The organism is Streptomyces maremycinicus (assembly GCF_001184025.1).
GTDB classification, from domain to species: domain Bacteria; phylum Actinomycetota; class Actinomycetes; order Streptomycetales; family Streptomycetaceae; genus Streptomyces; species Streptomyces maremycinicus.
Genome location: NZ_BBYG01000008.1, coordinates 729,548 through 841,275 on the forward strand (window position 1 = coordinate 729,548; position 111,728 = coordinate 841,275).

Below are 111,728 nucleotides of genomic sequence, written 5' to 3' on the forward strand. Positions count from 1 at the left end.
AAGAGATCGACGGCGACGTCTACATCTCCCCGCGCCATCTCGCCTCCACCACCGGGACCGGCGACCCCGCCCTTGCCCCGCTGCTCGACCTCGGCTGGGACCTCCGGTACGACGAGGACTCCAACGTGTACCTGAGCGCTCCCGACCGGCGCGTTCGCCTGGGCTACCTGCCCGAGGGTGAGGACGACGGGCTGTGGCGTATCAACGCCTACAAGGACTCGTTCGGCCCGCCGGCGTGGGGCGTCTGTTTCAACGACCGCGTCCCCACCGAGTTCGTCCGCGCCTTCACCACCGCACTCGCCGAGGCGTACGAGCGTGGCCCGGACGCCTACCTCGCCAGGCCGGTCGCCGGGGTCGACGAACACGATCCCTTTCTGGCTGTCGTGCCCCTCCTGAAACAGAGCTGGGAGATCGACCGCCCGCGCTGGGGCGTCTTCGCGGTCCAGTCCCCGGACGGGCTCGCCGGCCTGGAGTTCACCACCGGCGACCTCGATCCGGAAACCGAGCTGACCACACGCGACGCCCGGTGGCAGTTGTGGGCCGGGAACTCCATCGACCGGCCTGTCTGGTACGCGACAGCCAGCACCGACACTCCCGTCGCTCTGCTCACCGCGGTCACCCGGAGCGTTGCCGATCCGGCTCCACTGCCCCGGTGGCGCGAGGAGACCTTCAGCTACATGAAGGGCATGGCCCAGCTCACCCCGATCCTTCCGCCCGAACCGCTGGCCCCCACCCCGCTCGACGTGCAGCGGGCCGTCGCGTCCCGCCGCCCGGCCGCGCACCCCGCGGCCAGCGTTCCGCGCTGGAGCACCACCAGCCGACCGGCTCTGCCCAGTCCACGCCGGTAGGACCAGCCCGACCCCTACCGGAGCCCCTCTTGTCCCTGCAGGCACCCGAGTTCTTCGCAGAGCTGTGCCTCCCCTTCCACGACAGCACCGTCGTGGGCAACACCTACTTCGCCGCCCCCGTCCCCGGCGCACCGCTGCGGCTGCGCATCGATTTCACCCGCACCATCCACGCGGACACCTACGGCGGGTTGCGTGCGGCGATCGTCCACCCGGAACGCGGCGAGATCGACGCGGTGGCGCTCAGCTTCGTGGATCACGGAACCTTCCACCGCCGCGACGAAGCCACCAACACCCGGCCGAACAGCAAGCAGTACGGCACCTTCGACAGGTACCACCGCCCTGGTCGGCCCCCGTGGGACGGGGCCGTCACCACCGGGCTGCGCGACGCCATCGAGCAGTACACCGCCGTCTGGTTCCCCGGCGCCTGGACCGCGTCCATGCCGAGCCGCGCCGCAGGCCGGACCGCGCACACGTCTCCCGCGGTGCCGGTCACCCGCAGCGGCGCCCGCGCCCGCTGAGCCGCGCCCACACTGCCAGCCCCGGCGTCCCGCACTCTCCAGCAGGAGCCCTGCCTGTGATGACCCACCCCTTTGAAAACCTCGACCCGGCCCACACCGTGCAGGTCCTTCCCCGCCACCTTGCCGGGCCCGGCGCCGTCGACCCTCGCAGCGCTTGGGCCTTCCCCTTCGACGAGGGCTGGCCGTTCGCCCAGACCGACGAAGGCACGGCCGCCGCTTTCAGCCCGTGCCTGCGACTGCAGACCACCTACGACCCCCAGCCCGACAAGCCCAAGGGCACGTGGACCATCATCGCGCACCGGGCCCCGTTCACCCCGCCAGCCTGGCGGATCACCTTCGACGCCACCACCCCCGTCGAGCTGCTCCACGACGTCCACACCGCACTGCTCGACCTCTACCTCGAAGACCGGCACAGCGACCAGGACCGGCTGTTCCAGGACGAGACGGCGCCGCACGAGGCGTACGCGCCGCTGCTCACCCGCGGCTGGAGCCACGACGTCAAGACCGACGGCACACAGACCTTCCTCACCCCGGAAGGACTCGGCGGCGTCCGCCACCGATACGCCACCAGCGGCTCCAGCGGGGGCCGGCCTGGCGATCCTGGGGCGGATACCCCAGCGAACCGCACTGGACGGCACGCCTCTCGTTCGGCACGCCCACCACGCTCGTCGCGGCCTTCACCGCCTCGCTCATCTCCACCGAGCCACTGCACCGCACCGTGCAAGAGGTCCCCGTCCACACCCGCCGCGCCCTCTACATCGCCACGACTACACCCATGCAGCCTCACGGCAACACACCTGTCGCCCCGCCGCCTCCCGCCCCGGTCGCTGGCCGAACCCGATGACCTTCCCCACCCTCTGATCCAAGGAGTCCTCCTCCTCGTGCACGCACATTTCGTCCGATCCGCCGCCGTCGCCGTCGCGGTGACCGGCACCCTCACCTGGGCGCCGGCCGCGAGCGCCCAGTCCTCCGAGCCGACCCCCTCGGCCGCCGCCACCGCCGAGACGCCGACTCTGGACGCGGGCAGCGTCGAGATCACCACCAAGGACACGGCTGGCGAGGCGCTCCCCGGCGCCGCGTTCCTGCTGCTCGACTCTGTCGGCGAAGAAGCCGGACGCGGGAAGACCGACGCACAGGGGAAGCTGACCTTCCTCGACCTCGCGCCGGGCGTCTACCGGCTCAAGGAGACGGCGTCCGGCAGTCCGCTCCACGAGGTCGTCGCCGACCAGGACGTCATCGTCCCCCCGGGCGCGACCACACGGCTGACGGTCACCGACCCGTTCAAGGCAGCCAAGGTTCTCCTGCAGGCCAAGGACGACAAGACCGGCAAGCTCCTGCCCGGGGCGACGGTGAACATCGGCACCGGCATCTCGACGCTGCTCACCCTGACCACCGGAGCCAAGGGCACGGCTTCCGGAGAGCTACCAGTGACGAGCCGGAAGACGCAGTTCTGGGTCAAGGAGATCAAGGCCCCAGCCGGGTACGACCTCTACAAGCCGTCCAAGACGTTCACCGCAGGCCCCGGCGCCCCAGTGACAGTGACCGTCACCAACGCGAAGACCGCGACCGACCCGAAGCCCGACCCGTCGGACAAGCCGACGCACAAGCCCACCAACTCCCCGTCCGCCCCGTCAGACAAGCCGAGCAGCGGGACCGGCGGGGCCAAGCCGTCCGCGCCGGGCACCAGCACACCGGATGCCGACTCCTCGTCCACCCCGGCCGGCGACTCCACGCCGAAGACGTCGGCGGGCTCCCTCGCCCACACCGGTGCCGACGCCACACCGTGGATCGCCGCAGGCGCTGGCCTCCTCGTCGCCGGCGGCGTCGTCACCCTGGTCGTCGCCCGCCGTCGTACAGCGGACGGGTCCGAGCCCGACGACAGCGGCACGGCCAGCTAACCGAAGAGTAACCACCGCCATCAGGCCCCCGAGACGCACTCCCGGGGGCCTGTTCGCGTCTCTCTACGCCGATCCGCTGGTCATGCTTCGGCGTCAGCGGCGGGCCCGCTGCTATCCGTGCCCCTGGCCGAGTTCGAGCGCCGGGACGAGCACAGCCGCCGCGTCGCAGTCGGTGCAGGCACGCGCCCCGTCCCGCATCAGCGCGTCCACGGCCTCCAGCGTGCCCAGTTCCGTCCCGCCGCCCGCAGCGTGACGGCACGTGGCGTCGTGCACAACGGTCCGGCCCCGGCGCTCGGGCGCGGGACGGACCACCCAACCGGGGGCCGCCCGTGGCAGAGGGCCGGGCAGACGGTGGGTCGGCACGCCGGAGAGATCCACCCCCTCGATGGGCGTCAGCTGCCGATCGGTCACCCAGACCGTGTACTCGGCCGCCTCGACCCCGTCCGGGCGCGCGACCCAGGACGGGACGCCCACGAGGTAACGCCACGGGTGCGGACCGGGTACCTCCCGCCGCTCGTGGAGCCGGACCTGCACGGTCTGCCCGTCAGGAAGCGTCAGCGCTATCTCGGCCGGAAAGGATCTGGCCGTCCGGCGGCCACCGTGCGGGCTGGTCACCTACCCGGCCCCGGATCCCAGCTCCCGCGCCGAGGAGCGCAGCGCTGCCCGCTGCCCGGTCCCGGCCTGCCGCCAGTAGGGGTGCCACCACACCTGAACCGACAGCTCCAGCAGACGCCGCCGCAGGACTGTCGTCCGCTGCCGGTTGGCCGGATCAGCAAGGCTTTGGTACGTCCGCTCCCAGGCGCACTGCGCGGCAACCAGATCCTCGGGAAAAGCAGAGCAACGCATACCAACTATTGCATCATGTGTTCGATTTATGGCGCATCCCTGCAGCTAGAGGGCGACTGCAGGAGCGGCGGGCTCCCCTCTGGCTTCGCCCTCGGCGCGGGCCGGTGGCTCCGGGCAGGGCGACTAGGGGCGCGCTGGGGGCAGGTCATAGCGGCTGACAGCCAGGTACGTCTCCGGCGTCGCCGCTTCGAGAAGCCCCTCGTCGCCCTCCAGGTCGAGTTCCGGCTCCTGGGGACGGCGCAGCAGGTCACTCCAGTCGCTCGTCGCCCCCCGCTCGTAGGCGTCGCGGAGCAGGGGGCGAAGCCGTGGACGGGCTTCCTCCTGCTGCTCGCGGAAGATGCGGCGCTGGGTGAGTCGCTGTTCTTCCTGAGCTGCGTCGCTGAGATCTTGGACGACGGCCGGCTGGTCCTCGGCGCGCAGCCCTGGGGTACGCCGGGCGATGGCGAGGTCTTCCTCGTGGAGGCGCTCGCAGGCGGCAAATAGCTTCCGGGACATGCCGAGGTGGACCTCGGTTCCGGGGATACGGCAGGTGAGGAAGTCATCGAGGCCCATGGAGCGGATCCCGGCGCGCAGGGCGTGCTGCTCGGTGTGGGGAGCTGCTCCGCGGGCGTCGGCCCGCATGGCGAGAGTGAGGTCGTCGTCTTCCAGGGGCGTGGTCAGCCCGGAGCGCCGGTGACGGGAAGCGCGGTCGGCTGGAACGGGCACGGTGCGCAACTGCGAGGCGGGAGCCGAGCGCAGCGCCAGGTAGGCGAGCATCTGGGCGCGGGCCGCGCCGATGAGCGCGTCGTCGCTGTCGCCGAGATGGTCTTCGAGATTGCCCGGGCCCAACATTTCGTCTTCGACGGCGTCGGACCCGCCTGGCGTGATCGGCGGCTGGCCGGGGTGAAGGTCGTGGTCGATGGTAAGGAAGAGGTCGTCTCCGGGCCGCACGGCCGCTCCGACCAGGACGGTGCGGTGCGCGTACGAGCCGAGGATCGTGCTGCCGGCTGCCAGTTGTGCCCACCCTTTGCGGAGCGTGTCGACGCCGACGTTGCCGCCCTTGGCCTCGATCAGCCAGTACCGGTCCTCCGTCTCGTGGCGCCCCCACAGGTCGGGCAGTGTCTTCTTCGGGTCCTTGAACGTTTCGCTCAGGGCGGGGATGGGGCCGCCGAGTTCGAGGTGCTCCGTCTGGCCGAGACCCAGCAGCGAGCGGCAGGCCCACTCGGTCATCGTCATGCCCAGCCGGTAGGCGGCGGCGTTCTGCGCGCTGCGCTCGGTGCCGTACTCGTACACAGGGTTCAGGGTCAGGCGCCGGCCCTTGCTGCCCGGTACGGGGTGGCGGGGCTTGACGGGGTGTGCGCCGAGGTAGGCGTACAGCGGAGAGACCCGGGCGACGAGTTCTCCGTGCGCGTACCGCGGCTGGTTCTGCAGGTGCGGGGTGACGTCGCGGCCGACCTCGGTGGCTGCCTTGATGATCTCCCGCCACGTGGTGGTCGGTGCGTACCAGCCGTTAGTCGCTGGGAACCCGCCCGATCCGGCCCACGTCTCGTGCTTGGCCGTCCGCCACTGCCTCCTGGGCTTGTCCGCAGGCCCGTCACGGAACAGGACCGGTATGTCGAAGCTGTCGGCATAGGTGAGCGGCGGCTCGTCGGGGACGTGTGCAGGGATCATGCGGATCACTCTGGCACGGGCCTGGACCGCTCCCAGCGCCGGGGATAGGGCCTTCAACTGATACGCGAGGGGAGTGATCCGGCCGATCTGCGGTGCCGATTTCCCGGCTCGCGGGAGGCGTGGACTCGGCAGTTGTGCGCCGTCATCCCACCGAGTCGTTTGACATCGGGCCGTGCCGGGCAACGGAGCAGCGCTACTGCCGCGACGCCGTCCCCAGCACTGCGTCAGCCCGTATCCGGGGATAGCGGGAGCGCAGAACCCCTTGCCAAGATGTCGGGACTAACCCAGGCACGACAGGACGGACGAGTCGTGAGTGATCAGCAGCGGTTCACTTCACTTCCTTCCATCAGCACTGGAAGCCCACGGCAGCGATCGTGGGCTGAAGACATACGGGACCGATACCTCCGTGCACGTTGGGGTGGTTCCTGGCGGACGACGATGGACGAGTCCTCTTGGGCACTGCTCGGGCGCCTAACCTCCGCCAGGTGGTGGATCGACAACAGGAACAGGATCGACGCCGCGTTGGCCGAGAGGAACGCGACGCGCGCTGAGCCCGGGTCCAGGCCGGGGGCCAGCGGCACCGGGCAGACCTGGAGCGGGGCGGCAAGGACCAGGACCGCGCGGAACGGGCTGCCCGCGATGACCGGCGGCACCGAACAGACCGGCTACAAGGCGGAACAGATCAGGGCCGCACTGGTGGCCAAACGGTGGGGCAGCCAGATCCCGCCCGGCATGCGGGAGGCCCTGAACCGACTCACCGATCCTGAATGGTGGGTCACGAATGAGGTGGGCGACGGACGTTCTCAGGCCATCGACCGGGCCCTTGCCGCCGAAGTACCCGAACACGACCGCCAGATGATGGATGTCGGCCCGCTCTCGCGTCACACGGGCCCATGCGAGGAACAGCCCGAGTACGCCGCGGCCCGACGAGTCTTCTTGGAGTTGACCTCGAAGTTCGGGGACGTCCGTGCATCAGAGGAAGGATGTGTCTCCGGATTCGGTCAGACGTGCTGCGCCACTGCGGGCTCGATGGATGGCCAGCGAGAGGGCGAACGAGAATGGATCAACAAGAGAGCCGCCGAAATCCGCAGGGCCTCTTTCTGGACCACACAGGAACGGGCGGAAGCCAAGGCCGGGGAAGAGCTCTCCAGACTTCAACGGAACCTTGATGGGTGGGGCTGATGGCCACGGTTCGGCAGCTGAAGTACGGCAACGACGGCACACCAGAGCCGAGCTCGTGGACCCTGCGTGGACCTTTCTGTACCTCAGAAGGGGTGCAGCGTGTTGTGGTGAAACGCCGCTTCAGCCTGACGGGAATGCGTGAAGCTCCTGTGCTGGTGGCCATCTCCGAGGAAGTTCCCAGGCGCCGTCCCGTACGGGTGGAGTCCTGCCGTACCAGCGCGGTCCATGCTGCTGCCCTGCGAGACTTGTCCGCACTACCTCAGGGCGAGCGGCAGGACGGACGACAGATGGGCATCACGGCAGATGGCCCCTTCGGCGCTTACACCGAAGAGGCCGAGTTCTTCGACGAGCTGCCCGACGGCGAGCTTGACGAGTATCTCCGGCCGTTCGAGGCCGGGCTGCTGATGGCGGCCGGCCGCATGCTGGCCGTCTGCGCCTACCGCGACGCTGGCGACTACGCCGACCGCCCCTTCGACCGCGGCGAGAAAGACGCCGCTGCCACGGTGCTGAACCTGCTGCCCGAGACGTGCGACGGCCAGGGCCACGCCTTCCGCCGGGATGTGGCGCGAGCCTTCTGGGACCTGGCCGACGACCTCGCGGCGGGGCGCGCCCCGCTACCGCGCTGCCAGGTCGAGACCTGGGCCCTTACGACCATGCTGGATGCAGCGCCCCGGATGTGTGCCGCCGACGACGAGGAACTGACCGTGCTCGGCGTGCCCATCCCCTCGGACACGGGCGAATCCTCCTACCGGGCACCGTACTTCGAGGAAGAAGCCTGGGCGTTCGTCATCGAGGACGCGAAGTACACCATCCCCGAGGCCCAACCGCCTGTCGCCGCCGAGGAGACAGCGGACGATGCCGAGGAGGCCGACGCGGTTCCGGAGCCCGAGGGCGGCTGGGACGCTCCCGCCTACTGGTTCTCCCCTTACAGCATCACCCGCCCCCGCGACGCCGAGCGAGGCCACCCGGGCTGGTCCGAAACTCCGGAGCAGAGCCCTGCACCATCGGGACTGGCCAGCACCGAGCGGGCAGCGCACCTGCTGGGCCTGGGCGATGACTTCGACCCATGGGAGGCGGCAGAGAGCGATGTCCTGCGCCCTCGGGTGCGGACGATGGCGGACACGCTGACTCCGCTGGCGGCCAGGCTGCTGACGGTGGCCGCCGAGAAGGTGGGCGAGCGTGGCTGGCATGACCTGCTCGCACACGGCGACCGGGTCTTCGCACGCCCCGACGCGGAGGAGGATGCCTGGGAGCTGGAGGAGTCCTTCCTCCTCCAGCTGCCGCCGCTGTGCGACGGCCAGTCCGCCGCCTGGCGCCTGGCCATGGTGCGGGCCGTGGAGAACCTGGCCGATGACCTGCGCTGCGGACGTGCCCCGCTGCCCACCTGCACCGCCGAGGAACTCGCGTTCCATCTGATCCTGTCCGAGGCCCGGACGGTCCTGGACTACCTTGACGAGGACGATGAATACGCCCACGCCGTGGGCCTGCCAGCTGGCGGCCAGTTCATCGTCCGCCACCGCACCTTCGACCATTGGCGGGAAGCCTTCTTGCAGGACGAAGACGTCCTGTTCCACTACGACCAGGCCCTCGCCGGCGTCGCCTCTGACCCCGACCACCCGGCAAGCCAGCAACTCGGCACCGGAGACCTGCGCCCCCGCGCCTGGTTCGACCCCTTCGGTAACATCCGCCCCCGCCTTCCTCGCCCCCTGACCGACCAGCACCGCGCACGCCTCGCCGAAGCGAATCCCGACGTCTTCTTCGCCAGCACCCCGGCCCTGGCCAAGCTCACCATCCCGTCCGCCGAGGCGGACACGGCCACCGTGCTGCCCGACGGGCTCCGCGACGAGTTCGAGCACTTCACCGGCCTGGCCCAGCGCCGATTCTTCGACGAGCCCTGCGCCATCGCGATGGCCGCAAGTCTGGACCGTCTACTTACTCGCCTCTTTGACACCGACACCGTGGTGCCCTTCAACATCTGGCCGCTCAACCCCCGCGCCAGCGCCGTCAAGACCGGGCTGCTGCTCGTCGACCCCGACCTCTGCCTTCAGGGTTACACCCGCACCTGGCGCCTGAGCGCCGACCGCACGGACCGCGAGGCACGCGAGTGGGCCGTCGACCTCCTTGAGGACGGCGCCAAGTACATCCTGGCCAACTACGGGCAGACCGCCATGGACTTCCTTCGAGGCGGCCCGACCACCGCGCCCCTGGACCACCACCTCTACGACGTGCTGCCCGCTCGCCTGCGCGAACTCGCACGGGACCTCACCACAGCCGGCCTGCTGCGCCACCGCACCCGCCACCTTGGCATGAGCAGCGCCCAGCTCGCCGAGGAAGCCATCCTCCCCGAACCCCTGGTCACGGCCTGGCTCGACGGTGCCCCCGTCACACCCTCCCAGCTCCTGCGCTGCGCCCCGGCCCTGCAACTGTCCGAGGACGTCCTGCTCGCCGCGCTGGAGGGCAAGCGAGACACGGCGTACTGGCCGCTGCCTGTTCCGCCGCCGGACGAGCAGGGCCGCCCCGAGTGACCAAGTGTGGATAGGCGCATCGGACGCCCCCGCAGGGCCACTCCACTCTCGTAAGTCCAGAGGTCGTACGACGGGGAATCGCGGACACGGCTTCGCGCAAGCCTCCAACGCCGTGGCCTGCGGCGACTGGATCGGGCTGAGTTCGATGTCGGCGGACAGTAGTTCGCCGGGGGCAGACAGGAAAGATCGCGGAAAGACTGGCCAACGCGGGCGGAGGCATGTCAACGTAGACGACCTTGCAAGAAACCCCAGGTCAGAGAGGTGATTGCCCGTGAGCATAGCGCCCGTGGGCCCCGGTTTCTCTACCACCGTCGAAGCCCTGCGGCTGCGCGAGTGGCAACTCGGCCCCGGCCAGCCCACGCTCGTCATGGACCAGTTCTCCGCAGAGGACTTCCACTTGATTGTGGACGACCGCGCGGACGTGCACGTCAGCTCGAAGGACGGTCGCTTCTACCTCGGCTGGTTCCCGCTCGGCCGCCCCGGCACGCACGGCGAGGGATGGAAGATCGCCGTCACCGGCACGGCCAAGGTGCGTGGTTACCACCTGTCGTTCGACACCGAGACGCCGGCCGACATCGTCGCCGCCGCCGTGGCGCGCGTGCTGGAGACCTCACGTCGCGTACGACAGCCAAGCGCCCATGAGTAGCCCTCGCTCTGGCGGCCGGCTGGCCGGCTGTCGGGCTTCCGCCCCTTTCATCGCTCACCGTTTCCCCTCACCCCAGGAGGCTGTTCGTGACGTCCTCGGAGATGACCGTCGGTGATCTCATCGACCTGCTGTCCGCCTGCGACCGGGATGCTCCGGTCCGCCAGGCCATGAACCCCTTCTTTCCGATGGCGCACCGCCTGGCGCAGGTCGTGCAGTCCGTGGACGAGACCGGCCGCACCGTCGTCTACCTCGCCGAGGGGCGGGACGAGGACGCACAGCTCGGCCATTTGCCGCCCGAGGTCGCCGTCGCCCTGACCTGGCAGGGCCCCGTCCAGCCGCCCCCGCGCCGCCCCCGCCGCAGTGCCGGCGGCAACTAGACCCGCACCGAGCCCTTGGAGGCGCCCCTGTACCCCGACTTCCCGCTCGCCCCGTCCACTCCGCCCGGAGGCCAGCCCGCGTTCTGGGTCGGTCCTCGGCATCTGGCCGGTGACGATGGGCGCCTCTACGACACCGTCGCCGACACGCTCGCCGGCCTGGGCTGGACGAGCCTGACGATCGTCCGCGGACGGCACGAGCCCGACGAGGCGCCGGAGGACCGCCAGGTCCTGCGCAGTACCGTCCTGCACATCAGCCCCGACACCCTCCGATGGGCCCAGTGGAGCCTGGCGGACGAGCCGTTCCACCTGGGAGATTTGCCGATCGCCTGGCAGATCTCCGCCCGCGCCGAGACGAGCACCCCGCTCGCTCAATGGTCGGCCTACTTCACCCCCGATGTCCCCGGCGAGGCCGTGGCCGACTTCCTCGTTGCGCTCGACGCCCGAGACCAGCCCGCCGTGCCGCTCGCTGGCCCCGAGCTGGTCCTCGACGCCGTCGCCGCACACGGTTGGCTCCGCGACATCGACCAGCCCCACGTGGCAGCGACGGACCCGACGTTCACCTCGCACATCAGCCTCGGCGAGGTACCGCCCCTCATCCAGGACGTCGACCCGCGCGCCCTGACGACCGAGGCCGACGAGGCGGGACCGGTCGGATGGCAGGCATGGGCCGAGCCTGCGCTCGGCGCACCCTGCCTATGGGCGGCCTCCTTCGGTTCCAGCGTCCCGCATGACCTCGTGGCAGCCTTCGCCGCCTCCCTCAGCTCGACCGCACCGGTCCTGCGCCGGGTGCTGCCCGAGGCCACCCGGGAGCGACTGCTGCGGGCGCCGGCCTAGCGACGGCGCCCTTCAGCCAGACGGAAGAAGCCCGGTCCTCCCGAATGAGGGCTGGGCTTCTGGCATTTCCCTCCGGGGCTCGGGCGAGCCATCGAGTCGGAGGAGGGCGACCCGGGCGACGAGTACAAGGTGTTGGGCCCATCGATGATCGCCTCCGGTCCCAAGGCGGGGAGGTGGGGTGAAGTGAGGTCTGCTCGGTGTAGCGGTGGGGATTTCTCACGTGGTAGCGCCAGCGTCTCAAGCGGGGCAAAGTGGCCACGCTTTGGCGTAGCGGTGCCGCTCAACATGTGGTAAGCGGTGGCCCGTTGAAGTGGGGCAAGGCGGCCACGTTTTGGCGTAGTGGTGCCACATTCCTGTGCGGCTGAATAGCGATATGCCTCGAACCGAAGAGAAGCAGCAGCCAGCCCTTGAACTCCGTTGCGGTGGAGTGCACGTCATCGTTCAACGCATCTCGCCCTGGCTGGTGGCAGCCGTCGTCACGGCCTTCGTCACGACGATGGGGGGTGGACTCGCAGCATGGTTCACGTCCCGTTAAGAACCTTCCGCACCGTGCAGCGGGGCGAGCCGCACAGCACTGCTGCCCTCGACCATCTTGGTCGGGGGCAGAGTGTGTCGGGTCGGTCAGCTGGCTGCCGTGGCCTTGGTGAGGGCCTTGTCGAGGTGGTGGTCGACGAGGGCCGGGGAGCCGGAGACGATCAGCAGCAGGCTGCCGTCGCGGATCGCGGTCTGCTTGACCACGGTGCTCCGTCCTCCGGTGGAGAACGTCAGGAGCTGGCTCCACTGCTCGTCACCGAGGCCGTGGGGTGTCGGCAGCTTCTGCGAGGCCATGTCGATCGGGGTGCCGCCCGCGACGACCTGATAGGTCGGGCAGCCGGTCATGGCGTCGAAGATCCGGCCGATGCCGTCGGACAGTTTATCCGCGCTGTCGCTGTACAGCTCCTCCGAGATCTCCGAGGAGCTGCCGCCGTAGGTGAAGGTCGCCTTGGCCTTGTGCGTGAAGGTGAGTGTGCCGCCGGTCGCCGCGTCGCCGCCCAGCTCGCTCAGGGCCTGGCAGCCGATGACGGTGACGTCGTCGTGCTGGGTGGGGCGCTCTGGCTTGCGCAGGTAGCCGCTGCCGAGGTCGCTCTGGTCGAGCAGGCGCGTCTCCAGCGCGGCCGACGTGAGCGGAGCAGCCTGCTGGGCTGCGTCGGCCGGCTTCCCGCTACGGGCGGAGGCGGCGGTGCCGGGCTTGGTGTCGGTGGTGTCGGTGGAGCAGGCGGGCACGGCGAGGAAGGCGGCGGTGATGCCGAGGACGGTGGTGGCGACGCGAACGCGCATGACGGAACTGACCCCTTGGTGCTAGGCGACGGGTGGTCAGTTCGGGCCCGCGGGCCCGGTGGGGTCGTAGGAGTGGTGGTCAGTGCCCGAGGTGGCGCAGGCAGTCCTCGAACGTGGCGTGCGTCGCGTCCGCCGGCCCGGAGTTCCGGTTGTACCAGGCGGTGTCGAGGCGGGTCTCCTGCTGCTGGTGTCCGGCCCGGCAGCGCAGCCAGATCTGGCCGCCGGTGGAGAGGATGAGCCAGTCCCGGTACGCGCCGCACGCGGCACAGGCGACCATCTCACCGTCGAGGACGAGCGGCTGCTTCCACGGCATCATCTTGCCGTCGAGCTGGTCGTGGCTGGGCACCCGCAGCTCCGGCGGAAGGAAGTCGTCCACCACAGTGGTCGGCGCGGAGCGCTCCGCCTCGGCCGGCGGCACCCCGAACCCGGGCGGGACCTGGTTCTGCAGCCGCGCATGCAGCTCGGCGAACTGGCGTTGTGCCTCGCTGGGCTGCTTGGTCCGGCGGCGTATTCGGTGAAACACCCTGGAGTCCTCCTTCGCCTCGTCCTGCTCGCTTCATGATCGTGCCCTACGCCCCCGGCCGTTTCAATTCACAAAGTCCACAGTCGCCTTCGCGCAGGTCACAAGGGATCTCCTCGCTCGGGGCAGGGGATGACGAGTTGGCCACGGAGCGTGTCTCCGAACGGCGGGGCGACGTTCCCAGGGTGTGCCCGAACGCACCTCGTGCTCTCCGGCCGTCCACCTTCGCGGCGCCTGCTGGCTCGACTCGGGACACCTGCGCCACTCCCTTCCCTCCTGTGTGCGCACCCGTGCTCGCGCTCCGCAGCGTGGGCCCGCACGCCGCCGGGGGCCGTCGTGGCGTACGGCCATGCCGTGGGCCGCGAGCGCGGTGGTGGCGGTGTCCTTGCTCTCGGTGGTGCGCTGAGACTGCACTCAGGCACTCGGCATACTCACCGGGTCTTGCCCGATGTCTCCTCCCCACTGCGGCGCCGGCGGGGCGAGTTGGGGCGGGTCGCCGTTCTGGGCGTCGAGGACCCACGGCGCCCTGTGGTGCCGTTCTCGGACTGGATCGAGGAGTCGGCGGGCAGATCGGCCGTCCGCCGCAGCCGCCATACCAGCACGTCGCTCACCGAGTCCGCGGTGTCGAGTTCGCGGCGCCCTGCGGCGTCGGACAGGATGGCGGCCGGGTCGTGGCCGGCGGCTTCGGCGTCCGCGATGGTCGCGGCCAGGGCGTACCAGCCGGGCTCGGCGAGGATCTGCTCGGCGAGTTGGGGCAGCGTTTCGCGCAGCAGCACGGTCTGCCGCTGGAGCACCGGCCGGCTCAGACGTCGGCCTCGCTGGTAGAGCACCCCGAGCGGCTGGGCGGCGGCGGCCTGGTAGGCGGTGCGCAGGTGCTCGGCGGCCTGGGCGGCGGCTTCGGCCTGCTGGGCGTGGCCCTTTCTCGCGTGCCAGTGGGCGGCGGCGGTGATGAGGAAGAACAGCATGTCGATCGCCATCGCGGTGGTGGCACCGTCCTCACCGCGGCCGAGGGCGGGCCCTCCGTGGACGAGGTCGCGGGCGGCCTGCCGCAGCGCGCGGTCGTGCCCGCGTACGGCGCGTACGTGGGAGCGTGAGGCCCGCTCGAACGCTGTTGCGGCGTCTCGCAGTTCGCGGCGGGTGTGTGCGGCGGAGGTCTTCGCGAGCGCGTCCAGGACCTCGCCGGCGGCGGCGATGTGGGCGGCGGCGACCGCGTCGTCGCCGTGCTCGACGATGAGCACGGCGTGCCACGCGGCCGATGCCGTCCTGCGGCGGGCGGAGGCCGGGGTGCCGGGCCCCGTACGGACCGTGTCCTCCTGCCGTGGAGTCGGATCGGTCCCGGTGTCGCCGGACCAGCGCTCCCGGATGCGGGGCAGCGACAGGTCGGGGGCGAGGCGCGCGCCGGGGTAGAACACCGGCTCGCCGTCCTTGTTGAGGTCGTCGGGGAGGGCGACCTTGTATCCGAGGAGGTCTCCGGAGGGCGCGGCGCGCTTACGGATCAGGAGGCCGGCGGCGGCGAGCCGGTCGAAGAACTCCTCGTCACTCCTCGTACCGGACACCGCGCGCCGTACCGATTCGCGCAGCTCCTCGCGGGCGGTGCGCTCGCGACCCTGGCGTTCGGCCTTGTGCCGTTCGGCACTGGTGGGCCGCTGTGCGGCGGTGCCGTCGCCGGGGGCGACCTGCCGGAGCCCGAGTTCCTTCTCGATGAGACGGGCTTCGGCCTGCGCCCGTTTACCGGATCGGTGGTGGTCGGGGCGTCGGCCGTCTTCGCGCACGAGGGTGGCAACGATGTGGATGTGGTCGTCAGCGTGCCGCACGGCGGCCCAGCGGCAGCCCGCGCCGTCGCGCGGGTCGATCCCTGTGGCGGCGACGATGCGACGCGCGATGTCCGCCCACTGGTCGTCGGTCAGGATCGGGTCGTTGGGCGCAGCACGCACCGAGCAGTGCCACACGTGCTTGTCGGGGCGTTGATCCGCGGCAAGGAGATGGAGGGGCTGGTCGAGCAGCTGCCCGAGATCCTTTTTGGTAGCTGTCGCATCGCGTCCGGGGTCAGGCGACATGCCGTCGAAGGAGGCGACGAGATGTGGATCGACGTGTTCCTCGTGGGTTCCCTTGCCGTAGAGGTAGTACAGCAGGCCCAGGGTGTGGCTGCCCTGCTTGTGGACCTGTGGAATCAAGGTGCCTCGTCTGCCTGCCGGTTGGCTACCTTGTCGGCAGCCATCCTCACCGCGTCGGCCGCTCGGTGGACGTCGGCCAACACCTGGGTCAGCTGGGGAACGTCACCGCCGGAGTTGAGGATCTTGGCTGCTTGATTGAGGTTGCTGCCGGCCCAGCCGAGCTGCCGCCTCATCGCGAACAGTTCGGTGAGCACGTCGCGTTCGGTGGCGATGGCGACGGCGGTACGGGACTGGTCACGGGCCATGGCTAGCCCGGCGTAGGCGAGGAACCCCGCCACGCTCATACCGGCGGCGTCTGCTCCGGCCTGGATGAGAGCGAGTTCGGACGGGTTGAGGCGGACGCTGTGCGCGCGACGCTGCTTCTTGTCACGAGGACGCGCTCGCCCCTTCGGCCGCCCCTTGTGGGCGGCTTTTGGCTGCGATCCGCCCTCGGTCGCAGCCTTCCCGACTGGCGCCCCCTGGTGCCAGTCGGGCCCCGCCACCCCAGGGGCGGGGACGGGTTCGGACACTGCCCCCTCGGGGGAGTGTCCGAACCTCCATCTTGCTCGCCCCGAGACTGAGTTGGAGTCGCGAGCAGGTTCCGGGGTGTTGCCGTTCCGGGTGGGGTTCGTCATCGGATTTCGGGCCTCATGGTTCGGGTGCGGTGCTGGATGGTCGCCGCCAGCGCGACGACGTCGGCCGGTCCCAGGAGGACGCGGACGGGTCCGTCGGGCCGGTCCTGGACGAGCCACTGGCCGGTCGGCGCGAGGACGGCGGCGTGCAGGAGCCGCCGGCGGACCAGGACGTCCGCCCAGGCGCGGGCCTCGGCGACGGTGGGCTCGGAAGAGCGAGAGGGACGCGAAATCACTACGTGTCTCCTGGAGCGGGGCGGTGGCCCGGCACGGAGCCGGGCCACCCCTTGGGGATAGGGGCGTTGAGCTGGGGTTTTGTCGTTCAGCCGCACTCGGGGCAGCGCCCGACGTGGCTGTTGAGCGCCCGGGCCATCCGCTGCTTCGTCGAGGCAGCCTGCTTTGCGCTGGACTTCGCCGCCGACCTGCCCTCGTGCCGCTTGGAGTGGGCGAGCATGAAGCCGATCTCCCGCTCGTACTCCGCACGGACGGTGTCGAACTGGTGGCAGGTCTTCATCGGGCGGTGCTCCTTGTCTTCGTGGTGTCGTCGCTCCGCAGTTCCTGGAGGACGAGGCTCAGCCGGTCGTTCCGGCCGCCCTTCAGGCCCTCGCGGCGGAGGATCTCCCGCAGCTGGACCCGGGTGACGGACTCGTTGCCGTCCCGTTCGAGCAGGGCGGGGACGTGGGGGCGGACCTGCTGGACGAGCTGGTCCACCGACTGCTCCAGCTCGCGTGGCGGGCGCTGTGTCTGCGGGGTGCGGGACCGGCCGCGCTTCCCCTTGTTCTTCGTCCTGGTCTTCGTGGTCGTCCGCCGGAGGGGGGCCTTGTGTCCCCGGTCTCCGGTGGGTTCGGTCCCCGTGTCGGTGTCGGTCGGTCCCCGGTCTCCGGTGGGTTCGGTCCCCGTGTCGGTGTCGGTCGGTCCCCGGTCTCCGGTGGGTTCGGTCCCCGTGTCGGTGTCGGTCGGTCCCCGGTCTCCGGTGGGTTCGGTCCCCGTGTCGGTGTCGGTCGGTCCCCGGTCTCCGGTGGGTTCGGTCCCCGTGTCGGTGTCGGTCGGTCCCCGGTCTCCGGTGGGTTCGGTCCCCGACTCGGCGGCGTTCGGTCCCCGACGCGACTCAGGGCCCCGAGCAGGAACTTCTCGCGTCAGGCGCTCGGTCCTCACGCCTCGGGCGTCCCCCTCCGAGGCTTCAGGATTGGCGGGACCGGTCCCCGGGACCGCGCCTGCTTCTGGCGCCTCGGTCCCCACCCCGGTCCCCGCGTTCTCGCCTTCGGTCCCCGCGCCTGCTGCCGTCGCCTTAGAGTCCGCAATCTCGGGGACCGGTCCCCTCGGTCCCCGGTCCCCGTCCGACTCGTCGGGACCGGCTACGGGGACCGGCGCCTTCGAGACCGACTGCGAGGGGACCGTGGCTGCCGTTGGGGTGCTGTGCACCGGGGACCAGGGCGAGGGCAGCGGGACTGTAGCGAGCGCGAGTGCGTGCCGGCGGGCGGCGAGCTGATCGAGTAGCTGCGCACGCTGGAGGGGGTCGGTGCCGACCGAAGCCCTGCCGACCGCCTTCGACAGGCGCCGCGTGAGCCGCAGGCCGCGCCAGCTCCGCTGCTGCTCGGGTGTGCGCTCGGCGAGGCGGGCGGCGAGGGCGACCGCGCGGGTGGTGGCCCGGTCCCGGGTGATCTGCGCGGCGTCACGGTCTCGCGCGGCGATGCCGAGGCGGGACAGGAGCCGCTCGCGTGCCTCCCTGCCCAGGACGGCGATCAGTCCGTGGGAGGCGGCGCCCGGGGTGCGGAGGCGCAGCTCGATCCCCATGGCGAGGTGCCACAGCATCGCCGCCATGACCGGCCCGACGAAGGCCCGGACCGTGCCGCCGATTGGACCGCTCTCGGCGTAGGCGGGGATCACCTGCACTCCGGTGATCACCCAGACCAGGGTGCCCGGCAGACCAGGAGCACCCTGAGTGGCCAGGTTCTGGCGTGCCATCAGCGCGGTCGCGAAGAGCGCCAGCTCGGCCGCGGCGAACATGCCGGCCCGCTCGGCGGTGCCGGCCATGTCGAGGAAGTCGGCCGCGAAGCGCCATGAGGTGTCGGCGCTGTAGGCGGTGCAGCCGAGGGCAGCAAGGGCAGCGACCTTGACCGCCGGACCGCCGAGACGTTTCTGCGGGCGTGTACCCCGGCGCCGGATCGTCCAGGCGACCAGCACCAGCACCAGCACCAGCACGAGGGCGGCGGGCACGCCGGCGGCGAGGAGGAGAGGGAGGTCCGGAGCAGCGCTGAGGGCCAGGACGGGGTGGGTCATGCGGCCTTTCCGAGAGAGGCGTGCGCCGGAGTCGACACTGCCGGGCGGGCTACCGGCTGCTGTGCGCCGGGTGCAGCGGGGGCGGGGCTGCCTGCTGCCGGAGTGGTCTTCTTCCGCTTCTTCTTGGGCCGCGGCACGCCGTAGGAGCGGTCGCGGTCGAAGACCTTGTTGGCCGCCTGCCGCAGCAGGTCTCGGGCGTGCTTGTGGCTGATCTGCAGGGCTGTGGCGAGCCGGTCGGGCCGCCAGCCGCGTACGTAGGCGTGGTCGATGACGACCTGCCGCTCGGCCTCGGTCAGGTGCACGTCGCGACCCTGGAAGAAGGCCGTTACGCGCCGGTAGTCGAGACGCTGGGGCAGTCCGTCGTGCAGGGGGCGCCGCTCGGCTTCGGTGAGGCCGCCCCAGATCCCCTCCTTGAGGACGTTCTCCAGGGCGAAGTCGAGGCAGTCGCGGCGAACCGGGCACCAGCCGCACAGCTCCTTCGCCTCCGCGATGTCCTCGTGATCCCGGGGCCCGGGGAAGAAGACGGCATCGGCGTCCTCGACGTCCATGCCATGGCAGGCGCCGCGGGTGTGCCAGCTGGTGTCTCCGATGCCGCGCAGGCCGGTGGCCGGCGCGTCGTGGGTGGTGATGTGGCGCAAGGCGATCTCCGATGTGCTGCCGCGTCGGACGGCCGGGGCGATGCTCGGCGGGCGCGGCGTCGGGTGCCGGCTGCGCCGCGCGGGCGTGCCGCAGCCGGGGCGGGACGGTGATGTTGGGAGGCGCTGCATCGGACGGGATGCACGCGCCGGATGCGCCGGTCAGGCCATGGCGGGCTGTTGAGCCTGCTCGTTCTGCTGGGCGGTGGCGAGGTCGAGGCGGCCGGGGTGTGGGGTGGCGCGCGGGGCAGTTCCGCGTACCCCGTCGTCGGGGCCGATCCGGCGGCGGCGACACGGCTCGCCGGGCTGGGCCAGGCACCACTCGCAGCGAACGCTCAGGGCGTCGGGCAGCCCCTGCGCGACGGCGGCCTCGCGGGCTGCTCGGGCGGGCCGGTAGGGCGCGAGGGCTGCACGGGCGGCGGGCGGTATGCAGGAGCCGATCTCCCGCAGCCGCGCCTCCAGCTTCGGGTCGATTCCGTCGCGACCGCTGGTGATCGCGCGGGCCTGCGCGGGCTGCGCGGTGCCGGCGGCGACGGCGCGGCGCGTGCCGACCAGCTCGGCGGTCCACGCGGCCTGGTCGTCCGGGTCGACGGACGGCGTGGGATCGGTGTGCCGGGCCAGGCGGTCGCGCCGGTAGCTCTCCCAGGGACGGGCGACGTCCGCGGGCAGGATCTGGTACGGCGAGGTGCGGATGTGCTGGCGGGCGGCGACGCGGGCGTCCCAGCCGTGCGGCGTGGCCATCGGCACGTCGCCGACCAGCTCGTGCCACTGGGCGAGCTGATCGCGGGCCTCGCCCTGGTCGGTGCGGATGGTGCGGGGGTCGAGTCGGCCGATGTAGGCCAGCAGGGCGGCGGTTTCGCGGCGGTCCATGGTCAGCCCTCCGTTCCGGTCGGCTCGTCGAGGGCGGCGAGAAGGGCAGCGGTGTGGGCCTCGGCCCGCGTCATGCCGCCCGGCTGAGCGGGGCCCTTGCCGGGCACGGCGTGGAGGTTCGGGCGACCCGGGGCGTGCTCTCGGGCAACCCAGGAGCGCCAGTCGGCAGCCCAGGCGTCCGCCGCTCTCGGCTTGAAGTCGGCGCGGTGGGCCCGCCACTTCGCGTCGGCTGCCTGCAGGCCCTGCTCGCCGAGGCGGTCGAGGTGTCCCTGCTGGCGGGCCCAGGTGTGGGTGGCTGGGTCGACCTGCCACCCGGCAGCCGTGATGACGGCAGCACCACCACTGCTGTACCTACGGTTCAAATCCGGTTCTCTACGGTTCTGTGTGCCGGATTCCGGTACATCGCTGTGCCGGTTTCCGGTACGTCGACGTGCCGGTTTCCGTCGGGACCTGCCGGATTCCGGTACTGCCGGTTTCCGGACCCTCGCGGGGGATTCCGGCACCTCACGGGGGCGGATTCCGCACCGCCGCAGGGCCGAGATCCGGAGCGCTGGGGTGGCCTCGGGCCCCTCAGCCGGCGCCTGGCTGGCTTCCTCGTCCTCGGCGGTCTCTGCCACGGCCTTGGCGGCGAGGGGGAGGCGATAGACGGTGCTGCGCTGCGGGCCGGTGAGGTCGTCGAGCTCCTCCAGCTCACCGGCGTCGACCAGGCGGTCGATGGCCTCGCGCACCGTGGAGACGGAAGCGCGCGTGCGCTTGGCCAGGCTCGACAGCGAGGCCCAGGAAACGCACTGCTCGTCGGCCACCCGGTCGGCGATCGACAGCAGGACCAGACGCGCGTTCCCCCGGCTGGAGCTGTGCTCCCACACCCACTCGCGGGCCTCGCTGCTCATCGGCCGCTCCCGATGAGCAGGCGGGGCCGGCGGCCCGCCGGGGCCGGGACGGTGTGTTCCGGCTCGGAGTGCTGAGGCGCCGAGGCGGAGGTGGCTGCCGCGCAGGCCAGGCGGAAGGGCCTTTTGCGCAGGGCAGGAGGCATGCAAGAATCCCCTTTGCAGTGTTGCCACGCTGACGCGCCCCTTGGAAGGACTCAGCGTGGTGATGGTGGGCAACCTCCGCCCTTGCCGGGGCGGGTATGCCGCTTAGCGTTCGGCGTCCGTGAGTTCTGCTCTCGGGCGCCGTCGCTGTATTACGGGACCTTCTCGGTCCGGTCCGTGCTTGCTGGCTCCTCACGTCCGTTATCGCGGGCGGGCTGCCCGGGGACGACGAACATACGCACGGACCCGTGTCAAGATCCAGACTTGGTTCTTAAACTCTGTACTGGTTGCAGAGAGTCACCGCATAGTCTGCCGACGGAGCCATCTGCGGGACTCGGCGCGGGCCACCCTCTGGCGTCGAGCAGCACCGTTGCCGCGGTTGTCTCGAACGCCGAGAGCGTGCCCTTGTGTCCGAATTGGAGCGGGTGTCTGGTATTTCCCGCAGCGGAAAAGCGATGTGAATGAGGTGCTTCCACTGTCGCCTCCACGCTTTCCGGTCGAAGATCAAAGTCTTGTGCGCCAGACGTGACGTATGTCGCTGGGTAAATGTGGCTCGCGCCACGTCGCCCGGCATACTCCTGCCGGTAGAAACGGACAGGCCGACCTGAAACAGGCGGTGCGCGCCACACAGAAACGTGCTGGCGAGGGAGAACTTTTCATACGCGGGATCGGCTCGTCAACTGGTGTTTATGGCGGAGTAGGGTGGTTAAAGTGACGACGAAGTCCACCCAGGAAAGGATCATGAAAGATTCCGCCGAAGGTCAGGTGAACCCCAAGGGGCTCATGGACCGCCTAAACCGCTTGTTCGACACGGTGCACCCGCCCGATCGGGGCCCCTTCAGCAACGCTGAAGTGGCCGAACTGATGGAGAAGCGGGGGCTGGGCAAGCTGTCGGCCCAGTACCTGTGGCTCCTGCGGACGGGGCAGCGCGATAACCCGACGAAGCGTCATCTTGAAGCGCTCGCAGGGTTTTTCGGTGTGGATCCCGCCTATTGGTTCGATGATGCTGTCGCCGAAAAGACCGTGCAGGAGCTTGAGTTGCTCGCGCTGCTTCGTGACGCGAAGATCAAGAACGTTCTTCTTCGTCTATCCGACGTATCCGCAGACGGAAAGGATGCCGTCCTGGGGATCGTCGAGAGTGTACGAAAATCCGAGGGGCTGCCGCCCTCAACTGGCGTGTAACACGGCCCTAGTTCAGTAAGTGATCAAGGAAAATTAATGTGGTCTGCACGTAGGCTCCGCCGGCCTGACCTCCTGGCCGAGCTGAAGCTCCCGCACGTCACCAATATCCGCGATCTCAGCGACGAGATCTCTCGCCGCACGGGACGGACGGTGGTCCTAGAGCCCCGGGAGCAGGCGCCCTCGGTGTGCGGGGCCTGCGCCGTCACGGAGAGTGCCGTCCACGTGTTCTACGACCCCTGGACCAGCTCCCTGCACCAAGACCACATCATCGCCCACGAGTTCAGTCACCTCCTGCTAGGCCACCACGAGAACCGACCGGTGTCCGCGCTGGCCCCGGCCTTCATCACCAGCGTGGACCCGGCCATCGTGCAGATGATGCTGGGGCGCACCAAGTACGACGAGGACGAGGAGCGGGACACCGAACTCCTCGCTTCGCTGCTCCAGCGCCGGATCATCGACCGGTGGCTGCGCAGCGACGAGCCCTCCGGAGATGAAGTGCAGGACCGGGTCACACACACGCTCCTGCGCCGGCGGGAGGCCCGGTCGTGAAGGACCTGCTCCATCCGATCAGCCTCGTCGTCGCCACGCTCGGCTTCCTCTGCCTCCTGCGGGACGTGCCGACCCGCCGCCGAGACCCCGCCTCCACCGCGCTGGCCGCCGTCTTCCTGCTGTCAGGACTGTCGTTCCTGTTCTCCATCACGCCGATGTGGAACTACCTCGACCGCGTCCTCGGCACCGTCAACCTCTCCGTGCCCCTCGCGCAAGGCTGCGTGGTCGCCCTCTTGGCCTGCCAGCAGGTGGTCCTCACCTACTGGGGATCCCCGCCCGAGACCGCCCGCCGACGCAGTCGCCGGTGGCTCGGGGCCGGCTTCGCAGTGATCGCCGGGCTGCTGGTGCTGTTCGCCCTGCTGACGCCCAGCGCGCCCCGTCCGACCGACTTCACGCTGTACTACGCGCACGACGACTGGTACGCCGCGTACCTCACCCTGTACGTCACGGCCTACACCATCGGGGAGTTGTTCCTCGCCCGCGCCTGCTGGCGCCTGGCCCGCCGCAGCACCCGCGGGTCTGTCCGCTACGGCCTGCGCATCGTCGCCCTCGGCGCCACCGTCACACTCGGATACAGCGCGGTCCGCATCGGCAACGTCATCGCCGGCGCCTTCGACACCTCCCTCGCTGGCTGGGAGGGCTTCGCCTGGACCTGCGGCGATGTCGGCGCCATGCTCACGCTCATCGGCTGGCTCGTACCCACCATCAGCGACCAGGCCCAGAGCGTCCAGTACCGGATCAAGCAGTACCGCAGCTACTACGGCCTGCGTCCCCTGTGGCTGGCGTTCTACAGCGAAGCGCCCGAGATCGAGCTTCCGATCGACCGAGTCGACCCGGCCCAGAGGCGCCGCTTCCGCCGCATCTCGATCCGGCTCTACCGCCGAGCAGTCGAAATCCGGGACGGCCGGTTCGTGATCCGCCAGTACCTCGATGCCGCAGTACGCGAGGCCAGCGAAGCCCACCACCGGGCCCGAGGGCTTCACGGCCAGGAGCTGTCGGCCGCCGTCACGGCCGACCAGATCCTCGCCGGAATCGCCGCCAGGGCCGAAGGCGCCCGCCCTGCGCCCGACCAGCTCACCGAATTCGCCGACTCCGAACGCCAGACCAGCCGGCCCATGGACGACATCGACGCTCTCCTCGATGTCGCTCGCCACCTTCGCCAGCCCGCACGAGCCCCCCACCTTGAGCGAGTCTCCGCATGACGACCGATCTCACCCACCAACCGGCTCACGTCCAGCTCCAGGCCCTGGACCGTCACGAGATCTCCAGCCGCGAGCTGCTCGACCTTCACCTCGACCGGATCGACGCCAGCCACGTCAACGCCGTTATCACCCGCGACGACGAGGCGGCCCAGGCCGCCGCACAAGCGGCAGACGAACGCCGCGCCCGCAACGAGAGCAGGGGGGCCCTCGACGGCCTTCCCCTCACGATCAAGGACAGCTTCGAGACGGCCGGCCTGCGCACTACCAGCGGCGCCGAGGACCTGGCGGATCACGTACCCGCACGTGACGCCGACGCGGTCGCCCGTCTTCGCTATCAAGGCGCCGTGATCATGGGCAAGACCAACACCCCGGCGTACTGCCAGGACCTGCACACGGACAACAGCCTGTTCGGGCCCACACTCAACCCGCATGACCCCAAGCGCACCGCCGGCGGTTCCTCCGGCGGCCCCGCCGCCGCAGTCGCCGCCCACCTGACCCCCGCCGACCTCGGCAGCGACCTCGCCGGCTCACTTCGGCTTCCGGCTCATTACTGCGGCATCTACGGCCTGCGCCCCACGCACGGACTCATCCCGGCCCGCGGCCACATCCCCCGCCCGCCGGGATGGATCACCAGCAGCGACATGGTCACCCCCGGCCCCCTGGCACGCCACCCCCGAGACCTCGACCTGCTCCTCGACGCGCTGACGACACCGTCACCCAAAGAGAACAGCCCCTGGCGCGTCAACCTGCCCACGGCGCGCCGTGCAGTCGGCCAGCTCCGTGTGGCGGTGTGGGCCGAGGATGCGCGCTGCCCCGTCGACCGCGAAACGGCCGATGTTCTCGCCACCGTCGAGCAGGCACTGGCCTCCGCCGGAACGAACGTCCGCCGCACTGTGGGGCCGGTCGGCTTCACCGACTCTCTCCGCCTCTTCGAGCAGCTCCTCCACGCCACCGCGACGGCCGCCACCGACGACGACGCGGCTGCGGCCGAACTCGCAGCAGCGCGTGACCTGCACGAGGATGACGCGAGCCCACGGGCCACCTTCCTCCGCCACCGAACGCAGCCACACCGCGCCTGGCTCCGCGCCAACGAGGAGCGCCTCCAGTTTCGAGGGACGTGGCACCGGTTCTTCGCCGACGCCGAGCACGATGTCCTCATCACCCCCGCCGCTCCCACCGCGGCGATCCCGGCCGGCACCCGCTCTCTCATGGTCGACGGCGTCGAGCGGAGCTTCTTCGACCAGACCGGCTGGGCCAACCTCACCAGCCACGTCGGCCTGCCCAGCCTCGTCATGCCTGTTGCGCGAAACGCGGACGGCCTCCCGATCGGCGTCCAACTCGTGGGGCCGACTTACTCGGACCGGAACTTGCTCGCACTGGCTGAAGATCTGGCGTCGCTTCTTGGAGGGACGGCCGGGGGAATCTGATGTCCGCTGGCTTCGCGAATGGTTTCGTCCACGCGTCGCGTTCGGAGCGGAGCCACAGGCCGTGGTCGAGGACGACTGATCGGCCTGCTTGGAGGTGCTGGACGAGTTGCGCGGGCACAGCTGCGACGACGGGCGCTTCCCGCCAGACCGACCGGGCCACGCACCGGGCGGGCGGCGGGCTGGCCGGTGCCGCTTGCCATGGCCGCCCCGGCAGCCGGCGGACTGGGCGCGCTGCCAGGATCAGCAGGTTGACCCGGTTGCGGGCGTAGTCGGTCAGGAAGCGGCGCACCAGCAGCGGACCGGTTCCTCGTACGGCGGCGGTCTTCGGGGTTATTTCGGTACCGTCCTGCCGTCGCGTAGTTGCAGGATGCGGTCGAAGCGCTGCTCGTCGGTGACGAAGTGACTGATGATCAGCACTGAGCGGCCCGACTGGCGGCGCTGGGCGACCAGGTCCCAGAAGCGCAGATAGGTGTCGAAGTCGAAGCCGGCGTACGGCTCGTCGAGCAGCAGCACCTCCGGGTCGGCCAACAGCGCCAGGGCGAGGTTCAGCTTGGACAGGGTGCCGCCGGACAGCTGGTCGGCGCGGGTGGTGGCGTAGCGCTCGAAGCCGAGCTCCGTGTAGAGCGCGCTGCGGGAGCGCCGGGCGGCCTCGTCGCCTTCCCCCGGCAGGTCCCATGTGTCGCGGTCGGCCGCATCCCTCGCGGCAGGGCTTCGCGAGTGCGGCTGGCACGAGACCTGTACCACCGGAGCCGGGCGCGTCGCCTCCCGCGATTCCGAAAGACCTCCACGAGTACGTACTGACCGACGGCCCGGGCGCTGACATGCGGGTACTCCTAGCCCGGTCCGACAGCCGGGTCGCCGTTCTCGCGGCCTCCACCACAGCCGCGTTCGACCAGCGCATCCGGACAGCCGTCCGATCAGTGTCTGGACCACGCGCTGCTCGGCGACGGTGCCACGGCCCGGCCGACGGATCCGGCGCGGCACTGCTGAGCATCAGGACATGCCTGGCATGCCCTCCATGTCCTCGGACGAACCGGAGCCGTCCGAGGACATCGCGGCCTTCTCACCGGCGGGCGTGACCGCGTACCACTTGCTGTCCTTGGCCTGGCCCTTCATCTCACCGGCCTTGGCATCGCCCATGTAGCGGTACAGCGGCCGACCGGCGAGGGTGAGCTGCTTCATTCCGTCCGACCGGTCCACCGAGCCGACGAGGCTCTGCTCCACGCCCATCGCCTTGACGGAGTCCTGCGCCATCACCGGCATCCAGGTCTTCGCGCAGTCACCGGTACACATCGACTTGGACGGGGACGCTTGGTCCATCTCGTAGCGATAGAGGGTCATCCCCTTGTCGTCGGTGACGAAGGTGCCCATGCCCTCCATCTCCTCGGTCATCAGCATGGAGGTGGTGGCCATGCCCATGCCGTCCGCATCCCCGTTGCCGGCCGGGGCGGAGGACGTGGGGGCCGAGGAGGCCGCGGCGCCGGAGTCCGTACTGGAGGAACTGTCCCCGGAGCTGCCGCACGCGGTCAGGAGGAGTGCGGAGGTGACGCCTGCGGCTGCGGCCAGGACAACACGTTGCCGGATCACGGAGGTTCCCTTCACTGAGCCCAGTTTCTACTTACTCACTTAGTACGTCGGATCTCAGTGGACCGTTCAGTCACGGACGCCTCACATCACAAAGCCTTGCCCGCCGGCACACGGCCGTCGGGCAAGGCTCTCGTCAGGTGCGTGGTGGTCAGAAGGCATCCGCTTCCCGTACTTGATCGATTGATTGTGGCCGGTCCGGCATGAACTCCGTTCGTCGGCGGGAGAGTTCGGGAGGTTGGTCTTGGGCCCCTCCTTCATGCACCGACACACCGCCGCGATCACCCGATCAAGAACGCTGTTGGATCACACCGGCCCATGCTCGGAAAGCGGATGCCTTCTGAGGGTCAAGCCTCCTTCCCGAAGACAAGCACCTCAGTGGAGGCGACGCCCAAGGGAGCCTGGAAGCTGGCCTCCAGGCTGCAGCCGAGGGTCGCGAAGAGGTCCACGCATGTCCGGCGAGGCATGGCGGCTGGGTAGGAGTCGTGCCCCGCGCCGCCCTGCGTCGCCCAGGCGCGCATTGTGGCCGGGTCCAGGCAGGTCTCTGTCATTACGTCGAAGACGATCCGACCACCGGGTCGCGTGACCCGTGCCATCTCGAAGAAGTAGCGGGCGGCGCCGAGGAAGGTCAGGGTGTTGAAGACCTTATGGGCCTGAACGAGGTCGATGCTGCCGTCGGGTGTCGGGGCGAGACTGCATCCTGCGGTCGGTTGGGCGACCACGCCGAATGTGTCCACTAGGTAGTCGGCCCAGGGCGCTGCCGTCTCGTAGATCTCGTAGCGGCCTGGTGAACACTCCTTCAGCGTCTTCTCCAGGTACCGTCCGGAGCCGGGGCCGATCTCCAACACCGTGTCCGGTTCGGCGGTGAAGACGCCGAGAGCGCGTAGTTCGTCGATGGTGGACTGGGTGGCGCCAGGCGTCCCGTTCATGACCTCGTCGATGTAGTCACCGACCGACAGACCGGCCGCCCGCGCAGCCCGCATCGTCGCCTCGAACGGGATGAAATCGTCCACTCCACCCCGGTTGTTGGTGCTGCGCACGATGTCGAATCCCGCACGCCCCAAGAGCCGCTTGACCCCCGACTTCAACACTGACGTCCCCCTCCTGCTGCCCTCATCAGGCATGCCCCCCAGTCCTCTCCGCTCTCGGTGCCCGAAACGCTTGGAACCGCCGACGCAGTGGGACGGCGAATTCGCTACGCGGCTGTCGAGGGCCGGTCCACGGCGCCGGGGCCATACGCCCGATATGCGCCTTCCCGGCAAGGCTGCTTGTCGATCCTCGGCGGCCGGCGCGGGAGTCTCGGCCAGCACCTCGGCCAACCGCGCCGACGCGCGCTCCGCCGTGGCCGGCGCCGCCCGCACCCGCTCGGCCTCCTCGCGGACCTTCTTCTCCCGCGCCTCCAGCAGACCGAGCACCGGCGGCGCCAGCCACCACCAGCAGCGAGTACGAGCCGACGAAGAACCCGACCCCTCCCGCAGCCAGCGGCAGTTCCTGCCCACCCGGAGCCAATCAAACGATCACGTTCGGACAGCGGAAGCCTTCTCAGGCCAGCGCGCTGCCCTTCTTCCAGGACTCCCAGTCGACGTTCCAGGCGCCGTAGCCGTTGTTCACGTCTACGGTGTCCGTGGACTTGATGACGGTCACGGGGTCGCCGTAGTTCACCCGGTCGTAGAACCACTTGGCGTTGGCGGTACTCAGACCGATGCAGCCGTGGCTGGCGTTGACCTTGCCGAACTTGCCCTCGTTCCACGGGGCGGCGTGGGCGTAGGTGCCCGAGGGGGTGAGCTGGACGTCCCACTTGACGGCGCCCAGGTCGTACGCCTCGGGGCCGAAGATGCCGACCGAGGCGGAGTTCATCCGGATCGTCGGGACCTTGCTCAGCACCACCATGGTGCCGTTCCAGGTCTCGAAGGTCTTCTTGCCCGTGGAGACCGGAAGAGTTTTGACGACCTTGCCGTTCTCGGCCACGGTCATCGTCTTCTTGACCACGTCCACCGTGCTGACGACCGACTTGCCGACGGTGAAGTCGATCTCGCGCTTCTGCGTGCCGACCAGGTCGCCGTTCTTCACTCCGGCCAGGTCTATCCGCAGCTTCACCTTCGTGCCGGGCTTCCAGTACTCCTTGGGCCGGAAGTCGACCCGGTCTTTGCCGTCCCGGTCCTTCATCCAGCTCCATGCGCCCTCGACGGCTGGGGAAGAGGTGACACTGAGCTTGCGCTCCACTGCCGCCTTGTCGTGGATCGCCTTGTTGAAGACGATCGACACCGGAAGGGCGACGCCGACGGTGGAGCCCTTGTTGATGTTGTAGGTGCCGACGAAGATCTCGTCCTTGCTGAGCGTCGTGAAGCTGCTGGTGCGGGTCCTCTTCTTGCCATCAGACGCGGCGAGTTGGGCCTTGAGTGTGTAGGTGGTGCCGTATCCGGTGGCATGGGACGAAGTCCAGGAGGTGCCGTCGGAGGACAGCGAGCCATCGAGTGCCGTGCCGTCGCCGGCGGTGACCGTGACCGACGCCAGCTTTCCGTCGCTCGGCTTCACCGTGAGCGGCTCACCGGGTATCACGTCCTTGCCGTCGGTGGCAGGAGAGACCGTGACGGCGGCCGCCCCGTTCTTGCCGGAACCCGCGTCCGCCTCTGACCCGGGCTTCGAATCCAAGGCCGGAGATTCCTTCGAGGCGCCATTGGCGGCCTGACTGCAGGCGGCCAGAGTTACGACCCCGGCCAGGGCGAGCGCCGCGAATCCCAGCCGCCTGCGCCGAGGCTGTCGCTCTGCGGGCTCCATGTGCCCCCGTCGGCTGTCTTGCACAGTCATCCTCCATCCAAGATGTAGCTAAGTGGTTTAGTAGACGAGTGTCGGCGGTGCTCGGTTCCCGCAGTCGGGGCTCGCGATTCAGGTGGCATCCCCGTGGGGCCCGGCTCGACCGAATGGTTGCGACCGTCGAGATCAAGAAGGTGGCGCACTACTACGAAGTATATTCGTAGCCTAAGGTTGTGTTTCATCGTCGGCCGGACGGGCGCCATCCCCCGTGCCGCTCGTCCGGCCGACGGTCTTCGTGCTCGAAGTTCGTCCGCGTGGGCCGGGGTGCGTACCCCCGGGCCCACGCTCTCGCTCCATACCTCCTTCCCTCCTCGTCGACCACAGCCGCTTCATACGGTCGGGGGGTATATTCGGAGTGTGGTGGAGGTGCTTCCGCCATCACCAGAGGCGAGGGGATGAGACGCATGGCCGATCACAAGAAGCACAAGGACGACGTGCTCGTGCGGCTGCGCCGCATCGAGGGCCAGGTGCGTGGTCTTCAGCGTCTCGTCGAGCAGGACACCTACTGCATCGACATCCTCACCCAGGTCTCGGCCACTACCCGTGCCCTGCAGTCCTTCGCCCTTCAGATGCTCGACGAGCACATGGCGACGTGCGTGAGTGACGCTGTGGAAAAGGGCGGCGAGGACAAGGCTCTGAAGCTCAAGGAGGCCTCCGATGCCATCGCCCGGCTGGTTCGTTCCTGACGGGCGGTTGGCTCGAGGGTAGCGCTGCCATTGACCAGCCCGTACGCGGCCTCGTGGCGCGGCGGACGGTACGGCGGCGAGGTGGGTCATCCACGACGGCGGGTGGATTCCTGGTGCCCGATGCGTAGCGGGCCATGTGGAGGGTGACGGCCTTTGTGGCCATCGCGACTGCGCGGTGCCCCTCTGCCGCCTCCCGCGCTCTGCCCAAGCAGAGTGCGGGCCTGTGGCCCTCTGATGTGGTGGCGTACCGGAGACCGGGACCGCGCCGAGCGAGCCGCCGCGCGCAGCGGGCAGATCCTCGGCATCCTGCTGATCGCCGTCGGATGGATCTCCGTTCTACGCGGCGCCTTGAGTGGTCTCTGGCTGGCCGTCATCGGCTTCTTCGTCCTGGTCGTCGCCAACGCGGAACGCCAGCACGCAAAGCTGGCCCCCGCCCTACGCGGAGTGCGAGCAGCCGATGCCATGACCAGCCCCGTGGAGACCTGCCCGGACTGGATCACCGTGCAACGCTGCGTCGAGGACGTGGCCCTGCGGGTCCACCACTCGACGCTGGTCCTGACTGCCTTCGACGGACGCCCCAGCGGTCTGCTGTACCTTCCCCGGCTCGCCAGGATCCCTGCACCGCAGCGGGAGACACTGCGTGTGCGGGACGCGGCGACCACGCTGCCGCAGGGCGGCACCTGCGCGCCGGACGACCGTCTGGAGGACGTGCTCGAGAAGCTCTCCCCGAGGGGCGGCATGAACATCCTGGTCACGGACGGCCCACGCCTGGTCGGCATCATCACGGCGCGAGACATCTCCCGGATCGTCCAGCGCCACGAACTCCGCGGCACGGAGAGTCGGTGAGGACTCCAGCGTTGGGAACAGATCTCGCAGAGGCCGTACCAGGTCCAGGACGCCAGGGCGACTTTGGTGTGGAAGCGGATCCAGCTCCTCAACGACACCGTGATGACGGTGGTGATGCCCTTCAGCGCGAGCGCGATTCCGCCGATCGACGTGCCGGGCTGGCGGGCCGACGGGAGCCACTCTCCCGCTCACCGATGGCGTCGGGAGCCTCCACTGTTGACCGATGACTCGGATCACTGAACCGGGGGGATCGGCGGGCTCGTACCGCTGCTTGTCGGCTCGTTCGCCTACCTGGCCGCCGGAATCCTCGCGTTCTCCCTCGGCGAGCGCACCGCCGAACGCGGCGGCACGCTCGGCGGCTACTGGATCCGCTTCGAAGGCTGGTCGGGGCGGTCGCCCGGTGGGCAGCAGGCGTCGCCGCTGCCGGTACGGCGGTGACGTAGCCGCCAGAGCAGACCGCCGACGAGTAGAACGGCGGCGGGCGCCAGCAGCCAGGGGCTGACCAGTACGCCGCCGAGTCCGGCCAGGGCGCCGCCGGCCAGCAGCACCGTCCCGGCACAGCAGACGATCATCAGCAGGGCGGCGCCGATGCCTGCCATGGTCATGCGGGTACCGGAGGGCTCCTCGGTACGGCGCTGGGGCCGATGGGTGGTGGGCATGGCGGCGTTCTCCTTGCGGGTCAACCCTGGCTGCCGGGGATGCGAGTGCAGCAGTTCAGAGCGGCGGCGTTGTCCGCGGCCAGAGATCGGGCCAGGACGAGCAGGTCCACTACGCGCGGATCGCCGACGGCATAGCGCAGCTTCTTGCCGTCGCGGCGGGCGGCGATATAGCCGCAGTCCACGAGGCAGGACAGATGCACCGACACCCGCGGCTGGGAGATCCCGGCATGCTCGACGCACTCGGCGGAGGTGCGCTCGCCGTCGAGGATGAACTCCAGCAGCTTCAGCCGGGTCGGGTCGGACAGGGCGCGGAAGAACTTCGCCACTGTGTCCAGATGGGTGCAAGGCACCTCGTCGACCGTGGCAGCGGCGGCGGGGGCGTCGAGACGCTGGGGCATTGGGTGGCCTAACCGACTGGAGCTATTCGCCTACCCGCATAGTATGGATCACTGAGGTATTCGGCAATCCGCATAGCAGATGCTCTGGAATCCGGGGCCCCGACAACAGGAGGTGGAACGGTGACCACGACGGCACCCGAGTTCGACCTGGCGGTCATCGGCTCCGGCTCGGCGGCCTTCGCCGCAGCGATCGCCGCGCGAGGCCGAGGCAAGAATGTCGTGCTCATCGAGCGCGGCACCACCGGTGGCACCTGCGTGAACGTTGGCTGCATACCGTCCAAAGCGCTGCTGGCTGCGGCCGAGGCCCGCCACGACGCCGAGGCGGCGGACCGGTTCCCGGGCGTCCAGGCTGTCGTCGGCCCGGTCGGCTTCCCGGAGCTGATCGGCGGCAAGGACGTGCTGGTGGGCCAGTTGCGCGCGGAGAAGTACGTCGACCTGGCCGCCGCGTACGGCTTCGAGATCGTGCACGGTACGGCGTCCTTCGTGGAAGGCCCTGCCCTGGAGGTGGAGTTGAACGGGGGAGGCGGGACTGTACGCGTTGATGCAGCCCACTATCTGATCGCCAGCGGCTCTGCCCCGTGGGCACCGCCGATCGACGGCTTGGACGAGGCCGGGTATTTGACGTCCACCACCGCGATGGAACTCGATGCCCTGCCCGAGTCGATGGTGGTGGTCGGCGGGAACGCGGTCGGCCTGGAGCAGGCCCAGCTCTTCGCCCGCCTGGGTACCCGGGTGACCGTCATCGAGGCGCTGGAGCGTCTGGCCCCGTTTGAGGAACCCGAGGTCTCCGCAGCTCTTGAAGGGATCTTCGCTGACGAGGGCATCACCGTGCACACCGTCACCACCCTCAAGGCAGTCGACCGCGATCAGGGCGGCTACCGGCTCACCGCGAGCCAGGCCGGCGCCCCCGCCGAGCTGCGGGCCGAGCAGCTGCTGATCGCCACCGGCCGCCGCCCCGTCACGGTCGGCCTCGGTCTCGACGCGGTCGGGGTGAAGACCGGGCCGCTCGGCGAGGTCATCGTCGACGCGAACCAACGGACGACCGCCGAACGGATCTGGGCGGCGGGCGACGTCACCGGTGGGCCGCAGTTCGTGTACGCGGCCGCCGCCCAGGGCACCCTCGTCGCGGACAACGCGCTGGCGGGTGCGGGCCGCACCCTGGACTACACGGCGCTGCCGCGGGTCACGTTCACCAGCCCGGCCATCGCCTCCGTGGGTCTGACCGACGCGCAGGCCGACGAGGCGGGACTGCCCTGCACCTGCCGCACGGTGCCGCTGGCGTTCGTGTCTCGGGCGCTGGCCAACCGGGACACCCGGGGGGTGGTCAAGCTCGTCGCGAACGCCAAGACCGGGCGGCTGCTCGGCGCCCACGTGATCGCCGAAGGTGCGGGCGAGATCATCACCGCCGCCACGTACGCCATCACGGCGGGGATGACCACCGACCAACTCGCCCACACCTGGCACCCGTACCTGACCATGACCGAAGCCCTGAAGCTCGCCGCCCAGGCCTTCACCGCAGACGTGGCGAAGCTGTCCTGCTGCGCGGGCTGAGGCGTATCGACGCCCCGGACGCCTGGCTGCCGCTGATCGGCGCCGTGCTGTCGGCGGTCGCCTTCGTGGCGGTCGAGCGCCGGGTGCGCGAGCCGCTCGTACGCCTCGTACTCTTCGCGCGCCGGTCGCTCGTCGGCGGCAGCGTGGTCATGCTCGCCGCCTCCGGACTGCTCATCGCGGACATCTTCCTCAGCTCCTTCTACGTCCGGCCCGTCCTGGGAATCAGCGCGTTGAGGACCGGTGTCGTCTTTCTGCCCGTCGCCGTGGCCATCACGCTGCGGGGCGCAGATCGCGTCGCAGCTGGTGGTGAGGCTGGGCTGGCGGCCGGCCGGTGCGATCGCTCTCGCGCTGACGGCCATCGGTGCCGCCCTGCTGACCCGACTGGACGCGGACAGCAGCGTCTGGGCAGACCTCGTCCCGGGCTGTGCGCTTCTCTCGCTCGCTCTCGGTACCGCCTTCGTCTGCGCCACCACGGCAGCGATGAACGGACTGCCGCACCAGGAAATGGGCCTCGCGTCCGCACTGGTCAGCACCTCGCACGAACTCGGCGCGGCGCTGGGCGTCGCCATCATCCCGACCATCGCCGGGGCGATCTTGGAGGGCGGAGTCGAGGGGGCGGCGACCGCCGGGACCGGCTGTTTCGGCAACGCCTTCACCGCCTGCGCGATCATCGCCGCCGCGGTCGCTGCCGTCGCAGCGGTACTGCTGCCGGCCGGGCGCCCGGACCGTTCCGAAGGGCCGGTCATGGCGCACTGACGAGCCGGAAACTGAGCGTCCGGCAGTCATCGGTCTGCAGCTGTCCGGTTCCGCCAGTGAGCTGGGGGACCGCCCACCGCAGCTCTGACCAGCTGGTCCAGGTCGCGGCCGGGCGAAGCGCCGGCCGGTGCGCAGGCGTCGCCCACGAGCAGTGCACACTGCCGACGCACCGTGCGAACTCGAAGCCGCACAGGACGACCGGTTACCCGGCAGGCTCTCCAGCAGGTGACGCTGTCGCGCAGCACGCACCGCGTCTTGAACGACTCCCGTCCGACTTCTACGACACCGAGTCTCTCCGACCCGGCAGTTCCCATCAGGCGCTGTGGGCCGTTCCCGGAGCCACGGGGGTGCGCGGCGCGGGTTCGGCGGGCGGAGTGGGTGCTTCGGGCAGCCGCAGCCGTTTGAGGGCGAGGGCGTTGACGGCGACGATGATGCTGGAGCCGGACATGGACAGGGCGGCGATCTCGGGGCGGAGGACCAGGCCGAGGGCGGGTTCGAAGACGCCGGCGGCGATCGGGAGGGCGATGGAGTTGTAGCCGATGGCCCAGGCGAGGTTCTGGCGCATCTTGCGCAGGGTGCCGCGGCCGATGCGCAGGGCGGTGGGGACGTCGAGGGGGTCGGAGCGCATCAGGACCAGGTCGGCGGTCTCGATGGCGACGTCGGTGCCGGCGCCGATGGCGATGCCGAGGTCGGCCTGGGCGAGGGCGGGGGCGTCGTTGACGCCGTCGCCGACCATGGCGACCTTGCGGCCGGTGGCCTGGAGTTCGGCGACCTTGGCGGCCTTGTCGCCGGGGAGGACTTCGGCGATCACGGTGTCGATGCCGAGCTGTTCGGCGATGCGGTCGGCGGTGGCCTGGTTGTCGCCGGTGAGCATGACCACCTCGACGCCCAGGGCGTGCAGTTCGGCCACGGCCTGTGGGGAGGTCTCCCGGGGTGCGTCGGCGATGCCGATGAGACCGGCGGCGCGTCCGTCGACGGCGGCGATGACGACGGTGCGGCCGGTGGTGGCCAACTCCTTGCGGCGCTGGTCGAGTTCGCCCAGGTCGATCTCTTCCCGCTCGGCCAGGCGGCGGTTGCCGACCACCACGCGGTGACCCTCGACATCGGCGATGGCGCCGTGCCCGGGGACGTTCTCGAACCGCTCGGCGCGCACCGCGGCCACGCCGTGGGCCTCGGCGTAGCGGACGACGGCCTCGGCCAGCGGGTGCTCGGACTCCCGTTCCACCGCGGCGACCAGCCGCAGCAGTTCGCTCTCGTCCGTCCCGTCGGCGGTGACCACGTCGGTCACCTCTGGTTCGCCCTTGGTCAGGGTCCCGGTCTTGTCCATGACGACGACCTGGATACGGGCCGAGGTCTCCAGGCCCACGGCGTTCTTGAACAGCACGCCCCGCTGGGCGCCCAGCCCGGTGCCGACCATGATCGCGGTGGGGGTGGCCAGGCCCAGGGCGTCGGGGCAGGTGACGACCACGACCGTGATGGCGAACAGCATGGCCGCGCCCAGTGAGCGGTCGGTGGCCAGCAGCCAGACGGCCAGGGTCGCGGCTCCGCCGATCAGCGCGACGAAGACCAGCCAGAAGGCGGCCCGGTCGGCGAGCCGCTGGCCAGGGGCCTTGGAGTTCTGGGCCTGTTGCACCAGCTGGACGATCTGCGCCAGCGCGGTGTCGGCGCCGACCTTGGTGGCCCGGACGCGCAGGGTGCCGTTGGCGTTGATGGTCGCGCCGACGACCTGGGAGCCGGGAGCCTTGTGCACGGGCAGGCTCTCGCCGGTGACCATCGACTCGTCGACGTCGCTCTCGCCCTCCTCCACGACGCCGTCGACGGCGATCTTCGCGCCGGGGCGGACCAGCAGCAGGTCACCGACGAGGACTTCGGCGGTGGGCACCTCGACCGGCTCGCCGTCGCGCAGCACCAGTGCCTTGGGCGGGGCGAGGTCGAGCAGGGCGCGGATGGCGTCGTTGGCGCCGCCGCGGGCGCGCATCTCGAACCAGTGCCCGAGCAGTACGAAGGAGGCCAGCACGGTGGCGGCCTCGTAGAAGACGTCGCCGCCACCGGTGAGTGTGACGATCAACGAGTACGCCCACCCCGAACCGACGGCGACCGCGACCAGCACCATCATGTCCAGGGTGCGGGCGCGAAGCGCGCGTACGGCGCCGTCGAAGAAGATCGTGCACGAGTAGAAGATCACCGGCAGGCTCAGCAGGAGCGCCCACACGTCTTCGCGTAGACCGAACGGGACCGGTACGTCCAGTCCGAAGACGTCCTCGCCGATCGGCGACCAGATGACGATGGGGATGGAGAAGAGCACGGCGACGAGGAAGCGGTTGCGCATGTCCGCCACCATCTGGGCCATCGACATACCCTCGTGCCCGCCGTGGCCCATCACCTCGTGCGGAGAGGGCATCACCTCCGGTGCGGCGTGCGCTTCGTGCTCGGCGTGGGTGACATGTCCCGTGTGGGCAACGGGAGTTGGCGGCTCGGCGACCGCCGTATGCCCCTCATGGCCCACGTGTCCATGTGCTGCCGTGACATGCGGCGGGTCCGGCTCGGCCATCGGATCGCACAGGTGGGCCGGAACGGACTGGCCCGCACAGTGGTAGCCGCACTCCTCCACCCAGCGGCGCAGCTCGGCCAGCGAGGTGAGGTTCGGGTCGAAGACCACGGTCGCCGTCTCCGACACCGGGTTGACCTCGACCTCCAGCACTCCTGGTTGGCGCCCCAGGACGGAGGCGGCGACGTTCTGCTGGGATGCCCAGCGCAGCCCGCCCAGTTCGAGCACCGCCGTGCTGCGCTCCTTGCGGTGACCCATCGGATGATCCACGTGATGCTGCACGGGTACTCCTCCTTCGGGTGACGGGATGCGTGGGGAGCATCGACCGCGGCCCCTGCCCACAAACTAATGGTTTTAGTATTCCTGTGCGAGTGCACGGCTCGCCCGCTACCTTCGCCGCACGTCCGCGGGGCGATCACTCCGGTGTGTGCGCAGCCGGGGCAGTCGGGGCGGGCCGGTGAGTGCGGTCAGGATCCGGGCGGCCTGGACGGTGGACGCGACGACGGCGAGGGCGCTGCCCGCCACGAGGAGTCCGGTGCCGGGACCGGGCGCCGCGCGCAGGCCCTGGTAGAGGGCGCCCATCGCGAGTACGGCGAGGGCGAGCAGGACCCAGAACCAGCGCCGGGCGCGCCGCGGGTCGGTGGCGTGCATCAGTGCCCCTTCGGGTTGTTGACCCACACGTTGACGGTGATGGCGACCAGTGCGAGGAGCAGGACGACGGCGGTGGCCGTGGCCGTCTTCCGCTCCCGCCAGCGGCGTTTCGGGCTGCGGTCGAGGAAGGGCACCAGGAAGATCAGTCCGAAGACGCCCGCGATGACGTAGGCGATGGACGCGACCCCGAACCACTCCTCCAGGGGGAAGAACCACCAGAACATCCACAGCGGGCGGGTGATCTCGATGCCCTCGACCGGGGTCGGACCGAGCACCGGCGGCAGGACGACGGCCAGGATCGACAGCGCGCCCAGCAGTACGAGGCCGAACGCGGCCACCCGCTTCAGGTGTGCGGTGAAGGGCTCGGGGACTTCCTCCTCGGGCTTCGGGATTGCGGGGTGCGGCGAGATCTGGTGCCGCTTGACGAGGAGGGCGTGCCACACGAAGAGCAGCACGATCAGCCCGGGGATGATGACCGCGTGTGCGGTGTACAGGCGCAGCACGATCGGCACCCGGTCGGTGAGCTCGGGGGTGAACCAGATGCCGGCGCCGCCGAGCAGTTTGGCGACGTCCAGGTTGTGGACCAGCGCCTCGTAGCCTTCCTGGTCCCACTTGATGACCGTGCCGGTGAAGATCGCGAGGAAGGTGAGCAGGAACATGGTGCTGCCGATGATCCAGTTGCCTTCGCGGGGCTTCTTGAAGGAGGCGTGGAAGAAGACACGGAGCAGGTGCAGCAGGGCGAGGACGAACATCGCCTGCGCCGCCCAGTAGTGCAGGCCGCGGGCGAAGCCGCCCAGCCAGACGTCGTTGACCAGGTCGCGCACGGACTGGTTGGCGTCCTCCGGGGTCGGTGAGTAGAACTGCGCGACGTAGATCCCGGTGACCAGCAGCGTCACGAAGGACCCGACGGTCAGGCCGCCCAGGCTCCAGGTCAGGTTGTTGGCGTGCTCGGGCACCGGATAGGCCAGCGCCTTGATGCCCATGCGTTCGTCGATCGCGTCGACGGCCCGCCGCAGCCGGCCAGGACGAGCGGACTGTGGTGGGGCGGTCTCCGGGCCGGCGGCGGCAGCGCGTTCGGGGCGGTGCGAGGTCATGGCGCCTCCCGGTGCCCGCGGCCGCGGTGTTCCAGCTCGCGGAGGGTATGCGGCGGGCGCAGCCGGTGCGACAGCCACAGGCCGCCGCCGATCGCCGCGGCCCCCAGACCCAGCAGGACGGCGTCGCCGCCGTCGGAGATGCCACGCTCGGGCCGGAACTCGTCGAGGACGACGCTGGTGCCGGTCTCCTCACCGGTCGCCGGGCGGCCGGCCTCGGGCGCGGAGGGCAGCCTGCCCCCCAGCGAGTCCAGCAGCAGCCCCTTGACCTGACGGACGACAGCCGTCCCGTATCCCGGCTGCTCCACCAGCTCCTGCGCCTCGCGCACCTTGGACAGCGTGACGCCCTCCTTGTCCGGGGCCATCAGGGCGTCCTCGATGCGCTCGGCCACCTGGTCCTCGTCGGCGCCGTTGGCGATCAGGGCGATGGCCTGTTCGGTGAGAACAGCCGACTCGTCGCTCTCCTCCTCGTCCGCCCAGGCGACGCCGGGCACAGCGACGGGGATCAGCAGGGCGGCCGCGACGACCGCTCCCGACACGAACACACGTGGCCCTCGCCGGAGGGCCGGCTTTCTACGCATGACAGTCAGCCTCGCTCACGGCGCTTTCCTGCGCCCGTTGAGGAATGACGGGGCCGCGGCCCCGCAGGTGTCCGCGGTCGGGAGCGGGACGTGTCCGCTCGGCTCAGTGCTTGGTGAGATCGGCGCCGGTAGAATGAAGCACACCCAGACGGCGCTGGTACTCCTCCTCGTCGATCTCGCCGCGTGCGAACCGCTCGGCCAGCAGCTGCTCGGCGGAGGGCGGCGTCGGCGGCGAGGGGGTGACCTCGCCGGAACCGCCGGGCGCGGGTCGGCTGAGCGCGCGGAAGAGCAGGACGAAGACCGTGATGATCAGGCCCCAGAAGACGATCATGCCGAGGGACATCCCGAACCATCCCCAGCCGCTCATGTCGCGGTCATACCAGAACATCATGGTGATCACTTCCCGGATCTGAGGGGCGAAATCGGACGGCGACCGCGCCGGAAGGGCGGTACACAGCCACCGTCCTCTCACTAAGGCACTTAGTGCATGGGCCGGATGGCCCTGGGGTCGGGGACGGTGGGCCCCTACTGGGTGGGGGTAGGCGGCGGCGACAGTGGAACTCGTACCACCCACAGGGTGAAGGAGTCCGCCATGAACGTGGCCGACCTGATCGTGACCGCCTTCTCTGCCACAGCCGTCACCGCGATGGGCTGGTTCTTCTTCGGTCCGCGCCGGGCGCGGACGGCGGAGCTCTCCCATGGCGTGCAGCGGGTCGAGGTGACCGTGCGCGGTGGCTACAGCCCCGACGTGATCCGGCTGCGGCAGGGGGTTCCGGCCGAGCTGGTCTTCGACCGGCAGGAGTCCGGGGAGTGCACGAACCGGGTCGTCTTCCCGGAGTTGCGCGTGAGCGCCGCGTTGCCGGCGCACGAACGCACGACGGTGCGGCTGAACCCTGCGGAGGCGGGATCGTACGGCTTCGCGTGCGGGATGAACATGATTCACGGCACGGTGCTGGTTGAACCTGGCGACGGGCCGGGCGCGGTCGGCGCGGCTCCACCCGGTGACGAAGACCGGGGGATGGGCACGCACGCCCCCCTCGTCGGACCGAGCGAGGGGCGGGCGGCCGAGGCGGAAGCGGCCGAGGCCGCCGAGAGGCGGGCGGAGATCCGGGATCTGAGCCGTCGCGTGGCCTTCGGCGCCGTACTGACCGCGCCGGTGCTGTTCGCGGTGATGGCCGATTCCCTCTTCCACGCGGACTGGGTGCCCGGCTGGATGCTGAACAACTGGCTGCAACTGGCGCTGATCACTCCCGTGATGCTCTACACCGGGTGGCCCATCCACCGCACCGGCTGGCTGACCCTCGCCCACCGCGCCGCGGACATGAACTCGCTGATCACCCTGGGAACGGTGGCGGCCTACGGTTACAGCCTGCTGGTCACCCTCGCCCCCGGTTCGCTGCCGGAGGACGTGCGTGAGGTGTACTTCGAGGCCGTCGGGGTGATCCTGACGCTCATCCTGCTGGGCCGGCTGCTGGAGGCACGTGCCAAGGCCGGCACCGGGGAGGCGATCCGCGCGCTGCTGGGGCTGCAGGCCCGTACCGCCCGCGTCGTCCGCGACGGCGTCGAGACCGAGATCCCGGTGGAGGACGTGGCCGTCGGCGACGAGGTCGTCATCCGGCCAGGCGAGAAGGTCCCGGTGGACGCCGAGGTGATCTCCGGATCATCGGCCGTGGACGAGTCGATGGTGACCGGCGAGCCCATGCCGGTGACCAAGCGCGCCGGGGATACGGTCATCGGTGCGACCGTCAACGGCACCGGTTCCCTGCGGGTGCGCGCGGCCAAGGTCGGCGCGGACACGATGCTCGCCCAGATCATCGGGCTGGTGAGGCAGGCGCAGGCGTCCAAGGCGCCGATCCAGCGGCTGGCCGACGCCACCTCGGCGTACTTCGTGCCCGCTGTGATCGCCATCGCGATCGGCACCTTCGCGCTGTGGTACGTCGTGGGCCCGGCTCCGGCGCTGACCCTGGCGCTCGTGTCGGCCGTCGCCGTACTGATCATCGCCTGCCCGTGCGCACTGGGCCTGGCCACCCCGATGTCCATCATGGTCGGCACCGGCAAGGGCGCCCGCGCGGGCATTCTGATCCGCTCAGCCGAGGCCCTGGAGACCGCGCACAAGCTGGACACCGTGGTCCTGGACAAGACCGGCACGATCACCGCGGGAACGCCCGTCCTCACCGACATACGCCCCGTCGGCGAGGTGGAGCCCGACCGTCTATTGGTCCTGGTCGCCGGAGCCGAACGCGACAGCGAGCACCCGCTGGCCGCCGCGATCGTCGCCGGGGCGCGTGAGCAGGGGCTCGGGGTGCCGGCCGCCACCGGATTCGACTCGGTGACCGGCAAGGGAGTGCAGGCCACGGTGGACGGGCACGCCGTGCTGGTCGGCGCGGCACGGCTGCTCGCCGATGTCGGGATCGACACCGCCGAACTCACCCCGGTCGCCGCCGAGTTGTCCGCGCAGGGCAAGACCCCGGTGATGGTGGCCCTCGACGGCCGCCCCGCCGGAGTACTCGCGGTCGCCGACACCGTCAAGGAGGACTCCGCCGCCGCCATCGCCGCCCTCCGGCAGATGGGCGTACAGGTGGTCATGCTCACCGGCGACAACCGGCGCACGGCCGCCGCGATCGCCGCCGAGGTCGGCATCGAGCGGGTGCTCGCCGAGGTGCTTCCCGAGCACAAGGCCGACGCCATACGGGGCTTGCAGGCCGAGGGCCGCCGGGTGGGCATGGTCGGCGACGGCATCAACGACGCCCCCGCCCTCGCCCAGGCCGACGTGGGCCTGGCCATCGGCACCGGCACCGACGTGGCCATCGAGGCCGCCGACATCACCCTCATCTCCGGCTCGCTGGCCGGCGTCGTCACCGCTATCCGGCTGTCGCGAGCCACCATGCGCAACATCCGGCAGAACCTGTTCTTCGCCCTGGTCTACAACGCCGTGGGCGTCCCCGTCGCCGCCGGTGCCCTGTATCCGTGGCTCGGCATCCGCCTCAGCCCGATCATCGCCGCCGCCGCGATGGCCCTGTCCTCCCTGTCCGTGGTCACCAACGCCAACCGGCTGCGCCGCTGGCGCGCCGCCCCGCTGCCCGACTCCGCCCCCACCAGGGTCCAGCCGCGGGTGGACGTACCGGAGGACGTCGACATCCAGTCGGGTACGACACCCGACCACACCGCTCAAGCCGACACAGCCAAGGAGACCGACATGAACGTCTTCAAGCGCCACGCTCACCACAGCCACGACGCCCCGCCCGAGACCGCCACGGTCACCGACCCGGTCTGTGGCATGAGCATCAGCCGGGATGCCGCCGCAGAAGAGCGCGAAGTGGACGGCCACACCTACTACTTCTGCTCCGAGCGGTGCGCCACCACCTTCGACGCCGACCCCGCCCGCTACATCAGCAGCGCCGAGGCGTAGGGCGCCCGATTCCGCAGGGAGTCCGCCATGACCAAGCAGGCCGAACCACCACCCCCGGGCGACAAGCCGACGCCGACCGCGCCGCCGCCCGCGTGGCGGCACTGGCTGTGGCCGCTGGCCGTCCTCCTCGCCGTCGGCCTGTGGGCGGTGCTGCCCGGGACCCGCTCCAGCGAGCCGGTGAAGACGGACCTGACGTACTCGAAGTTCCTCGACCAGGTCGACGACGGCAAGGTCAAGTCCGTCACCATCAAGGCCGGCGGGGAGCCCAACGGCACGCTCTCCAACGGGCACCGCTTCACCACGGCCGTCCCGGTCCAGATGGCCGGTGACCGGCTGGAGGAGAAGAAGGTGGCGGTGACCGCCACGCCGCCGTCCACCTCCCCGTCCGCCGGCTCCCGGATACTGTCCTGGATCCTCCTGCTCGGCCCGTTCCTGCTGATCATCTGGTTCTGGCGGCGGATGCCGAAGGGCGCGGCCGGCCACATGCAGGGCATGCTGGGCGGCGTCGGCAAGTCCAAGGTGTTCGACGCGGAACGCCCCGAGACCACGTTCGCGGACGTCGCCGGATACGAGGGCGCCAAGGCCGAGATCGCCGAGGTCGTCGACTTCCTGCGCAGGCCCGAACGCTACCGGCGGGGGGACATCGACCTGGACGTGGTGGCACGCGGCACGCCGGGATTCTCCGGCGTGGACCTCGCCAACCTGGCCAACGAGGCCTCCATCGTCGCGGTACGGGACGGCCGCGAGGCGCTCACCGCGGACGACTTCGACAGCGCCCGGGACCGGATCCTGCTCGGCCGCCGGGAGGGCTCCAACGTGCTCCCGCCGAGAAGGAGGCGGTCGCCGTCCATGAGGCAGGGCATGCCCTGGTCGCCGCGCTGTCCCCGGGCGCCGATCCGGTCACCAAGGTCACCATTCTGCCTGCCGGGCAGACCCTCGGCGTCACCGAGCAACTGCCCCTCGTCGAACGCCACCTGTACGGCGAGGACTACCTCACGCAGACCCTCGCGGTACGGCTCGGCGGTCGCGCCGCCGAACTCGTCGTGCTCGGGCAGGGCTCCACCGGAGCCGCCAACGACCTGGCCGGCGCCACCGAACTGGCCACCAAGATGGTCCGCGAATTCGGCCTCTCCTCCGCGCTCGGTCCGGTGGGCTACCCGCAGGGCGGCTCGGTCTTCCTGGGCAGCGGCGGGAGCGCCATGAGCAGCCGCCCTCTCGCCGAGGCCACCCAGGCCGCCGTCGACACCGAGGTCGCCCGCCTGCTGCGCGAGGCCGAACAGCACGCCACCGCTCTCCTCACCGAACACCGCACCGAGCTGCGGCGGCTGGCCGACCTGCTTCTGGAGCAGGAGACCGTGGACGGCTCGGCCTCTACCGCCTCCTGGGGACTGAACACCCTGGCGAGCCACCCGTCGGCACGACCGTGGCGCCACACCGCATCTCGGTCGACAAGCGGCCCGCCACACACCACAGCGACCACACCGGGCCGGTCCCTGTCGCGCCGCTCGCCGACCCCGGCGGCACCGGCCGGGAGGAGTCCGTCGGCGGCTGCGAACGATGACCGCCCATCCACGGTCCCCGTGCAGCGGTGCACTGCGATGCGGGGCGCCAGGCCGGAGCGCGGGTCATCAAGCCCCCTGACCGGATCCACTTCCCGGCGCCCGGCCGGTCCCGCCCGCCCGACTGCGACCACGAAGAACCAGGAGCACCCCGCGATGAACGTCCCTCGGCTCTACCCAGTGCGGTTCACGACCGCGTCCCGTTCCGCTGCCGCGGCGCAGGTACGCGGGCCGGACCGGCGTGCCGCCTGTGCCGGCCGCGCGTCATCGGCGGTTCCCGCACGGCTGGAGGCCGGTGCCGGCACGGCCTCGCCGGGGGCGGACCGCCGCCGCTGGGTGCTGGCGATCGTCTCGGTGGCGTGGTTCCTGGTGCTGATCGACGACACCGCGGTGATCATCGCGCTGCCCCCGCTGGGCCGGGAGCTGGGGCTCGGCCTGGCCGGCCTGGAGTGGGTGGTCAACTTGTACACCCTGACCTTCGCCGTGCTCACCCTGTGCGGCGGCATGCTCGCCGACCGGTACGGCAGCCGGCCGGTGTTCCTGGCCGGGCTGGTGGCGTTCACCGGCTTCTCGCTGGCCGCGGGGTTGTCGCCGAGCGGCGGGGCGCTGGTCGGGCTGCGCGCCGGGCAAGGGGCAGGGGCGGCGCTGTTGGGTCCGGCCTCGCTGGCCCTGCTGCTCACCGCGTTCACCGGCACGGCCCGGGCGCTCGCCCTGGGCGTGTGGTCCGGCGTCGGCGCCGCCGCCCTGGCCGGCGGCCCGCTGCTGGGCGCGGTGCTCACTGACGGCTTCGGCTGGCGGTCGATCTTCCTTGTCAACGTACCGCTCGGGGCCGTCATCTGGTTCGTGGCCCGCCGTACGCTGCACTCCCCGCCGCCCGCGCCGCGCAGGGGGCCGGTCGATGTCGCCGGTGTCCTCGTCTCGGCGGCCGGACTGTCCGCACTGATCTTCGCGTTCACCCGGGCCAACGAGTACGGCTGGACCTCGCCGAGGCTGTGGGCGATGCTCGCGGCTGCCGTGGCCGCCTTGGCGGCCTTCATTTGGATCGAGCGCCGGGCCGCGGCACCGCTGCTGGACCTCTCGCTGTTCCGCCGGCCCAACTTCCTGGCCGGCAATCTGCTGGGGATGGTCAGCCTGGCGGTGATGTGCAGCGTGTTCTTCTTCCTGTCCCTGTACCTCCAGCTGGCCGCCGGGTCCACACCCATCCAGGCAGGGCTCGCCCTGCTGCCGCTGACGCTGCTCGGCGCCGCAGTGGCGCCGGCTGCCGGCTGGCTCGTACCCCGCCTCGGCGCCCGTACCCTCATCGGCACCGGCCTGGCGCTGACCGCCGCAGGGCTGGTCCTGCTGACCGGTATCGCCCCCGACTGGGGGGCCGCCCGCCTCCAGCCCGGTCTGCTCACTGCCGGGCTGGGCCTGGGACTGGCCACCGCCCCCATCACCACCGCCACCCTCGGCCACATCCCCGACCAGCACAGCGGCATCGCCAGCGGCGCCCTCAACGCCTTCCGCATGATCGGCCTGTCCCTCGGTATCGCCGTCATGGGCGCCATCACCGCGGCCCACTGGCCCGGCGACCTGGTCCGCACCCGCCCGGGCACGGCGTTCACCACCGGCATCGGGCACGGCTTCTGGATCAACGCCGCGATCGCCCTCGCCGGAGCGGCCCTGGCGATCGCCGCCATCCGCACCCCGCACCGCCCCCGGGCAACGGCACCCGGAGAAGAACCCGCGGCCGCCGACACCACACCCGGCGCGCCATCCTGCGACTGTGAGTGGCGCACGCCAGCCCCGCAGCATTCGGCCCAGTCCCTCACCCGGGGCCGCCGAGGAAGAGGAAGGTGAGCACCGATGCTGCAGGCCGTGGACGTCGGACGCCGGCACCTGGACGCCTACCGCACCGTGACGGGGGACGCGGTGATCCAGGAGCTGCGGGCGCTGGCCGCGCCGCTCGAGGGGGTGCGGGTCCTGCACGTGAACGCCACCGGCTACGGCGGCGGAGTGGCGGAGATCCTGCGCTCCGAGGTGCCGCTGCTGCGCGACCTGGGCGTGGTCGCCGACTGGAAGACCATCACCGCCGAGCCCGGCTTCTTCGAGGTCACCAAGGCCGTCCACAACGGTCTGCAGGGCGATCCGCGTGGCGTCACCGACACCCAGTGGCAGCTGTACGACACCGCCTCAGCCCAGATCGCCGCCCAGCTGGAGGAGTCGTACGACGTTGTGGTCGTGCACGACCCGCAGCCGCTGGCCCTGCCGCACCTACGCGGCCGCGGTGACGCCAAGTGGGTGTGGCGCTGCCACATCGACAGCTCCCAGCCCAACCCCCAGGTCTGGGCCCGGCTGAGGCCGCTGCTGTCCGCCTACGACGCCGCCGTGTTCACCCTCGGCGCGTTCGTCCCACCCGACGTGCCGGTGGACCGGGTGGAGATCATTCCGCCGGCGATCGACCCGCTCAGCCCCAAGAACATGCCCATCACCGACGCCCTGGCCACCGGCGTCCTCGACTGGATCGGCGTGGACACCGCCCGCCCGCTGCTGGTGCAGGTCTCCCGCTTCGACCCGTGGAAGGACCCGCTCGGCGTCATCGCCGCCTACCGCACCGTCAAACAGCAGGTGCCCGGCGTGCAACTGGCTTTGGTCGGCTCGATGGCCCTGGACGACCCGGAGGGCTGGCGCGTCTACGAGCAGATCACCGCCGCCGCGGCCGACGACCCCGACATCTCACGGTTCACCAACCTCACCGGGGTCGGCAACATCGAGGTCAACGCCTTCCAGCGCCGTGCCGACGTGGTCATCCAGAAATCGCTGCGGGAAGGCTTCGGCCTGGTGGTCTCCGAAGCGGTCTGGAAGGGCACCCCGGTGGTCGCCGGCCGGGCCGGAGGCATCCCCCTCCAATTGCCCGACGGGGTCGGCGGCCGCCTCGTCGACACCACCGAGCAGTGTGCGCAGGCCGTCCTCGGCCTGCTCGCCGACCCCGCCGCCGCCCGCCGCCTGGTAGGCGCGGGGACCGGGTTGGTGCGCGAGCGGTTCCTGCTGCCCCGGCTGATCGGCGACGAACTCCGGCTGTTCACCAGCCTGCTGGGCCACACCCCGGCCGCGCCCGAAGCCCTGGCCGCCGCGGGCACCGCCGACGAGAACCGCGACCCGGTGTGCGGGATGCGCGTGGACGGCGCCGGCAAGCATCCCACCCGATACGGGGGGCGGGAGTTCCGGTTCTGCTCCGCTTCTTGTGCCCGTCAGTTCGCCGCCGACCCGGAGCTGTTCATGCGCGCCGTGGCCCGTGCCACCCGCGGCACAGATCCCCACCGGCTGAGCGGGAAGGAGCGGCGACCATGACCGAGCTGCGCCAGGATCCCTTCACCCACGACTGGGTGGCCATCGCCCCCGGCCGCGAGGAACGCCCCCGCCGGACGCCCCGTCCGCAGTCGGCCGACGGACGCCCCGCGCAGCGCGCCGCAGCCGATCCGGCCTGCCCCTTCTGCCCGGGCCGGGAGGAGTCCACCCCGCCCGAGATCTGGCGCCTGCCCGCCCCCGCCGGTACCGCGGAAGCGGACTGGGCGATCCGCGTCGTCCCCAACCGCTACCCCGTCCTGGACCCAGGCGACCGGCCGGCCCGCCACCACACCAGCGGACTGCACACCCGCGCCGACGGCACCGGCAGCCACGAGGTCGTCATCGAATCCCCCGACCACGACTGGGACCTCGCGGACGGTGACGACACCGCCGTCGCCGACATCCTGCGCGCCTACCGCACCCGAACCCGCGTTCTGCGCGAGGCCCGACCCGGCCTGGTGCTGCCCTTCCGCAACCACGGCGCGGCGGCCGGCACCTCCCTGCCGCACCCGCACTCCCAGATCGTCGCCACCCCGATCGTGCCGCTGCGCTTCCGCCACCTGTTCGACGTCGCCCGCGCCTACTACGACGACACCGGCCGCTGCCTGTACGTCGACCACACCGTTGCCGAACTCGCCGACGGCAGGCGGGTCCTGGCGGCCACCGAGCACGCGGCCGCCCTCGCCCCCTACGCCGCCCGCGCCCCGTACGAAACCTGGATCGTGCCCCAGCGCCACCAGGCATCCTTCGCCGACGCACCCGACAAGATCCTGGAGCAGACCGCGGCCCTGCTGCGCCGCACCCTGGCCGCCCTGCGCGACCTGCTCGGCGACGTCCCCTACAACTACGCCCTGATCAGCGCCCCCAACGGCGAAGAGGCCACCGCCTACTTCGCCTGGCACCTGCAGATCGTCCCCCGGCTGACCGAGCCCGCCGGCTTCGAACTCGGCACCGGCATCGCCGTCAACCCCGTCCCGCCCGAACACGCCGCGGCCCGCCTGCGCCAGGCCATCGCCGCCCTCCCCGCCCCGGCTCTGCCCGTCCCGCCCGGGCCGGGCTGCCATCGATAGGAACGGCCGATGTCCCAACGACCGGACCCCGCGGCGGTGAGCAGCCGACCTGAGCCAAGACAGACCCCCGCACGGCCCGGCTGGGGGTGGTGGGTGGGCGCGGCCGTCGTCGTGGTGGCCGCGCTCCTGGTCGCCGTCGCCCACCGGCACGAGCTGGCCGCGGCGTCCCGCCTGATCACCCAGGTGCAGGTGCCCAAGCTGGCGGTCGCGGTGGCATTCGAGGCGGCGTCCCTCATCTGCTTCGCCGCAGTGCAGCGCTGGCTGCTGCACGCCGGCGGGGTGCGGCTGAGCCTGCGGGGCATGACGGCCCTCGCCGTGGCGGCCAACGCCGTAGCTGGGGCCCTGCCCGCCGGGGCCGCCTTCTCGGCCGCCTGGCTCTTCCGGCAGCTGCGCCGACGCGGTGCCGGGCAGCTGCTCGCGGCCGCCGTGCTGGTCACGGCCGGGGCCCTGGCGGCGCTCAGCCTGTTCCTCCTTCTCCTCCTCGGGGCACTCACCGCGGGGCTGAGCGGCGCCGGTACCGTGCTGTGGCCGATCGGCGCTGTGGCGCTGCTGCTGGGCCTCGGCCTGGCGGGCCTGGCGCTGTCCCGCATCCCACGCTGCCGTGAAGCGGTGTGGCGGGCGTGGACCTCGGCGGGTGAGCGGTCCCGGCGCGTCCGGCGGATCGAAGAGGCGCTCGTACGCCTGGTCGGCCAGGCACGCAGCGTGCAGCCGGGGCTGCGGCCCTGGCTGCGGCCCTTCAGCCTCGCCCTGCTCAACTGGACCCTCGACGCCGCGTGCCTGGCCGCAAGCCTCTGGGCGCTGGGCATCGGCGTGCCCTGGCACGGCCTGCTGCTCGCCTACGGCCTCACCCAGATCCCCGGCAGCCTGCGCCTCACGCCCGGAAGCATCGGCATCGTCGAGACGAGTCTGGCGGCCCTGCTCGTCCTGTACGGCCTCAGCCCCGAACAGGCCATCGCGGGCACACTCCTGTACCGGATCTCCAGCTACTGGGTGCTGCAGCCGATCGGCTGGGCCAGCTGGATCGCCCTGACCCTGCACGCCGGGCAGTCCCCGAAGGGCCCGACGGACGAGACGGCAGAGGCTTCGCACCCCGCGCCGTGACCGGCGCACAGCCAGCTGACGCCGCTGCCGATGATCCGGTCGGCCTCGTCGCACAGGTGACCACGACATGCAAGGTTCCCGTTTGTCCCCTGGCCCGCATCGACAGCCCGACCCCGGGCCGCGTGCCAGGCTCCACGGTCACCTGCACGGGGGTGGCCTGGGCGCCCCCGCAGCTGCACGCGCCGTGGTGGGCGCGGCTCCTGGTCGTGGGCCGTCGTCGGCGTCACCGCCCCGCCCCGGCGCCAGCCATCGGGCCCGTGGCTCACGCCGCCATCCAGCACGCAGTGTGCCCGGTCGCAGTCGTTGCCCACGACTGAGACCCCGGCCGGGCCGTCGCCGGTTCGGCGAGCCCCGCACAGCGCGTGATCCCCTTCCCGTTCCAGGCGTCGCCTACGAGAAGGGCCGCGACGGGTGGCAGCGGCCGGCACGGCCGGATCTGACGCCTCCGGCCCCACCACGACCGCAGGAGGGTGCATGCGACATGGCCGCCGTCATCGCGCCACTCGCCGAACCGGAGACGGCCGGGCATCCGGCTTTCCCGTTCTCCGACCCGGCACCGCCTGTCAGGCGTGCCTGCGGCGGCTCCAGCGCGGTTCGATCTCGCCCCATTCGGCCTCCCACTGCGCCATCCGGCGCCTGTCCAGCCGTACCCGGGCGGCCGCCCGAATGGCGAGCAGCAGCACCGCGGCGAGGGCTGCGGCCGCCGCACCGCCCACTCAGGCACGGGATAGTGCCTGGGCGGCACTCATCGGCACCCCGGTGAGCTGCCCGCGCGTGTCCGTCCACACCACGATCTTCGTACCGGCCGGCTGCCCGGCGGTCACCGCCGTCCTGCCCGTGCGGGCCGTGCCGTCGGGGCCGGTCCAGCGCACCTGCACCTTCACGCTGCCCGGGCCCAACGCCCCCGCGTCGGCCGGTTTCCCCGGCGCTGCCCGCACAAGGACCGCCGCCGTGGGATGCCTCTCGTGGGCCTGCTGCCGGGCGATCCGCGACTGCGGTCCCGCCAGGGCCCAGGTCGTCGCCAGCCCGGCGACCGGGACCGAGACCACCAGCCCCGCGGCGACCAGCAGGCCGACCCATGCCTCGATCCGGTCCATGGATATCCGCAGCGGATTGCTCCGCCAGCGCCAGACCCACCGTGTCGTACGCATCCCGGTCGCACCTCCTCCGTCCACGGTCGCGGTAGGCCGCCGGATACACCCTCGGCCCGGATTCCGCATGTTCACGAACATCGCACGGGCCGCAACGGCGGGACGAGGGCCGACCAGGGCCAGTCCATGGGGACGTTCGGCCCCCGTACCCCCGCCGTGGGACTGTTCGAGTCGAGGCTGTCGTGGCCCTCGGCATCGCCGCATTCCCACACGTCCGGCAGGTCAACATCACTGGGGCGGCGCGCGGCACCGCCGAGCTCGCCGTCTTCTGGGCCCTGACCGGAAGCACCACGGTCGCCGCGCTCCTCCCGGCGTCCTGCGCGCGACTGGAAGCCCCCCAGCACCTGCGGGCGACCCACCCCCGCACGTGGCGCGCTCGACCCCATCCAGGAGGTGGAACCGGCTGAGGCCCGGCCGCGAACGGCCTGCGACACACCTCGCGCGAGCCCAGCCAGTGGTGGATGGGGCCATTCAGCCCTCCAGGAAGGGGACACCGGTCTGCGGCACGGCCGGTCAGCCCCTGCCCCTCGAGCACGTACCGGGGCAGGCTGAGCAGCTGGCTGGGCGCCACGCTCACCGGCGCGTCCGTGAGCTTCACGGACCTGCCGGCCGCCGGCGTCAACGTGGTCCCTGTCGGCATCTTCGTCCTGGGTAAGGACCACCGGACCATGGCACGGCCGAGCGGCCCATGGCCGCCGGTCCCCCGCAGGCGCACGCTGAGGAGTGTGCCACCCGTGACGGGTGGCCGTATCCCCACCGTCAACAGGGTACCGGGGAGGACTCCATGAAACGTTGGCGTACGCCGCTGGTGGTCACCGCGGTTACCGTGTTCGTGGTGCTGGCTGCACTGAACACACCGTTCCACCACCCTCTTCTGATCGTCGCCGTCGGCTCGCTGACCCTGTTCGCCGTGATACTTGCCATCCGTGATCACCGGTCGCGACGCTGACGGGGGTGCGACGCGGAGTCCGCGTCGCACCCCTCGAGCTCCCTGGGTCCAGACCAGGGACCACAGCCCCGCCGGGGCGCCTCCCCGACAGGGCCGCTACTCATCCGGGGTCTCCTCGACTGCTCCTCGGGTCAGGCCGGGCCGCTCAGCGCGGCGGAGATCTCGGCGAGTTGGGCGAGGCGGCGCTGGAGGGTGGGGTGGGTGGAGAACAGGTTCGCCACGGTCGTGCCCGGTCCGAGGGCGGGGGTGAAGAAGAAGGCGTTGAAGGCCTGGGCGGTGCGCAGGTCCTGGGTGGGGATGCGGGCGATGTCACCCGTGACCTTGGTCAGCGCGGAGGGCTTGCCGGTGAGCAGGGCTGCGGCCAGTTCCCGGTAGCGGGACAGGGCGCGGATCAGCAGGAAGCTGAGGGCGTAGACGAGCGCGGAGACCGCCATGACGATCCCGAGCAGGAACAGGGTGACGTTGCAGTCATCACACCACCGCCGCTGAGGCGCCGGTTCCTGCCGCCTCCCGGCGTCCGGCGGCCGGGGCGGCGCCCGCCAGAGCCGGTCGGACCACGTGCGCAGGCCGACCAGTCCCGGATCACGTGGTCCTGCGCCGCCACTGCGGTCCGACCAGGGCCCACTCCTGGCCCCACTGGTCGTAGTGCCGCCGGTCGAGCCGCCACCGCAGGGCGCGTCCGGCCGCGAACGTCACACCGCCGAAGGCGAACGCGGCCCCGGTGCCCGCAAAGACTGCCTCGAAGGCTGCCCCGGTGGCGGTCGGCGGCTCCTTCGTGAGCTTTCCGTCAGTGTCCGTCCAGACCAGGACCCTCGCGCCGGCCTTCTGCCCGGCGTCCACCTGGGCCCGGCCGGTTTGCGGGGTGCCGTCCGACGCCCTCCAGCGGACCTCCGCGCCAACGCGGCCGTCGGTCGACACGCCGGCTCCCGCCGGTACAGCCCGGGTGGTGCTCTCGAGGAGCACGGCCCGCACCGTGTGGCGCTCGGCGCGCAGGCGCGCCAGGGACTCGTCGGTGGCATGGGCCGCCAGCGCGCCGACGAGGGCGCCGCCCAGCGCCATGACCGTCCACACGGCCAGCACGATCCATGCCTCGACGATGTCGTCGTGCCGGCGCAGCGGATTGCTCCGCCACCGCCACATCAGCCTCTTCGTACGCTTCGTACGCTGTGCCTTGCGCATCGGACCGCACCTCCCATCGGCATCACTGTCCCGAGGGTGACACCCGGTCACGGGCCACGGCAGGGGCCGACCAGACGGCATCGCGGGGCCGTTCGGGACCCACTTGCCTGCGGCCCTGGGCCGTTCGGCGCGGGCCCGGCAGGGGGATGGCCGGGCTCCGTGCCGGGCGCGTCCGGCTTGATAGGTCCCCGGTGGGGGACCACCGGCCCTACGCCGCACCGCCCCAGGGGGCGCAGGCCCAAAGGACGGCAGCGCCGTTGTGGCGCCGGTCCGGGAGGAGGACATCATGCGATCCGCGACCCTTGACGCCTCGACCTTGGAAGCCTGCATCGGCCGCGGCGGCCGCGCCCTCGGTCTGCAACACGCAGCCGTGGCGCTACCGGCTGGCCCCCGAGATCCTCACCCTTCAGGTGCGCGCGGTCCCGGGTGGAGCGCACCCGCGCGATCTGCGCCTGCGGGCCCTCCAGCAGTTCATCCGGCCGCAGCTGAGGCGCCGCCGCCCCGGTGCCACGCGTAGCGCGCCCGTGTCCTCTGTGTTTCCTTTGGGATGGGACTGCCACCGATCTGGTGCCGGGGTCACGGACCGGGCCTGTGCAGCGGCGAGGGATACCTGCCGGACGTGCTGCTCGGAAATGCGGACGGATTCCCGACGGTGGATGCTGGTCAGGCGGGTGCCTGAGCACTCCACGGGCTCGCCCAGCCCCCCGCGCCCCGCGGGTCTGGCCAGGGCAGCAAGCGGCGCGGCGGCGTGCCCACGTGGTGGTCGTCACCGCGGGCCTCGAGATCCGCAGCCGCTGCCGGGTTCCCAGGCCCGTGTGACTCCTGCGGCATTTTCGATGCGGGAAGCCTGTCCGCCATACCCCGACGTCGTGCCACCAAGGAGGTACCGGCCATGGAAGCAGTCGTCACCGCGGGCCTCGACGGGTCCCCGGAGAGTCTGTCCGCCGCACGCTGGGCGGCAGATGAGGCTGTGCGGCGCGGGCTCCCGCTGCGCCTTATCCACGCGTGGGTCCCGCCTGCGTCCGCGGCGGCGGACATCCCGGCCCAGGACACGCAACGCCACTGGGCACACCGCATCCTGCGTGATGCGGAGAGTGAACTGCGTGAGCTCCACCCCGGCCTGCCCCTCACCACGGAACTGGCCTCGCAGGATGCCACCGCCGCGCTGCTCACTGCCGGGGCAGCCTCCGAGATGCTGGTACTCGGCTCACGAGGCATCGGCCCGGTCAAGGGCTTCTTCCTCGGCGACATCGGTCTGCATGTGGTGGCACGAGCCGACCGGCCCGTCGTCCTGGTCCGCGCGAGCGAGCAGCACGACGAGCAGGCATCCTGTGCTGAGGCCACCGGTGTGGTCGTGGGACTGAGCCTGCGCCGGCGGTGCGAGGAGGTGCTGGAGTTCGCCTTCGGTGCCGCTGCCCGGCGCGGTGCCACGCTGCGTGCCGTCCACTGCAGGACTCTGCCGGTCCCGGCCTCCAGTCTGTGGTCCTCGAGCCCCGAGACCGCCGAAGCCGTCGCGAGAGCGGTGGGCCAGGAACTGGGCACGGCGCTGCGCCCGTGGCAGGAAAAGTTCCCCGATGTGCGGGTCATCGATGAGGTCATGTTCGACAGCGCCGCACGGGCCATGGCGAGCGTGGCGCCAGGATCCGCCCTCCTGGTCGTGGGCCGCCGACGGGACCGCCCCGCCCTGGCACCGGGCATCGGTCCAGTGACCCACGCCGCCATCCACCACGCGCCATGCCCGGTCGCTGTCGTCACTCACCACTGAGCTGGCCTGTGCCGTCCACGTGACCTCGCCCGCGACAAACACCATGGTCCCTGCCACATCACGGGCAGGGGACACACCGTGCGTGGGCCCCTGTCGCTGGGAAGCCCGCCGACCACCCCAGACCCGCGCACGTGGCTGTCGGGATAACCCGACGGAGGTACCCCAAGGCGATCGCCGGACCTGAGCGATGGCCGTGCGCCCGACGCCCGGCCTGTCAGGCGAGAGAGTGTGGTGTCCGCCGCCCCGCCCGCATGGCCGGCGGGCCCCACGTGACCGACGGGGCGCGGGGCGCGGGGCGCGGGTCAGTCTTCGCGCCAGGCCAGTTTGATCAGCACGTTCTTGGCCTCCTCGGCGACCTCGGTGTCGGCGACCACGTCGTAGCGGGCGGCCACGATCTGGCTGCGGGAGGAGAAGTCGCGATGGCCGCCGCTGAGGGCATGACCGGCGAAACCGAAGAGCGCGCCGAAGAGCGCGCCGTAGGCCAGCCCGCTCAGCATCAGAACCAGGACATGGTGGTTGCCCGCGGCGAACACCGACAACAACAGCCCGACCAGCAGCCCGAACCAGGCGCCGGTGCCGGCCCCCGCCAGGGCGGCCCGGCCGCGGGTGAGCCGGCCGAGCACGGTCTCCACCATGCGCAGGTCCGAACCGATGATCGCGGTGCGTTCCACCGGGAATTTACTGTCGGACAGAAAATCGACCGCGCGCTGGGCGCCGGCGTAGGCCGGGTACGAGCCGACGACCGGACGGCCGACCGCCTCGGTGGACGGGTGCTGAGTCATCGAAGGACTCCCTTCGTCATAGAGCAGCCTGCGCCCGTGCCCCGTCCCGTGCAACGGACACCGCGGGGCGCGCGGGGCGCAACGGCAGGGTGGCGACGCCGAGGATGGACGCAGAACGTGGGCCCAACCGGGCGGCCGGCCGCCGAACAATGACTCTGCCCGGCGGTGCCCGGCTGGCTTCATCGAGCCTGCTCCTCGGGCGCCGACCGGAACAGGGCCCGACCGGCCCCCCGGCGTGGGCTACTGGTCCCTACCCTTGCTGGGTATCGCGGGTCGAGGATGGTCCCAGGCCGAGCGTGCGACCCGTGCCTTTCACCGGCCGCAGGGGGCCGGGTGCGCCAGGGCCGAGGTTGCGGCCCAGGCAACGGCGCCGGAGCCTGAAGGTGTCTGCCACCTGGCGTGGCCTGGCTGATCGCTCACCGACATCGCGAGAGGAGGCGGGCCGCCATGAGCAGCATCGCTCACCGCATCGCCGCCCTGTTCCGGATCAAGGCGAACAAAGCCCTGGACAAGGCGGAGGACCCGCGGGAGGTCCTTGACTACTCCTACACCCAGCAGCAGGAGATGCTGCAGAAGGTACGGCGTGGCGTGGCGGACGTGGCGACCAGCCGTAAACGCATCGAGCTGCAGATCAGCCAGTTGCAGCAGTCCGGCGGCAAGCTGGAGGGACAGGCCCAGCAGGCGCTCGCCGTCGGGCGTGAGGATCTGGCCCGCGAGGCGCTGACCCGCCGTACGAGCGTGGCCTCCCAGGTCACCGATCTGCAGGGCCAGCAGGCGTCGCTCAAGGAGCAGGAGGAGAAACTCACCCTGGCCTCGCAACGCCTGGAGGCGAAGGTGGATGCGTTCCGTACCCGCAAGGAGACCATCAAGGCCACCTACACCGCGGCCGAGGCCCAGACCCGTATCACCGAGGCCGTCACCGGCATCGGCGAGGAGATGGGCGATGTCGGGCTGGCCATGCAACGTGCCCAGGACAAGACCGAGCAGATGCAGGCCCGCGCCGGCGCGCTGGACGAACTGATCGCCTCCGGTGCGCTCGAGGACGCCACCCTGCCGGCCGGCCGTGACGACATCCAGGCCGAGCTCGAGGCCGTCGCCTCGGGCCAGGACGTGGAGATCGAGCTGGCCCGGATGAAGGCGCAGTTGCCGGCGGCTTCCGCCCCGGCGGCGGTGGAGGGCCCGCAACCCCCTAAGAGCCCGCCGGACCAGGAGGCGACATCATGATCATGCGGATTCTCGGCGAGGGCCAGTACGAGATCGCCGAACAGCACCTGACCCGGCTCAACCAACTGGACTCCGCCCTGCAGTCGGCCGCCGACGCAGGCGACGAGACCGGGTTCGCCACCGCCCTGTCAGCCCTGCTGGACGCGGTACGCAGCCTCGGCACACCACTGCCGGACGAGACGATCACGCCCTCCGACCTGGTGCTGCCCGACGAGGACACCAGCCTCACGCAGGTGCGCGAACTGCTCGCCGACGACGGCCTGATCCCGGGGCGATGACGATGCGCAGCCGCTTCGAGCCCGACCGGCAGCTGACCGCCCGCATGGCGGTCACGATGTTCCTGCTCGGGCTGGTGTACGTGGCGTTCATCGCCGCGCTGATCGTGCTGCTCAAGTCCGTCGTCGTGGTGGTCGTCATCGCCGCCGGGCTGCTGGGCGCACAGTTCTGGTTCTCCGACCGGATCGCCCTGTACGCCATGCACGGCCACCTCGTCACAGCAGAGGAACAGCCCGAGCTGCACGGCGTCATCGACCGGCTGTGCGCCACCGCGGACATGCCCAAACCCCGGGTGGCCATCTCGGAGATGGACCTGCCCAACGCGTTCGCCACCGGCCGCAACGCCGACCACGCCGTCGTCTGCGTCACCACCGGGCTCCAGCGCCGCCTGACGACCGAGGAACTCGAAGGCGTCCTCGCCCACGAGCTCTCCCATGTCGCGCACCGTGACGTCGCGGTGATCACCATCGCCTCGTTCCTGGGCGTGATCGCCGGGCTCATCGTCCGCTTCGCCTTCTACTCCCAGCTGTTCGGCGGACGCAACGACCGCGACCAGAACACCGCCGCCCTGCTCGCGATCGTCATGGGAGTCTCCGCGCTCGTCTACGCCCTCAGCTTCCTGCTGATCCGGGCGCTGTCCCGCTATCGCGAACTGGCCGCCGACCGCGCCGCGGCCATGCTCACCGGGAAACCCTCCGTACTGGCCTCGGCGCTGACCAAAGTCAGCGGCGACATCGCCCGTATCCCGACCAAGGATCTGCGCACCGCCCAGGCGTTCAACGCGTTCTTCTTCACCCCCGCCCTCGGGCCCGGCACGGCGGTGGCCAACATGTTCTCCACCCACCCCAGCCTGGAACGCCGCATCGAGGCGCTCGCGGAGATCTCCGTCGAGCTGGGCGAGACGGGTGGCCAGTCGTCGTCATGAGAAGGAGCTGATACCTCGTGGGTTTCCTGGACGCCCTGCTCGGCCGGAGCAAACCGGTTCGGCCAGACCTGGATCAACTCTTCGGCCTGCCCTCGGCGGCGATCACCCTCCAGGCGGCCATCGGCTTCACCCCGACCGGCCAGGGCGCGGTGTGCTTCGCCGCCATCGAGGGAGGGGCATTCGCCCAAGTCCAGCAGGAGGTAACGGCCCTCCTGGACGCGGACTCCGAACGGGCCGGCGTACCGGTGGAGTTCAGCCGTGACTCCTACGGATACTCATGGCTGCTCTCCCGTCGCGACCCCGGCAACCTGCCCGCCCTCGTGAGCGACCTGCACGCCGTGAACACCGCCCTGCAGGACAGCGGCTTCGGTCCCCAGCTCCTCTGCTCCCTGGCTGCCTTCCACGACGCCGAGCTACGCCCCCTCGCGCTGGTCTACCTCTACAAACGCGGCGCCTTCTACCCCTTCGCGCCGCTGCCCGGCCACAAACGCGACAACCCGCTCGAACTCCAGGTCAAGGCCACGGTCAAGGACGACCTGCGCATCGAACAGGACCTGACCCGCTGGTTCCCGCTCTGGGGCGCCCCCGGCCTGTGACCTGCCCCGCTCCGCGCGCGCAGCCCGCTGCGACCCCCCTGTCCGTATTCGGCCGAAGGTCTCCTTCGGCACCTCACAAGGACACCCCCGGTCGAGGGTGTCCTGATCCCATGACCGGCCCATGTCCGCGCACGACCAGAGAGCACAGCACAGAGGTCGGGACCCGGACCTGGCCTACCGGGCCGTGACCGGGGGTTCCGGGGGTTCGGTGTGCTGCGTCGCGGAGCGCAGCACGTACGGGACGCTGGTGAACATGACGCCGGGCATGAACAGCAGCCGCGCCTTGAGCCGCAGCGCGCTCTGGTTGTGCAGGATCTGCTCCCACCACCGTCCGAGCACGTGTTCCAGGATGAAGACGGTGACCACGTCGCGCGGGGTGTCCAGGCGGCGTCGGCGCAGGTAGTCCAGTACCAGGCGGGTGATCTCGCGGAAGGGGGATTCGAGCACCACCAGCGGTACGTCCAGACGGTGAGCGTCCCATGCCTTCGCCAGCGCACGCGTCTCGTCCGGGTCGACGCTGACAGTGACGGCCTCGATGCTGCTGGGGTGAGTGGAGGTGGCGTAGCCGACGGCGCGCAGCGTGGGCGCGTGCACCGTGGACACCAGGACGACGGCGTGGTTGCGGGACGGCGGCCTGGGGCCGGCGTCCGGGGCCACCTTGAGTTCCTCGGCGACGCTGTCGTCGTGCCGGCGTACGGCCTTCATCAGCAGGAAGAGGACCGGCATGGCGATGGTGACGCACGGTCTCCGTGGCCGGCCCGGGCGAGCATGCCGGTCAGCAAGTCCGCGACGGCGGCCGTCATGACGCCGACTGACGCCGACCCGTCGGAGTGGTCGTTCGCGTTCCCGCCACAGGCGACCTCGGTCAGGCGGACGTGTCCGAGGGCGCGTACCTCCGCGGGGTTGATCCCGGCGGAGAAGGCGGGCGCGGCCGACCAGGCGAGCACCGGGGTGACGAGGAAGCCGGACTCCGGCAGGGCGAACGCCGGCAACGCGCCGATGACCTGGACCGAGTCCGGGTCCAGACCGGTTTCCTCGTGCGCCTCACGCAGCGCCGTGGCGGCCGGTCCCGCATCGCGCGGGTCGGCGGCCCCGCCGGGATAAACGAGCCGGCCCGGGTAGTCGCCCAGGTCCCCGGTCCGCTCGGTGAGCAGCACCCGGGGGCCGGTGCCGCCGTCGGTGAGCAGCACGAGCACGGCCGACGGCCGCAGCGGAACCTGCTCCGGCGCGGTGGCACCCGATGCCGGGAAGGCCAGGAGATGCGCCGTCAGCGGGGCCAGCCAGCCTGGCTCGTCCGGCCGCCGTGGTGCGGGCGCGGTGGCCTGCGTCCCGTGCTGGGCGGTTTCGCGCGCGGTGGGGCCGGCCGGGTCGTCCAGCCAGCCGATCTGACCGGAGCCGACAGTGAGCAGGGCGACTCCCGGACCGGGGTCCGACGTGTGGACCAGGCGGGTCTGCCGGGCGAAGCCGGGGTGTCCGAACAGGGCGCGCGCGGGGCCGCGAGCCGCCCCGAGAGCGTCCGGCCACTGGCCGGGGTTGTTGGCGACGGCAACCAGGGCCTGCCGGGCCCCCACCAGGTGGGCCGCGGGGCCGCCGAACGCGGTCAGCGACTCGCTCATCGCGGGCACCAGCACCAGGTTCGCCCCGGCCTCGGCCAGCGTGTGAACGGCCTCTGGATTGAGCAGGTCCCGGCAGATGGCGATCACCAGGTGCCAGCCGTCGGCCAGGACGTAGACGCGTTGCTCGGGCCATCCCTGGGGGCGGATGTCCTCGACCACCGGTCGGTCGGCGGGCGAGTGCTTGTCGTGCAGCAGCGGCTGGTCGTGGCCCCTCACCCAGGCCAGGGCGGTGTTGCGCCGGCGCCTGCCCGTGGGCTCGCCGCCGGGTGGGTCCTGGTGGTGGTAGCTGCCCGTGACCAGCAGCCGGGGCCCGTCCGGCCGCTGCACCCAGGCCCGCAACCGCCTGGCCAAGGACTCGGTGACCGACAGCTCGGGCAGCACCACGATGGCGGCCCTGGCCGCGGCGGCCCGGCCGATGAGCCGGTCGATCTGCCGGTACTGCCGCGCCGGGTTCGCCGGACGCACCGGGAACGTCCGTCCTTCGGCGTCCTTGGGCAGCTCCAGTTCCTCCATGGCGCGGTTGGGGTGGCAGGTGGCCACCACGGTCTCGGCAGTGACCAGACCGGACAGGACGTCGTACAGGCTGTAGTCGAAGACCACGCGGAACTGGACCGCCCAGTCACCGGCCAGCCGCACATGCCGCGTCTCGTCCAGCCGGTTGGCCAGCCGCCACGGCGGCGCGGTCGGCGGCATCCGCGTCACCCCGCGCAGATCGGGAGCGTCCAGCGGGATCGGGTCCCCCACGCCCGGCCGGTACGGGCTGCGCCGGCGGAACGATGCGGTGAAGGAGTCGGCGAAGTGCTCGTCCAGGAGTTCGGCCAGCGCGCGGGCGACCGCCACCGCGGGCACGCCCTCGACCGCCACCAGCGCATCCGCCAGCGCCCGTCCCAGAGCGGGATCCACGGTCGTGGTTCCGGCGCGCGCCGCCAGCATCCCCGCCAGCGGCTCCAGGGCGGCGGTCACCCGGTGCCGGCAGTCAGGGTCGCCGATGCGTTCCCACAGCTCGGCGTGCTGGTCACGGCACAGGTGCAGCAGGTGGGTGAGCGCCACCAGCGGCTCCGCCTCGCGGGCGAGCGCCGCCCGGACGGCCTCCAGCCTGTCCTGCGGCGTGGCCAGTGCGGCCACACACGGCGCGCACGCCGACGCCGTCCGCTCACCTGCGCCGCAGCCCGCGGTGGCGCTGTCCAGGCTGCCGCTGGGGCCCGTATCGGTGTCATGGAGCACTTGGGCGCCCGGCGCCATGGCGGGGCTGTGTTGTGGGCACATCTCAGACCACCTCCCGACCCACGCTGCCGCGAGGGGAGCTTGGCCCGACAGGGCCGGACGGTTCCCTTGACGCGGGACCTTCGGCCCCCGCCCCTCCCCCGGACAGGCCCGGGCCGGCCATACGCTGTTCTGGGCCGGCCGAACCGGCTCCTCGTACACCGGGTCGGCGTCGAGGCCGTTGTGGGAACGGCCGTCAGAGTCCGTGTGCGCTGGCCGTCGTCCTCGGTGTGGCACCCCGTTTCCTGCTCGACGTCATCGAGCCGGCCTCCCGCTCCGTCCTGGAGCTGCTCGCCCGATGACCGACGGCGACGCCCGCCACGGACCGGCCCCGCCGACCACCACTGCGAAGGCGCGGCGGCCCCAGTGGCAGGTGTGGTCCTGGTGGGCCGACTCGGGCGCCGTTGTCGCGCTTGCCGTGGCGGGAGCCGTCACACGCCGCGGTGAACTGGTCGGCACCTCCCACCTGCTCACCCATGTGAGCCTCCCGAAACTGGCGGTGGCCCTGGCGTTCGAGGCGGCCTCGTTCGTCTCCCTCGCCGCCCTCCAGCGGTGGCTGCTGCGCGGGGCACCGGCACGGCCGGGCCTGGGGACCATGACCGGGCTCGCGCTGGCCGCCAATGCCATGGCCGGCGCGCTCCCGGGCGGCAGCGCCCTGTCCGTCGCGTGGGCGATCCGCCAGCTGCATCGACGGGACATCGGCCTGGCGCTCGCCGCCGCCGTGCTGGTCGTCGCCGGAGCCCTGTCGGCCCTTGCCCTCGCGCTTCTCCTGGTGCTCGGCGCGCTGGCGGCCGATCCCGGCGGACCGGGCGCGGGGCTGCGGACCGTGGTGCTCGCGGTGGCCGCCGCGCTTGCCGCCACGGTCGCAGCGGCCGTCTTCCTCAGCCGGTCACCGGGTCTGCGCCGCGCGATGTGGCGTGCGGGGCGCCGCGTCACCGTCCGATGGCGAGCCGGGAAACGGCTCGGCAGCCTCCTTGCCGACGTTGTCCGCCAGGCCGAGACCATCCAGCCCGGGCTGCGCGGCTGGGCTCGCCCCTACGGGCTCGCTTTGCTGAACTGGGTCTGTGACGCCGTCGCCCTGACCGCCGCCCTGTGGGCCCTGGGCATCGGGGTGCCCTGGCGGGGCACCCTCATCGCCTACGGGCTGACCCAGATCTCCATCAGCCTGCGCCTGACCCCCGGCAGCCTGGGCATCGCCTCGGCCGGCCTGATCTCCCTGCTCGTCGTCCAGGGGCTCCGTGCCGACCAGGCGATCGCCGCCGCGCTCGTGTACCGCGTCGTCAGCTTCTGGGCCGCCCAGCCGATCGGCTGGGCCTGCTGGCTCCGCCTCACGCTCCACACCCGGCGCCGGCGAGACGGGGGCGGAACGGGCGGAGTCAGGAACCAGGGCCGTTGGGCCCAATGCTAAGGCCATTAGTACCCATGCGGGGCTGCCCTACGTGGAGGAGAGTGGAGTTCACAGGGAACTGGTCACACAAGACCCAGGGAGCCGGAGATGAAACCGAAAGTTCTCACAGGCGCCGTGATCGCGGTCGTCGCCGCTGTCCTGCTGCTCTGGCTCGGCGTCCCGCCGCTCGCGCTCGTCCTTTTCGCCCTCGTGGTGGCGTGCCTGTTCAGCATGGCCTTCATGCACGGGGGCCACGGGGGCCACGGCGGGCACGGCAGGGGGTCGCACGAGCGAGGGAAGGAGACAGGCCCGGACCACCGGCATGACGGCCATGGCGGGACCGGACTGACGAAGAAGGGCCCGCACCAGCACTGAGCGTCACGCACGCCGGGATACCCGCCTCGACCCACGAAGAAAGGACGGGACATCCCGCACTTGGGCTCTGCCGACATGAGGTGCCCCACCGTGGAATTACCCAGTGCGCAGGGCGACCCACGGCGTTGTACGACCTGCTGCACGGCAACCGAGAGGCCCCCGGCATCACCACGCAGCCGGAAGGCTGAAGAGCAGGCTAGGGGTGCGGGCGCAGTGGCAGTACGAGGGTGAAGCTCGCGCCCTGTCCTCGCCCTCGCGAGGAGGCGGTCACGTCTCCGCCGTGCCCGCGCGCGATTCCCCGGGCGATCGTCAGGCCGACGCCCGAGCCGGAGGAGCGGCGGGGCCGGCCGGGTGCACGATAGAAACGCTCGAACACGCGCTCGATGTCCTCCTCGGCCAGCCCCACGCCGGTGTCGGTCACGGCGACCTCGCCGCGGTTTCCGGAGCGGCGGGCGGTGATCGTGACGGTGCCGCCGGCGGGTGTCGCGAGCAGGGCGTTACCCAGCAGGTTGGTCAGGACCTGGGTGATCCGGTCCGGATCGGCGTGCACCGGCACGACCGTGTCGGTGTCGAAGACCAGCGTGACGTGTGCGTCGTCGAACTGGGGCGAGAGCCGAGCAGCGGCGTGCCGGGCCAGCTCCGCCAGGTCGGCGTCGGCCAGGGCGAGGTCGAGGCGCTGCTCCTGGGCGCGGGACAGGCCGGAGAGGTCGTCGGCGAGCCGGTGCAGGCGGCGCAGTTCCTCGCTGAGTGAGGCCAGGGTGTCCGGGCTCGCGGTGAACACTCCGTCGATCAGTCCTTCGACGTAGCCGTCGAGGGCGGTCAGCGGGGTCCGCATCTCGTGGGCGACGTCGCCGAGCAGCCGTGTGCGCCGTGTCTCGGTGTCGGCCAGGGCATGTCCGAGGCTGTTGACATCGGTTGCCAGCGCGGCGAGTTCCGGCTCGGACGGAAGCGGGACATCGACCTCGTACCGTCCGGTGGCGATCTGCCGCGTTGCGGTGCGCACGGCATCCAGAGGGCGCAGCAGACGGCGGGTGGCGAACGCCGCGAGGACTCCGGCGGTGGCGACAGAGGCCAGGACGCCCACGAGGAGGGCGGTGTCGAGCGCGGTCTGGAAGGCGGCGTGCACCTGTGCCCCCGTCGCCGGGCCCGTGCCGTGCATGTCGCCGCTCATCATCCCCATGCGCTGGTCGAACAGGTGCGGGGCGAGCAGCCGGACCGTCACATAGGCCACGATGGCGCCGACCACGGCCACGGCGGTGTGGGAGGCGAACAGCCGCAGGGGCAGACGCGCCTTCATCGCGGCCGGCCCACGAACTTGTAGCCCGCGCCCCGAATCGTGGCGATCAGGTGCGGATCGCTCGCGTCGTCACCCAGCCGCGCGCGCAGACTGCGGATGTGGACGTCGACGACGCGCTCGTCGCCGTAGAAGTCGTAACCCCATACCCGCTCCAGCAGTTGGGCGCGTGAGAAGACCCGGCCCGGGGAGCCGGCCAGTGCGGCGAGCAGGTCGAACTCCAGGCTCGACAGTGCCACTGGCTTCCCTTCCGCCGTCACCTCGCGGCCGGCCGGGTCGATGGTCAGGCCGTCGAAGTGCAGCGGGGCGTCCTGGCCGGCGTGCGCTCCCCGGCCGCGGCGCAGCACCGCCTTCACCCGGGCCGTGACCTCACGTGGGCTGAACGGCTTGGTCACGTAGTCGTCCGCGCCCACGCCGAGTCCGACGAGCTTGTCGACCTCCTCCGCCTTCGCCGTGACCAGGACGACGTACGTGTCACTGAAGCCGCGCAGCTGCCGCAGCACCTCCAGCCCGTCGATCCCCGGCAGCATCACGTCCAGCAGCACCAGGTCGGGCGGATCGCCGCGGACCGCGGCGAGCGCGGCCTCCCCGTCGGCGGCCTCCGTCACCCGGAAACCGTCCGCCTCCAGATAGCCGCGCAGGACCGTTCGGATGTGCGGCTCGTCGTCGACCACCAGCACCCGCTGCATGGGCTCACCCCTCAGACGACACTTGGGCCAGGCAGCACCGTACGTGCGGACGTCTGCCCGAGTTCCACGGCTCGCCCGCGCTGTCGGGTGCCCGGCCTTGTCGGTCCTGCCGGGCACCCGCGAGGGACTGATGTCACATTCCGCCCATCCCCATCCCCATGCCCATGCCCATCGAGCGGTGGCCCGCACCGGACGCATGGGCGGTGTCCACCATCATGTCGATGTGGCTCTTGGCCTGTGCGAGGATCGTCTTCCTCTGTTCGGCCGTCAGCGTGGTGTTGTCGTCGAGCTCGCTCTTGACCGCCGCGATCATCGCGTCCTTGAGTCCGGACACCGACTTGCCCTGGGCCTTGGCGATGTCCGCGAGCGACTTGCCCTCGTGCATCTGGTTCTGCAGGTCGGTGCGGCTCAGGCCGAGGTACTTCGCCGCGGCGTCCATCGGTGCGTGTTCGTCGAACGCCATGCCGTGCATGCCGCCGCCGCACATGTGGGTCGGCGAGGCGGATGCCGTGCTCGCGGCGGGCGACGCTCCTGCCGTGCCGGTCGCCGCCTGCGCGATGCCGACACCTCCGGCGAGTGCTCCGGCAACCCCGAGCGCCACCAGTCCCCGCGTCAGATCCTTTCGGTTCAGCTTCATCCTTCTCGACCTCCTGAGTCGTGTTCCGGCGTGTGCCGGGCAGGTTCATTCGGTGGGCTCGGCCTCGGCGTCTGTACGCCGGTCGAGGCCCGATGTCCCTGGTAACAAGCATCCGAGCGGCATGTGAAGCACGGGCCGGTGCACGCATGAAGCGTCCGTGAAGGCCCGTCCGCAGGGTGTCGGCGTCCACCGCGGACCATCCCCTCAGGCCACGGCGGTTCGTACGGCGCGCTGGAACAGAAGACCGGCAGCGACAGTGAGGCCGGCGACCCAGGCGATGGCGATGAGCAGAGGCCCGGTCTCGTCGAAGGAGGCGGTGAGGGCGGCGTCGTACAGGACCCGGGAGGTGCCGTAGCCGGGCAGGGCGTGCCCCAGGCCGGACACCTGGGAGTTGAGCATGGGGCTCTGCTCGATGCCGAGGTCGAGGAACGGCACCAGGAACGCGACGAAGACCCCGCCGACCCGGCCGAACAGCGAGCCGATCAGCACGCCGATGAGGCCGTAGGTGAGGCCCGTCAGGGTGTTGGCGGCCAGGTAGAGGCCCCACTGGCGGGGGTCGAACAGGACTGCCGTGACGGCCACGGAGGCCGCCGTGGCGATCAGGGCGCCCAGGGCGACGACGGACAGCCGGGCCGTGAGCAGGTTGCGGGCGCGCAGGCCGGCCAGGGCGAGACGTTGGTCGCCGGAGCGTGCGTCGAGGACGGTGAACAGGCCGACGAGCGCGGCCAGTGAGGCGATGGCGACCGGGGTCATGAAGCCGGGATGGGCGTCGGGGAACCAGAAGCGCACCGCGACCTGGCGGCCGTTCTCGGTCAGCGCCATGGTCTGGTACTCCTCGGGGGTGGTCAGTGCGGCGAGCAGGATGAAGACCGTCGGGACGGCGATCAGCAGGGACCACAGCACGCGGTTGCGGCCTGCTGTGCGCATCCCCATCCGTACGGCGGTGGCGAGTTGGCCCGTCTGCCGGTGCGGGCGGGCGGCGCGGCTGGTGGCGGCGATGACCGTCCAGCCGACGGCGAGGGCGGCCGCGGTCCACAGGAGTGCCCAGCCGAGGTCGCCGTCGCGGCCTCCGTGGCGGGAGGGCAGGTCCGTCATCCACAGCGTCGCGAAGTGCGTCGGCAGGATCCGGGTCACCGCCCGGTCCGCGGAGCCGAACGCCGGTCCGAGGAAGACGTCCAGGATCCAGACGAAGAAGACCAGCACGGTGCCGTTGACCGGAGAGGAGACCAGCGCGCCGATCAGGGCCCCGATGCCGAGGTAGATCACCGCGAACATCAGCGTGCCCGCCATGGTCCGGCCGGGCGCGTCGATGCCGGTGCGGGCCGCCAGGGTCACCAGGGCCGCGGCGGTCGCGGTGAGAGCGAGGGCGAGTCCGGTGGCGAGCCGTGCGCCGACGAGTCGGGCGGGGGCCATCCCGGCCAAGACCAGGCGGCGGTCGGTGGCGCGGGCGGAGCGCACCTGGAAGTACATGGCGATGGCCGAGATGAACGCGGCCGCCCATCCGGCGGTGGCGGTCTCCACCTCCACTCCGCCCTGTCCGCCGAGCAGCTCCGCCGCGTCCGCGATCTTCCGCGCGGCGACCGCCACGAAGACGACCGGTACGACGACCAGCATCGTGACGGTGACCGGATTGCGTGCCGTCTCGGTGACGTAGCGGCGTACGAGCAGGCCGGTGGTGCTCACCGCGGCACCGTCTTCCCGTCCCGCAACTGCACGATGCGGTCGAAGCGTTCCTCGTCGGTCACGAAGTGACTGATGATCAGCACAGTGCGGCCCGTCCGGCGCCGCTCGGCGACCAGCTCCCAGAACCGCAGATACGTGTCGAAGTCGAAGCCCGCGTACGGCTCGTCCAGCATCAGCACCTCCGGGTCGGCCAGCAGGGCGAGCCCGAGGTTGAGCTTGGACAGGGTGCCGCCGGACAGCCGGTCGGCGCGGACGGCGGCGTACCGCTCGAAGCCCAGCGACTCGTAGATCGCCCGGCGGGAGCGTCGCTCCGCCTGCTCGGTCATCGCGTAGGCGCGGCCGAAGAGCTCGAAGTGCTCGTCGCAGGTGAGGTGTTCGTAGACGACGGGCTCCTGCGGGCAGTAGCCGAGACGGCCGTGGTACGACACGCTGCCGGCGTCGGCGCGCAGTGCACCGACGAGGATCTTCATCAGGGTGCTCTTGCCGGAACCGTTCTCGCCGACCAGGCCGACGACCTCACCGGGGGCCAGCGACAGATCGACGCCGCGCAGCACCTGAAGGCTCCGCCTGGCGGGCCACACACCACGCCGGTAGGTCTTCTCGATCCCGGCGGCGTCCAGCACCGGCTGCTGCTCGGTCAGCGGGGCCGGGGAAGGTGACGGGGGTGCTGTGGGAAGCATGATTCCTCCTGGAGTTCCCGGTGGTGCCGGTCGGATGGCGGTCGCGCGCGCCGGAAAGGAGCTCTTGCGGTCAGGCCCTGTGGCCTTGGTGTCCGGTCACCGCGTGCTGTGTGCTGTCGGGCGGGATGTCCCGGTCGGCGTCGGCGCCGGCGTATACGAGTGCGCCGACGACGTATCCGGTGCCCCACAGGCCCCACAGCACGGCGGAGGCGTCGAAGGCCAGGAGCGGCACGAGGGGCAGGACCGAACTCGCCAGGAGGACGGGGGCGACGCGGTGAAGGGACCGGGGCAGCGCGTCGGCGTCGTGCCGATGCCGACGATGGAGATGGGCGCCGCTCAGTGCGACGGTCAGCAGCTGGAGAGCCACCAGGGCCAGGGCAAGAGATGCCATGACGCTTCACCTCCGTGCCGACGGGCGTGGACCACGCGCACCGTGCGAACGATTTCGGCGTGTATCGGGGAGGGCCGGACGGACCCGGTGGCCTCCGTTCGGCCCTCGCGGTCCGGTCAGCCACAGGACGACGAGGGCCACGGCTCCCGCGGCCACGACGACCGTCGCGATCACCATGTGGGGGATGACGTTCATCACGATTGCCTCCTTACGTCCCTCTGACGAGGCAGGGGTCTCGTGGTCACCGTTCGCTGCCGGGCCTGCCAACTGGGTGGCGCTTGTGCCCGTCGGCCCGGTCCGAGGGGCCGCCGGTCCGTACGGGCGGCTTGGGGGTGCCGTGCCGCTTCCGGATACGGGGCCAGAAGGCGGGGGTGTGGGCCGCGTACGCGTCCCAGTCGGCACCGAACCTCTCGGCGACCTCGCGCTCCTCGCTGCGGGCGAGGCGGGCGTACACGTACACCAGGACCGGGAACATGACCACCGTGGGGATCGTCGGCCACTGCGACAGGAAACCGATCATGATGAGCAGGAAGCCGTCGTACTGCGGGTGCCGCACGTACGCGTACAGACCGGTGGTGGCCAGGCGGTCGTGCTGGGCGGCCTCGTGCAGCACCTTCCAGGCGGTGGCGATCAGCCAGAACCCGCCGCCGATGGCGACGTAGCTGGCCAGGTGGAAGGGGCTCAGATGGGGGTCGCCGGTCCAGCCGGTCAGGTCGTTCCACAGGTGTCCGCCGGCGTGGGTGTCCTTGAGCAGCGGGAACTGGTTGCCGAGCCAGCTGCCGAGCAGGTAGATCGTCAGCGGGGTGCCGTACATCTCGGTGAACAGCGCGACCAGGAAGGCGCTGTAGGCGCCCATCGCCCGCCAGTCCCGCTTGCTCTTCGGGTGGAAGAAGCTGGCGGCGAAGACGATGAACAGCAGGGTGTTGAGTACGACCAGCGGCCACAGGCCGTATGCGGCGTCAGCCATCATGTCCTCCTTGGGTGCGCTTACCGCGAGCGAGGCTGTGCATCCTTGTCCGGTAGGCGTCCGCGTCGATCCGGCCGTGGAGCCGCAGGCCGGCGAGCCACATCTCGGCACTCTCCAGCGCGGCCCTACGGCCGCGGAGCCGGGCCAGGGGCGGGCAGCGGCTCTCGCGCGGTGTCACCAGGCGGGCCACGTCGTAGAACACGGCGGCCAGGATCAGCGAGCCGATCAGCGCCGCGATCACGGCGGTCACGGGACTGCCCTCACCGTTGCCGCACGGTGGCGGGAACGATGGTGACCCTGTCCCGCGCTATGAGCGGCCATGGCCGTAGGGGTGCTTGTCGTCGTGCTTGTGCAGCGGATCGCGGTCTTTGTCGGTGGACTCGTCCGTGTGGTCGTGTCCGCCGTGCATGCCTCCGCCGTGCCCGCCGTGCATCATGAGCATCATCAGCGGGCAGGCGGCCAGGACGGCCAGCAGGATGACGGTCCCGATGGGAACGCCCAGGGCCACGAGCCCGATGATTCCGATCGCCGCGGCGAGTGCGTAGATCGGGCGCTTGTCGTTCGTCATGACGTCGCCTCCCTTTCGGATACCGCCACCCGGTACGGGTGGTCTATTTCGAGCGTGAGCCTGTCGTTCGCCAGTGGGTAGGGGCCGAGCGCGCCGTGGGGAGGGCCGGTGGTCCTCGGTTCGCAGGGCCGGTCGGCCCCGCGGGCCCGCGTGCCTCATTTCGCCCGTCCCCGGGGGCCGAGCACACGGCGGATCGCCGGAACGCGTACGTCAGGCCCTTGGCTCCTGTGGGCGAGCTTGTCCATCGCCCGCCGGTAGGCGGCCGCGTCGATACGGTCCGCCAACCGCAGGCGCACCAAACGGCATTCGGCGGCCCCGGCCGCGGCACGTCGCCCTGCGAACGGGGCCAGGAGCACCCCGCACCGTCCCCGCGCGCCTGTCACGCGCCGTACGGTGTCGACGGCGATCGACGTCAGCAGCGCCACTCCGATCAGCGTCGACATGGCTGCCTCCGTTCTCGAGCGGGGCCACCGGCGGGGGCTGTGACCCTCGTGATCAGCGCCTTTGCCCCGGCGATACGGACTCTTCCACCGTGGCCCCGACGGGCCGCGCGTTCCAGGGCGCTAAGGTCCTTAGTAGTGTGCCGAACGGCCCTATCGCAACGGCCTCGCCCGAGGAGAGCCGGTCACCTTGTCACGGGTTCCTCTTCGGCCGTCCGCTGCGCACCGCTCCCCGGTATCGAGACGGATCGGTCCTCCTGCTCGCGCCGGCTGCGGGTGAGCGAGGGCGGGAGCGAGGCCGGGATGAGGGCGACGCCGATCCCGCCGGTGACCACCTCGGGAACGTCAAAGCGGTCGCGGACCGAAGAGCCGGGCGCGGCGTGCGCGGTCACCGTCACCCTCCTGTCCGCGCGCGGTACCCCACACAGGGGCCTTTCGGCCCCGCGGACGGGACAGCAGGCCCCTACGCGGTGGGGGTATCCACGGTCAGGATGGAATCCACACCTCGTACACGCGATACACACGGAGAGACGGAGAGGAGGCGCACGGCGATGACCACAGCCTCCGGTCGCGGTCTCCGCCCGCAGGTGTCCGAACCGCCGGGCTACCACAGCCACAAGGCCGATCACCTGTCCCGGCTGCACAAGATCGAGGGCCAGGTGCGCGGGGTGGCGCGCATGGTCGACGAGGACCGGTACTGCATCGACGTCCTCACCCAGATCGGCGCCGTCACTCACGCGTTGCAGGAAGTCGCCTTGGGCCTGCTCGACGACCACGCACGGCACTGCGTACTGGACGCGGCGAAGGCGGAACCCGCCGAGGCCGACGCCAAGTTCGACGAGATCACCGTCGCCCTGCGCCGCGCCCTGCGGTTGTGAACCGCGGGCCGACCGCCCGGGCTGCCGAGCGTCGGCACGATCCGCCGCGCGCCCAGCAGGAAGGAGGAAGAGCCGTCTGCCACGTCCGCAAGGGCAGCGGACTTCAGTCGCTGACGCGGCGTATCCACCCCGGCTCCGACAACTGAATCCTGCGACGCACGGGATCCCGCCCAGTCCAAAGACCGGGCGGGATCCCGCCGTTTCCGAGCGCCTCCTGCTGCCCGACTCGGATATGAACCCCGTCCTGGGGTCCCCCGAGACGCGGCGCAGGGAGACACGGCCAGATGGTTCGAGCGGGATCCGTGCCGCCGTCAGACGGGTGATGAGCGCACGCACCCGGTTTCTGCGCATGCATCGCCTGGTCACTGCGAGCGATCACGTGAATCTGTGATCGCTCACACCACCATGACACCACGTCCCGCGATACCGGTGAGCACCCAGGCCAGGACGGTGGTGCGTCAGTCGTGAGCGGCGGTGAGGTGGTCCAGGCGGACGTCGGGGAATTCGCGCTGGAGGAAGTCGGCCTGCCAGCGGCTGCGGAAGAGAGCGAGCCGTGCCTTGTCGCGGACGCGGGTGAGCGCCTCGCACTTGATCCGGGAGCGGCCCAGCGCTTCGGCGCCGGCCGCGTCGGTGGCCAGCGCGAGGCGGTACGGCAGTGGCTCCAGCCTGACCGGAGCGGAGAACTCGCCCGCCATCCGGGCGGTGACAACCTCGAACTGCATCGGGCCGACCGCGGCCAGAACCGGGGCCTGTTCGCCGCGCAGATCGGATACGAGCACCTGCACCACGCCCTCCTCGTCCAGTTGGGCGATGCTCCGTCGGAACTGCTTGGAGCGGCTGACGTCGACGGGCCGGGCGACGGCGAAGTGCTCGGGCGCGAAGGAGGGTATGGGCGGGAAGACGGCGGCCTGGTCCGCGTAGAGGGTGTCGCCCACCCGGAGGGTGTGGGCGTTGACCAGGCCGACCACATCGCCGGGATAGGCGACGTCGACGCTGGAGCGGTCCTGGCCGAACAGGCTGTGCGCGTACTTGGTGGCGAACGGTCTTCCGGTGGCGGCGCGCGTGAGGGTCATGCCGCGTTCGAAGACGCCCGAGCACACCCGTATGAAGGCGATCCGGTCGCGGTGGGCGGGGTCCATGTTCGCCTGCACCTTGAACACCAGCCCCGCGAACGGCGCGTCGACGGGGCGGGTACCGCCGCCCGCCAGCTCCCGTGGCCCCGGGGGTGGGGCGAGGTCGACGCTGGCCTCCAGCAGCAGCCGTACGCCGATGTTGGATATGGCCGCGCCGAAGAACACGGGCGTGGTCCGGCCCGCCAGGAACGCCTCCTGGTCGTGCATGGCGCCGGCGGCCCGCAGCAGTTCCAACTCCTCCATCGCCTGGTCCCAGTGCGTGCCCTCCTCGGCCGCCGCCCGCTCGGCCGCGATCGCCTCCTCGACGGCCTCCTGGGCTCCGCCCAGGGCGCGGGTGTAGCGCAGCATCCGCTCGGGCATCCGTACGTCGATCAGGCCGCGCAGATTCCCGGCGTCGCCGACCGGCCAGGTGACCGGGGTGGGCCTGAGGCGGAACTCGCGCTCGATCTCGTCCAGCAGGTGCAGCGCCTCTCGACCGGGCCGGTCCCACTTGTTGACGAACGTGATCACGGGGACGCCGCGGTGGCGGCAGACGTCGAAGAGTTTGCGGGTCTGTTCCTCCAGGCCCTTGGCCGCGTCGATGAGCATCACGGCGCAGTCCACCGCGGCCAGGACGCGGTAGGTGTCCTCGGAGAAGTCCGCGTGCCCAGGGGTGTCCAGCAGGTTGAGCACGCACCCGCGGTGCGCGAACTGCAGCACGGCGGCGGTGACCGAGATGCCGCGCGCCTTCTCCATCTCCATCCAGTCGGAGGCCACCCGCCGGCGCCCGGCCTTGCCGTGCACCGCCCCCGCCCTGGTGATGGCGTGGGCGTGCAGCGCGAGCGCCTCGGTGAGCGTGGACTTGCCCGCGTCGGGATGGCTGATCACCGCGAAGGTGCGCCGCCGCGCCGCCTCACGGGCCGCCGCCCCTCTGCCGTCCGGGATCACCGCACCGCCTCCGCGCCCGCACGGCCAGCCGCCATGGCGTCATGAGCCGGGCGAGGCGGCCGTACGGAGAGCGGACGACGCCGTCCGTCGGCGTCGACTCCCGGTGAGGGTCTTTGTGCCGTGCAGCGGCCCCGACCCGGTATGTGCCCCATGCAACCAGTTCCTTGTGTCTGTTCGTCAGTCTCTGGATCGGGGTGTCCCCTGCTCGAACGGAGTCGAGAACCTGGGGCAGGTGTTCCCTCGCCGGGCTGTTGCTCCATGTTCCATGTTGTCCAGCCTGCTGGTCCACGGCCTGACCGCATCTGATCCGCGGATCGGTGCGGTGCTGGCGGTCACGCCTTCTTGGCGGCGATGTCCTTGATTACAGGGTGTAGGTCCCAGTGGATGAGGGCGCCGATGGACATGGCGGCCACGCGCCCCTGCTCGTCCAGGACGTACGTGGTGGGCACGGCGCGTGCGGCCAGGTTCTTGAAGCCGCACCCTGCTCGCCGTCCAGGGTGGTGCCCTTCAGGGCGAGGGCACCATGCGCTCGCCGGGCTGGAGGTACCGCGGCGGAGCCGCTCCGCATGCGAGCCGATCAGTGCCGATCCCGAGTCACCTCGCCGGGGAGGCTGCTTGGGGACTGGGGACCAGCGAAGGCGCAGCCGCGATATCGACCGCGCTGAACGGGCCTGAGCTCCGCGCCGGATGGCCCGCACCTTGGCGGCGTGCCTACCGGTCCACGCAGTCGGCCACCTGCTCGGGCAGCGGTGCCCCGGCGCGTCGGGATGGCCAGGAGCAAGCTCGGCGGGGAGGGGCGCCTACGACTTGGCGTCCATCACGCCGGCCCTCCACAGCCCGATGGCCGCCCCCACGACGCCGCCTCCCAGATAGAAGAAGGAGTGACCGCCAGGGAGCACCTCCAGCTCGCTGAACTCCTCGACCCAGTTCACCACGATGACCACCAGGCTCAGCCAGAACAGGGACCATCCGAAGATCCTGTTCGGCACGGACCGGGTATGCAGCTTCCCGACCTTGAGCTTGCTGTGCTTGATGCTGTTGCCCGTCATGCGCTCGCCTTCTCCGCTTCGGGGGCGTCCGCCCCGCTGTCGCTTCCCGAGATGTCCTCCACACCCGGGCGCCGCCGGGCCGAGATCACCAGGTAGGTGACGGCGCCGGCGAACACCACGATCGAGGTCCAGTTGTTCAGCCGGAGCCCCAGGAAGTGCTGTGCCTCGTCGATCCGCAGGTACTCGATCCAGAACCGGCCGACGGTGTACGCGGCCACGTAGAGCGCGAAGGTCCGCCCGTGCCCGAGCGCGAAGCGCGCGCCCGCCCAGACGACCAGCACGGCGACGCCGACGTCCCACAGCGACTCGTAGAGGAAGGTGGGATGGAACGTCGCCACGTCCGCGTAGCCCTCAGGCCGCTTGTCCGGGGAGATCTCCAGACCCCAGGGGAGGGAGGTCGGGCGCCCGAAGAGCTCCTGGTTGAACCAGTTGCCCCACCGCCCGATGGCCTGTGCGAGCGCGATGCCGGGCGCGACCGCGTCCGCGTACGCGGGGAACGGAACCCCGTGCCGTCGGCACCCGATCCACGCGCCGACGCCGCCCAGCGCGATGGCGCCCCAGATGCCGAGGCCGCCCTCCCAGATGTACAGGGCCTTGATGGGCTCGCCGCCCGCACCGAAGTACGCGTCCGGGCTGGTGATCACGTGGTACAGGCGGCCGCCGACGAGCCCGAAGGGCACCGCCCAGATGGCGATGTCCGCGATCGTCTCCTTCTTGCCGCCGCGCGCCACCCAGCGGCGCGTGCCGAGCCAGACGGCGACGAAGGCGCCCAGGATGATGCAGAAGGCGTACGCCCTCAGTGGGACCGGCCCCAGGTACAGGACTCCGGTCGACGGGCTGGGCAGTGCGGCGAGTTCCATACCTGCACTATAAGAGATTCAGCTAAGTAGCTTAGTAAATGGTTGGTCATGCTCGGGCATGGAAGAAGGCGCCTGAGCTGCGGCTGCGCTGCGCCGCGAGCGACGCAGGGAGAGCGCCAGACCGACGAGAACGGGTGCCCCCAGCAGCACCTCGGGCCACACGCCGAGCCACTCGGAGAGGGTGAGCCCCGAGGCGAGCGGCACCCGCTCCACCAGATGGCCGCCACGCCAGGTCCCCAGCCGGTCCATGACCTGTCCGTCCGGCCCGACGATGGCGCTGACCCCGCTCGTCGAGGCGAGGGCGACCGCTCGTCCGTACTCGATCGCGCGGATGCGGGCCATCGCCAGCTGCTGCTCGGACTGCCCGGCCTGGAGACCGCGCTCGTACGTCGCGTTGTTCGTCTGGACGACGAGGAGGTTGGCGCCCGCCCGTACGGTGTCCCGGACTCGGTCGTCGTACGCGATCTCGTAGCAGATCACGTCACCGAGCAGCACCCGCCCCGCCTCCAGCGGGGCCGTGGAAGTACCGGGCAGGAGGTCGCGCGGGATGAGCTGGAGCGCGCCGAGGCCGCCGAGGAGCGAACGTGCGGGGATGTACTCGCCGAAGGGGACGAGCTGGCGCTTGGCGTACCAGGAGGCCGGGCCCTGGCCGGGCAGCCACAGCTGGCCGGCGTTGTACGCCCGGCCGCCGGGGGCTTCCAGCATGGCGCCGATGAGGAGAGGGCTGTCCAGTTCGCGGACCGAGTCGGCGACCAGGGAGCCGAGCTCCGGATTGCGTCCCGGGTCGCCGTCGAGGGAGTTCTCCGGCCACAGGACGACATCCGGACGCGGGACCTCGCCGCGGCGTACGGCGTCGGCCAGGGACTTGGTCTCGCGTGCGTGATTCTGTGCGACGTTGCGCACCCGGGCCTGCTCCTCCAGGGTGCGCTCGCGTTCGACGTTGCCCTGGACGACGGCGACCACGGCGCTCGGCCCAGATGTCCCCGGGGCAGGGAGGGCGAGCGGTGTCGTGATCAGGACGGCCACGCCGAGGCATACGGCCGCGCTGACCTCCCGACGCCCGCTGCGCCACGCCGTCAGGCCGTACAACAGCAGCGATCCGAGGAGTGCAACGGCGAAGGAGAGGGCTGGGCCGCCGCCGACAGCGGCCCAGCCGGCATAGGGAGCGTCCGCCTGCCCGAAGGCCAGCCGTCCCCAGGGGAAGCCGCCGAGCGGAGTCCGGCCGCGTACCGCCTCCAAGGCCACCCACCAGGCGGCGGTGTACAGCGGCCAGCCCGGCAGCGCGATCAAGCGGGGCAGCGGCATCGCGGCGAGTGCGAAGACCAGGGCCTGGACCGCCGTGAGGGTGAGCCACGGGACCAGACCGAGGTTCGCCAGCCAGACAATCAGCGGGGCGAGAAAGGCGATGCCGAAGATCCCGCCGGCGACGAAGGCGGACCGGGCCCGCCGTCCGCGTACCGCCAGGATCAGCAGAGCCGGACCGAGCGGGGCCAGGAACCACCATCCGACCGGCGGGAACGAGGCGTAGAGAAGCAGCCCACCGGAGGAGGCCGCCGCCCATGAGCGGAGCGTGGCCGCACTGGGGCGGGCCACGCGCGGTGTGCCGGGCCTCACGAAGGGACTGCGCAGACGTTCGCGGTGCGCAGCCGCCGGACCAGCACATGGACGAGCAGGGCTACCGAAGCCACGGCGAGCACCGGCTGCACCGGCGCGAAGAACGTCAGGGCGCCGCTGACGCCGATGGCCAGCACCACGAGCTTGTTGCAGATCGGACAGCCGACCGCGAAGGCCGACAGCAGCCCGGCGCCGAGGGCGCGAACGGTACGGGGGCGCTCGGGTGGCCCGACCGCGGGGACGTCGGCCGGGCCGATACGGACGTACGTGGCCACCAGGAGCCCCTCCAGCACGGAACTGACCAGCCATACCGGGTAGTTCCACCACAGCACCGGGGTCATCCGCGTGTAGAAGGGAGTCGGCACCACGCCCGTCGGCACGCCGATGACGAGTGCGGCGATCACGGTGACCGCTGCTGCCACGAGCCATCTGCGGGTGGGCCAGGTGCGCATGGGGCTGCTCCTCGGGGTCGGGCCGCCGACCGGACGGCACGGCAAACCGGGGAGCCTGACAGCGGCCTCCGGTCGGCGGCTGGCAGTCATGCTAAGTCACTAATTAGATTAGTAGCAATGAAGGGCTGGATCAGTGGTGAGGCGGAGGTTCTACGACGCGGTGGCCGTGGGCGAGGCCCGTCATGCGTCGCTGGTAGGAGCGTGTGTCGATCCGTCCGTGCAGCAGCAGGCCGGCGCACCACCGCTCCTCATCCTCGAGCGCGGCGCGCCTGCCTCTGAAGCGGGCCAGCGGAGGGCACCGGCTCTGGTGTGCGCTGACCAGCCGGGCTATGTCGTAGTAGATCGCGGCGAGAAGCAGGGCGCCGATCAATATCGCTATCGCGGCCATGGGACCAAGGCCCAGTTCACAAGGTTTCGCGTGTGTCCTTCTGTGTGGCGCGCAGCTCGGCGACTTCCTTGCGCAGCTCGTCCAGTTCGAAGTGCGCCACGGGTGAGCCGACGGAGCTGCTTCGCCGTGATGCGTGCAGCCCTCCGCGCGTCATGAACCACATCATCAGGCCCATGCCGATCGGGCAGGCCAGGAGGAGCAGTGGATACAGATACTGAGGCATGAGGGCCTCCCGGTGGGCTGCGGGGCGCTCATCGAACCCGCTCTGTCTACTAAGTAGTTTAGATAAATGGGAACGGCGGCGCCAGTCCGGGCATATCTGATCGCGCGGTGTGATGGATCTGTTGCTGAGAGTGTCTCGGGGTGGGAGTGAGTCTGATTGGCTGCGGCGAGGCTGGCGACGTCGATGGTCGGGTGTTCGCGTGCAGGCCGGGGGCAATACTCGCACTCTTGCCTTTATCTACTAAGATGCTTAGTGTCTAGTTCGGTAGCCGACACTCGATCTCCAGCGGCCGCCTTCTTTCCGTCCGCTGTGATCCCGCCTTCAAAAGGACGCCACCGGTCACCGGTTGGGAGCCGGTCATCCCGCATGACGCTCCTTGCGTCCGGAAGTCTCGGGTGACCGCATCGAATGGAAAAGGGGAGCCGTGCTGTCAGGAGAGTCTCCACGTCCATCGCCGTCGGCCGGCGGTGCCCTCGAAGATCTGATGCGTGAGCGGCTCGGCCGTGAGTGCGTGTATGTCCCGTCGTGCAGACTGGCCGTGTACCTGGCACTACGTCGCTGGTGCGCTCCTGGTGGCAGAGTGCTGATGTCGCCGGTCAACGACGATGTGATGGTGTTCGTCGTGTTGGCGGCGGGGCTGCGTCCCGTGATGGCGCCGGTGTCTCCTCGGGACGGGAACATCGACATCCGCGTGGTGCCGGAATCGACATGGCGCAGCGTGGGCGCGGTGCTGACGACCAACGTCTACGGCATGCCGGACGACGCGGACGAACTGCGCACTCGGTGCGACCGCATGGGCATCCCCCTCCTTGAGGACGCGGCACACGCGATCGGTACGACTGTGGGAGACCGCCCGATCGGCACCTTCGGAAAAGCTGCGGCTTTCAGCCTGGGCAAGCATGCGGGGGCGACCGGTGGCGGATTTCTGGCGCTGGAGGATCCAGCGGACCGCAAGGCGCTGGAGCACCTGCGTGATGAGCTGTTGGCGCCGCGGCAGCTGCATCGGGACCTGGCATACGCGCTGCGCCCTCTCGCACGCGCTGCGGTACAGCGGCTCCATCTGGTCCGGCCCGTATGGAGGGTTATGCGGACCCTGGGGCTGTTGGAGCGCGAACGCTTTCGTATGGAGCTCCAAGAACGGCACTTGCGGGAGGCGGCGGGTCGCAGTCCGGACCTGGGGGCCTTCGACCGCTGGGTGCGAGTCGATCTGCACGGATACCGCAGGGAACACGGACGCCTTCTGCGGCGCACGCTGAGGCGGCGGATGAGTGGCCTGGACACGGATCTGTCTCGGCGGCGTGAGGGTACGAGGCTGCTGGGCGGCACCGTCTGGGCTGCCGCAGGTGTGCGGAGCGCGGTCGGGGATCGCGGGGTGCCGCCGCTGTTCCGCGTGCCTCTGATGGTGCGCGACCGGGACAAGCTGGTGGCACGTTTGGAGCGGTGCGGTGTCGTGATCGGATACCTGTACGACCCGCCTTTGGACGACTTCGCCGGACCCGAGTTCGTGGAGCCATCCCCGGCGCCTGAAGCGGCCCGCTGGTTCGCGGCGCACGCGCTGCCGGTGGACCCCCTCCTGGCGCGGAGGATGATGCGCCTGCTGCAACGCGAGGCACCGCAACCGGCGGATCCGTTTCCGGGCCCGGCCCTCCGCGACCAGTCGCCGCGGGTGTGACTCCCGGCCGCCTCGGCCTCCGCCGGCTGGGCACGTCGCATCCGCCACCTTCGGGATGCCGCTTGTGCCGCGGTCTGCGGCTGTGCGGGCGAGGGTGGTACGCCGCCTCGGCGAGGTCGCTTCCAGTGCTGCCCGTACAGGCTGAAGAGGGCAGTTCGCCCCCACAGGCTCGTATCCGGGGCGGAGAACCTGCCTGCTCCCAGTGCCACGGGCGGATTCACAGCGGGAGCTGGAAGCCTGTGATGAGTGTCTGGAGCTGAGCGATGAGCTGCCCCCACCAGCCGGTCACTTGCATGACCCCCACGGCCACCAGTAGCACTCCGCCGACTCGCATCACAGCCCGCGCGTGCCGCCGTGCCCAGGTGAAGCGTCGCATCACGCCGTCGAACGACGCGGCCGCGAGCAGGAAGGGAAGCCCGAGGCCCAGGCTGTATGTGAACGAGAGCACGGCTCCGCGCCCGGCGCTCGCACTGTCCGCCGCCAGGGAAAGGACGGCCGCGAGTGTGGGGCCGATGCACGGCGTCCAGCCGATCGCGAAGAGGGCGCCGAGCAGCGGCGCGCCCGCGAGGCCCGCGCCGGGCCGGACCGAGGGCCGCCAGCTGAAACCGGCCAGCGGCAGCTTGTCGAGCAGCCCGGCGAAGACCAGGCCCAGCACGATGATGAGCGAGCCCAGCACGATGCCGAGCGTGCGCTGCTGCGCCACCAGCACGGCGCCCGCACCACCGAACAGCGCCCCGTAGCTGGTGAAGACCGCGGCGAAACCGCCCACGAACAGCAGGCAGCCGACCAGAACCCGCCATCTCGGACCGCGCTGCCCCGTATCGGCCGCGCCCGCGCCGGACATCCCGGCGACGTACGACAGGTACCCCGGGACCAGGGGGAGGCAGCAGGGAGAGAAGAACGAGAGTGCTCCAGCGGCAAGTGCCAGGAGGAGGGCGAGGACGAGCGGGCCGGCCAGGACCGTTTCGCCGACAGCGGCGGCCACCGTCACTTGTCCGCACCTCCGCCGGTCCTCTCCGCGGCGAGATCCTTCACCAGCTCGCTCAGGGTCGTGTACGTGGTCCGGCCGATGATGCGGGCGGCGATTCGTCCGTCACGGTCGATGATCACGGAGCTGGGAACGGCGGACAGCGGGATGCGTCCGTTGAATCCCAGGAGGAGCTTGCCGTCGGGGTCGCGGAAGCTGGGGTACGTGATGCCGTAGTTCCGCTCGAAGGCCTTCGCCGCCGCGTCGTTGTCCCGTGTGTTGATGCCGACGAACCGTACGCCGAGGTCACGGGTCTCCTCGGACACCTTCTTCAGGTCGGGTGCCTCGGCCCGGCACGGCGCGCACCAAGATCCCCACACGTTGAGCACGATCACGTTGCCGCGCAGGTCGGCCAGGTCCAACTGGTCGCCAGTGATCGTCTTGCCGCTGAGCATGGGAGCCATGGGCCGTTTGCCCGTCGGGTACTCGGTGAGTCCGTCCTGGGTGCTGGAGGCGGCCGCCTTCTCGGTGTCCGACGAGCCGGACGTCGTACTCGTCCCGCACGCGGCGAGCAGCAGAGCGGCCGCGACCACGCCCGCAGCCTGCCGCCGCATTCGAGAGCTCGCCCCTGCCCGGCTGGTGCCTCGGTCCACCAGTGACGTCGCGGGAGCGGACTGCGTGTGGGGTGCCGTTGAGGCCACGGCTGTCTCTCCTTCACCGGGATATGGCAGAAGCTGCTAAGTAGCTTAGGTGGCTCCTTCGGAGCGATTCAGCCGGGGCCCCTGGTGCGGCCGAGGCCGTTCGTGCGTCGCGTACCCGCCTCTGATGACAGGCCTGGCGACCTGTGTCGACGCCGTCGCCATGTGGAAGCTGCGCAACCAGGACGAGCGGTATCCCGCACGCGGGTGTGTTGCCGGTCGACGCGTGCCCGGAGAGCGGTTGGCTGCTGCGCGTCGGGGGGGACCGGGGCCGCCGCCACCGCCGAAGTGCGGCTGCGCAGAGGGTCGGCTCCTAGGGCTGGTTCGCACCGCGGAAGCAACTCGGCCGGGGTCTCCTCCGCACCCGGGGGCCCTGCCACACCCGGTATTGCCGCTCGTATATTCGGCCACAGTGGATCGCCGACTGGCTTGATCCTGTCGGTGGAGCGAGGGGCAGGTCGCGGTGGTCGGCTATCTGGTGTTCATGGTCTGCTCTGGCCTGGTCGTCGTGCTGGCGAACGCCTTGGCGAACTGGCGGGACCGGCCGCTGTGGCGTGGCCCGGGCCGCGCGGGAGCGCTGGGTATACGGGCCAGGCTCGCGGGCGACGGGGAGTCCTGGCCGGCTCGGCCGGTCAAGGGTGACCTGTGGGTGCCGGACGGGAATGGTCCGCTCCACTTCGTCGACGGGGTGCGCAGTCCGCTCCCGGTGGCCCGTGGCGGGCGGGTGCTGGGCACGGTCCCCCTGCGGGGATTCCCTCACGAAGGGCCGCTCGTCGCGCGGCAGGTGACCATGGTCTACGAGCCGTCGGACGGGGCCGGCGTACTGCGCCTGCGCGTTCCGGAATCGGCTGTACCGTTCCTGGCGGGCGCGCTCGCCGGGGCGGCGGGTCCGGCTGCCGGATCGGCCACCAGACCGCCGCACGAGGTGTTCCGCCTCTCCGCGCGGCGGGCACTGAGAGTGCCCCGTCCGGCCGCGCTGGCGCTGATGGGGGCGATGCTGCTCGGTCTCTTCGGTCTGCACACCTTCGTCCTCGGCAAGCCCGTCACCGCGGAGGTCACCGCCAAGCGCGACGGCGTCTGCTCGGTGCGCTGGCAGGACCCCTGGAGCGGCGGCACGCGCACGGCGGGCGTCGACTGCTACGGCGATGAACGGGCTGGTGATCCGTTGCGGATATCCGCCCGGCCGTGGCCCGTGCGCGGCGAGGCCGCCGACCTCGAAGACTCACCGTTCATGCTGATGCTCGGCCTGGTGGTGACCGGCACGGGCGGAGTCGTCGGCGCCGCGGCCGCGTCGCTCGGTGACGTCGTCCGGCTGCGGGCGCTGCGCCGGTTTCTTCGCGACGGCCCGGCGGGCAGGCAGCCGTCTGCCCTTCTGAGGGCCGCCGACATGGTCCCGTGGTGGAGCGCCGCGGCCGGGGCGCTCGCCCTGGCCGGCGCGGGTGTGCTGCTCTCCGCGTACGGCTTCGGCACGACCGTACGGGCCACGGTCACCGGCACCGAGGAGTACGTCTGCAAGGTCCGCTGGCAGGATCCCCGGGACGGGACCCGGCAGAGCGCCGAGGTCGACTGCGACGACCGTGCGGTCGAGGCGGGCCAGTCCCTGGAGATCACCGCACCCGCCTGGCCGCTGCGCGGCGAAGCCTTCGACCGTGGGATCACTCCGTGGGTGCTCGGCGGCGGCACGGCGGTCTTCCTGGGCCTCGCGGCGGCGGGCATCGTGTTCCGGGTCCGCGAGGCGGGCGGGCACTCCGGTGTCCCGGCCATGTCGGAGCCGAGGACGAACTGGGACGCCGTCCGGGACGCGCCGGTGTCCTCGGGTTGGCCGGTCCCTGTGCCCGCTGGTGCCGACGCCCGCCCGGCGGACGTACTGGACCGTGCCCATCTCGCCGCCGTCTCACGCCTGCTCGCCTCACGCCTGAGCGGGTCGGCGACCACCCGCCCGGGACGGCGCGAGCCGGACATCCGTACCACGGGGTGGTGGCGCTCGCCGCGTCTGCGGCGGCTGGTGCTGGCGTCCTGGGTCTCCTGGGGCGGTCTGCTCGTCCTCGCGGTCACGGCGGGGCTCTCGGGCTGGTGGTGGGCGACGGCGCTACGGCTGTGGGGTTCCGAGACGGCGCCCGCGCGGGCCACTGTCGCCCTCCGCTACGACGACGTCCCGCTCACCCCGTGGCTGGTGCCCGGTGACGCCGAGATCACCTTCCATACGGCGGACGGCCGCAAGGTCACCACGGACCTCGCCTACGGGGACGAACCCGCCCCGAACGAAGGCGATCGGCTCACCGTCGAGTACGCCGTGGAGTCCCCGTCCGCCGCCCGCCTCCCTGGCGATCCGGGCCTCGACCGCGGACTGTGGATCAGTGGTGGGGTCGCGGCGGCAGCGCTGATCCGCGTGGCGTGGGGCGGTGTGTCCGGCTCGCGGGTCATGCGCCGTGTGCTGGCGGCCGCCCGCGGCGCCGAGACCAGGACGGCCGACTATGTGCTGCTGCCCGATCCCGAGGACCCTGCTGCGGCGCCGCCGCAGTTGGTGTTCTTCACGAACGGCGAGAATCGCCCTTTCGCCCTGCTGGAAGCCGTACCGGGCACGGCCCGCTCACGCCTGGTCGACTGGCTGCCCCGGGAGGGCACAGCCGAACTGCGCTCCGTGCCAGGGGAGCCCGAGACGGTCGTGCCGTGGGTCGACGGGCACCCGGTCTGGCCGCTCAGCCCGCTCTTCGATCTTTCGGATCCGGAGGAGGAGCGGGACTTCCGGGAGTATGTGGAGGAGTTGACGCCGCCCTGGATCGCTCTGCCGGGGTCGCAGGGGTTCCGTGACGATGAGGAAGACCCCATGAGGGGCGAGGTTGCCCGGTGACGGTGAGGGCCCTGTAAAGGGCGAGGGACCCTGCGCCCCTCGACCAGGAAGCCCGAAGGCTACCGCGGGTGAAACGTCCACAAGGCGTAGAACGACTGCGAGGACGGACGGGGACTCTGGGTCGCATACCGCCTCGCGTGCATCGGGAGGACGCCATGACCTGGAAGATCGACCGCGCTCCATGGCACCCCGTGCACCACACCGACGATGACCACGGGGCCGTTCCTGCGCGCCTGTCCCGGAACGGGGAGCACGCGGCGGACACAACTCCGCTGAGGCGTCGCCGACCGAGACGCACATAGTGAGCCGGCGTAGCTGGACGGGTAGCGCCCCCAACAGGTGCCATACAGCTCTGTTGGGGGCGCTTCACCGTGCCTGGGTGAGTGCCTCACGGTAACGGCCGGAACCCCGGCCTTGGCGCTGATGCCGTGTGGGACCCGCGTTCAGATCAGCTCAGTGACCGGTGTACTCGAAAATGTAGAGCCCGAAGTCCCGGTCGGACGCTGCCACGTACTCCTTCCCGAATGAGTTGAAGGTCTGGACGCCCCAGAAGTTGTTGCCGCCCTCGTCGATGAAGCGGCCGACCTCCACCAGCTTGTCGTTTTTGATCTTCGTGACCCGGAACCCGCCCGCGTAGTAGGCGAAGTACGCCAGGTCGGGCCGGACGCCGGAGGTCGCCACCTCGTGGATCGACAGGTCACCGGAGCCGGAGGCGTACGCGGGGTCCTGGCTCTCCGGAATGGCGTAGGTGTCCAGTTCGGTCATTTTCCCGCCCTTGTTGCGGTAGAGGTGCGCGTAGCCCCAGCCGTCGAAGTAGGAGGAGAAGGTGAGCCGGTCGCCCTTGGTACCGATGTCCACCGGCAGGGTGGCGGGACCGGTGCCGGCGAGACAGTCCTCGTTGCTGTAGGGCTGGTCGAAGGCGGCGAAGCCCTGGCCGCGCGGTGCGACGCCGAAGGTCGGCAGGGTGCCCTCGACGGTCATGCCGCTCTGTGCGTCGCAGGCGTCTGAGCCGGTGCGGTTGAAGACGAGCACGGCGTCGTAGCCGCCCGCCGCCTCGACGTTGGCGGCCTTCTCGGTGAACGTGCAGACGCCGCGCTCCACGACGGCGATGTCCACGGCGGCCGGGTCGCCCGCGGGGACGGCGGGGCTGTCGTTGCAGCCCAGGCCGGCGTATACCGTGTCGCCGGTGATGGCCTTGCCCGCTTCCAGCGGGATGCCCTGGCCGGCGGTGACGGCGGTGTTGTCGTCCAGGTTGCGGGCCGAGAGCGCGTACGGGCCGAAGTCCTCGTCGGCGCCGATCACATACCGGTTGCCGAGGGTGAACTCGGCCTGGTGGCCGTTGCCTTCCGGTGCCACGTCGCGCCCGCTCCCGGTGCCTTCGGGGTCCGGGTCGGTGAAGTCCGTGTCGCCGATGTACTTGAGGTTCTTCGGGTCGGTCGCGTCGAGCGCGACGTAGCCCGCGTCCCAGTAGGAAGCGAGCAGGACCTGGCGGCCGCGGATGTTCTTGACGACCATGTCGTGCAGGAACATCTCGGTGAGGTTGTCCGGAGCCGCCTGGACGATCTGCGGGAACGCCTCGTCGAGGTCGTACTCGGCGATGAGCTTCGGCTTCGTCGGATCCGTGAGGTCCATGATGTCGACGTCCGTGCCCTCTTCGTTGTCGACGATCGCCGCGTACGCCTTCCGGCCCGCGTCCCACGCGAACACGCTGTGGATCTGGCGGGCGGTCTCCGTCGTCTCGCCGTCCAGCGTGAAGTCGCCGACGCCCTCAGCGAGTGCCTTCGGCTTGGTGGGGTCGGTGACGTCGTAGATGTTCATGCCGCCGGAGCCGGTGTCGCCGCAGATCTCGTTGTTGCTGACGAGCACGTCACCGTTGAAGGACGGTGTGGAGAGGTGCACCGTCTGGATGCCCTCGCCGGGGGCGCTGCCCGCCGGGGCCGGGATAAAGCCGACTTCCTTGGGCTTGCTGGGCTTTCGGATGTCGACGACGTACACGCCGGTGTTGTCGCAGCCGACGCCACCCCAGGAGGCCAGGTAGGCGTAGCCCTTGTAGACGCCGACGTCGGCGATCTTGCCTTCGACGACATTGCTCAGCTTGAGCTTGCTGACCAGCCGGACGTTCTTCTGCGTGGCCGGCAGATGTCCGTCGCTGCCGCCGTGCTGGTCGTGGCCGTGTGTGGCCGCCGCGTTGTCGATGGCGCCGTCGGATGCCGAGACGCCGTCGTGTGCCTGTGCGGAACCGGCGAGAGCGGTCGTGGCGAAGAGCATCGCCGCGAACACGCCCACGCCGGTCTGTCTGTGGGCCTTGCGCATGCTTGACCTCCACTCGTGCGGCCGGGGTGACCGGCCCATAACGAGGTGATGCCGGTCACCAACTGACCGGCACCGCGAAGGTACTTAGTACGGTGATCAACCGTAAAGGGCTTTAACCTGATCGTATTTTGCGGGACTTGGGCTGAGCGTGGTACGCATGGGAGTCGTCGAACGGGTGATGGGCGGCAGGTCTCCAGCGGGCTGGCAATGTCTCCAGCGGGTCGGCGCGACGTACGCCGAGACACAGTTCACGTTCGCTCCCTGCCCGAAGCCGCCGGGGAATACTGTTGGGGCGCATGGACCAGCAGGAACAGGCCGAGGCCGAGCAGGCATCGCCGGGCTATCACGAAAGCAAGGACGCCGTCCTCAAGCGGCTCCGCCGCATCGAGGGCCAGGTCCGTGGCCTGCAGCGCCTGGTTGAGGAGGACCAGTACTGCGTCGACGTCCTCACCCAGGTCGCGGCCACCACCAAGGCGCTCCAGGCGGTGGCGATGCAACTGCTGGAAGATCACCTCGGGCACTGCGTCCAGGACGCTATTACCGCCGGGGGAGACGAGGCACAAGACAAGGTGGCGGAGGCTACGCGGGCCGTCGCCCGGCTGCTGCGTACCTGATCCCGGCCCAGTTGCTCGACCCCCAAGGTGCACCCGTTGACATCTGCGCGATGTTGCCGATGGGCAGGGGAGCGCGCTGGAAGTGCATGGGGCGGCCCGAGGGGGGCTTCCGGCACGCTCGGGGCTGAGCCGTCGAGCCCGAGCGACGGGCTCGACATCGAGGCGCCCGGCCTCATCGGACCGGGCGCCTCAGCCGAAGGGGCAATGCCTTGCGGTCACTTGAAGGACCGCAGCCGCAGGCTGTTGGTCACCACGAACACCGACGAGAAGGCCATTGCGGCCCCCGCGATCATCGGGTTGAGCATGCCGGCGGCGGCGAGCGGCAGCGCGGCGACGTTGTAGCCGAAGGCCCAGAAGAGATTGCCCTTGATGGTGGCGAGGGTCCTGCGGGACAGGCGGATCGCGTCCGCGGCCACCCGGAGGTCGCCCCGTACGAGGGTCAGGTCGCCCGCCTCTATCGCCGCGTCCGTGCCGGTGCCCATGGCCAGGCCCAGGTCGGCGGTGGCGAGGGCGGCCGCGTCGTTGACGCCGTCGCCGACCATCGCGACCGAACGGCCCTCGCTCTGCAGTCGCTTGACCACGTCCACCTTGTCCTCGGGCAGGACCTCGGCGATCACCTCGTCGATGCCCACGGAACGGGCGACCGACTCGGCGACGAGCTGGTTGTCACCGGTCAGCAGGACGGGCTTTAGGCCGAGCGCGCGCAGTTCGGCCACGGCTGCGGCGCTGGTCTCCTTGACGGCGTCGGCGACGGTGAGGACACCGCGCGCCTCGCCGTCCCACGCCACGGCGACCGCCGTACGCCCCTCTGCCTCTGCGGCGGCCTTGGCGTCGGCCAGCTCCTGGGGCAGGTCGATGACCCACTCCTTGAGGAGCTTCTCGCGGCCGACGAGCACCGCGTGACCGTCGACGACGCCCTGGACGCCGAGGCCCGCCACGTTCTCGAAGTTCTCCGGCACCGGCAGGTTTCCGACTCGGTCAGCGGCCCCAGCCGCGATGGCCTGGGCGATCGGGTGCTCGGAGGCGTGTTCCAAGGCGCCGGCCAGCCGCAGCAGTTCGTCCTTGTCCGTGCCCGGTGCGGGGAACACGTCCTGGAGCTGCATGCGGCCTGTGGTCACGGTGCCGGTCTTGTCCAGGACGACGGTGTCGACGCGGCGGGTGGACTCGAGGACCTCGGGGCCCTTGATGAGGATGCCGAGCTGGGCTCCGCGGCCGGTGCCGACCATCAGGGCGGTCGGGGTGGCCAGGCCGAGGGCACAGGGGCACGCGATGATCAGCACCGCGACGGCGGCGGTGAAGGCGGCGGTGGCGTCACCGGTGACGAACAGCCAGGTCAGCAGGGTGCCGAGGGCAAGGAGGATGACCACGGGGACGAAGACAGAAGAGATCCGGTCGGCGAGGCGCTGCACCTCGGCCTTGCCGTTCTGGGCGTCCTCGACGAGCTTCGCCATCCGGGCGAGTTGTGTGTCGGCGCCGACCCGGGTCGCCTCGACGACCAGGCGGCCGCCCGCGTTCACGGTCGCTCCGGTGACGGAATCGCCCACTGTCACGTCCACAGGGACGGACTCGCCGGTCAGCATGGAGGCGTCCACCGCCGAGGAGCCCTCGACGACGGTCCCGTCGGTGGCGACCTTCTCTCCGGGTCGTACGACGAAGCGGTCACCGACGGCCAACTGCGCGACAGCGATGCGTACTTCCTTGCCGCCCCGCAGCACCGCGACGTCCTTCGCGCCCAGCTCCAGAAGCGCCCGCAGCGCCGCGCCCGCCTTGCGCTTGGACTTCGCCTCCAGATAGCGCCCGGCGAGGATGAACGTGGTCACCCCGGCCGCGGCCTCCAGGTAGATGGAGGAGGAGCCGTCCCCACGGGAGATGGTGAACTCGAAGCCGTGCCGCATACCCGGCATCCCGGCGTGACCCCAGAACAGCGCCCATACCGACCAGCCGAGCGCGGCGAGCGTACCGATGGACACCAGGGTGTCCATGGTCGCGGCGCCATGCCGGGCATTGGTCCACGCGGCCTTGTGGAAGGGGAACGCGCCCCACACGACGACCGGCGCGGCCAGCGTCAGCGAGAGCCACTGCCAGTTGTCGAACTGCAGGGCCGGCACCATCGCCATCAGGACCACGGGCACGGTGAGCACCAGCGACACGTACAGACGCTGCCGCAGTGACAGGAGCTCGCCGTCCGCCGCCGGAGCGGCCTCACCATCACCCCCGTCGGCGGTGGCGGACGCGGGCGGAGGCGGCTCCTCGGCGGTGTAGCCGGTCTTCTCGACCGTAGCGATGAGGTCGGCGACGTCGATGCCGTCCGTGTAGGAGACCTTCGCCTTCTCGGTGGCGTAGTTGACGGTCGCTGTGACGCCGTCCATGCGGTTGAGCTTCTTCTCGATACGGGCCGCGCACGACGCGCACGTCATGCCGCCGATCGAGAGCTCGACCGCGGAGGGGGGCGTGGGTGCCGTGTCGGGGACTGCCTTCTCGGGAGCCGTGCTGGTCATGTGCGTATCTCCAGGGGGAGGCCGGGACGTACAGCGTCCGTATCAGCGGAGCGATACGTCCCGGCGCGGGGAGGAATTCGCGTGTCCGAGGCCCGTGGGCCCCCGGTGTCAGGCGCGGCCGACGAGCTCGTAGCCCGCCTCGTCGACGGCGGCGCGGATGGCCGCCTCGTCGAGCGGCGCGGCGGAGGTGACGGTGACCTCGCCGGTCTTGGCGACGGCCTGGACCGCGGTGACGCCGTCCAGCGCGGAGATCTCCTTCGAGATCGCGCCTTCGCAGTGGCCGCAGGTCATGCCGGACACCTTGTAGACGGCGGTGACGCCGACGCCCTGGACGTCGACCTTGGTGCCGGAGCCGCAGGAGCCACAGCAGGAGCTGGTGTTCGTCTCGGTGGTCATGGCTTCTTCCTCGGGTCTGGATGCGTGGGTCATTTCCGGGAGAGACGCCGCTTCCCTGACCCTCCCGGCCGATAACAACACTATACCCCCTAGGGGTATTCCGGTACCTGTGATGCCGCTCACGCGATCTGTTTGAAACGGGCCCGGATAGCTAATTTACTTAGTAGGCGCGTCGCGACCTGCGACGACAACTTCACATCGAGGCGACGGTGAGCAGGAACCCGGTGAGAGTCCGGGACGGTCCCGCCACTGTGACCGGGGCTGCCCCGGGAGTCAGACACTGACCCGTCGTCCTCCTGAACGGCGGGGCGTGTGCACCCCGCGAGGAGGTTCCATGAGTGCTTCGGCGGCTCCACAGGTACGACCGGCCGCTGGCCTGGTCGTCCATCCGCTGCGAGACGGGCTGATCGCTACCGCGGCGGTGATCGTCGCCCTGGTCGCGCTGGACGCGGTCTTCCTCGACCAGGGCGCGCTGCTGTCGCCGGTGCTGGGCAAGGTCGCGACATCCGCCAACTACGTCCACGAGTTCGCCCACGACGGTCGGCACCTCCTCGCCGGCCCTTGCCACTGAGGGAGCGTTCGTGACGTCACTTCTGTCCCTGCTCGGGCGCGGTGCCCTCGCAGGCGGAGCCGCCGGCGTGGTCAGCGGAGGATTCTCGTGGCTGCTGGCCGAGCCGCTGTTGGACAAGGCCGTACGGCTGGAGGCGGCCCGCGAGGAGGCGAGCGGCGGTTCGGCCGCGGCGGAGGTCTTCTCCCGTTCCACTCAGCACGCGGGTCTGCTGGTGGCCGCCGTCCTCACCGGAGCGGCGATTGGGATCCTCTTCGCCGTCGTGTACGCGATCCTGCACCGCCGGGATCCGGACGCTGAGCCCTGGCGGCGGTCGTTGATGCTGGCGGGCGCCGGCTTCACTGGGGTCTGGCTGCTGCCCTTCCTCCGCTATCCCGCCAACCCGCCAGGCGTGGGCGATCCGGGAACGATCGACACCCGCGTCAACGCATGGCTCGCGGCCATAGGGATCGGCGTGATCGCCGTCGCCCTGGCCTGGCGTCTCCAGGGGTGGCTGGCGGAGCGCGGTCGTTCCGCACCGCAGCGTCAGCTGGCCGTGACGGCCATCATGCTGGCCGCGCTGGCGTCGCTGTTCGCGCTGCCGGACAACCCCGACGCGGTGACCGCCCCCGCCACGCTCGTGTGGGACTTCCGGGTGCTCTCGGCCGCGTCCATGGGGCTGCTCTGGGGCGGGCTGGCGGTGGGCTTCGGGCTGCTCGGCCTCCGGGTGGCCCGCGCCGGGACAGCGCCGAGTCGTAGGGGTGTGGAGCGTTCGGAGCTGGGGCCGTCCGTCGTCTGAAGGATGCCGCCACGCAGGGAAGTTGACAGAGATCGGTCTCTGGGCGACCGCGCTGCATCCCTACGAAACATGACCTCCTGGCCGGACGGCACGCGTCGTGCCGTCCGGCCGCTGTTGCCCGGGGCTCGGCCGAGAGGTGCGAGCAGCGGTCGGTCGGTGCCCGTGTGCGGTATGGGCTTCGACCGTGGGCGGGACGTCTCAGCGGACGATCAGAGTGCCTGTCATGTTCGGGTGGAAGGTGCAGACAAAGTCGTACTCGCCTACCTTGGCCGGGGCGGTGAACGTCCCGGACTTCCCGCCGGAGATGGTTCCTGTGTCGAAGGCGTCGCCCTCCGTGGCCGTGACGGTGTGGGCGGCGGAGTCCTTGTTGACCACCGTGATCTTCTCGCCCGCCCGCACTTCCGGATTCGCTGGGCTGAACGCGAAGTCCTCCATCGTGATGGTCTTCGTGCCTGCGGTGGGGGACGAGGGACTCGACGAGGAGGTGGCGGGGCTGGGAGAGGTCGAGGCGGGTTCGTCGGTCCCGTCGGAACAGGCGGTCGCGAGCAGCACGGCGGCTGCTCCGAGGGCCAGCGGGACGGCACGCCTGCGGCGGGGTGAAGGTGACATCGGACCGGACCCTTCGGGTGGGCGCCCGCGGGCGGCTTGCGCTGGGGATCATGAAGCCCGAGCCCGCCCGGGCGCGTGGAGCGCTTGCGTCCATTCTCTCCGTCCCGGGCGCCGAATACGAAGACGCTTCGCGGATTGGGGCATGTCGAGTCCGCCCCGTGCTGATGGCGACACCCCTACCCTGCTCTGCGCTCTCTCGCCGCGGTGAGTGATGCCGTCCCCGCGCTGGCCGGGATGCCGGAACTCACGCGGCCATCATCAGCAACATCGCCGACATGGTCCCACCCATGCAGATATGGGCGGCCAGCGCCGCGTCCGGCGCGGCTCCGAGCTTGCGGCGCCTGCCGCGCCCCGCCCCGCCCGGCTGCTGCGCCATCTTGCTCTTGTCCCACACCGAGAGCGTCAGCGAGGCCAGGAAGACGAGCACCGTGTCGGGCATGGCGAGCAGCCAGCGGCTCACCCCCTGCGAGCCGCTGCCCCGGCCGCGCTTGCCGGTGCCACGGACCCTCGCCCATACAGAGGCGCCGATCGAAAGCAGGAAGTACACGGCGAGCACCGCGATCACCCACCGCCACACAGAACCGGACCCTCCTGAGGAACCCGCGTCGGCCGCGGCATTCGCCATGCCCGGCATGTCCATCCCGCCGTGCATGGAGCCCATGCCCTCCATGGATTCCATGCCGGCCATCTGATGTGTACCCGTCGTGCTCGCCGTGTTCTCCATCCCCGGCATGCCCGCCATGGAGTGCCCGCTGCCGAGGGCGAGCACCGGTCCGGACGGTGTACTCGTCATGGCGAGCGTCATGATCACCATGCCGAAACTGCCGACGATGAGGTGCACCCAGTGGCGGCCGTGCTTCCACCCGCACTCACGCGTCTGCTTGACCGCCATCACCACCGCCCCGAGCCCGAGGACGCCGAACGCCACTGACCACCACATGCCGTAGCCCGCGTACCAGCCGACCGTCACCGGGAGTGCCATGGCGGCCATGCACAGGCCCATCAGCAGGTCGCCGCCCGCCGCGAACCGGGTCTCACCGCTGGTGGTCACCACCCGGACCGCACTGACGGCGGCCACTAGGGCGGAGACCAACGCGATGGCCCAACTGAGCGCGAGGATTCCCATTTCACCTTCCCGTTCGTCCGAGCTGGCGGGCCTGCGCTGCCGACGCCGCCTCGTCGTACGGAGCACCGCGAGGGGCGCTACCTGGGCATTAACTGCTAGTGCCCTTAGTACGTTTCGGAGCCGGAGGGTGTTCAGGTGGTCGGTGGGATTGCATACCGCGGTCTGGTCGACGCTTACAGGAGTGCCGGAACCGCCTGCGGCCGGACGGCTCAACCGAAGTCGTTGACCTGGTCGACCGTCGAAGGAGCGGTGGCCTGCCACTCCTGCGCACTCAGCAGGCGGGTCCGCTCGGCGAGCCGGTGCAGGGCAGCGATGGCGCCTCGGTCGAGGGGCGCACCGCTGTAGCCGACGTAGGCGATCACGCCGGGCGTCGGTTCCCAGGCCAGTACACCGTTGCCGCCAAGCTCGGACGTGATGACCGCGGGCTTGCCCCGCACGGTGCCGGAGGGCTGGGTGTCCGAGGCGTACAGCAGGTCCTCGAAGCCGCCGCAGTGGGCAACGCCGGTGAAGGTCAGGCCGCCGGACAGCTCGCTGGCCTCACCGACTTCGCCCGATCCGTAACGGGCCTCGCGCAGGTAGTGCGGGCGTGCTGCGCCCGTGGACACCACCGAGAGTCCGGAAGGCGGCCTGACCTGGGGACGCCCGGATGCGACCGTGGTCGCGGTGGCGATCGCCACGAGCTGCGACTTCGGCAGGTCACTGCGGACCCGTGCGTACGAATCCGCGACGGGCCAAACGATCTCACCGTCACGGGCCCAACCCGCTGCGCTACCGATCCGGACCGGGCGGCCGGCCTGAGGCTTCGGCACAGGGAACGTCACCACCGCACCATTGAGGCCCAGCGAGCCGTCCGGACGCCGCACCGTCACCGTCCACGGACCGGTATTAGCCGTCCGGTCGTGCCGGTTCAGTGAACCCTCGCCCAAGGCGACTCCCGTGATCACCAGGCCGGGCGTCTCGTCCCGCGGGCCGGCAGCGTCCGAACCGTCCGGGAAGGGGCTGCCGGTCGACGATGGTGGCGACGGTGACCTCTGAGGTGCTGCCGACGGCGAGGTTTCTTCCCCAGCCACGAGGATGAGGCTCACCACAAGCGCCGCGATCGTCACGACGGCCACTGCTGCCACGATCAACCAACGCGGCGGTCTCCACGGTGGCCGCTCCGGGCCACCGCTGAGAATCTCGCTCATGCGCCGCAGCCTCCTCCCTGGATGGACAGACGTACAGCACGGGATGGCACCAGCGTCCTGAGCCCATCATGGGCGGACCGGCAAGCCCTGCCCATGGTCACGACGTGTCGCGCAGCCAACGCGCCCGCACGAGACGTCTGTTGGGCGCGCTTCACGAAGCGCCTTCATGTCTTGTGTACACCGCCCGCTGCTCATCGGTTCCAGCCTGGACGGAGGCGCGTGGCCACTCGGAGTGGGGGAGAGGGTGTCTTCGTCGGAGCACTGTCCAGCCGCACGGCCGACGCCGACCTCCGCAAACACGACCGGCTGGGGCTCAGCCGAAAGTGGGAGTCGACCGACGCGCGGAGACGACCGGGGCGTCGCGCACGGACTGCTGCCCGGACAGCAATGGCTCGCCTCTCCCCGTGGTGCTCGGCTCCCTGGGCGGGATTCCGTGGCTCAGGCTCCCGGCTGCGCACTTCCGGGCGGGCACCTGCCGCCGGTCGGCGCTTCCCTCGGCCGTCGAGGGCGGTGCTACGTCGGGTCGAGGCCGTGGCTGCGCAGCCACGCCAGCGGATCGATCGCATCGCCGCCGCCGGGGTGTACTTCAAGGTGGAGATGAGGCCCCGACGAGTTGCCGGTGCTGCCCGCATAGCCGATGACGGTCCCCGCCTGGACGAAGCCGGACCGGATCCTGGCACTGGCGAGGTGGGCGTACCAGGTCTGGGTGCCGTCGGGGGCGGTCACCTTGACGAGGTTCCCGTAGTACGGATTCCACTCGGCGACGACCGTGCCGTCGGTCACCGCCTTCACCGGCGTGTTCATGGGCACAGGGAAGTCGAGGCCGGTGTGCCGACTCGACCACATGGCCCCGGCCGCCCCGAACAGCTCGCCGACTCCCTTCTGCGCGACAGGGAGTACGAACTTGGGGCGCAGTGCCTCCCTGCGCGCGGCCTCCGCCTTCTTGCGTTCCGCCTCCTCCCTCCTGCGTTCTTGTTCCTCACGCCGCTGTTGGTCGAGGTCGATGCGTTCCTGAGTACGGCTCGCGCGCTCGGCGAAGTCGCCGGCTTCTCGGCTGAGCGTGCGGAGCTGGGTGTCGAACTCGTCGTTGGCGGTGGAGGGTTCGACGGCAGGATCCGGGGCGGCCTGAGCGGCCTTGCCGCTGCTGCCGCCGAGGCCGATGGAGGCGGCAGCGATCCCGGCCATGCCCACGAACGCGACCGAGGGAGCGATCACTGTCAGGAACGCGGATCCTCGGCGCGGGGCCCGGCGACGGCGGCTGCCTGCGCGGCGCGTCGCCGTCCGGTCCGGGGAAGCGGTGGGGGACGGGGCTTTGGGTGCGGTATGGCGTACGGGGGTCTCACCGTGTGGCGGCGCTTGGTCTGGCGGTTCCTCGCCGGGAGAGCCGTGGAGATCGATGAGCTCGGCAGTGCCGCACGGACCGAGGGCGTCAAAGCTGTCCGAGGCCGGGGGAAGGTCCTGCGGGGGAACGGCTGGACCAGTGGTCTCCACCCACTGGGCTCCGTACCACTGGCCGCTCGGGTCCGTTCGGTATCCGGGGGCCTCCCACGTCAGAGCCGTGCCGTGACCGCCGCTCTCGTAGTGGTGCCACGTCTGGTGGCTGAAGGCTTCGCCACCAGGTGCGCTGATGCCGTACACGCCCGGTATCGCACCGAACAGCGGGTCGGGATCGTCATGTCCGGTGTGGGGCTGACCAAGGCTGTGGACAGGATGGCCGTAGGGCTCGTACCGGGCTTCCCGCCAGGCGCTCTCCGGCCATGACTCGTACGGGGAGGCGGCAACGGGGACTGCCGAGGTCGGGATCCCCGACGCATGACGGTCGTCCACCAGCACCTTCTCTTTCACCTGGACAGCCGAGGGAGATCGGCGACTGCACCGGGGGGAGCCCGTACGAACATCAGAACGCCCTTAGATCCCGAGCGGATACTAAACCACTACGTAGCGTCTTAGGCGACCCGAGCGTGTGACGGCCGTGACGATCCTCGCCGACAGCCCGCACTGTGCGACCGTGGGGCCGCCCCGACCCGCGCTGTCTTTCCGCAGGGCAGGCGGCACGTGGAGAGGCCGAGCTTCCTGCGGGACCTCGAGAACCAGCCCCGCCCGAGATCCACGACGCCTTCGTCGAAGCCCGGTGCCACTGAGTGAAGTTGGTCACGCCGCGAGGGTGAGTGGGGACCATGTGCCGCGTCCTTCGTTTGTCAGAGAGCTGGTTGCTGTCCGGGACGACAGAAGCAGCCGAGCCACACAAGCCGCCACCGCTGAACACGGTGGGCCACGCATTGGGGGAATCACTGTCATGCGCCTGCCGCGCCCGCACCCGAGCGCCATCCTCAAGCTGTGTCTGCCGCGCACCCGCGCAGGGCAGCGGCGGGCCGTGCAGGCGGTGATGCTCCTGTGCGTGCTGGCGCTGCTTCCCGCGACGTGGGTGTTCACGGCGGCGGACGGCCGGCTGCGGACGACAGTCGACGCCCCGCGCACCGGGGTGGCCGTGGTCTTCGGCGCGGGCCTGTTCGGGAACGGTGAGCCGTCGATTTTCCTCGCCAACCGCCTCGACGCGGCGGCGGAGTTGTACCGCGAGGGTCGTGTCGAGGTGGTTCTGGTCACGGGCGACAACAGCACCGTGCACTATGACGAGCCGCACGCCATGCGCCACTACCTCACCCATCGTGGTGTGCCCGACGCCAGCATCGTCAGCGACTACGCCGGCTTCGACACCTGGGACTCCTGCGTGCGGGTCAAGAAGATCTTCGGCGTCGACCGCGCGATCCTCGTCAGCCAGGGCTTCCACATCCGTCGGGCGGTCGCACTGTGCCAGGAGGCGGGCGTTGACTCGTACGGCGTCAGTGCGGCCGACCACCAAGACGCGGTCTGGTACTACAGCGCCACCCGCGAAGTGTTCGCCGCGAACAAGGCCGCCCTGGACGCGGCGTTCGAGCCGGACCCCCAGTTCCTCGGGCCGAAGGAACCAGGGGTGGCGCGGGCGCTGGCCGCCCGGTGATCAGACGTTGGCTGACGACCCGTTGAATCGCGGCGAGCGCTTCTCCACGAAGCCATGTTGGTCGGCCCGTTCGATCCTCCGGCGCCGCGAACAGGGCGTGGAACACGCGCCATTCGAAGGACGTGCCGTCGCCGAGCCCCGTCTCCGCAGGCGCGGTCGACGCACTCCCGGGCCGCCCGCACCGCCGTCGTGCCGGAGCGTCACACCGCAGTCCGGGTTCCGGGCCATGGCAGTCCCGTCGTCGGGACACGGTGGCACGCTCACCCCTCCAGCAGCGGGGTACGGCGGCCAGAGCGGGCGACGGCGACCAGGATCACCCCCGACAGCCCGTACAGCGCGACGGTGGCAGCCGCCCGGCCCGCACCCTCCTTCTGCGGGGCGGGAGGCACGTAGAGCGGTCGGTTCTCGTGCAGGAGCTGCGAGGAGCCGGCCTCGACCGGGATCCAGGTCTCCGTCGTCGAGGCCCCGGCGTCGCGGAAGGCGGCGTAGACGAACCAGCGGCCGGACTCCGGCACAGTGACGTACCCGCGGTACACGCCGTCGCCGGACGAGGTGAGGGGGGCGGACAGCTCCTGCCCGGCGCGACGTGCGACAAGGATGGCGCGGCCGGATGCGTTGTTCGGCTCGGGAGCCACGGTGACGTCGATCCGGGAGCCCCGAGCGGTCGTCCGCCAGTGGGCCTCGCCCGCCTCGGTCCCCTGACCGGGGTCGTGGGCGACCGCGCGCCCGGCGGACAGCAGGGGCAGTGCCAGGGTCAGCGCGGCGACCGTGAGCCCGGCTGTCCGAATCACAGTCAGCCGGTTGCGTGGCAGCCCCTCCGCGGCGAGCACGACCAGTACCGAGCCGCCCAGCGAGAGGAGCAGGGACGGGACGATCTGGTCGGCCGCGACGGTCGAGCCGTGCGGTAGGAGGGGGAGCAGCGGCACGTACGCCGCGTGTACGGCGAGGGGAACGACGGGCGCGAGCCACCACAGGGATGTCCGCCACCTGCGGAACACGTCGGCCGCGAGGGCGACGACGAGCACGGGCGGCACGATCGGCGTGGAGTGCCCGAGACCGGCGAGTACCGGAATCACGGCCAGCCGCACGGCGGTGGCGACCAGGGCCGCGCGCGTGACGGCCCACGGATGCGAGTCGAACCGCCGGATCAGCACGACCGCCAGGGTGAGCCCGGTGGCGGCGGCCGGCAGGAACCAGACGGCCGAGTACTGCGGCACGTCGGACTCGTACTCCATGACCGGCGCCAGCGAGGCCGCCAGGACCAGTCCGCCGCCGAGCACCAGGGGCCGGCCGCCGCCCTCGGCGGCGATCGCCCGGAGCAGGGTGACGGCCAGGGCGAACGTGGCGATGATGGCCAGCAGGTGGGGCGGACTCCACAGCACCGCGTCCCGGCCGAACGCCGTGTGCCAGGCCTCGTCCGCCGGAGCCGAGATCCCGATGGCTCCGGCGGACACGACCGCCCACCGCAGGAGCGGATCCGCCAGGGCCGTGCGAAGGCCCCGGCCGCGGACCCTTCCGATCCCCCACCACGCAGTGGCAGCGAGCGTCACCATGAGGGAGCCATAGAGCAGTACGTGCGGTGCGCTCCAGAAGGTGTCCCGGCCCACGTCGGTGTGTAGGGAGTCGTCCCAGTACATGCTGAAGAGTGCCAGCAGCCCGCCCGTTGCCGCTGCGATGAGCCGGTTCATCCCCGCCCGCCTCCGTGGTTGACGACGCTCTATACGGCGAAACATATACCCCCTATGGGTATGATGGAAGCTGCTGTGGAAGGGTCGTATTCGTGGCATCCGGGGTCGCCCCGGGGGTGCTGCCTGCTGTGCCGTCAGGCGATGCCGCGCGAGGTCTCCTCTTCCCTCTGGTGATCTAAGGGCTTTCGTAGATGATCGGCGGAACGTTCTGTTCCCTCGACTCTCGGGGTGCCTCCCGTACCGGATATGGCATGTGTCAGACTCGGCCCGTGGCTACTAATAATTTTCGTAGTCTCGCCGATCCTCCCACGCAAGGCGATGCCCCTACGAGTGAATCCGCGCCGCAGACCAGCGAGCCCCAGGGGCTCGGGCCGGCCGGCTGGCTGCGCTGGGGCTGGCGTTCGCTGACCACGATGCGTACGGCCCTCGTCCTGCTGCTCCTGCTCGCGCTCGCCGCCGTGCCCGGTTCCCTCGTACCCCAGGAAGGGCGGCAGCCGGTGCAGGCCGCGGACTTCCGCAAGCGCTACCCGGATCTCGCCCCGCTCCTCGACAAGCTTGGCTTCTTCGACGTCTACGCGTCGCGCTGGTTCGCCGCCGTCTACCTGCTGCTCTTCATCTCGCTGGCCGGCTGCATCGTGCCGAGGACTTGGCAGTACGTACGAACCCTGCGGTCCCGTCCGCCGACGGCCCCCAGCCGCCTGGACCGCCTGCCACAGCACGCTGTCTGGACGGCGTCCGCCGACCGGGGTGAGGCGCTGCTCACCGCAGGGGACCTGCTGCGACGTCGACGTTTTCGGGTCGCCGTCGACTTTGAAGGGAACGGATCGGTCGCGGGGGAGAAGGGGTACCTGCGCGAGGCCGGAAACCTGGTGTTCCACACGGCGCTGTTCGGACTCCTCATCGCGCTCGCGGTCGGCAGCCTCTTCGGGGCGGCCGGCCAGAAGCTCGTCCTCGAAGGGGAGAGCTTCACCAACACCGTGACGCAGTACGACGACTTCACCCCCGGCACGTTGGCCTCGGCCGACAGCCTCCAGCCGTTCGGCTTCCGCCTCAAGGGGTTCTCGGCCGCGTATCAACGCAGTGGTCCGCAGCGCGGCACCGCCAGCTCCTTCGTCGCGAAGCTCAGCTACACCGAGGGTGACGGCGGGCAGGAGCGCGCCGCCCGCGTGGAGGTCAACAAGCCGCTGGAGGTGGGTGGTTCGAAGGTGTTCCTGGTCGGCCACGGTTACGCCCCCGTGGTGACCGTTCGTGACGGCAAGGGTGAGGTCGCGTGGCAGGGGTCTGCCGCGTTCCTGCCGCAGGACGGCAACCTGCGCTCGGTGGGTGTGGTCAAGGCGCCGGACGCCCGTGACCGCAACGGCAAGCGGGATGGCCTGGGTTTCTCCGGGTTCTTCCTGCCCACCGTCCAGCTGACCAAGAACGGCTGGTTCTCCTCCTTCCCCGCCCCCGACGACCCGGTCATGGTCCTGACCGCGTACCGCGGCGACCTGGGCCTGGACAGTGGGCAGCCGCAGAACGTCTACCAGCTCGACTCCAGCCGTATGACGCAGTTCCGGGAGACCGACGGATCGCCGTTCGCCCGGGCGCTGCGCCCCGGCGACCAGATGAAACTCCCCGGCGGAGCCGGCTCGCTCACCTTCGACGGCATCAAGCAGTGGGCGAGCTTCCAGATCGCCCGCAACCCCAGCAACAGCACGGCCCTGTGGAGCTCTGTGGCCATGGGCCTCGGCCTGTGCGCGTCGCTGTTCGTCCGCCGCCGACGGGTGTGGGTGCGCGTCGAGCCCATGCTGGGCGGCGGCGTACGGATCGTGGTCGCCGGGCTGGATCCCGGCGGTACCGAGCGGACGGCCGAGGAAGTGACCGAACTCGCCGACGAGTTGCGTGAGCGGTTTCCCGCCCTGCGGAACGCCACGCCGGACGTGAACACCCCAGAACCCGTGCACCAGGAGCAGAAGTGAGCGGTACCTCTCTCGCGGACCAGGACCTGGCCCAGCTCGCCAACTGGCTGATGTATTCGGCCATCGCCGTTTATCTGCTCGCCTTCGTCGCCGCCTGCGCCGAGTGGGCGTTCGGTGGCAGCACCAAAGTCGTTCGCGTATCCGCTGCCGCCTCGTCGGCACAACAGACTCCGGTCGCGCCCTCACGCGGCCGGACGAGGAGCGTGGCCGTGGACGGTGCAACAGGAAGCAGCACGCAAGTGCTGGCATCGCCCGCGGCCACGTCTCCGGAAGAACACCGAACCCCGGCGGGCGACGGCCCCGGCGCGGCCGGTGACAGCCCCAGGGCCGACCTGGTCGGACGGATCGCCGTCTCGCTGACCGTGCTGGCGCTCCTGCTCCACTTCGGCTCGGTCCTCGCCCGCGGTCTCGCGGTGAGCCGCCCGCCGTGGGGCAACATGTACGAGTTCTCCACCGCCTTCGCCCTGATGGCGTCGGTCGCGTACGTCGGTCTGCTCGCGGCCCGCAAGCCCGTGCGCTGGCTGGGAGTCCCGGTCCTCTTCTCGGTCCTGCTGACCCTCGGCCTCGCGGTGTCGGTGCTGTACGTCGACTCCGCGCAGCTCGTGCCCGCGCTGCACTCGTACTGGCTGTGGATCCACGTCTCCGCCGCGATCATCTCCGGCGGCGTGTTCCACACGGCGGCCGTGGTCAGCGTCCTGTACCTGTTCCGCGACCGATGGGAGCGCGAGGTCGCGGCAGGCCGGGGCGACGGGCGAACGGCGGAGCTCTGGCGACGGCTGCCGTCCGCGCGGACGCTGGACAAGCTGGCGTACCGGCTGACGGGCCTGGTGTTCCCGCTGTGGACCTTCGCGGTCATCGCGGGCGCGGTGTGGGCGGAGGCCGCGTGGGGGCGCTACTGGGGCTGGGACCCCAAGGAGACCTGGGCCTTCATCACCTGGGTCGCATACGCCGCGTACCTCCACGCCCGTGCCACTGCCGGGTGGAAGGGCCGGCGCGCGGCGGTGCTCGGGCTTGTGGCGTTCGCCACCTTCGTCTTCAACTACTACGGCGTCAACATCCTCATCACCGGTCTGCACTCGTATGGAGGGCTGCCGACCCGATAAAGAGCTCATCGGGTGGTGAGGCCGTAAGGTGTTCCAGTACCCCCTGGGGGTAGGATGCGACTCCGGCGACCAGTCAGCACGGCACAGGTGGAACTCATGGCGATACGGACAGCTCACAGCGGCGGCGGCATGGCCGTCCGCTGGGCGTACGGGGTGTTCCTCACCCTGTGCGTCGCGCTGGCCGTGCTCGTTCACCACGAGACGTCCATGACATCCGTGATGTCCATGACGACCGCGTCGCCCACCTCAGTCTCTGCTCGCATGCCGGCTCCCGCCCACGCCGCTCATGCCATGGCGGACGCGGCCCATGCGATGGCGGGCGAGGCGGCACCCTCCGCCTCGGAATCGTCCGCGCACGGCGTTGATTCCGGCGCGTGTGCCATGCCTGGCATGCAGCACTGCACCACGGCGAGCGTCGGTTCCGTACAACTGGCCGCGCCGGGCCAGAGCACGTTCGACCCGCCCGCGGATCTGGAGCGTGCCGCGGAAGGTCGTGTCCCCGCCAGTGCGGTCGGCCGTGCCCCGCCTGATCTGTCTGTCCTCTCGCAACTGCGCATATAGGCCGCGCCCGGACGGCGCGCGATGTGCCGTCCCTTCGCGACCACATCGGCAGTTTCGAAGCAGAGGACATAACGCAATGAACAGCATCAACCGCCGCTCCGTCCTGCTCGCCGGACTGGGAGCAGCCGGCGCCGGGGCGCTCGCCGCCTGCACCAGTGGGAGCGGCTCCGGTAGCGGCAACGCCCTGATCAACCCCTCCGGCTCGGCGGTCGCCGCCGCCGAGAAGAAGCGCAAGACCACCGGACGGCAGCAGAAACTCACCCTGACCGCGGCGCCGGCCATGATCGACCTGGGCGGCGGCGTCATGCCCAAGACGTGGGCCTTCGACGGCCGTACCCCCGGCAAGGAGGTCCGGCTCTCCGTCGGCGACACCCTGGTCGCCGAGCTGTCGAACCAGCTCCCGAACAAGACCACCACGTCGATCCACTGGCACGGCATCGCGCTGCGCAACGACATGGACGGCGTGCCCCCGGCCACCCAGACTGCCGTCCGGGCCGGCTCCACCTTCACCTACAACTTCATCGCCGACGCCCCCGGCACCTACTTCTTCCACCCGCACGTCGGCGTCCAGCTCGACCGCGGCCTGTACGCCCCGCTGATCGTCGAGGACCCCAAGGAGACCCTCGACTACGACGACGAGTGGGTCGTCCTCCTCGACGACTGGGTCGACGGCGTCACCGGCACCCCCGACGAGGTCTTCGCCGAGCTCAGGCAGGGCATGGGCGGCATGGACATGGGGGAGAGTGCCAGCCCCAGCTCCAGCGGCATGGAGGGCCACGACATGGGGGACATGGGCGGGATGGACATGGGCGACTCCGCGTCCCCCTCGGCCTCCGCCTCCTCGTCCGGCGGCATGTCGATGGGCAAGTTCATGCTCATGGGCGCCGAGAGCGACCTGCTCGGCGGCGACGCCGGCGACGTGAAGTACCCGCACCACCTCGTCAACGGCCGGGTGGCGACCGACCCGGACGTCTACACCGGCAAGCCCGGCAAGAAGGTACGGCTGCGGATCATCAACGCGGGCGGCGACACCGCCTACCGCGTCGCTCTCGGCGGTCACAAGCTGACCATCACCCACACCGACGGCTTCCCGGTCCAGCACCAGGAGGTGGACGCCCTGCTCGTCGGCATGGGGGAGCGCTACGACGTGCTCGTCACCCTCGGTGACGGCGTCTTCCCGCTCGTCGCTGTGGCCGAGGGCAAGAACACGAACGGCTTCGCCCTGGTGCGCACGGGATCGGGGAGCGCCCCGAAGCCGACCGTCCGCCCGAAGGAACTCGACGGCATGATCATGACGGCGTCGCAGCTGCGCGCCGCAGACGACGTACGGTTCGAGACCGCCAAGACCGACGTGACGCACCAGCTCAAGCTGACCGGCGGCATGGACAAGTACAACTGGGCCATCAACGGCAAGCCCTTCGACATGGCTAACCCCGACGCGAACCCCATCATGATCGAGGAGGGCCAGCGCGTACGGCTCGACTTCGTCAACGACACCGACATGTGGCACCCGATGCACCTGCACGGCCACACGTACCAGATCGGCACGTCCGGCCCCCGCAAGGACACCGCGATCGTGCTGCCCAAGAAGAAACTGTCCGTCTTCTTCGACGCCGACAACCCGGGCCAGTGGATGCTGCACTGCCACAACGCCTACCACGGTGAGGCCGGGATGATGGCGAACGTGGCCTACAAGGCCTGACATTCTCCACACGCCTCACGGACGGGCCCGCCGGATTTCGATGGGTCCGTCCGGACCGGCGTACATATAGGCCCACGATCTCCCTTGCCGCTCGGGCTGAGCGAGCCATCCGCAGGGTGCCTCAGGGGGGAGATCGTCGCCGAAGGCTGGGTACCGGACGAAGGGGTGCGAATACCCTGGGGGAAACGAATTCATTGCGGTTGCCGCAATGGCTGGTTCACGGGCTGGCCCGGCAGTGACGGGGCTCAGCGGTCCGCACCGCAGCGGGGTGTCGCCAACGATCCGCGTGCCGAGCTGGTCAATGCCTTGCCTGCCGGAGGGCCGCTTTCCCCGTCCAGAGGACTGTCCGAGCGAAGTGGCGCTTCTGCGACCAGCGCGGTCGCGGGTCAGAGTACGCGCACGGCCCCGGTCGGCGGGTCCCAGGAGAGGGACTTCTCGGCGATACCTGTGGACGGGTTCTGAGCTCCTACGAACTTGCCGTCGCCGACGTAGAGCGCCGTGTGGTACGCGCTGCCGGCGGAGCCCCAGTAGAGGATGTCGCCGGGCTGGATGTTGCTCAGTGAGACCGGGGTGCCCGTCGCCGACTGGTCCTGCGCCACCCTTGGGAGGCTGACGCCTGCCTGCTTGAATGCGGCTTGGAGCAGGCTGGAGCAGTCCCAGGAGTTGGGGCCGGTGGCACCCAGTATGTAGGCGTCGCCGATCTGCGCCCTGGCGAAGGCGATGACCGCCGCTGCCGAACCGCTGGCCGTGGACGAGGAGGTGCTCGGGGCGGTGGTGGTGCCGGCGGACGAAGTCAGGGTGGTCCGCTCGGAGGAGCGCGAGGCGGCGGCCTTCTTGCGCTCGGCCTCGGCCTTCTGAGTGGCTTCGGCCTTCTTCTTGGCCTGGGCGAGGTCCGCCTTGGCCTGCTTGGCGGCCTTGGTGGCGGCTGCGTCACGCTCGGCCTGCAGTGCGTAGTTGGCCGCGGCCTGCTGGGTCGCGTCCGCGGACTGCGCGACCTGCGCGGCCAGGTCGGCCGTGAGGGTGGGCAGTTCGAGCGTCTGGGCCGCCGGCTCAGCGGCGTTCGCCGAGGCAGCAGACACACCAGCCACCGTCAGCGTGCTGAGTACGCCACCAGCAACCCTGGCCCGCACCGCCATGTGCGACGTGGTGCGGCGGGGTTTCCGGTGGCTTGGTATGTGAGCGGTGTGGGACATGAGGACAACCGGTATCAGGGCCTCCTCCATATGTTCAAGGAATGTGTAGTGGGCCACACTTGCTCAACAGGGGCTCAGAATTCCCTGCGGGCCACTCCTTGTTGACGCCATAACGGGCATTGCGGACTCCGACTGCAAGTCCACTACCAAGGGGCTTCGTAGGTACGCCCGAATTGCCCCTCGAACTACCATCGACCGGAGCTGGTCGCCAAGCCCCGCTTCTGGGGAGGTTGGCGGACGTGATGCGAGTCACGGAACGGTCTTCGCTGTCGTCGCAGTCTTACGGAGACTGCTGCCGGAGGTCGCACCGAGCCCCTCGGCCGCTTTCGGTCCCTAGCCCGCTGGTCCTGGGCGCTCTTCCGCGATATGTCCCTGGCGCCGATTGCCCTCTTCGAATCGGGCCTTCTCCAGGAGTGCCGCGGAAACTACGCAGACGTGCAAGCCCGCTTTGACGTGGCCGCCCGCTTCGGCGACCCAAGGATGTGGGTCCGGCCGACTGAGGTGCGGTGGGCTCTCCCCTGCCGGGAGGATCAGGCTCTCGCCGTCGCACTGAAAGTCGTCGCGAGCGCGCCATAGGTTAGCTGTCGACCTGACGTTCTCTGGGTCCCTGGCGGCCTGGATCGACGACGCTGGCCGGGACGGTCTGTCCGCGCTGCACGACCGCGACCTCTTGGGCGTTGTGAGCGGGTATGCGGTAGCCTATGACCTAAGGTTCTTAGGTGCATAGTAGAATCTTGGACTGTCGGGACTGATGGAAGCATGCGGAGAGTGGAGTCGCTATTCGCATGACCGTCGGCGTCGTGACGCATCCGGACGGTGCCGCCTGCCCACCCTGGCGGCGGCTTCCGAGCCCGGGGCGCCCCGCGGCACCAGAAACATACGAACCGGGAGAGACGCACCTGGAAGGCCACCTCGTGACGGTGCCCCACGAGCTCACGGGGAGCTTCAGCGGCCGATGGAGGTGAGGAGTTCCATGTGCCCGGACAACAGAGCTTCCATCGGTCGCGGTGCCTGCGCTGTCGCCGTACCACTGGTCGAGCCGGGCCGGTACGTGGTGGCCATGCCGCTGTGCGTGCTCGCCCTCTGCCCGCCGGGCACAATGTTCATGAGGGGCGGGATGAGCAGCGGCCATGGCAAGGGCCTGGCCGGCAGCTCGTGCGCCGCAGGGGACAGGCGCTACAAGACCGGTACCTCCTCCGCCGCCGAGACGGAACTGAACGAGCAGATCAACGCGCTGCGGGCCCAACCGTGCGCGGCGAAGGCCGCCCAGGTCCGGCATCAGAACGTCACCGCTGCCCGAGGCCCCGGTCGCCAAGGCCGCTGGCTCCGGCACCGCACCTGACCGCGCCCCGGAGCGCCAGATGCGACATGAGAGGGTGATGGCGCATGCCGAATCCCACAGCAGGATGCGACGAGATCCGCGAATGGCTGGGGGTGTATGCGCTCGGGGCGCTGGAGCCGGGGGAGGACGTGCCGATCCGAGCTCACCTCGACCACTGCCCTGCCTGCCGGTCCGAGTGCGACGACCTCGTCGGCGTGGTCCAGGTGCTCCGCCGTGCTCTTCCGCGGCCGACCGCGGCACACGGTGCGCGACCGCCACACCCTCCGTGGGGAGACTGAAAGGTTCGCGGAAGCGGTGGCACGGTGGTCGCCGACGCCGTCTCAGCCACGTGGACCACCCGTACGGGAGCGAGCGCCCGCGTGGAAAGGTGGGGTCGGAGGGTGAGGCCGGCGGCCGGCCCGTCGGATCAGCAGCAGCGTCAGGAGCACCACCGCTGCGGCCAGCGGCAGCGTGATAGACAGCAGCAGCCAGGCGGACGGCGCCGTGCCCGGACCGCTGCGCAGCAGGTCGGCGTGCGCCTGCTGGTTGGCCTCCAGCGCGGCGAGGAGGGCGACACCGGCCGCGACCGCGGCCCGGCGGTACGTGACCCGGAGGTTCGGCCACCGCCCGCGCAGTCGGCCGATCGCCTCACGCAGCAGCGCTCCGACGGCTCCCAGGACGAGGACGAGGCTGAGCGGGTTGTAGCGCCACGCCTCGCCGATGTCTCCGAGCATCGCCGCGTGCACTCCCCGGGTGGCGCCGCACAGTGGATCCATTACGCCCGCGTAGTGCAGCGGGCCGTGCAGATCCACCGGAGGCAGCCCAAGAACGGCCAGCAGCCCTCCCGACATGAGGCCGACGGCCGCCAGCGGCCCCACCCACCGGTGCCGGTCGCGCTCCTCCCAGGCCATCCGGAAGGGCGGCCATCGCCGTCCACGTACTCTCGCCGTCTCCACGAGGTCGCTCATCCCGCCGTCCCATTGCCGAGGGCCGCTGTCACCATGCGTCCACGAGCTCATTGTGGCCGCCCACCGGACCGGGACCGATGCATCCGGTGCCGTCACCGCGTCACGGAACGCCAGAGACCGGCGATCCGGCAGCCACCAGCCGGGATCCCGTCCGACCGCGGTGACGAGCCCATCGTCGCCAAAACGAAGGAGGGACGTTTTCCGGGCCCTGACCGAGGCCGGCGAATGACCTGCGGGGTCACAGTTTTCCGCAGGGTCCACGAAGGCGGGCCCGAGCCATGCCGCGGTACCGGGGATCCGCCCGGTACCGCGGCATCGTCGGTCTGTCAGACGGCCGATGTCACCTTGACGGGCTCGGTGCCGTCCGCGCTGTGCCGTGCCGCCCAGTTCTCCAGAGCGGTGCGACAGGCGTGGTCGAGGTGGTGCACCCCCGACAGGTTGACTTCGACAGGGCGGTTCTGGGGCAGCGCCTCCAGACTGTCGAGGATCTTCGGCAGCCGCATGAAGGTGGCATTGCCCTTCAGGTGCGCCTGGATGGGTCCGGCACCCTTGTCGATGATCTCCAGCCGGACGTGCGAGGCATCCCACGCCGTCTTGACCACGGCGAGGGCCAGGCCGATGAGCACGCCCTCGAACATGCTGACCGCGACGATCGACACCGCCGTGACGACGAGGATCAGTGCCTCACCGCGGTGATCCCGCCACAGCGCCTTCACCACCTTGGCCGGGATCAGCTTGAAACCCGAGTAGACGAGGATGCCAGCGAGCGCCGGAATCGGAATGACCCCGAGCGCGGCCGGAAGGAGCGCCGCGAAGAGCAGTAGCCAGACGCCGTGCAGGACCCGGGATGCCTTGGTGCGGGCGCCCGCCTGGACGTTCGCCGCACTGCGCACGATGACCGCGGTCATCGGCAGCGCGCCGAGCAGCCCGCAGACGGTGTTGCCCGCACCTTGCGCCATCAGTTCCTTGTCGTACTGGGTGCGCGGCCCGTCGTGCAGCCGGTCCACCGCGGCCGCGCTGAACAGGCTCTCGGCGGAGGCGATCAGGGTGAAGGCGAGAACGGTGCTGAGCACCCCGACGTCCACCAGGTCCCCGAAGGTACCGGGCGTCGGCGGCTGTATCGCGCCGAGCAGTCCCTGCACCTCCACCTTGGCCACCGGCAGTCCGAGGAACACCGAAGCGGACGTGGCGAGTCCCACGGCGGCGAGCGGCGCCGGCACCACCTGGATCGCCTTCGGCAGCTTCTTCCACAGCACGAGTACGGCGATGGTGCCCGCACCGAGGCCGAGCGCGGCCCGCGCACCGGGCGACCCCACCGCGTCGGCGAACATCTCTGGTAGCCCGGCGATCTTGGCCAGGCCCTCGGCCGGTGCCTTCGCCCCCGCCATGGAGTACAGCTGGCCCGCGATCAGCACCGATCCGATCCCGGCCAGCATGCCCTCGACGACTGCGACCGAGATGGCCCGGAAGTAGCGCCCGAACTTCAGGGCGCCCATGAGGAGTTGGAGTACACCGGTGGCGAGCACGATGACGCCGAGTCCCGGCAGTCCGTACTCGCGTACGGCTTCGAAGACCAGCACGGTCAGACCGGCGGCCGGGCCCGAGACCTGCAGACTGCTACCGGGCAGCAGCCCGGTGACGAGGCCGCCCACGATGCCGGTGACGAGGCCGAGTTCGGCCGGAACACCGGAGGCGACGGCGACGCCCACGCACAGCGGCAGGGCGACGAGGAAGACGACGAGCGAGGCGGCGAAGTCCTGCCGGAGAGTCGCTCCGGAAGATCCCGCGTTACTGCGGCGGCGGCCGTGCCCCCGGCTGCCCGTGGGCGTCGTACGGGCGACCTTCCTGCGGGCGCTCACAGCGCGACGAAGGTGTCGGTGTGCGGCCGGTGGGCCAGCACGGTGCCGGTGTGGATCTCGTAGAACCAGGCGTGCAGGCGTAGTTCGCCCGCCTCCAGCCGCGGCCCGATGCACGGGTATGAGCGCAGCCTCAGAATCTGCGCCAGTACGTGGGACTGCACCGCGTCCGCGACGGTGGGGTCGTCCGGTGCTGTCGCGTCTCCCGGCCGTGGTGCGGCGTGGGCGAGCCAGTCGCGGACGGCGGGTACGGCGGTGAGGTTCTCGCCGCGTACGAGCGCGCCGACCGCGCCGCAGTGCGAGTGGCCACAGACAACCACGTCGTTGACGCCGAGTACCTCCACCGCGTATTCGATGGTCGCGGCCTCACTGGTCGGCCGAGCGAGGGTGTACGGGGGCACGATGTTGCCCGCGGTGCGGAGTTCGAAGAGCTCGCCCGGGCGGGCCCCGGTGATCAGGGACGGTATGACCCGCGAGTCGGAGCAGGTGATGAACAGGGCCTGCGGGGCTTGGCCTTCGGCGAGTCGGGCGAACTCTTCGCGCCGTGCCGCGGACTGTTGCCGGAACGACCGTGCGTAGTCGATGAGGGGCTGCATGTGAGATGCCTCCTGGGCGCGCCATGAGGGCGCGTCGGTTCGTCAGGTGCGGTATGTCACTGCGGCAGGCAAGCGGAACTGCCTCGGAACGCCTTCGAGCGTGCGAGGGTGCGAGGCGGCTGGGAGCAGGCTTCAGCCGTCCGGTATGGCACTTGCCCGTGGGCTGGATCAGCAGCGGAAGACCTGAAGCGCCGCCGGTGAGAGGTCTGAGGCCGGTCTCTGCCGGCTGTGCGTGTCTCTGTTCGGCGACGAGGCCGACGGTGCCGCGACCGCGTTGGTGTCCGTGGTCTGGGTGCTGCGGGAAGGGCCGTCTGAGGTGTGCTCGTCGGCCCGCTGGCGATCGCGGGTCAGGGAGTGCTCGGACATCTCCTCAGAGGAGGAGTGCATGGCGTCACAGACCTCATAGTCCACTGCCTCGCCCTGGGACGTCGTCGTCTCCGGCTTGTGGACGGCCGCGGTGGGAGCCGTGTGTGTGAAGAGCTGAAGTGCCAGCAGTGCGGCGGCAAGGGCCGCGAACAAGGCCCATGCCGACTTGCCTCGTGACACTTGCGTTCAGCTCCTGGTCGTACGTCGGTCCGTGCAGCATGGGGCTGCGCAACGGAGATCTGCACAGCACTCCGCTAAGTTCCTTAGTACATTAACCGTAGTCGGCGTCCGAGTGGTTACGGCGAGATGTCACCCTCATGGGGATCGGTTTCAGGGGTGGGCCCTGCCAGCTCTTCCCGTCTGCGCTGCCGCCGTTCCCTCCATATCAGCTCTGCTACCAGGATCACCGCAAGGGCCGCGACCAGTGCCATCGCGAGTGTGCTGATGGTGGAGATCCCTGACAGGAACCCGTCTTCCTCCTTGACGTCCGAAGCGACGTGAAGGGTGCTGGTGATGCCGCTCGGGGTGTAGGCGTCGCTGTGTCCGATCATGTCCCCCTCCGGTTTCCCCGCTGTTGGGGTGTGCGACGCCTACGTTACCCGAGCGGCTCTAAGGCTCTTAGTAGATCTGCTATCCGGCCCGTGTCTCAGTGGCTGTGTCCGTCTTCCGTGTGACCGGTCTCGGCGTCGGTTGACGCGCTCGTCTCTGGTGCCGCGGATTCGGTGTCGGAAGCCGGGGGCTCCTCTGTGGTGGCGTGCTCGTCGGACGTCTCCGTGCCCTCCCCGTGGCTGTGTCCGCTCTGTCCGGACGACTCGCCCAGACCATCCGCCACTGCCCGCAGCCCGAAGAAGCTGACAGCCGCGGTGAGGAGGACGGCCAGCCCCATGGGGCCGAAGATGCGGCGCCAGGAGGAGTGGGCGTCCTTGAGCACGAAGGCGACGAAGGAGACCGTTATCCCCAGAGGGACGAGCACGGCCCCGCGGTCCGGGAAGTCCTCGAAGTGCTGCAGGCCGCCACTGAGCATGCC

Annotated in this window: 109 protein-coding genes, 3 pseudogenes and 1 riboswitch (2 of these 113 running past the window's edge); of the genes and pseudogenes, 45 read left to right on the forward strand and 67 right to left on the reverse strand. The window is 70.7% G+C overall.

Features of this window, described 5'->3' with window-relative positions:
• The 5 genes and pseudogenes from AOQ37_RS03500 to AOQ37_RS03510 all read left to right on the forward strand — a co-directional run.
• Positions 1-848, forward strand: partial view of an SPDY domain-containing protein gene (locus AOQ37_RS03500; RefSeq protein WP_062640947.1) — the 3' portion only. It extends 13 nt beyond the left edge of the window; only the last 848 of its 861 coding nucleotides appear in the window; the start codon falls outside the window, past its left edge; the stop codon is at positions 846-848.
• Positions 849-877: 29 nt separating this feature from the next.
• On the forward strand, positions 878-1,366 hold the full coding sequence (locus tag AOQ37_RS03505; protein WP_062640948.1) for a hypothetical protein: 489 nt from the start codon (positions 878-880) through the stop codon (positions 1,364-1,366).
• Positions 1,367-1,425: 59 nt separating this feature from the next.
• A pseudogene (locus tag AOQ37_RS41050) lies at positions 1,426-1,701 on the forward strand (DUF317 domain-containing protein); the annotation flags it as partial.
• Entirely contained in the window at positions 1,647-2,210 is a 564-nt protein-coding gene (locus AOQ37_RS38270; RefSeq protein ID WP_234436805.1) for a DUF317 domain-containing protein, read from the forward strand. The pseudogene AOQ37_RS41050 and the gene AOQ37_RS38270, both read left to right, overlap by 55 nt.
• Before the next feature lie 37 nt (positions 2,211-2,247).
• Positions 2,248-3,264, forward strand: a complete 1,017-nt coding sequence (locus tag AOQ37_RS03510; protein ID WP_062640950.1) for a SpaA isopeptide-forming pilin-related protein — start codon at positions 2,248-2,250, stop codon at positions 3,262-3,264.
• Between the two features lie 111 nt (positions 3,265-3,375).
• Here the strand turns inward: AOQ37_RS03510 and AOQ37_RS03515 are convergent, their stop codons facing one another.
• The 3 genes from AOQ37_RS03515 to AOQ37_RS03520 all read right to left on the reverse strand — a co-directional run bounded on the left by AOQ37_RS03515 (position 3,376) and on the right by AOQ37_RS03520 (position 5,760).
• The gene (locus AOQ37_RS03515) at positions 3,376-3,879 is read right to left on the reverse strand and encodes a DUF6233 domain-containing protein (RefSeq protein WP_159401289.1); all 504 of its coding nucleotides are present in this window, start codon (positions 3,877-3,879) and stop codon (positions 3,376-3,378) included.
• Entirely contained in the window at positions 3,880-4,110 is a 231-nt protein-coding gene (locus AOQ37_RS40285; protein ID WP_063781101.1) for a DUF8825 domain-containing protein, read from the reverse strand.
• A gap of 123 nt (positions 4,111-4,233) precedes the next feature.
• Complete coding sequence (locus AOQ37_RS03520; RefSeq protein ID WP_062640954.1) at positions 4,234-5,760, reverse strand: hypothetical protein; 1,527 nt, start codon at positions 5,758-5,760, stop codon at positions 4,234-4,236.
• Positions 5,761-6,198: 438 nt separating this feature from the next.
• Here AOQ37_RS03520 and AOQ37_RS03525 point away from each other — a divergent pair, with 438 nt between their 5' ends.
• The 5 genes from AOQ37_RS03525 (at position 6,199) to AOQ37_RS03550 (ending at position 11,324) form a co-directional block, all read left to right on the forward strand.
• Positions 6,199-6,942 carry a hypothetical protein gene (locus AOQ37_RS03525; RefSeq protein ID WP_062640956.1) on the forward strand — a complete coding sequence of 248 codons (744 nt, stop codon included), beginning with the start codon at positions 6,199-6,201 and terminating at the stop codon, positions 6,940-6,942.
• Positions 6,943-7,187: 245 nt separating this feature from the next.
• Positions 7,188-9,467, forward strand: a complete 2,280-nt coding sequence (locus AOQ37_RS40750; protein ID WP_199824932.1) for a hypothetical protein — start codon at positions 7,188-7,190, stop codon at positions 9,465-9,467.
• Between the two features lie 271 nt (positions 9,468-9,738).
• The gene (locus tag AOQ37_RS03540) at positions 9,739-10,113 is read left to right on the forward strand and encodes an SPDY domain-containing protein (RefSeq protein ID WP_062640960.1); all 375 of its coding nucleotides are present in this window, start codon (positions 9,739-9,741) and stop codon (positions 10,111-10,113) included.
• A gap of 86 nt (positions 10,114-10,199) precedes the next feature.
• Positions 10,200-10,490 (forward strand): hypothetical protein, encoded by a 291-nt coding sequence (locus tag AOQ37_RS03545; protein WP_033306504.1) that lies wholly within the window; start codon positions 10,200-10,202, stop codon positions 10,488-10,490.
• A 15-nt stretch (positions 10,491-10,505) separates the two neighbouring features.
• The gene (locus tag AOQ37_RS03550; RefSeq protein WP_062640962.1) at positions 10,506-11,324 is read left to right on the forward strand and encodes an SPDY domain-containing protein; all 819 of its coding nucleotides are present in this window, start codon (positions 10,506-10,508) and stop codon (positions 11,322-11,324) included.
• Positions 11,325-11,945: 621 nt separating this feature from the next.
• On the opposite strand, the gene AOQ37_RS03555 is transcribed toward AOQ37_RS03550, so the two are convergent.
• The 10 genes from AOQ37_RS03555 to AOQ37_RS03600 form a co-directional block, all read right to left on the reverse strand.
• Positions 11,946-12,641 carry a hypothetical protein gene (locus AOQ37_RS03555; protein WP_062640964.1) on the reverse strand — a complete coding sequence of 232 codons (696 nt, stop codon included), beginning with the start codon at positions 12,639-12,641 and terminating at the stop codon, positions 11,946-11,948.
• Positions 12,642-12,720: 79 nt separating this feature from the next.
• Complete coding sequence (locus tag AOQ37_RS03560; RefSeq protein ID WP_062640966.1) at positions 12,721-13,164, reverse strand: hypothetical protein; 444 nt, start codon at positions 13,162-13,164, stop codon at positions 12,721-12,723.
• Between the two features lie 428 nt (positions 13,165-13,592).
• Positions 13,593-15,335, reverse strand: coding sequence for a relaxase/mobilization nuclease domain-containing protein (locus tag AOQ37_RS03565; protein WP_107085086.1), 1,743 nt, complete (start codon positions 15,333-15,335; stop codon positions 13,593-13,595).
• Positions 15,332-15,949: a plasmid mobilization protein gene (locus tag AOQ37_RS42065; protein WP_374701471.1), complete on the reverse strand. Its 618-nt coding sequence runs from the start codon at positions 15,947-15,949 to the stop codon at positions 15,332-15,334. The genes AOQ37_RS03565 and AOQ37_RS42065 overlap by 4 nt, the downstream gene beginning before the upstream one ends.
• On the reverse strand, positions 15,946-16,182 hold the full coding sequence (locus AOQ37_RS03575) for a hypothetical protein (protein WP_078889959.1): 237 nt from the start codon (positions 16,180-16,182) through the stop codon (positions 15,946-15,948). Before AOQ37_RS03575 ends, AOQ37_RS42065 begins: the two co-directional genes overlap by 4 nt.
• A gap of 86 nt (positions 16,183-16,268) precedes the next feature.
• Positions 16,269-16,460: a hypothetical protein gene (locus tag AOQ37_RS03580; protein ID WP_062640971.1), complete on the reverse strand. Its 192-nt coding sequence runs from the start codon at positions 16,458-16,460 to the stop codon at positions 16,269-16,271.
• Positions 16,457-18,226: a collagen-like domain-containing protein gene (locus AOQ37_RS40290; protein WP_062640973.1), complete on the reverse strand. Its 1,770-nt coding sequence runs from the start codon at positions 18,224-18,226 to the stop codon at positions 16,457-16,459. The genes AOQ37_RS03580 and AOQ37_RS40290 overlap by 4 nt, the downstream gene beginning before the upstream one ends.
• Positions 18,223-18,864, reverse strand: a complete 642-nt coding sequence (locus tag AOQ37_RS03590; protein WP_062640975.1) for a WhiB family transcriptional regulator — start codon at positions 18,862-18,864, stop codon at positions 18,223-18,225. Before AOQ37_RS03590 ends, AOQ37_RS40290 begins: the two co-directional genes overlap by 4 nt.
• Before the next feature lie 159 nt (positions 18,865-19,023).
• Positions 19,024-19,731: a zinc finger domain-containing protein gene (locus tag AOQ37_RS03595; RefSeq protein ID WP_062640977.1), complete on the reverse strand. Its 708-nt coding sequence runs from the start codon at positions 19,729-19,731 to the stop codon at positions 19,024-19,026.
• A gap of 2 nt (positions 19,732-19,733) precedes the next feature.
• A complete protein-coding gene (locus tag AOQ37_RS03600; protein WP_062640979.1) occupies positions 19,734-20,621 on the reverse strand; it encodes a helix-turn-helix domain-containing protein in 888 nt (295 codons plus the stop codon).
• Positions 20,622-21,473: 852 nt separating this feature from the next.
• Between AOQ37_RS03600 and AOQ37_RS03605 the strand changes: the two genes are divergently transcribed.
• From AOQ37_RS03605 to AOQ37_RS03620, 4 genes are read left to right on the forward strand one after another with little or no spacing between them, the layout of a single operon-like run.
• Entirely contained in the window at positions 21,474-21,944 is a 471-nt protein-coding gene (locus AOQ37_RS03605; protein ID WP_234436778.1) for an XRE family transcriptional regulator, read from the forward strand.
• Between the two features lie 36 nt (positions 21,945-21,980).
• A complete protein-coding gene (locus AOQ37_RS41060; protein ID WP_234436779.1) occupies positions 21,981-22,493 on the forward strand; it encodes a hypothetical protein in 513 nt (170 codons plus the stop codon).
• Positions 22,490-23,695, forward strand: coding sequence for an MAB_1171c family putative transporter (locus AOQ37_RS03615; protein ID WP_062640981.1), 1,206 nt, complete (start codon positions 22,490-22,492; stop codon positions 23,693-23,695). The genes AOQ37_RS41060 and AOQ37_RS03615 overlap by 4 nt, the downstream gene beginning before the upstream one ends.
• The gene (locus AOQ37_RS03620; protein WP_062640983.1) at positions 23,692-25,122 is read left to right on the forward strand and encodes an amidase family protein; all 1,431 of its coding nucleotides are present in this window, start codon (positions 23,692-23,694) and stop codon (positions 25,120-25,122) included. The genes AOQ37_RS03615 and AOQ37_RS03620 overlap by 4 nt, the downstream gene beginning before the upstream one ends.
• A gap of 330 nt (positions 25,123-25,452) precedes the next feature.
• Here the strand turns inward: AOQ37_RS03620 and AOQ37_RS03625 are convergent, their stop codons facing one another.
• The 4 genes from AOQ37_RS03625 to AOQ37_RS03640 form a co-directional block, all read right to left on the reverse strand.
• Complete coding sequence (locus AOQ37_RS03625) at positions 25,453-25,866, reverse strand: AAA family ATPase (protein ID WP_078889960.1); 414 nt, start codon at positions 25,864-25,866, stop codon at positions 25,453-25,455.
• Between the two features lie 249 nt (positions 25,867-26,115).
• The gene (locus AOQ37_RS03630; RefSeq protein ID WP_062640985.1) at positions 26,116-26,709 is read right to left on the reverse strand and encodes a hypothetical protein; all 594 of its coding nucleotides are present in this window, start codon (positions 26,707-26,709) and stop codon (positions 26,116-26,118) included.
• 344 nt (positions 26,710-27,053) lie between these two features.
• Positions 27,054-27,830 carry a methyltransferase domain-containing protein gene (locus AOQ37_RS03635; RefSeq protein ID WP_062640987.1) on the reverse strand — a complete coding sequence of 259 codons (777 nt, stop codon included), beginning with the start codon at positions 27,828-27,830 and terminating at the stop codon, positions 27,054-27,056.
• Between the two features lie 418 nt (positions 27,831-28,248).
• On the reverse strand, positions 28,249-29,358 hold the full coding sequence (locus AOQ37_RS03640; RefSeq protein ID WP_234436780.1) for a L,D-transpeptidase: 1,110 nt from the start codon (positions 29,356-29,358) through the stop codon (positions 28,249-28,251).
• Positions 29,359-29,915: 557 nt separating this feature from the next.
• On the opposite strand from AOQ37_RS03640, the gene AOQ37_RS03645 reads away from it, so the two are divergent.
• Together AOQ37_RS03645 and AOQ37_RS03650 are read left to right on the forward strand one after the other, a co-directional pair.
• Positions 29,916-30,206 (forward strand): metal-sensitive transcriptional regulator, encoded by a 291-nt coding sequence (locus AOQ37_RS03645; protein WP_220451492.1) that lies wholly within the window; start codon positions 29,916-29,918, stop codon positions 30,204-30,206.
• 234 nt (positions 30,207-30,440) lie between these two features.
• Positions 30,441-31,052, forward strand: coding sequence for a CBS domain-containing protein (locus AOQ37_RS03650; protein ID WP_078889961.1), 612 nt, complete (start codon positions 30,441-30,443; stop codon positions 31,050-31,052).
• A 359-nt stretch (positions 31,053-31,411) separates the two neighbouring features.
• Here the strand turns inward: AOQ37_RS03650 and merT are convergent, their stop codons facing one another.
• A complete protein-coding gene (gene merT / locus AOQ37_RS03655) occupies positions 31,412-31,711 on the reverse strand; it encodes a mercuric ion transporter MerT (RefSeq protein WP_234436781.1) in 300 nt (99 codons plus the stop codon).
• Between the two features lie 20 nt (positions 31,712-31,731).
• The gene (locus AOQ37_RS03660) at positions 31,732-32,109 is read right to left on the reverse strand and encodes an ArsR/SmtB family transcription factor (protein WP_062640994.1); all 378 of its coding nucleotides are present in this window, start codon (positions 32,107-32,109) and stop codon (positions 31,732-31,734) included.
• A 120-nt stretch (positions 32,110-32,229) separates the two neighbouring features.
• Here AOQ37_RS03660 and merA point away from each other — a divergent pair, with 120 nt between their 5' ends.
• A complete protein-coding gene (merA, locus tag AOQ37_RS03665) occupies positions 32,230-33,660 on the forward strand; it encodes a mercury(II) reductase (protein WP_062640996.1) in 1,431 nt (476 codons plus the stop codon).
• Here the strand turns inward: merA and AOQ37_RS40295 are convergent.
• Positions 33,620-33,844, reverse strand: coding sequence for a hypothetical protein (locus tag AOQ37_RS40295; protein ID WP_159401290.1), 225 nt, complete (start codon positions 33,842-33,844; stop codon positions 33,620-33,622). The genes merA and AOQ37_RS40295 overlap by 41 nt on opposite strands.
• 119 nt (positions 33,845-33,963) lie before the next feature.
• On the opposite strand from AOQ37_RS40295, the gene AOQ37_RS03670 reads away from it, so the two are divergent.
• Positions 33,964-34,416 carry an MFS transporter gene (locus AOQ37_RS03670; RefSeq protein WP_159401291.1) on the forward strand — a complete coding sequence of 151 codons (453 nt, stop codon included), beginning with the start codon at positions 33,964-33,966 and terminating at the stop codon, positions 34,414-34,416.
• A 313-nt stretch (positions 34,417-34,729) separates the two neighbouring features.
• On the opposite strand, the gene AOQ37_RS03675 is transcribed toward AOQ37_RS03670, so the two are convergent.
• From AOQ37_RS03675 to AOQ37_RS03695, 5 genes are all read right to left on the reverse strand, one after another.
• Positions 34,730-37,246, reverse strand: coding sequence for a heavy metal translocating P-type ATPase (locus AOQ37_RS03675; protein WP_234436782.1), 2,517 nt, complete (start codon positions 37,244-37,246; stop codon positions 34,730-34,732).
• 105 nt (positions 37,247-37,351) lie between these two features.
• Positions 37,352-37,615, reverse strand: a complete 264-nt coding sequence (locus AOQ37_RS03680) for a hypothetical protein (RefSeq protein WP_062641002.1) — start codon at positions 37,613-37,615, stop codon at positions 37,352-37,354.
• Entirely contained in the window at positions 37,615-38,709 is a 1,095-nt protein-coding gene (locus AOQ37_RS03685) for a cytochrome b N-terminal domain-containing protein (RefSeq protein WP_078889962.1), read from the reverse strand. Before AOQ37_RS03685 ends, AOQ37_RS03680 begins: the two co-directional genes overlap by 1 nt.
• The gene (locus AOQ37_RS03690; protein WP_062641004.1) at positions 38,706-39,251 is read right to left on the reverse strand and encodes a hypothetical protein; all 546 of its coding nucleotides are present in this window, start codon (positions 39,249-39,251) and stop codon (positions 38,706-38,708) included. Before AOQ37_RS03690 ends, AOQ37_RS03685 begins: the two co-directional genes overlap by 4 nt.
• Positions 39,252-39,390: 139 nt before the next feature.
• Positions 39,391-39,678, reverse strand: a complete 288-nt coding sequence (locus AOQ37_RS03695; RefSeq protein WP_199824921.1) for an SHOCT domain-containing protein — start codon at positions 39,676-39,678, stop codon at positions 39,391-39,393.
• A gap of 201 nt (positions 39,679-39,879) precedes the next feature.
• On the opposite strand from AOQ37_RS03695, the gene AOQ37_RS03700 reads away from it, so the two are divergent.
• The 6 genes and pseudogenes from AOQ37_RS03700 (at position 39,880) to AOQ37_RS03725 (ending at position 49,753) form a co-directional block, all read left to right on the forward strand.
• Positions 39,880-42,696, forward strand: a complete 2,817-nt coding sequence (locus AOQ37_RS03700) for a heavy metal translocating P-type ATPase (RefSeq protein WP_062641006.1) — start codon at positions 39,880-39,882, stop codon at positions 42,694-42,696.
• A 27-nt stretch (positions 42,697-42,723) separates the two neighbouring features.
• A pseudogene (locus AOQ37_RS41065) lies at positions 42,724-43,407 on the forward strand (ATP-dependent metallopeptidase FtsH/Yme1/Tma family protein); the annotation flags it as partial.
• A gap of 167 nt (positions 43,408-43,574) precedes the next feature.
• Positions 43,575-46,094: an MFS transporter gene (locus AOQ37_RS41070; RefSeq protein WP_234436807.1), complete on the forward strand. Its 2,520-nt coding sequence runs from the start codon at positions 43,575-43,577 to the stop codon at positions 46,092-46,094.
• Between the two features lie 6 nt (positions 46,095-46,100).
• The gene (locus AOQ37_RS03715) at positions 46,101-47,585 is read left to right on the forward strand and encodes a glycosyltransferase (RefSeq protein WP_063781105.1); all 1,485 of its coding nucleotides are present in this window, start codon (positions 46,101-46,103) and stop codon (positions 47,583-47,585) included.
• Complete coding sequence (locus AOQ37_RS03720) at positions 47,582-48,652, forward strand: galactose-1-phosphate uridylyltransferase (RefSeq protein ID WP_062641009.1); 1,071 nt, start codon at positions 47,582-47,584, stop codon at positions 48,650-48,652. Before AOQ37_RS03715 ends, AOQ37_RS03720 begins: the two co-directional genes overlap by 4 nt.
• 9 nt (positions 48,653-48,661) lie before the next feature.
• The gene (locus AOQ37_RS03725; protein WP_062641011.1) at positions 48,662-49,753 is read left to right on the forward strand and encodes a lysylphosphatidylglycerol synthase transmembrane domain-containing protein; all 1,092 of its coding nucleotides are present in this window, start codon (positions 48,662-48,664) and stop codon (positions 49,751-49,753) included.
• Between the two features lie 563 nt (positions 49,754-50,316).
• On the opposite strand, the gene AOQ37_RS40300 is transcribed toward AOQ37_RS03725, so the two are convergent.
• Positions 50,317-50,469 (reverse strand): hypothetical protein, encoded by a 153-nt coding sequence (locus AOQ37_RS40300; RefSeq protein WP_159401292.1) that lies wholly within the window; start codon positions 50,467-50,469, stop codon positions 50,317-50,319.
• Positions 50,470-50,904: an Rv1733c family protein gene (locus AOQ37_RS38300; protein ID WP_159401293.1), complete on the reverse strand. Its 435-nt coding sequence runs from the start codon at positions 50,902-50,904 to the stop codon at positions 50,470-50,472. It lies immediately after the preceding gene.
• A 784-nt stretch (positions 50,905-51,688) separates the two neighbouring features.
• Here AOQ37_RS38300 and AOQ37_RS40305 point away from each other — a divergent pair.
• The gene (locus tag AOQ37_RS40305; protein WP_159401294.1) at positions 51,689-51,853 is read left to right on the forward strand and encodes a hypothetical protein; all 165 of its coding nucleotides are present in this window, start codon (positions 51,689-51,691) and stop codon (positions 51,851-51,853) included.
• A gap of 131 nt (positions 51,854-51,984) precedes the next feature.
• On the opposite strand, the pseudogene AOQ37_RS03740 reads toward AOQ37_RS40305, so the two are convergent.
• Together AOQ37_RS03740 and AOQ37_RS03745 are read right to left on the reverse strand one after the other, a co-directional pair.
• A pseudogene (locus tag AOQ37_RS03740) lies at positions 51,985-52,311 on the reverse strand (M48 family metalloprotease); the annotation flags it as partial.
• 124 nt (positions 52,312-52,435) lie between these two features.
• Positions 52,436-53,032 (reverse strand): Rv1733c family protein, encoded by a 597-nt coding sequence (locus tag AOQ37_RS03745; protein ID WP_062641017.1) that lies wholly within the window; start codon positions 53,030-53,032, stop codon positions 52,436-52,438.
• An 892-nt stretch (positions 53,033-53,924) separates the two neighbouring features.
• Here AOQ37_RS03745 and AOQ37_RS03750 point away from each other — a divergent pair.
• Positions 53,925-54,797, forward strand: coding sequence for a universal stress protein (locus AOQ37_RS03750; protein ID WP_062641019.1), 873 nt, complete (start codon positions 53,925-53,927; stop codon positions 54,795-54,797).
• Between the two features lie 302 nt (positions 54,798-55,099).
• Here the strand turns inward: AOQ37_RS03750 and AOQ37_RS03755 are convergent, their stop codons facing one another.
• Entirely contained in the window at positions 55,100-55,579 is a 480-nt protein-coding gene (locus tag AOQ37_RS03755; RefSeq protein WP_062641021.1) for a general stress protein, read from the reverse strand.
• A 447-nt stretch (positions 55,580-56,026) separates the two neighbouring features.
• Here AOQ37_RS03755 and AOQ37_RS03760 point away from each other — a divergent pair, with 447 nt between their 5' ends.
• Genes AOQ37_RS03760 through pspAB form a run of 4 tightly spaced genes read left to right on the forward strand, consistent with a single transcriptional unit; the run spans position 56,027 to position 58,600 of the window.
• On the forward strand, positions 56,027-56,803 hold the full coding sequence (locus AOQ37_RS03760) for a PspA/IM30 family protein (protein ID WP_062641023.1): 777 nt from the start codon (positions 56,027-56,029) through the stop codon (positions 56,801-56,803).
• Positions 56,800-57,081 (forward strand): PspA-associated protein PspAA, encoded by a 282-nt coding sequence (gene pspAA, locus AOQ37_RS03765; protein WP_062641025.1) that lies wholly within the window; start codon positions 56,800-56,802, stop codon positions 57,079-57,081. Before AOQ37_RS03760 ends, pspAA begins: the two co-directional genes overlap by 4 nt.
• Positions 57,082-57,083: 2 nt before the next feature.
• Positions 57,084-58,004, forward strand: coding sequence for a zinc metalloprotease HtpX (htpX, locus tag AOQ37_RS03770; protein WP_062641027.1), 921 nt, complete (start codon positions 57,084-57,086; stop codon positions 58,002-58,004).
• A gap of 17 nt (positions 58,005-58,021) precedes the next feature.
• Positions 58,022-58,600: a PspA-associated protein PspAB gene (pspAB, locus tag AOQ37_RS03775; RefSeq protein WP_062641028.1), complete on the forward strand. Its 579-nt coding sequence runs from the start codon at positions 58,022-58,024 to the stop codon at positions 58,598-58,600.
• Between the two features lie 174 nt (positions 58,601-58,774).
• On the opposite strand, the gene AOQ37_RS39570 is transcribed toward pspAB, so the two are convergent.
• Entirely contained in the window at positions 58,775-59,326 is a 552-nt protein-coding gene (locus AOQ37_RS39570) for a hypothetical protein (RefSeq protein ID WP_062641030.1), read from the reverse strand.
• On the reverse strand, positions 59,305-61,482 hold the full coding sequence (locus tag AOQ37_RS41080) for an NUDIX domain-containing protein (protein ID WP_234436783.1): 2,178 nt from the start codon (positions 61,480-61,482) through the stop codon (positions 59,305-59,307). The genes AOQ37_RS39570 and AOQ37_RS41080 overlap by 22 nt, the downstream gene beginning before the upstream one ends.
• A 295-nt stretch (positions 61,483-61,777) precedes the next feature.
• On the opposite strand from AOQ37_RS41080, the gene AOQ37_RS03790 reads away from it, so the two are divergent.
• Complete coding sequence (locus tag AOQ37_RS03790) at positions 61,778-62,887, forward strand: lysylphosphatidylglycerol synthase transmembrane domain-containing protein (RefSeq protein ID WP_063781106.1); 1,110 nt, start codon at positions 61,778-61,780, stop codon at positions 62,885-62,887.
• 87 nt (positions 62,888-62,974) lie between these two features.
• On the forward strand, positions 62,975-63,241 hold the full coding sequence (locus AOQ37_RS03795) for a DUF2933 domain-containing protein (protein WP_078889966.1): 267 nt from the start codon (positions 62,975-62,977) through the stop codon (positions 63,239-63,241).
• A 196-nt stretch (positions 63,242-63,437) separates the two neighbouring features.
• Here the strand turns inward: AOQ37_RS03795 and AOQ37_RS03800 are convergent, their stop codons facing one another.
• From AOQ37_RS03800 to AOQ37_RS03850, 11 genes are all read right to left on the reverse strand, one after another.
• Complete coding sequence (locus AOQ37_RS03800) at positions 63,438-64,538, reverse strand: sensor histidine kinase (RefSeq protein WP_062641035.1); 1,101 nt, start codon at positions 64,536-64,538, stop codon at positions 63,438-63,440.
• Entirely contained in the window at positions 64,535-65,224 is a 690-nt protein-coding gene (locus AOQ37_RS03805; RefSeq protein WP_062641037.1) for a response regulator, read from the reverse strand. Before AOQ37_RS03805 ends, AOQ37_RS03800 begins: the two co-directional genes overlap by 4 nt.
• 133 nt (positions 65,225-65,357) lie before the next feature.
• A complete protein-coding gene (locus AOQ37_RS39575) occupies positions 65,358-65,861 on the reverse strand; it encodes a hypothetical protein (RefSeq protein ID WP_062641039.1) in 504 nt (167 codons plus the stop codon).
• 204 nt (positions 65,862-66,065) lie between these two features.
• Positions 66,066-67,544, reverse strand: a complete 1,479-nt coding sequence (locus AOQ37_RS39580; RefSeq protein WP_062641041.1) for an ABC transporter permease — start codon at positions 67,542-67,544, stop codon at positions 66,066-66,068.
• Entirely contained in the window at positions 67,541-68,224 is a 684-nt protein-coding gene (locus AOQ37_RS39585) for an ABC transporter ATP-binding protein (RefSeq protein WP_062641044.1), read from the reverse strand. The genes AOQ37_RS39580 and AOQ37_RS39585 overlap by 4 nt, the downstream gene beginning before the upstream one ends.
• Before the next feature lie 70 nt (positions 68,225-68,294).
• Positions 68,295-68,615 (reverse strand): hypothetical protein, encoded by a 321-nt coding sequence (locus AOQ37_RS03825; protein ID WP_159401295.1) that lies wholly within the window; start codon positions 68,613-68,615, stop codon positions 68,295-68,297.
• Positions 68,616-68,856: 241 nt separating this feature from the next.
• Complete coding sequence (locus AOQ37_RS03830; protein ID WP_078889967.1) at positions 68,857-69,582, reverse strand: methyltransferase family protein; 726 nt, start codon at positions 69,580-69,582, stop codon at positions 68,857-68,859.
• Positions 69,575-69,832, reverse strand: coding sequence for a hypothetical protein (locus AOQ37_RS03835; protein WP_062641048.1), 258 nt, complete (start codon positions 69,830-69,832; stop codon positions 69,575-69,577). Before AOQ37_RS03835 ends, AOQ37_RS03830 begins: the two co-directional genes overlap by 8 nt.
• 57 nt (positions 69,833-69,889) lie before the next feature.
• Positions 69,890-70,150 carry a DUF2933 domain-containing protein gene (locus AOQ37_RS03840; RefSeq protein ID WP_062641050.1) on the reverse strand — a complete coding sequence of 87 codons (261 nt, stop codon included), beginning with the start codon at positions 70,148-70,150 and terminating at the stop codon, positions 69,890-69,892.
• A 155-nt stretch (positions 70,151-70,305) separates the two neighbouring features.
• Positions 70,306-70,593 carry a hypothetical protein gene (locus tag AOQ37_RS03845; RefSeq protein ID WP_062641052.1) on the reverse strand — a complete coding sequence of 96 codons (288 nt, stop codon included), beginning with the start codon at positions 70,591-70,593 and terminating at the stop codon, positions 70,306-70,308.
• Positions 70,594-70,775: 182 nt separating this feature from the next.
• Positions 70,776-70,982 carry a hypothetical protein gene (locus AOQ37_RS03850; RefSeq protein ID WP_062641054.1) on the reverse strand — a complete coding sequence of 69 codons (207 nt, stop codon included), beginning with the start codon at positions 70,980-70,982 and terminating at the stop codon, positions 70,776-70,778.
• A 159-nt stretch (positions 70,983-71,141) separates the two neighbouring features.
• On the opposite strand from AOQ37_RS03850, the gene AOQ37_RS03855 reads away from it, so the two are divergent.
• The gene (locus AOQ37_RS03855; RefSeq protein ID WP_062641056.1) at positions 71,142-71,468 is read left to right on the forward strand and encodes a metal-sensitive transcriptional regulator; all 327 of its coding nucleotides are present in this window, start codon (positions 71,142-71,144) and stop codon (positions 71,466-71,468) included.
• A gap of 458 nt (positions 71,469-71,926) precedes the next feature.
• Here the strand turns inward: AOQ37_RS03855 and AOQ37_RS03860 are convergent, their stop codons facing one another.
• From AOQ37_RS03860 to AOQ37_RS03890, 7 genes are all read right to left on the reverse strand, one after another.
• The gene (locus AOQ37_RS03860; protein WP_234436784.1) at positions 71,927-73,528 is read right to left on the reverse strand and encodes a peptide chain release factor 3; all 1,602 of its coding nucleotides are present in this window, start codon (positions 73,526-73,528) and stop codon (positions 71,927-71,929) included.
• An 800-nt stretch (positions 73,529-74,328) separates the two neighbouring features.
• Positions 74,329-74,577 (reverse strand): hypothetical protein, encoded by a 249-nt coding sequence (locus AOQ37_RS03865; protein ID WP_062641057.1) that lies wholly within the window; start codon positions 74,575-74,577, stop codon positions 74,329-74,331.
• A complete protein-coding gene (gene lgt, locus AOQ37_RS03870) occupies positions 74,574-75,437 on the reverse strand; it encodes a prolipoprotein diacylglyceryl transferase (protein ID WP_062641060.1) in 864 nt (287 codons plus the stop codon). Before lgt ends, AOQ37_RS03865 begins: the two co-directional genes overlap by 4 nt.
• Positions 75,438-75,455: 18 nt before the next feature.
• Positions 75,456-77,030, reverse strand: coding sequence for an apolipoprotein N-acyltransferase (gene lnt / locus AOQ37_RS03875; protein WP_062641062.1), 1,575 nt, complete (start codon positions 77,028-77,030; stop codon positions 75,456-75,458).
• A 17-nt stretch (positions 77,031-77,047) separates the two neighbouring features.
• The gene (locus tag AOQ37_RS03880; protein WP_062641064.1) at positions 77,048-77,503 is read right to left on the reverse strand and encodes a hypothetical protein; all 456 of its coding nucleotides are present in this window, start codon (positions 77,501-77,503) and stop codon (positions 77,048-77,050) included.
• 130 nt (positions 77,504-77,633) lie between these two features.
• A complete protein-coding gene (locus AOQ37_RS03885; protein ID WP_062641066.1) occupies positions 77,634-77,891 on the reverse strand; it encodes a hypothetical protein in 258 nt (85 codons plus the stop codon).
• A gap of 16 nt (positions 77,892-77,907) precedes the next feature.
• Positions 77,908-78,114, reverse strand: coding sequence for a hypothetical protein (locus AOQ37_RS03890; RefSeq protein WP_062641068.1), 207 nt, complete (start codon positions 78,112-78,114; stop codon positions 77,908-77,910).
• A gap of 484 nt (positions 78,115-78,598) precedes the next feature.
• Here AOQ37_RS03890 and AOQ37_RS03895 point away from each other — a divergent pair, with 484 nt between their 5' ends.
• Positions 78,599-79,786, forward strand: a complete 1,188-nt coding sequence (locus AOQ37_RS03895; protein ID WP_062641070.1) for a DegT/DnrJ/EryC1/StrS family aminotransferase — start codon at positions 78,599-78,601, stop codon at positions 79,784-79,786.
• A gap of 217 nt (positions 79,787-80,003) precedes the next feature.
• On the opposite strand, the gene AOQ37_RS03900 is transcribed toward AOQ37_RS03895, so the two are convergent.
• Complete coding sequence (locus tag AOQ37_RS03900; protein ID WP_078889969.1) at positions 80,004-80,777, reverse strand: cytochrome c biogenesis CcdA family protein; 774 nt, start codon at positions 80,775-80,777, stop codon at positions 80,004-80,006.
• Positions 80,774-81,346: a TlpA family protein disulfide reductase gene (locus AOQ37_RS03905; protein WP_234436785.1), complete on the reverse strand. Its 573-nt coding sequence runs from the start codon at positions 81,344-81,346 to the stop codon at positions 80,774-80,776. The genes AOQ37_RS03900 and AOQ37_RS03905 overlap by 4 nt, the downstream gene beginning before the upstream one ends.
• A gap of 568 nt (positions 81,347-81,914) precedes the next feature.
• Here AOQ37_RS03905 and AOQ37_RS03910 point away from each other — a divergent pair.
• The gene (locus AOQ37_RS03910) at positions 81,915-84,302 is read left to right on the forward strand and encodes a hypothetical protein (protein WP_062641075.1); all 2,388 of its coding nucleotides are present in this window, start codon (positions 81,915-81,917) and stop codon (positions 84,300-84,302) included.
• Between the two features lie 453 nt (positions 84,303-84,755).
• On the opposite strand, the gene AOQ37_RS03915 is transcribed toward AOQ37_RS03910, so the two are convergent.
• Complete coding sequence (locus AOQ37_RS03915; protein ID WP_062641076.1) at positions 84,756-86,615, reverse strand: PA domain-containing protein; 1,860 nt, start codon at positions 86,613-86,615, stop codon at positions 84,756-84,758.
• Between the two features lie 296 nt (positions 86,616-86,911).
• Between AOQ37_RS03915 and AOQ37_RS03920 the strand changes: the two genes are divergently transcribed.
• Positions 86,912-87,229 carry a metal-sensitive transcriptional regulator gene (locus tag AOQ37_RS03920; RefSeq protein ID WP_062641078.1) on the forward strand — a complete coding sequence of 106 codons (318 nt, stop codon included), beginning with the start codon at positions 86,912-86,914 and terminating at the stop codon, positions 87,227-87,229.
• A gap of 215 nt (positions 87,230-87,444) precedes the next feature.
• Here the strand turns inward: AOQ37_RS03920 and AOQ37_RS03925 are convergent, their stop codons facing one another.
• A complete protein-coding gene (locus tag AOQ37_RS03925; RefSeq protein ID WP_062641080.1) occupies positions 87,445-89,727 on the reverse strand; it encodes a heavy metal translocating P-type ATPase in 2,283 nt (760 codons plus the stop codon).
• A 108-nt stretch (positions 89,728-89,835) separates the two neighbouring features.
• Positions 89,836-90,123, reverse strand: coding sequence for a heavy-metal-associated domain-containing protein (locus AOQ37_RS03930; protein ID WP_062641082.1), 288 nt, complete (start codon positions 90,121-90,123; stop codon positions 89,836-89,838).
• A gap of 148 nt (positions 90,124-90,271) precedes the next feature.
• Positions 90,272-90,426, forward strand: a riboswitch (cobalamin riboswitch).
• Between the two features lie 31 nt (positions 90,427-90,457).
• Here AOQ37_RS03930 and AOQ37_RS03935 point away from each other — a divergent pair.
• Positions 90,458-90,694 (forward strand): CbtB-domain containing protein, encoded by a 237-nt coding sequence (locus AOQ37_RS03935; RefSeq protein ID WP_062641084.1) that lies wholly within the window; start codon positions 90,458-90,460, stop codon positions 90,692-90,694.
• Between the two features lie 10 nt (positions 90,695-90,704).
• The gene (locus AOQ37_RS03940) at positions 90,705-91,469 is read left to right on the forward strand and encodes a CbtA family protein (protein ID WP_062641086.1); all 765 of its coding nucleotides are present in this window, start codon (positions 90,705-90,707) and stop codon (positions 91,467-91,469) included.
• Between the two features lie 198 nt (positions 91,470-91,667).
• Here the strand turns inward: AOQ37_RS03940 and AOQ37_RS38315 are convergent, their stop codons facing one another.
• The 4 genes from AOQ37_RS38315 to AOQ37_RS03960 all read right to left on the reverse strand — a co-directional run bounded on the left by AOQ37_RS38315 (position 91,668) and on the right by AOQ37_RS03960 (position 95,606).
• The gene (locus AOQ37_RS38315; RefSeq protein WP_234436786.1) at positions 91,668-92,078 is read right to left on the reverse strand and encodes a cupredoxin domain-containing protein; all 411 of its coding nucleotides are present in this window, start codon (positions 92,076-92,078) and stop codon (positions 91,668-91,670) included.
• Positions 92,079-92,322: 244 nt separating this feature from the next.
• On the reverse strand, positions 92,323-93,204 hold the full coding sequence (locus tag AOQ37_RS03950) for a DUF5134 domain-containing protein (RefSeq protein ID WP_078889971.1): 882 nt from the start codon (positions 93,202-93,204) through the stop codon (positions 92,323-92,325).
• 209 nt (positions 93,205-93,413) lie between these two features.
• Complete coding sequence (locus tag AOQ37_RS03955; RefSeq protein WP_159401296.1) at positions 93,414-94,391, reverse strand: hypothetical protein; 978 nt, start codon at positions 94,389-94,391, stop codon at positions 93,414-93,416.
• 513 nt (positions 94,392-94,904) lie between these two features.
• Positions 94,905-95,606 (reverse strand): M23 family metallopeptidase, encoded by a 702-nt coding sequence (locus AOQ37_RS03960; RefSeq protein ID WP_062641091.1) that lies wholly within the window; start codon positions 95,604-95,606, stop codon positions 94,905-94,907.
• A 1,081-nt stretch (positions 95,607-96,687) separates the two neighbouring features.
• Between AOQ37_RS03960 and AOQ37_RS03965 the strand changes: the two genes are divergently transcribed.
• Positions 96,688-97,389, forward strand: a complete 702-nt coding sequence (locus AOQ37_RS03965; protein ID WP_062641093.1) for a SanA/YdcF family protein — start codon at positions 96,688-96,690, stop codon at positions 97,387-97,389.
• A gap of 260 nt (positions 97,390-97,649) precedes the next feature.
• Here the strand turns inward: AOQ37_RS03965 and AOQ37_RS03970 are convergent, their stop codons facing one another.
• The gene (locus tag AOQ37_RS03970) at positions 97,650-99,077 is read right to left on the reverse strand and encodes a hypothetical protein (RefSeq protein WP_062641095.1); all 1,428 of its coding nucleotides are present in this window, start codon (positions 99,075-99,077) and stop codon (positions 97,650-97,652) included.
• Positions 99,078-99,490: 413 nt separating this feature from the next.
• Between AOQ37_RS03970 and resB the strand changes: the two genes are divergently transcribed.
• The 4 genes from resB (at position 99,491) to AOQ37_RS03990 (ending at position 104,401) form a co-directional block, all read left to right on the forward strand.
• Positions 99,491-101,035 (forward strand): cytochrome c biogenesis protein ResB, encoded by a 1,545-nt coding sequence (gene resB / locus AOQ37_RS03975; protein WP_062641097.1) that lies wholly within the window; start codon positions 99,491-99,493, stop codon positions 101,033-101,035.
• On the forward strand, positions 101,032-102,138 hold the full coding sequence (gene ccsB, locus AOQ37_RS03980) for a c-type cytochrome biogenesis protein CcsB (protein ID WP_062641100.1): 1,107 nt from the start codon (positions 101,032-101,034) through the stop codon (positions 102,136-102,138). The genes resB and ccsB overlap by 4 nt, the downstream gene beginning before the upstream one ends.
• Before the next feature lie 96 nt (positions 102,139-102,234).
• On the forward strand, positions 102,235-102,699 hold the full coding sequence (locus tag AOQ37_RS03985) for a hypothetical protein (RefSeq protein WP_062641102.1): 465 nt from the start codon (positions 102,235-102,237) through the stop codon (positions 102,697-102,699).
• Positions 102,700-102,775: 76 nt separating this feature from the next.
• The gene (locus AOQ37_RS03990; protein ID WP_062641103.1) at positions 102,776-104,401 is read left to right on the forward strand and encodes a multicopper oxidase family protein; all 1,626 of its coding nucleotides are present in this window, start codon (positions 102,776-102,778) and stop codon (positions 104,399-104,401) included.
• Between the two features lie 386 nt (positions 104,402-104,787).
• On the opposite strand, the gene AOQ37_RS03995 is transcribed toward AOQ37_RS03990, so the two are convergent.
• Both AOQ37_RS03995 and AOQ37_RS40310 read right to left on the reverse strand, forming a co-directional pair.
• Positions 104,788-105,594 carry a C40 family peptidase gene (locus AOQ37_RS03995; RefSeq protein WP_078890001.1) on the reverse strand — a complete coding sequence of 269 codons (807 nt, stop codon included), beginning with the start codon at positions 105,592-105,594 and terminating at the stop codon, positions 104,788-104,790.
• Positions 105,595-106,539: 945 nt separating this feature from the next.
• Positions 106,540-106,701, reverse strand: coding sequence for a hypothetical protein (locus tag AOQ37_RS40310; protein ID WP_159401297.1), 162 nt, complete (start codon positions 106,699-106,701; stop codon positions 106,540-106,542).
• A 10-nt stretch (positions 106,702-106,711) separates the two neighbouring features.
• Here AOQ37_RS40310 and AOQ37_RS04005 point away from each other — a divergent pair, with 10 nt between their 5' ends.
• Both AOQ37_RS04005 and AOQ37_RS42070 read left to right on the forward strand, forming a co-directional pair.
• Positions 106,712-106,936, forward strand: coding sequence for a hypothetical protein (locus AOQ37_RS04005; RefSeq protein WP_062641107.1), 225 nt, complete (start codon positions 106,712-106,714; stop codon positions 106,934-106,936).
• Between the two features lie 44 nt (positions 106,937-106,980).
• Positions 106,981-107,214, forward strand: a complete 234-nt coding sequence (locus AOQ37_RS42070) for a zf-HC2 domain-containing protein (protein WP_078889972.1) — start codon at positions 106,981-106,983, stop codon at positions 107,212-107,214.
• Positions 107,215-107,256: 42 nt separating this feature from the next.
• Here the strand turns inward: AOQ37_RS42070 and AOQ37_RS04010 are convergent, their stop codons facing one another.
• From AOQ37_RS04010 to AOQ37_RS04035, 5 genes are all read right to left on the reverse strand, one after another.
• Positions 107,257-107,883, reverse strand: a complete 627-nt coding sequence (locus AOQ37_RS04010) for a DUF2752 domain-containing protein (RefSeq protein WP_199824922.1) — start codon at positions 107,881-107,883, stop codon at positions 107,257-107,259.
• 326 nt (positions 107,884-108,209) lie between these two features.
• Entirely contained in the window at positions 108,210-109,742 is a 1,533-nt protein-coding gene (locus tag AOQ37_RS04015; protein ID WP_078889973.1) for a SulP family inorganic anion transporter, read from the reverse strand.
• Positions 109,739-110,335 carry a carbonic anhydrase gene (locus tag AOQ37_RS04020; protein ID WP_062641112.1) on the reverse strand — a complete coding sequence of 199 codons (597 nt, stop codon included), beginning with the start codon at positions 110,333-110,335 and terminating at the stop codon, positions 109,739-109,741. The genes AOQ37_RS04015 and AOQ37_RS04020 overlap by 4 nt, the downstream gene beginning before the upstream one ends.
• A 662-nt stretch (positions 110,336-110,997) precedes the next feature.
• Positions 110,998-111,252, reverse strand: coding sequence for a hypothetical protein (locus AOQ37_RS04030; protein WP_062641115.1), 255 nt, complete (start codon positions 111,250-111,252; stop codon positions 110,998-111,000).
• 95 nt (positions 111,253-111,347) lie between these two features.
• Positions 111,348-111,728 carry the 3' portion of a hypothetical protein gene (locus tag AOQ37_RS04035; protein WP_062641118.1) on the reverse strand. It continues 210 nt past the right edge of the window, so 381 of the gene's 591 nt are visible here — the last part of the coding sequence; its start codon lies off the right edge, out of view — the gene reads right to left on this strand; the stop codon is at positions 111,348-111,350.

Excerpts from the sequence above, each read along its gene's own strand:
- AOQ37_RS03660 (WP_062640994.1), bottom strand. The coding sequence starts at position 32,109 with ATGCCCCAGCGTCTCGACGCCCCCGCCGCCGCTGCCACGGTCGACGAG.
- lgt (WP_062641060.1), bottom strand. The coding sequence starts at position 75,437 with ATGGAACTCGCCGCACTGCCCAGCCCGTCGACCGGAGTCCTGTACCTG.
- AOQ37_RS03700 (WP_062641006.1), top strand. The coding sequence starts at position 39,880 with ATGAACGTGGCCGACCTGATCGTGACCGCCTTCTCTGCCACAGCCGTC.
- AOQ37_RS03520 (WP_062640954.1), bottom strand. The coding sequence starts at position 5,760 with ATGATCCCTGCACACGTCCCCGACGAGCCGCCGCTCACCTATGCCGAC.
- AOQ37_RS40310 (WP_159401297.1), bottom strand. The coding sequence starts at position 106,701 with ATGAACATTGTGCCCGGCGGGCAGAGGGCGAGCACGCACAGCGGCATG.
- AOQ37_RS03685 (WP_078889962.1), bottom strand. The coding sequence starts at position 38,709 with ATGACCTCGCACCGCCCCGAACGCGCTGCCGCCGCCGGCCCGGAGACC.
- AOQ37_RS39570 (WP_062641030.1), bottom strand. The coding sequence starts at position 59,326 with ATGCCGGTCCTCTTCCTGCTGATGAAGGCCGTACGCCGGCACGACGAC.
- AOQ37_RS03865 (WP_062641057.1), bottom strand. The coding sequence starts at position 74,577 with ATGACGGGCAACAGCATCAAGCACAGCAAGCTCAAGGTCGGGAAGCTG.
- AOQ37_RS03805 (WP_062641037.1), bottom strand. The coding sequence starts at position 65,224 with ATGCAGCGGGTGCTGGTGGTCGACGACGAGCCGCACATCCGAACGGTC.
- AOQ37_RS40290 (WP_062640973.1), bottom strand. The coding sequence starts at position 18,226 with ATGACCCACCCCGTCCTGGCCCTCAGCGCTGCTCCGGACCTCCCTCTC.
- AOQ37_RS38315 (WP_234436786.1), bottom strand. The coding sequence starts at position 92,078 with ATGTCACCTTCACCCCGCCGCAGGCGTGCCGTCCCGCTGGCCCTCGGA.
- AOQ37_RS04020 (WP_062641112.1), bottom strand. The coding sequence starts at position 110,335 with ATGCAGCCCCTCATCGACTACGCACGGTCGTTCCGGCAACAGTCCGCG.
- AOQ37_RS03895 (WP_062641070.1), top strand. The coding sequence starts at position 78,599 with ATGCGTGAGCGGCTCGGCCGTGAGTGCGTGTATGTCCCGTCGTGCAGA.
- AOQ37_RS39585 (WP_062641044.1), bottom strand. The coding sequence starts at position 68,224 with ATGCTTCCCACAGCACCCCCGTCACCTTCCCCGGCCCCGCTGACCGAG.
- AOQ37_RS03965 (WP_062641093.1), top strand. The coding sequence starts at position 96,688 with ATGCGCCTGCCGCGCCCGCACCCGAGCGCCATCCTCAAGCTGTGTCTG.
- AOQ37_RS04005 (WP_062641107.1), top strand. The coding sequence starts at position 106,712 with ATGAGCAGCGGCCATGGCAAGGGCCTGGCCGGCAGCTCGTGCGCCGCA.
- AOQ37_RS03595 (WP_062640977.1), bottom strand. The coding sequence starts at position 19,731 with ATGGACCGCCGCGAAACCGCCGCCCTGCTGGCCTACATCGGCCGACTC.
- AOQ37_RS03645 (WP_220451492.1), top strand. The coding sequence starts at position 29,916 with ATGAGACGCATGGCCGATCACAAGAAGCACAAGGACGACGTGCTCGTG.
- merT (WP_234436781.1), bottom strand. The coding sequence starts at position 31,711 with ATGCCCACCACCCATCGGCCCCAGCGCCGTACCGAGGAGCCCTCCGGT.
- AOQ37_RS03950 (WP_078889971.1), bottom strand. The coding sequence starts at position 93,204 with ATGGGAATCCTCGCGCTCAGTTGGGCCATCGCGTTGGTCTCCGCCCTA.
- AOQ37_RS03760 (WP_062641023.1), top strand. The coding sequence starts at position 56,027 with ATGAGCAGCATCGCTCACCGCATCGCCGCCCTGTTCCGGATCAAGGCG.
- AOQ37_RS03725 (WP_062641011.1), top strand. The coding sequence starts at position 48,662 with ATGTCCCAACGACCGGACCCCGCGGCGGTGAGCAGCCGACCTGAGCCA.
- AOQ37_RS03985 (WP_062641102.1), top strand. The coding sequence starts at position 102,235 with ATGGCGATACGGACAGCTCACAGCGGCGGCGGCATGGCCGTCCGCTGG.
- AOQ37_RS03525 (WP_062640956.1), top strand. The coding sequence starts at position 6,199 with ATGGACGAGTCCTCTTGGGCACTGCTCGGGCGCCTAACCTCCGCCAGG.
- AOQ37_RS03620 (WP_062640983.1), top strand. The coding sequence starts at position 23,692 with ATGACGACCGATCTCACCCACCAACCGGCTCACGTCCAGCTCCAGGCC.
- AOQ37_RS03995 (WP_078890001.1), bottom strand. The coding sequence starts at position 105,594 with ATGTCCCACACCGCTCACATACCAAGCCACCGGAAACCCCGCCGCACC.
- AOQ37_RS03920 (WP_062641078.1), top strand. The coding sequence starts at position 86,912 with ATGGACCAGCAGGAACAGGCCGAGGCCGAGCAGGCATCGCCGGGCTAT.
- AOQ37_RS03990 (WP_062641103.1), top strand. The coding sequence starts at position 102,776 with ATGAACAGCATCAACCGCCGCTCCGTCCTGCTCGCCGGACTGGGAGCA.
- AOQ37_RS03955 (WP_159401296.1), bottom strand. The coding sequence starts at position 94,391 with ATGAGCGAGATTCTCAGCGGTGGCCCGGAGCGGCCACCGTGGAGACCG.
- AOQ37_RS40305 (WP_159401294.1), top strand. The coding sequence starts at position 51,689 with ATGAAACGTTGGCGTACGCCGCTGGTGGTCACCGCGGTTACCGTGTTC.
- AOQ37_RS03925 (WP_062641080.1), bottom strand. The coding sequence starts at position 89,727 with ATGACCAGCACGGCTCCCGAGAAGGCAGTCCCCGACACGGCACCCACG.
- AOQ37_RS03880 (WP_062641064.1), bottom strand. The coding sequence starts at position 77,503 with ATGCGCACCTGGCCCACCCGCAGATGGCTCGTGGCAGCAGCGGTCACC.
- AOQ37_RS03580 (WP_062640971.1), bottom strand. The coding sequence starts at position 16,460 with ATGAAGACCTGCCACCAGTTCGACACCGTCCGTGCGGAGTACGAGCGG.
- AOQ37_RS03695 (WP_199824921.1), bottom strand. The coding sequence starts at position 39,678 with ATGATGTTCTGGTATGACCGCGACATGAGCGGCTGGGGATGGTTCGGG.
- AOQ37_RS03845 (WP_062641052.1), bottom strand. The coding sequence starts at position 70,593 with ATGTCGACGCTGATCGGAGTGGCGCTGCTGACGTCGATCGCCGTCGAC.
- AOQ37_RS03555 (WP_062640964.1), bottom strand. The coding sequence starts at position 12,641 with ATGCGCGTTCGCGTCGCCACCACCGTCCTCGGCATCACCGCCGCCTTC.
- AOQ37_RS03970 (WP_062641095.1), bottom strand. The coding sequence starts at position 99,077 with ATGAACCGGCTCATCGCAGCGGCAACGGGCGGGCTGCTGGCACTCTTC.
- AOQ37_RS03720 (WP_062641009.1), top strand. The coding sequence starts at position 47,582 with ATGACCGAGCTGCGCCAGGATCCCTTCACCCACGACTGGGTGGCCATC.
- AOQ37_RS03800 (WP_062641035.1), bottom strand. The coding sequence starts at position 64,538 with ATGAAGGCGCGTCTGCCCCTGCGGCTGTTCGCCTCCCACACCGCCGTG.
- AOQ37_RS03790 (WP_063781106.1), top strand. The coding sequence starts at position 61,778 with ATGACCGACGGCGACGCCCGCCACGGACCGGCCCCGCCGACCACCACT.
- AOQ37_RS03750 (WP_062641019.1), top strand. The coding sequence starts at position 53,925 with ATGGAAGCAGTCGTCACCGCGGGCCTCGACGGGTCCCCGGAGAGTCTG.
- AOQ37_RS03600 (WP_062640979.1), bottom strand. The coding sequence starts at position 20,621 with ATGAGCAGCGAGGCCCGCGAGTGGGTGTGGGAGCACAGCTCCAGCCGG.
- AOQ37_RS03890 (WP_062641068.1), bottom strand. The coding sequence starts at position 78,114 with ATGCCTCAGTATCTGTATCCACTGCTCCTCCTGGCCTGCCCGATCGGC.
- htpX (WP_062641027.1), top strand. The coding sequence starts at position 57,084 with ATGCGCAGCCGCTTCGAGCCCGACCGGCAGCTGACCGCCCGCATGGCG.
- AOQ37_RS04030 (WP_062641115.1), bottom strand. The coding sequence starts at position 111,252 with ATGATCGGACACAGCGACGCCTACACCCCGAGCGGCATCACCAGCACC.
- AOQ37_RS03680 (WP_062641002.1), bottom strand. The coding sequence starts at position 37,615 with ATGCACGCCACCGACCCGCGGCGCGCCCGGCGCTGGTTCTGGGTCCTG.
- AOQ37_RS03885 (WP_062641066.1), bottom strand. The coding sequence starts at position 77,891 with ATGGCCGCGATAGCGATATTGATCGGCGCCCTGCTTCTCGCCGCGATC.
- AOQ37_RS03650 (WP_078889961.1), top strand. The coding sequence starts at position 30,441 with ATGTGGTGGCGTACCGGAGACCGGGACCGCGCCGAGCGAGCCGCCGCG.
- pspAA (WP_062641025.1), top strand. The coding sequence starts at position 56,800 with ATGATCATGCGGATTCTCGGCGAGGGCCAGTACGAGATCGCCGAACAG.
- AOQ37_RS03635 (WP_062640987.1), bottom strand. The coding sequence starts at position 27,830 with ATGCCTGATGAGGGCAGCAGGAGGGGGACGTCAGTGTTGAAGTCGGGG.
- AOQ37_RS42070 (WP_078889972.1), top strand. The coding sequence starts at position 106,981 with ATGCCGAATCCCACAGCAGGATGCGACGAGATCCGCGAATGGCTGGGG.
- AOQ37_RS03745 (WP_062641017.1), bottom strand. The coding sequence starts at position 53,032 with ATGCGCAAGGCACAGCGTACGAAGCGTACGAAGAGGCTGATGTGGCGG.
- AOQ37_RS04010 (WP_199824922.1), bottom strand. The coding sequence starts at position 107,883 with ATGAGCGACCTCGTGGAGACGGCGAGAGTACGTGGACGGCGATGGCCG.
- AOQ37_RS03855 (WP_062641056.1), top strand. The coding sequence starts at position 71,142 with ATGACCACAGCCTCCGGTCGCGGTCTCCGCCCGCAGGTGTCCGAACCG.
- AOQ37_RS41060 (WP_234436779.1), top strand. The coding sequence starts at position 21,981 with ATGTGGTCTGCACGTAGGCTCCGCCGGCCTGACCTCCTGGCCGAGCTG.
- AOQ37_RS03935 (WP_062641084.1), top strand. The coding sequence starts at position 90,458 with ATGAGTGCTTCGGCGGCTCCACAGGTACGACCGGCCGCTGGCCTGGTC.
- AOQ37_RS40295 (WP_159401290.1), bottom strand. The coding sequence starts at position 33,844 with ATGTCCGCGATGAGCAGTCCGGAGGCGGCGAGCATGACCACGCTGCCG.
- AOQ37_RS03755 (WP_062641021.1), bottom strand. The coding sequence starts at position 55,579 with ATGACTCAGCACCCGTCCACCGAGGCGGTCGGCCGTCCGGTCGTCGGC.
- AOQ37_RS39575 (WP_062641039.1), bottom strand. The coding sequence starts at position 65,861 with ATGAAGCTGAACCGAAAGGATCTGACGCGGGGACTGGTGGCGCTCGGG.
- AOQ37_RS40285 (WP_063781101.1), bottom strand. The coding sequence starts at position 4,110 with ATGCGTTGCTCTGCTTTTCCCGAGGATCTGGTTGCCGCGCAGTGCGCC.
- AOQ37_RS03840 (WP_062641050.1), bottom strand. The coding sequence starts at position 70,150 with ATGACGAACGACAAGCGCCCGATCTACGCACTCGCCGCGGCGATCGGA.
- AOQ37_RS03830 (WP_078889967.1), bottom strand. The coding sequence starts at position 69,582 with ATGGCTGACGCCGCATACGGCCTGTGGCCGCTGGTCGTACTCAACACC.
- AOQ37_RS38300 (WP_159401293.1), bottom strand. The coding sequence starts at position 50,904 with ATGCGTACGACACGGTGGGTCTGGCGCTGGCGGAGCAATCCGCTGCGG.
- AOQ37_RS03795 (WP_078889966.1), top strand. The coding sequence starts at position 62,975 with ATGAAACCGAAAGTTCTCACAGGCGCCGTGATCGCGGTCGTCGCCGCT.
- AOQ37_RS03715 (WP_063781105.1), top strand. The coding sequence starts at position 46,101 with ATGCTGCAGGCCGTGGACGTCGGACGCCGGCACCTGGACGCCTACCGC.
- resB (WP_062641097.1), top strand. The coding sequence starts at position 99,491 with ATGCGTACGGCCCTCGTCCTGCTGCTCCTGCTCGCGCTCGCCGCCGTG.
- AOQ37_RS03915 (WP_062641076.1), bottom strand. The coding sequence starts at position 86,615 with ATGCGCAAGGCCCACAGACAGACCGGCGTGGGCGTGTTCGCGGCGATG.
- AOQ37_RS03930 (WP_062641082.1), bottom strand. The coding sequence starts at position 90,123 with ATGACCACCGAGACGAACACCAGCTCCTGCTGTGGCTCCTGCGGCTCC.
- AOQ37_RS03825 (WP_159401295.1), bottom strand. The coding sequence starts at position 68,615 with ATGGCATCTCTTGCCCTGGCCCTGGTGGCTCTCCAGCTGCTGACCGTC.
- AOQ37_RS42065 (WP_374701471.1), bottom strand. The coding sequence starts at position 15,949 with ATGACGAACCCCACCCGGAACGGCAACACCCCGGAACCTGCTCGCGAC.
- AOQ37_RS41080 (WP_234436783.1), bottom strand. The coding sequence starts at position 61,482 with ATGTGCCCACAACACAGCCCCGCCATGGCGCCGGGCGCCCAAGTGCTC.